At 72.5% G+C, this 115343-nt stretch carries 97 protein-coding genes, 1 tRNA gene and 4 pseudogenes (1 of these 102 running past the window's edge); 41 read left to right on the top strand and 61 right to left on the bottom strand.

Annotated features, from left to right (window positions below; all coding sequences use genetic code 11):
* Together ABZS51_RS06140 and ABZS51_RS06135 are read left to right on the top strand one after the other, a co-directional pair.
* Positions 1-257, top strand: the 3' portion of a protein-coding gene (locus ABZS51_RS06140; RefSeq protein WP_355436982.1) for a hypothetical protein. 583 nt of this gene lie to the left of the window's left edge; only the last 257 of its 840 coding nucleotides appear in the window; the start codon falls outside the window, past its left edge; the stop codon is at positions 255-257.
* A gap of 147 nt (positions 258-404) precedes the next feature.
* Complete coding sequence (locus tag ABZS51_RS06135; RefSeq protein ID WP_355436980.1) at positions 405-1109, top strand: hypothetical protein; 705 nt, start codon at positions 405-407, stop codon at positions 1107-1109.
* 66 nt (positions 1110-1175) lie between these two features.
* Here ABZS51_RS06135 and uvrB read toward each other — a convergent pair whose 3' ends face one another.
* Positions 1176-3284, bottom strand: coding sequence for an excinuclease ABC subunit UvrB (uvrB, locus tag ABZS51_RS06130; RefSeq protein ID WP_310716652.1), 2109 nt, complete (start codon positions 3282-3284; stop codon positions 1176-1178).
* Between the two features lie 180 nt (positions 3285-3464).
* Here uvrB and ABZS51_RS06125 point away from each other — a divergent pair, with 180 nt between their 5' ends.
* The 6 genes from ABZS51_RS06125 to ABZS51_RS06100 all read left to right on the top strand — a co-directional run bounded on the left by ABZS51_RS06125 (position 3465) and on the right by ABZS51_RS06100 (position 9738).
* Positions 3465-5042 carry an SPFH domain-containing protein gene (locus tag ABZS51_RS06125; RefSeq protein ID WP_355436977.1) on the top strand — a complete coding sequence of 526 codons (1578 nt, stop codon included), beginning with the start codon at positions 3465-3467 and terminating at the stop codon, positions 5040-5042.
* Positions 5039-6289: an SPFH domain-containing protein gene (locus tag ABZS51_RS06120; RefSeq protein ID WP_355436975.1), complete on the top strand. Its 1251-nt coding sequence runs from the start codon at positions 5039-5041 to the stop codon at positions 6287-6289. Before ABZS51_RS06125 ends, ABZS51_RS06120 begins: the two co-directional genes overlap by 4 nt.
* A gap of 40 nt (positions 6290-6329) precedes the next feature.
* Positions 6330-7103, top strand: coding sequence for a sporulation protein (locus ABZS51_RS06115; protein ID WP_310716646.1), 774 nt, complete (start codon positions 6330-6332; stop codon positions 7101-7103).
* 138 nt (positions 7104-7241) lie between these two features.
* Positions 7242-8282, top strand: coding sequence for a hypothetical protein (locus tag ABZS51_RS06110; protein ID WP_310716644.1), 1041 nt, complete (start codon positions 7242-7244; stop codon positions 8280-8282).
* 7 nt (positions 8283-8289) lie between these two features.
* A complete protein-coding gene (locus tag ABZS51_RS06105) occupies positions 8290-8904 on the top strand; it encodes a hypothetical protein (RefSeq protein WP_355436972.1) in 615 nt (204 codons plus the stop codon).
* A 9-nt stretch (positions 8905-8913) separates the two neighbouring features.
* A complete protein-coding gene (locus tag ABZS51_RS06100) occupies positions 8914-9738 on the top strand; it encodes an inositol monophosphatase (RefSeq protein WP_355436970.1) in 825 nt (274 codons plus the stop codon).
* Here ABZS51_RS06100 and ABZS51_RS06095 read toward each other — a convergent pair.
* Positions 9707-10879 carry an SLC13 family permease gene (locus tag ABZS51_RS06095; RefSeq protein WP_355436968.1) on the bottom strand — a complete coding sequence of 391 codons (1173 nt, stop codon included), beginning with the start codon at positions 10877-10879 and terminating at the stop codon, positions 9707-9709. The two genes, ABZS51_RS06100 and ABZS51_RS06095, sit on opposite strands and share 32 nt — an antisense overlap.
* A gap of 57 nt (positions 10880-10936) precedes the next feature.
* On the opposite strand from ABZS51_RS06095, the gene ABZS51_RS06090 reads away from it, so the two are divergent.
* Complete coding sequence (locus ABZS51_RS06090; protein ID WP_355436966.1) at positions 10937-16531, top strand: TIR domain-containing protein; 5595 nt, start codon at positions 10937-10939, stop codon at positions 16529-16531.
* A 277-nt stretch (positions 16532-16808) separates the two neighbouring features.
* Here ABZS51_RS06090 and ABZS51_RS06085 read toward each other — a convergent pair.
* From ABZS51_RS06085 to polA, 9 genes and pseudogenes are all read right to left on the bottom strand, one after another.
* Positions 16809-17693, bottom strand: a pseudogene (locus ABZS51_RS06085) (pentapeptide repeat-containing protein); the annotation flags it as partial.
* A gap of 145 nt (positions 17694-17838) precedes the next feature.
* Positions 17839-18441, bottom strand: a complete 603-nt coding sequence (coaE, locus tag ABZS51_RS06080) for a dephospho-CoA kinase (protein ID WP_355436964.1) — start codon at positions 18439-18441, stop codon at positions 17839-17841.
* A gap of 32 nt (positions 18442-18473) precedes the next feature.
* The gene (locus tag ABZS51_RS06075; protein ID WP_355436962.1) at positions 18474-18920 is read right to left on the bottom strand and encodes a GNAT family N-acetyltransferase; all 447 of its coding nucleotides are present in this window, start codon (positions 18918-18920) and stop codon (positions 18474-18476) included.
* A 99-nt stretch (positions 18921-19019) separates the two neighbouring features.
* Positions 19020-20150 (bottom strand): epoxide hydrolase family protein, encoded by a 1131-nt coding sequence (locus ABZS51_RS06070; RefSeq protein ID WP_355436960.1) that lies wholly within the window; start codon positions 20148-20150, stop codon positions 19020-19022.
* A gap of 72 nt (positions 20151-20222) precedes the next feature.
* The gene (locus ABZS51_RS06065; protein ID WP_355436958.1) at positions 20223-22046 is read right to left on the bottom strand and encodes an ABC transporter ATP-binding protein; all 1824 of its coding nucleotides are present in this window, start codon (positions 22044-22046) and stop codon (positions 20223-20225) included.
* Positions 22043-23563 (bottom strand): ABC transporter ATP-binding protein, encoded by a 1521-nt coding sequence (locus ABZS51_RS06060; protein ID WP_355436956.1) that lies wholly within the window; start codon positions 23561-23563, stop codon positions 22043-22045. Before ABZS51_RS06060 ends, ABZS51_RS06065 begins: the two co-directional genes overlap by 4 nt.
* A 405-nt stretch (positions 23564-23968) precedes the next feature.
* On the bottom strand, positions 23969-25459 hold the full coding sequence (rpsA, locus tag ABZS51_RS06055; protein WP_310709233.1) for a 30S ribosomal protein S1: 1491 nt from the start codon (positions 25457-25459) through the stop codon (positions 23969-23971).
* A 203-nt stretch (positions 25460-25662) separates the two neighbouring features.
* A complete protein-coding gene (locus ABZS51_RS06050) occupies positions 25663-26814 on the bottom strand; it encodes a polysaccharide deacetylase family protein (RefSeq protein ID WP_355436954.1) in 1152 nt (383 codons plus the stop codon).
* Positions 26815-27468: 654 nt separating this feature from the next.
* The gene (gene polA, locus ABZS51_RS06045; protein WP_355436952.1) at positions 27469-30159 is read right to left on the bottom strand and encodes a DNA polymerase I; all 2691 of its coding nucleotides are present in this window, start codon (positions 30157-30159) and stop codon (positions 27469-27471) included.
* A 176-nt stretch (positions 30160-30335) separates the two neighbouring features.
* On the opposite strand from polA, the gene ABZS51_RS06040 reads away from it, so the two are divergent.
* The 6 genes from ABZS51_RS06040 to ABZS51_RS06015 all read left to right on the top strand — a co-directional run bounded on the left by ABZS51_RS06040 (position 30336) and on the right by ABZS51_RS06015 (position 35831).
* Complete coding sequence (locus ABZS51_RS06040; RefSeq protein WP_310709484.1) at positions 30336-30719, top strand: hotdog fold thioesterase; 384 nt, start codon at positions 30336-30338, stop codon at positions 30717-30719.
* A 565-nt stretch (positions 30720-31284) separates the two neighbouring features.
* On the top strand, positions 31285-32436 hold the full coding sequence (locus tag ABZS51_RS06035) for a branched-chain amino acid ABC transporter permease (RefSeq protein ID WP_310709236.1): 1152 nt from the start codon (positions 31285-31287) through the stop codon (positions 32434-32436).
* Between the two features lie 11 nt (positions 32437-32447).
* Positions 32448-33434 (top strand): branched-chain amino acid ABC transporter permease, encoded by a 987-nt coding sequence (locus ABZS51_RS06030; protein ID WP_355436950.1) that lies wholly within the window; start codon positions 32448-32450, stop codon positions 33432-33434.
* The gene (locus ABZS51_RS06025) at positions 33424-34392 is read left to right on the top strand and encodes an ABC transporter ATP-binding protein (protein ID WP_355436948.1); all 969 of its coding nucleotides are present in this window, start codon (positions 33424-33426) and stop codon (positions 34390-34392) included. The genes ABZS51_RS06030 and ABZS51_RS06025 overlap by 11 nt, the downstream gene beginning before the upstream one ends.
* A gap of 128 nt (positions 34393-34520) precedes the next feature.
* A complete protein-coding gene (locus tag ABZS51_RS06020) occupies positions 34521-35255 on the top strand; it encodes an ABC transporter ATP-binding protein (protein WP_310709485.1) in 735 nt (244 codons plus the stop codon).
* Positions 35256-35360: 105 nt separating this feature from the next.
* Positions 35361-35831 carry a hypothetical protein gene (locus ABZS51_RS06015; RefSeq protein ID WP_355436946.1) on the top strand — a complete coding sequence of 157 codons (471 nt, stop codon included), beginning with the start codon at positions 35361-35363 and terminating at the stop codon, positions 35829-35831.
* A gap of 76 nt (positions 35832-35907) precedes the next feature.
* On the opposite strand, the gene ABZS51_RS06010 is transcribed toward ABZS51_RS06015, so the two are convergent.
* A complete protein-coding gene (locus tag ABZS51_RS06010) occupies positions 35908-37203 on the bottom strand; it encodes an ABC transporter substrate-binding protein (protein ID WP_355436944.1) in 1296 nt (431 codons plus the stop codon).
* A gap of 371 nt (positions 37204-37574) precedes the next feature.
* On the opposite strand from ABZS51_RS06010, the gene ABZS51_RS06005 reads away from it, so the two are divergent.
* Positions 37575-38240 carry a hypothetical protein gene (locus ABZS51_RS06005; RefSeq protein WP_355436942.1) on the top strand — a complete coding sequence of 222 codons (666 nt, stop codon included), beginning with the start codon at positions 37575-37577 and terminating at the stop codon, positions 38238-38240.
* A 12-nt stretch (positions 38241-38252) separates the two neighbouring features.
* On the opposite strand, the gene ABZS51_RS06000 is transcribed toward ABZS51_RS06005, so the two are convergent.
* Entirely contained in the window at positions 38253-38837 is a 585-nt protein-coding gene (locus tag ABZS51_RS06000) for a response regulator (protein ID WP_355436940.1), read from the bottom strand.
* A 115-nt stretch (positions 38838-38952) separates the two neighbouring features.
* Between ABZS51_RS06000 and ABZS51_RS05995 the strand changes: the two genes are divergently transcribed.
* From ABZS51_RS05995 to dapD, 3 genes are all read left to right on the top strand, one after another.
* Positions 38953-39026: transfer RNA gene (locus tag ABZS51_RS05995), tRNA-Leu, on the top strand.
* A 244-nt stretch (positions 39027-39270) separates the two neighbouring features.
* Positions 39271-39690: a pyridoxamine 5'-phosphate oxidase family protein gene (locus tag ABZS51_RS05990; RefSeq protein ID WP_310709244.1), complete on the top strand. Its 420-nt coding sequence runs from the start codon at positions 39271-39273 to the stop codon at positions 39688-39690.
* 78 nt (positions 39691-39768) lie between these two features.
* Positions 39769-40731: a 2,3,4,5-tetrahydropyridine-2,6-dicarboxylate N-succinyltransferase gene (gene dapD / locus ABZS51_RS05985; RefSeq protein WP_355436937.1), complete on the top strand. Its 963-nt coding sequence runs from the start codon at positions 39769-39771 to the stop codon at positions 40729-40731.
* 74 nt (positions 40732-40805) lie between these two features.
* Here the strand turns inward: dapD and ABZS51_RS05980 are convergent.
* The 5 genes and pseudogenes from ABZS51_RS05980 to ABZS51_RS05960 form a co-directional block, all read right to left on the bottom strand.
* Positions 40806-41060 (bottom strand): annotated as a pseudogene (locus ABZS51_RS05980) (Rrf2 family transcriptional regulator); the annotation flags it as partial.
* 74 nt (positions 41061-41134) lie between these two features.
* On the bottom strand, positions 41135-42565 hold the full coding sequence (gene pyk, locus ABZS51_RS05975) for a pyruvate kinase (protein ID WP_310709249.1): 1431 nt from the start codon (positions 42563-42565) through the stop codon (positions 41135-41137).
* A 35-nt stretch (positions 42566-42600) separates the two neighbouring features.
* A complete protein-coding gene (locus tag ABZS51_RS05970) occupies positions 42601-42951 on the bottom strand; it encodes a DUF2784 domain-containing protein (RefSeq protein ID WP_355436935.1) in 351 nt (116 codons plus the stop codon).
* Between the two features lie 30 nt (positions 42952-42981).
* Complete coding sequence (locus tag ABZS51_RS05965) at positions 42982-44787, bottom strand: S8 family serine peptidase (protein WP_355436933.1); 1806 nt, start codon at positions 44785-44787, stop codon at positions 42982-42984.
* 65 nt (positions 44788-44852) lie between these two features.
* Positions 44853-46052 carry a cytochrome P450 gene (locus ABZS51_RS05960; protein WP_355436931.1) on the bottom strand — a complete coding sequence of 400 codons (1200 nt, stop codon included), beginning with the start codon at positions 46050-46052 and terminating at the stop codon, positions 44853-44855.
* Between the two features lie 297 nt (positions 46053-46349).
* Between ABZS51_RS05960 and ABZS51_RS05955 the strand changes: the two genes are divergently transcribed.
* Positions 46350-47387, top strand: a complete 1038-nt coding sequence (locus ABZS51_RS05955) for a pectate lyase (protein WP_355436929.1) — start codon at positions 46350-46352, stop codon at positions 47385-47387.
* Positions 47388-47493: 106 nt separating this feature from the next.
* Positions 47494-48690: a glycoside hydrolase family 16 protein gene (locus ABZS51_RS05950; protein WP_355436927.1), complete on the top strand. Its 1197-nt coding sequence runs from the start codon at positions 47494-47496 to the stop codon at positions 48688-48690.
* 72 nt (positions 48691-48762) lie between these two features.
* Here the strand turns inward: ABZS51_RS05950 and ABZS51_RS05945 are convergent, their stop codons facing one another.
* Positions 48763-50241: a glutamate synthase subunit beta gene (locus ABZS51_RS05945; RefSeq protein WP_355436925.1), complete on the bottom strand. Its 1479-nt coding sequence runs from the start codon at positions 50239-50241 to the stop codon at positions 48763-48765.
* Between the two features lie 14 nt (positions 50242-50255).
* Complete coding sequence (gltB, locus tag ABZS51_RS05940; protein WP_355436923.1) at positions 50256-54764, bottom strand: glutamate synthase large subunit; 4509 nt, start codon at positions 54762-54764, stop codon at positions 50256-50258.
* Positions 54765-54986: 222 nt separating this feature from the next.
* Here gltB and ABZS51_RS05935 point away from each other — a divergent pair, with 222 nt between their 5' ends.
* Positions 54987-56537 (top strand): bis-aminopropyl spermidine synthase family protein, encoded by a 1551-nt coding sequence (locus ABZS51_RS05935; protein WP_355436921.1) that lies wholly within the window; start codon positions 54987-54989, stop codon positions 56535-56537.
* A 30-nt stretch (positions 56538-56567) separates the two neighbouring features.
* Here the strand turns inward: ABZS51_RS05935 and ABZS51_RS05930 are convergent, their stop codons facing one another.
* The gene (locus ABZS51_RS05930) at positions 56568-57236 is read right to left on the bottom strand and encodes a hypothetical protein (protein ID WP_355436919.1); all 669 of its coding nucleotides are present in this window, start codon (positions 57234-57236) and stop codon (positions 56568-56570) included.
* An 87-nt stretch (positions 57237-57323) separates the two neighbouring features.
* Here ABZS51_RS05930 and ABZS51_RS05925 point away from each other — a divergent pair, with 87 nt between their 5' ends.
* A complete protein-coding gene (locus tag ABZS51_RS05925; protein WP_355436917.1) occupies positions 57324-57809 on the top strand; it encodes an inorganic diphosphatase in 486 nt (161 codons plus the stop codon).
* A 21-nt stretch (positions 57810-57830) separates the two neighbouring features.
* On the opposite strand, the gene ABZS51_RS05920 is transcribed toward ABZS51_RS05925, so the two are convergent.
* Entirely contained in the window at positions 57831-58769 is a 939-nt protein-coding gene (locus tag ABZS51_RS05920; RefSeq protein ID WP_355436915.1) for an SDR family oxidoreductase, read from the bottom strand.
* An 87-nt stretch (positions 58770-58856) separates the two neighbouring features.
* On the opposite strand from ABZS51_RS05920, the gene ABZS51_RS05915 reads away from it, so the two are divergent.
* Entirely contained in the window at positions 58857-59474 is a 618-nt protein-coding gene (locus ABZS51_RS05915; protein WP_355436913.1) for a TetR family transcriptional regulator, read from the top strand.
* 50 nt (positions 59475-59524) lie between these two features.
* Here ABZS51_RS05915 and ABZS51_RS05910 read toward each other — a convergent pair whose 3' ends face one another.
* Positions 59525-60472, bottom strand: a complete 948-nt coding sequence (locus ABZS51_RS05910) for a LysR family transcriptional regulator (RefSeq protein WP_355436911.1) — start codon at positions 60470-60472, stop codon at positions 59525-59527.
* 113 nt (positions 60473-60585) lie between these two features.
* On the opposite strand from ABZS51_RS05910, the gene ABZS51_RS05905 reads away from it, so the two are divergent.
* Positions 60586-61278, top strand: coding sequence for an MBL fold metallo-hydrolase (locus tag ABZS51_RS05905; protein WP_355436909.1), 693 nt, complete (start codon positions 60586-60588; stop codon positions 61276-61278).
* Between the two features lie 123 nt (positions 61279-61401).
* Positions 61402-61869 carry a PaaI family thioesterase gene (locus tag ABZS51_RS05900; protein ID WP_355436907.1) on the top strand — a complete coding sequence of 156 codons (468 nt, stop codon included), beginning with the start codon at positions 61402-61404 and terminating at the stop codon, positions 61867-61869.
* Between the two features lie 159 nt (positions 61870-62028).
* On the opposite strand, the gene ABZS51_RS05895 is transcribed toward ABZS51_RS05900, so the two are convergent.
* Entirely contained in the window at positions 62029-62787 is a 759-nt protein-coding gene (locus ABZS51_RS05895; RefSeq protein WP_355436905.1) for an SDR family oxidoreductase, read from the bottom strand.
* A 61-nt stretch (positions 62788-62848) separates the two neighbouring features.
* Here ABZS51_RS05895 and ABZS51_RS05890 point away from each other — a divergent pair, with 61 nt between their 5' ends.
* Positions 62849-63310: a MarR family transcriptional regulator gene (locus tag ABZS51_RS05890; protein ID WP_355436903.1), complete on the top strand. Its 462-nt coding sequence runs from the start codon at positions 62849-62851 to the stop codon at positions 63308-63310.
* Positions 63311-63475: 165 nt separating this feature from the next.
* Positions 63476-64435, top strand: coding sequence for a hypothetical protein (locus tag ABZS51_RS05885; protein WP_355436901.1), 960 nt, complete (start codon positions 63476-63478; stop codon positions 64433-64435).
* Between the two features lie 27 nt (positions 64436-64462).
* On the opposite strand, the gene ABZS51_RS05880 is transcribed toward ABZS51_RS05885, so the two are convergent.
* The 4 genes from ABZS51_RS05880 to thrC all read right to left on the bottom strand — a co-directional run bounded on the left by ABZS51_RS05880 (position 64463) and on the right by thrC (position 69218).
* The gene (locus tag ABZS51_RS05880) at positions 64463-65689 is read right to left on the bottom strand and encodes an MFS transporter (RefSeq protein ID WP_355436899.1); all 1227 of its coding nucleotides are present in this window, start codon (positions 65687-65689) and stop codon (positions 64463-64465) included.
* A gap of 216 nt (positions 65690-65905) precedes the next feature.
* Positions 65906-67432 (bottom strand): helicase HerA-like domain-containing protein, encoded by a 1527-nt coding sequence (locus tag ABZS51_RS05875; RefSeq protein WP_355436897.1) that lies wholly within the window; start codon positions 67430-67432, stop codon positions 65906-65908.
* A gap of 31 nt (positions 67433-67463) precedes the next feature.
* Positions 67464-68018 carry a hypothetical protein gene (locus ABZS51_RS05870; RefSeq protein WP_355436895.1) on the bottom strand — a complete coding sequence of 185 codons (555 nt, stop codon included), beginning with the start codon at positions 68016-68018 and terminating at the stop codon, positions 67464-67466.
* A 135-nt stretch (positions 68019-68153) separates the two neighbouring features.
* Positions 68154-69218: a threonine synthase gene (gene thrC / locus ABZS51_RS05865; RefSeq protein ID WP_310709271.1), complete on the bottom strand. Its 1065-nt coding sequence runs from the start codon at positions 69216-69218 to the stop codon at positions 68154-68156.
* Positions 69219-69283: 65 nt separating this feature from the next.
* Between thrC and ABZS51_RS05860 the strand changes: the two genes are divergently transcribed.
* Positions 69284-70117 (top strand): MurR/RpiR family transcriptional regulator, encoded by an 834-nt coding sequence (locus ABZS51_RS05860; RefSeq protein ID WP_355436893.1) that lies wholly within the window; start codon positions 69284-69286, stop codon positions 70115-70117.
* A gap of 32 nt (positions 70118-70149) precedes the next feature.
* Here the strand turns inward: ABZS51_RS05860 and ABZS51_RS05855 are convergent, their stop codons facing one another.
* From ABZS51_RS05855 to ABZS51_RS05775, 17 genes are all read right to left on the bottom strand, one after another.
* Positions 70150-70749, bottom strand: coding sequence for a hypothetical protein (locus ABZS51_RS05855; RefSeq protein ID WP_355436891.1), 600 nt, complete (start codon positions 70747-70749; stop codon positions 70150-70152).
* Complete coding sequence (locus tag ABZS51_RS05850) at positions 70749-71567, bottom strand: hypothetical protein (protein WP_355436889.1); 819 nt, start codon at positions 71565-71567, stop codon at positions 70749-70751. Before ABZS51_RS05850 ends, ABZS51_RS05855 begins: the two co-directional genes overlap by 1 nt.
* Positions 71564-72268: a VIT1/CCC1 transporter family protein gene (locus ABZS51_RS05845; protein ID WP_355436887.1), complete on the bottom strand. Its 705-nt coding sequence runs from the start codon at positions 72266-72268 to the stop codon at positions 71564-71566. The genes ABZS51_RS05850 and ABZS51_RS05845 overlap by 4 nt, the downstream gene beginning before the upstream one ends.
* Positions 72265-73383 (bottom strand): prolipoprotein diacylglyceryl transferase, encoded by a 1119-nt coding sequence (lgt, locus tag ABZS51_RS05840; protein ID WP_355436885.1) that lies wholly within the window; start codon positions 73381-73383, stop codon positions 72265-72267. Before lgt ends, ABZS51_RS05845 begins: the two co-directional genes overlap by 4 nt.
* 25 nt (positions 73384-73408) lie before the next feature.
* Positions 73409-74170, bottom strand: coding sequence for a thioredoxin domain-containing protein (locus ABZS51_RS05835; RefSeq protein WP_355436883.1), 762 nt, complete (start codon positions 74168-74170; stop codon positions 73409-73411).
* On the bottom strand, positions 74167-74670 hold the full coding sequence (locus ABZS51_RS05830; protein WP_310709278.1) for a MauE/DoxX family redox-associated membrane protein: 504 nt from the start codon (positions 74668-74670) through the stop codon (positions 74167-74169). Before ABZS51_RS05830 ends, ABZS51_RS05835 begins: the two co-directional genes overlap by 4 nt.
* 374 nt (positions 74671-75044) lie before the next feature.
* Positions 75045-78305 carry an endo-alpha-N-acetylgalactosaminidase family protein gene (locus tag ABZS51_RS05825; protein ID WP_355436881.1) on the bottom strand — a complete coding sequence of 1087 codons (3261 nt, stop codon included), beginning with the start codon at positions 78303-78305 and terminating at the stop codon, positions 75045-75047.
* Between the two features lie 174 nt (positions 78306-78479).
* Positions 78480-79280 (bottom strand): tryptophan synthase subunit alpha, encoded by an 801-nt coding sequence (gene trpA / locus ABZS51_RS05820; RefSeq protein ID WP_355436879.1) that lies wholly within the window; start codon positions 79278-79280, stop codon positions 78480-78482.
* 167 nt (positions 79281-79447) lie between these two features.
* The gene (gene trpB / locus ABZS51_RS05815) at positions 79448-80653 is read right to left on the bottom strand and encodes a tryptophan synthase subunit beta (protein WP_355437029.1); all 1206 of its coding nucleotides are present in this window, start codon (positions 80651-80653) and stop codon (positions 79448-79450) included.
* A gap of 32 nt (positions 80654-80685) precedes the next feature.
* Positions 80686-81531, bottom strand: coding sequence for an indole-3-glycerol phosphate synthase TrpC (trpC, locus tag ABZS51_RS05810; RefSeq protein WP_310709281.1), 846 nt, complete (start codon positions 81529-81531; stop codon positions 80686-80688).
* 119 nt (positions 81532-81650) lie between these two features.
* On the bottom strand, positions 81651-82076 hold the full coding sequence (locus ABZS51_RS05805; protein ID WP_355436877.1) for a DUF2752 domain-containing protein: 426 nt from the start codon (positions 82074-82076) through the stop codon (positions 81651-81653).
* Positions 82077-82081: 5 nt separating this feature from the next.
* Complete coding sequence (locus ABZS51_RS05800) at positions 82082-82633, bottom strand: CD225/dispanin family protein (protein WP_355436875.1); 552 nt, start codon at positions 82631-82633, stop codon at positions 82082-82084.
* Between the two features lie 158 nt (positions 82634-82791).
* A complete protein-coding gene (locus tag ABZS51_RS05795) occupies positions 82792-83478 on the bottom strand; it encodes a DUF4190 domain-containing protein (protein ID WP_355436873.1) in 687 nt (228 codons plus the stop codon).
* A gap of 181 nt (positions 83479-83659) precedes the next feature.
* A complete protein-coding gene (locus ABZS51_RS05790) occupies positions 83660-84442 on the bottom strand; it encodes a Trp biosynthesis-associated membrane protein (protein WP_355436871.1) in 783 nt (260 codons plus the stop codon).
* Complete coding sequence (hisI, locus tag ABZS51_RS05785) at positions 84439-84789, bottom strand: phosphoribosyl-AMP cyclohydrolase (protein ID WP_310709286.1); 351 nt, start codon at positions 84787-84789, stop codon at positions 84439-84441. The genes ABZS51_RS05790 and hisI overlap by 4 nt, the downstream gene beginning before the upstream one ends.
* 82 nt (positions 84790-84871) lie before the next feature.
* Positions 84872-86659, bottom strand: coding sequence for an ABC transporter ATP-binding protein (locus ABZS51_RS05780; protein WP_355436868.1), 1788 nt, complete (start codon positions 86657-86659; stop codon positions 84872-84874).
* The gene (locus ABZS51_RS05775; protein WP_355437027.1) at positions 86656-88512 is read right to left on the bottom strand and encodes an ABC transporter ATP-binding protein; all 1857 of its coding nucleotides are present in this window, start codon (positions 88510-88512) and stop codon (positions 86656-86658) included. Before ABZS51_RS05775 ends, ABZS51_RS05780 begins: the two co-directional genes overlap by 4 nt.
* Positions 88513-88629: 117 nt before the next feature.
* On the opposite strand from ABZS51_RS05775, the gene ABZS51_RS05770 reads away from it, so the two are divergent.
* The gene (locus ABZS51_RS05770; protein WP_355436867.1) at positions 88630-89259 is read left to right on the top strand and encodes a TIGR03085 family metal-binding protein; all 630 of its coding nucleotides are present in this window, start codon (positions 88630-88632) and stop codon (positions 89257-89259) included.
* Positions 89260-89287: 28 nt separating this feature from the next.
* Here the strand turns inward: ABZS51_RS05770 and ABZS51_RS05765 are convergent, their stop codons facing one another.
* Entirely contained in the window at positions 89288-89911 is a 624-nt protein-coding gene (locus ABZS51_RS05765) for a MerR family transcriptional regulator (RefSeq protein ID WP_355437025.1), read from the bottom strand.
* A gap of 93 nt (positions 89912-90004) precedes the next feature.
* On the opposite strand from ABZS51_RS05765, the gene ABZS51_RS05760 reads away from it, so the two are divergent.
* The 4 genes from ABZS51_RS05760 (at position 90005) to ABZS51_RS05745 (ending at position 93119) form a co-directional block, all read left to right on the top strand.
* Positions 90005-90967 (top strand): hypothetical protein, encoded by a 963-nt coding sequence (locus ABZS51_RS05760; protein WP_355436865.1) that lies wholly within the window; start codon positions 90005-90007, stop codon positions 90965-90967.
* Positions 90964-91431: an ABA4-like family protein gene (locus ABZS51_RS05755; protein ID WP_355436863.1), complete on the top strand. Its 468-nt coding sequence runs from the start codon at positions 90964-90966 to the stop codon at positions 91429-91431. Before ABZS51_RS05760 ends, ABZS51_RS05755 begins: the two co-directional genes overlap by 4 nt.
* Positions 91432-91534: 103 nt before the next feature.
* Positions 91535-91696: a hypothetical protein gene (locus tag ABZS51_RS05750; RefSeq protein ID WP_175588658.1), complete on the top strand. Its 162-nt coding sequence runs from the start codon at positions 91535-91537 to the stop codon at positions 91694-91696.
* Between the two features lie 61 nt (positions 91697-91757).
* Positions 91758-93119, top strand: coding sequence for a glutamine synthetase family protein (locus ABZS51_RS05745; protein ID WP_355436860.1), 1362 nt, complete (start codon positions 91758-91760; stop codon positions 93117-93119).
* A gap of 158 nt (positions 93120-93277) precedes the next feature.
* Here ABZS51_RS05745 and hisF read toward each other — a convergent pair whose 3' ends face one another.
* The 9 genes from hisF to hisD form a co-directional block, all read right to left on the bottom strand.
* Entirely contained in the window at positions 93278-94039 is a 762-nt protein-coding gene (gene hisF, locus ABZS51_RS05740; protein ID WP_310709292.1) for an imidazole glycerol phosphate synthase subunit HisF, read from the bottom strand.
* Positions 94036-94443: a Rid family hydrolase gene (locus ABZS51_RS05735; protein WP_355436858.1), complete on the bottom strand. Its 408-nt coding sequence runs from the start codon at positions 94441-94443 to the stop codon at positions 94036-94038. The genes hisF and ABZS51_RS05735 overlap by 4 nt, the downstream gene beginning before the upstream one ends.
* An 8-nt stretch (positions 94444-94451) precedes the next feature.
* Positions 94452-95180 (bottom strand): bifunctional 1-(5-phosphoribosyl)-5-((5-phosphoribosylamino)methylideneamino)imidazole-4-carboxamide isomerase/phosphoribosylanthranilate isomerase PriA, encoded by a 729-nt coding sequence (gene priA, locus ABZS51_RS05730; protein ID WP_310709293.1) that lies wholly within the window; start codon positions 95178-95180, stop codon positions 94452-94454.
* Positions 95180-95509: a hypothetical protein gene (locus ABZS51_RS05725; RefSeq protein WP_355436856.1), complete on the bottom strand. Its 330-nt coding sequence runs from the start codon at positions 95507-95509 to the stop codon at positions 95180-95182. The genes priA and ABZS51_RS05725 overlap by 1 nt, the downstream gene beginning before the upstream one ends.
* 137 nt (positions 95510-95646) lie before the next feature.
* On the bottom strand, positions 95647-96279 hold the full coding sequence (gene hisH, locus ABZS51_RS05720) for an imidazole glycerol phosphate synthase subunit HisH (RefSeq protein ID WP_310709295.1): 633 nt from the start codon (positions 96277-96279) through the stop codon (positions 95647-95649).
* Positions 96273-96428: a hypothetical protein gene (locus tag ABZS51_RS05715; RefSeq protein WP_355436853.1), complete on the bottom strand. Its 156-nt coding sequence runs from the start codon at positions 96426-96428 to the stop codon at positions 96273-96275. The genes hisH and ABZS51_RS05715 overlap by 7 nt, the downstream gene beginning before the upstream one ends.
* On the bottom strand, positions 96425-97018 hold the full coding sequence (gene hisB / locus ABZS51_RS05710; RefSeq protein ID WP_355436850.1) for an imidazoleglycerol-phosphate dehydratase HisB: 594 nt from the start codon (positions 97016-97018) through the stop codon (positions 96425-96427). The genes ABZS51_RS05715 and hisB overlap by 4 nt, the downstream gene beginning before the upstream one ends.
* Positions 97015-98085 (bottom strand): histidinol-phosphate transaminase, encoded by a 1071-nt coding sequence (locus ABZS51_RS05705; RefSeq protein WP_355437023.1) that lies wholly within the window; start codon positions 98083-98085, stop codon positions 97015-97017. Before ABZS51_RS05705 ends, hisB begins: the two co-directional genes overlap by 4 nt.
* A gap of 11 nt (positions 98086-98096) precedes the next feature.
* Positions 98097-99404: a histidinol dehydrogenase gene (gene hisD, locus ABZS51_RS05700; protein WP_355436846.1), complete on the bottom strand. Its 1308-nt coding sequence runs from the start codon at positions 99402-99404 to the stop codon at positions 98097-98099.
* 151 nt (positions 99405-99555) lie between these two features.
* On the opposite strand from hisD, the gene ABZS51_RS05695 reads away from it, so the two are divergent.
* A complete protein-coding gene (locus ABZS51_RS05695) occupies positions 99556-100035 on the top strand; it encodes a nucleoside deaminase (protein ID WP_310709299.1) in 480 nt (159 codons plus the stop codon).
* Positions 100036-100071: 36 nt separating this feature from the next.
* Positions 100072-100563, top strand: a complete 492-nt coding sequence (gene ybaK, locus ABZS51_RS05690; protein WP_355436843.1) for a Cys-tRNA(Pro) deacylase — start codon at positions 100072-100074, stop codon at positions 100561-100563.
* A gap of 5 nt (positions 100564-100568) precedes the next feature.
* On the opposite strand, the gene ABZS51_RS05685 is transcribed toward ybaK, so the two are convergent.
* Positions 100569-103025, bottom strand: a complete 2457-nt coding sequence (locus tag ABZS51_RS05685) for a transglycosylase domain-containing protein (RefSeq protein WP_355436841.1) — start codon at positions 103023-103025, stop codon at positions 100569-100571.
* Between the two features lie 70 nt (positions 103026-103095).
* Complete coding sequence (murA, locus tag ABZS51_RS05680; protein WP_310709302.1) at positions 103096-104406, bottom strand: UDP-N-acetylglucosamine 1-carboxyvinyltransferase; 1311 nt, start codon at positions 104404-104406, stop codon at positions 103096-103098.
* 61 nt (positions 104407-104467) lie between these two features.
* On the opposite strand from murA, the pseudogene ABZS51_RS05675 reads away from it, so the two are divergent.
* Both ABZS51_RS05675 and ABZS51_RS05670 read left to right on the top strand, forming a co-directional pair.
* Positions 104468-104539: pseudogene (locus ABZS51_RS05675) on the top strand (pentapeptide repeat-containing protein); the annotation flags it as partial.
* An 18-nt stretch (positions 104540-104557) separates the two neighbouring features.
* The gene (locus ABZS51_RS05670) at positions 104558-105070 is read left to right on the top strand and encodes a hypothetical protein (RefSeq protein WP_355436837.1); all 513 of its coding nucleotides are present in this window, start codon (positions 104558-104560) and stop codon (positions 105068-105070) included.
* Between the two features lie 18 nt (positions 105071-105088).
* Here the strand turns inward: ABZS51_RS05670 and ABZS51_RS05665 are convergent, their stop codons facing one another.
* Together ABZS51_RS05665 and dnaE are read right to left on the bottom strand one after the other, a co-directional pair.
* A complete protein-coding gene (locus ABZS51_RS05665) occupies positions 105089-106459 on the bottom strand; it encodes an amidase (RefSeq protein ID WP_355436834.1) in 1371 nt (456 codons plus the stop codon).
* Positions 106460-106565: 106 nt separating this feature from the next.
* On the bottom strand, positions 106566-110084 hold the full coding sequence (dnaE, locus tag ABZS51_RS05660) for a DNA polymerase III subunit alpha (protein WP_355436831.1): 3519 nt from the start codon (positions 110082-110084) through the stop codon (positions 106566-106568).
* A 159-nt stretch (positions 110085-110243) separates the two neighbouring features.
* Here dnaE and ABZS51_RS05655 point away from each other — a divergent pair, with 159 nt between their 5' ends.
* Positions 110244-111389 carry an SGNH/GDSL hydrolase family protein gene (locus tag ABZS51_RS05655; protein WP_355436828.1) on the top strand — a complete coding sequence of 382 codons (1146 nt, stop codon included), beginning with the start codon at positions 110244-110246 and terminating at the stop codon, positions 111387-111389.
* A gap of 39 nt (positions 111390-111428) precedes the next feature.
* On the opposite strand, the gene ABZS51_RS05650 is transcribed toward ABZS51_RS05655, so the two are convergent.
* Entirely contained in the window at positions 111429-111725 is a 297-nt protein-coding gene (locus ABZS51_RS05650) for a chorismate mutase (protein ID WP_310709493.1), read from the bottom strand.
* A gap of 225 nt (positions 111726-111950) precedes the next feature.
* Positions 111951-112418 (bottom strand): annotated as a pseudogene (locus ABZS51_RS05645) (3-deoxy-D-arabinoheptulosonate-7-phosphate synthase); the annotation flags it as partial.
* A 284-nt stretch (positions 112419-112702) separates the two neighbouring features.
* Between ABZS51_RS05645 and ABZS51_RS05640 the strand changes: the two are divergent.
* Both ABZS51_RS05640 and ABZS51_RS05635 read left to right on the top strand, forming a co-directional pair.
* The gene (locus ABZS51_RS05640) at positions 112703-114694 is read left to right on the top strand and encodes a protein kinase (protein ID WP_355436825.1); all 1992 of its coding nucleotides are present in this window, start codon (positions 112703-112705) and stop codon (positions 114692-114694) included.
* A gap of 10 nt (positions 114695-114704) precedes the next feature.
* Positions 114705-115343: serine/threonine-protein kinase (locus ABZS51_RS05635; protein WP_355436823.1), on the top strand; the 639-nt coding region annotated here is incomplete at its 3' end.

Genomic DNA, 115343 nt, shown 5'->3' with positions numbered 1-115343 from the left:
CGGGGGACGCGGCGGTCGTGCACGACCCGCGCCTCGGCTACCTCGCCTCGGTCGTTCCCGGTTGCGGCAGGACACATCTGCTGTGGCGGCACTTCCACGCCCGCCCCGCCGGGGGGACGCTGACGTTCACCGCGCTGCGCCGCCGAAGACCCATGCTGGTCAACGTGGTCCCGGACGACCCCGGGACGCCGGCCATCGCCGTCTGCCCGGAACACGGCACCCCCACTGTCTCCACGCCGGCCCGGACACCCGCTTAGACACCCGCCTGGAGACACGACGTATCGGCCACCCACGTCCCGGCACCGTCCCTGCCGGGAGCGACCTCCTGGCACTCACCGTCCCGGCCCCCTCCTGCCGGCATCCATCCTCGGCACTCACCGTCTCGACGCACTGACAGGGAACCCATGCTGTCCTCTCCGATCACGCGCCCGTCCACCCCGTTCTGGCGAGACAACGGGGCGGCGCTGCTCATGGGAGCTCTGGCGGCGGCACTGGCCGTCATGGTCAGGTTCGTCATCCCCTACGAGCGGGAGATCACCTCGGCCTGGATGCTCCTGGTCAAGCTGACCCCCCAGATCGCCGCCTGCGTCGCCGTCGCGTGGCTGGACGTGGCGTGGGCGCGGTGGCTGCGGCTGCACCTGGTGACGCTGCCCGCGATCTTCCTGGGCTTCCTCTGCTACTTCGTGCCCAAGACGTTCATGACCGCGCTGGACATGGTGGACGGGTCAGCGGTGTTCGAGGACCTTTACCTGCATGTGGTGGTGTTCGTACCGTTCCTCATCGTCGGACTGGTGTTGTCCTACCGGGTCGGCGGCGGCTCGCGGGAGGGAGTGCTGCGGATCGGGGCAGCCATGACGATCCTCCAGATGTCGGGCCTGGAGGACCTGGTGGCGGTCGTCATGAACCGGCGGCTGAACGGGATCCCCGAGGTCTGGGACTGGGCGCACCACATGACGGTCCGGCTGGGGCATCCCGCGACGCGGAACGAGGCATACGCCTTCATCGCGGCGCACGTCGTGCTCGCCGTCCTGACGCTGGCGCTCCCCCGGCGGTGGCTCGCCGGGCTCGGCCGCCGGCTGCGCCCCACCCGAGCCCGCTCGGGCGTCTAGCCTCCCCACCTTCGAGCTGGAGCCGGCCGCCGGGGCGCGGCTCCGGACGCCTCCGCCGGGATCCCGCTACCTGACGCCGGCCTCCTTCATGTCGCGCAGTTCGCGCTTGAGCTCCTTGATCTCGTCGCGGAGCCGGGCCGCGACCTCGAACTGCAGGTCCGCCGCCGCCTGGTGCATCTGCTCCGTCAGCGACTCGATGAGCGTCTCCATCTGCGCCCGCGGCATCTCGCCCGCGATGGCCTTGGCGTGCTGGCCGGCCTGCCTGGCGGCGAAGCCGGGCACCGGCGCCTTGCCGCGCGACTGCTGACGGCCGCCGCCGAGCAGGCGGTCGGTGTCGGCGTCCTCGCGCTGCAGCGAGTCGAGGATGTCGGCGATCTTCTTGCGCAGCGGCTGCGGGTCGATGCCGTTGGCCTCGTTGTAGGCGATCTGCTTGGCCCGGCGCCGGTTGGTCTCGTCGATGGCCCGCTCCATCGACGGCGTGATCTTGTCCGCGTACATGTGGACCTGGCCCGAGACGTTACGGGCGGCGCGGCCGATGGTCTGGATGAGGGAGGTCTCCGAGCGCAGGAAGCCCTCCTTGTCGGCGTCGAGGATGGCCACCAGCGACACCTCGGGCAGGTCGAGGCCCTCGCGCAGCAGGTTGATGCCGACCAGCACGTCGTACTCGCCGACGCGCAGCTCGCGCAGCAGCTCGATGCGGCGCAGCGTGTCGACCTCGCTGTGCAGGTAGCGCACCCGGATGCCGAGCTCCAGGAGGTAGTCGGTGAGGTCCTCGGACATCTTCTTGGTCAGGGTGGTGACCAGGACGCGCTCGTCGCGCTCGGCCCGCTCGCGGATCTCGTGGACCAGGTCGTCGATCTGCCCCTTGGTGGGCTTGACGACCACCTCGGGGTCGACCAGGCCGGTCGGCCGGATGACCTGCTCGACGACGTCGCCCTTGACGCGGCCCAGCTCGTAGGAGCCGGGCGTGGCCGACAGGTAGACGCTCTGCCCGATGCGCTCCAGGAACTCCTCCCACTTCAGCGGCCGGTTGTCCATCGCCGACGGCAGGCGGAAGCCGTGGTCGACCAGGGTGCGCTTGCGGGAGGCGTCGCCCTCGTACATGGCGCCGATCTGCGGCACCGTCTGGTGCGACTCGTCGAGGACGAGCAGGAAGTCCTCGGGGAAGTAGTCGAGCAGGGTGTTGGGGGCGCTGCCCGGCTCGCGGCCGTCCATGTGGCGCGAGTAGTTCTCGATGCCGGAGCAGGTGCCGATCTGGCGCATCATCTCGATGTCGTACGTGGTGCGCATGCGCAGCCGCTGCGCCTCCAGCAGCTTGCCCTGGCGCTCCAGCTCGGCGAGCCGGTCGGCCAGCTCCGCCTCGATGCCGCGCACGGCCGCCGACATCCGCTCCTCGCCGGCCACGTAGTGGGAGGCGGGGAAGATGTAGAGCTCCTCGTCCTCCGTGATGACCTCGCCGGTCAGCGGGTGCATGGTGGACAGCTTCTCGATCTCGTCGCCGAACATCTCGATGCGGACGGCGAGCTCCTCGTACTTCGGGATGATCTCGATCGTGTCGCCGCGCACCCGGAACGTGCCCCGGGTGAAGGCCAGGTCGTTGCGGGTGTACTGCATGTCGACGAGGCGGCGCAGCAGCCGGTCGCGGTCGATGTCCATGCCGACGCGCAGCCGGGTCATGCGGTCGACGTACTCCTGCGGCGTGCCCAGGCCGTAGATGCACGACACGGAGGCGACCACGATCGTGTCACGGCGCGTGAGCAGTGAGTTGGTCGCCGAGTGGCGCAGCCGCTCGACCTCGTCGTTGATCGAGGAGTCCTTCTCGATGTAGGTGTCGCTCTGCGGGACGTACGCCTCGGGCTGGTAGTAGTCGTAGTACGAGACGAAGTACTCGACGGCGTTGTTGGGCAGCATCTCGCGCAGCTCGTTGGCGAACTGGGCGGCGAGCGTCTTGTTGGGCTGCATGATGAGCGCGGGGCGCTGCAGCCGCTCGATCAGCCACGCGATGGTGGCGGTCTTGCCCGTGCCCGTGGCGCCCAGCAGGACGTTGTCCTTGGCCCCGGCCTTGACGCGGCGCTCCAGCTCGGCGATGGCCGCCGGCTGGTCGCCGGAAGGAGTCATCTCGGTGACGACCTCGAAGGGCGCCACCTTCCGCTGCAAATCAGTGACCGGTCGCATGCTGCCACTGTAGGTCGCGCCACCGACAGAACCGCCCGCCGGTGGGGCTCGCGGCGGGCGACGCCGCGCTCGGACTCCGGCGGCGCGATATCGCAACAGACCTGTGAGATCGCACTGCAAGCGAACAGCAAGTCCCACCCGATACGGTCGAAACCGCCTGTAGCGGAAAAGGAAGGTGCTATGTCACGACCCAGAGAGGCTCTCGTCCAAGCGGGCCAGGGCGTCGCCCAGGCCGTCATGCAGGGAGGTGACTTCAGGCAGGCGGCCGGTCAGGTGGCGGGCCAGCTGATGAGCCAGGCGGGTCAAGCCGGCGGCCAGGCACCCGGATTCGCCCTCAACCCGCACGACTTCGCCGCCGCCCGTGACGGCGGCGCGTCGGTGGGCACGCTCATCGAGGCGCGCACCGCGTCGTTGAACGAGGCCGGCGAGATCATCAACCGCAGCTTCGCCGAGAACGGCATGCACGTCATCTCGCCGGTGGTGATCCCCAAGGGCAGCACCGCCAAGGTCGTGGTGCCGCTGGGCATCCTCGTGGTGCTCGGCCTGATCGGCGCCCTGGGCAACGTCATCCCCCGGACCGAGCTGCTCTTCGGCCCCCACTACTGGGTGGTGCTCGTGCTGGCGGCGGCGTTCCTGTGGTGGCGCCGCAGCGTCGTCATGGTGCCCGAGGGCTGCAAGGCGCTGATCACCAAGTTCGGCAAGCTCGTGCACATCGCCGACCCGGGCCGCGTGACCCTGATCAACCCGTGGAAGCGGGTCAGCTACATCGTCAACACCACCCGCGAGTACCCCTTCAACGCCCCCATCCGCGAGGCGCCGACCCAGCAGGGCGTCAAGGCCAGCGTCGACCTGTTCCTCCAGTTCAGGATCGAGAACCCGGCCGAGTTCATCTTCGTGCTCGGCTCGGTCAGCGGCTTCCAGTCCAAGCTGCAGAACGCCATCAGCGAGGTCACCCGCTCCCTCATCTACGCCCAGCGCGCCGAGGACATCTACGACCTGGTGGGCGAGAGCACGCTCGGCATGCTGGAGAGCCTCAACCAGCAGTTCCTGCCGGCCGTGCGGCTCACCGACGTCAACATCACGCACGCCGAGCCGTCCAGCCAGGAGTACCGCATGGACCTCGCGGCGCCCGAGATGGTGCGGGTCGCCAAGGAGGCCTACACCTACGAGTACGAGCTCCAGCTGCGCAAGGAGCAGAACGAGGGCGACCTGGTCAAGGAGCTGGCCGGGCTGCACGAGACGCTCAGCGCCATCCAGGCGGAGATCGCCGGCTACCAGGCCCGCATGGACACCGCCCTCGAACGCGCCTCCCACCAGGCCAAGGCCCAGGCCAGGCAGCGGCTGGTCGAGGCGGAGTCCACGGCCAACGCCAACTCGGCGCTGCTGGAGGCGCAGGCCCTCGACATCCGGGCGCTGAGCGCCGCCGAGGCGCCGGAGATCCTCGACTACCGCTTCCAGCAGGACCTGCTGGACAAGCTGGAGTCGGTCTCGTCGCGGCTGCCCCAGGTGGTGCAGGTGGGCGAGCGGACCGACATCGACTTCCTGGAGCTCGCCCAGCAGCTCGTCGGGGGTCGGGGCGCGACGCTGTTCTCGGCCGAGGACATGGCGGCGATCCGGGGCAGGCTGTCGGCGATCGGCGAGCGCGTGCGCGTCCGTGAGGCGGAGATCGCCGCGCTGCTCGGCAGGGCGGCCGACGTGGACGCCTCAGCGGTGGCGCCGGTGACGGTGGACGTGATGACGGAGGGTGAGGTCCGATGAGCGGCCGCGAGTTCTCGAAGATCAAGGAGTCGCTGGCGTCCTGGTCCGACATCCGCCAGCTCCTGCGCGGCGGCGAGCAGGGCCAGCTCGTGCCCGTGGTGATCCCCAAGGACCGGCGCGGGTTCGCCTGGATGACGCTGGTGTTCCTGGCGGTGTACTTCGCCGGGATGGCGGTGGTGACCGACGTCCGGACCCTGCCCGCGCTGGCCGCGCTGCTCCTGCTGGCGCTGGCGGCCGTGCTGATGTGGCGCAAGGCGATCATCGAGATCGAGGAGGGCACGACGGGCGTCCGCAGCCGCTGGGGCGCGATCACCGGCACGCTTCCGCCCGGCCGGCACTACCTGTGGCTGCCGTGGGACCGGGTGGACGCGGTGGTCGACACCTCCACCGAGATCCCGTACTCGGCGCCCATCGTGGCCTGTCCGACGGCCGAGAACGTGCCGCTGAAGTCGATCGAGTTCTTCCTCAAGTTCCGCATCGTGGACCCGGTCGCGTTCGTGCGGACCATCGGCGCTGGCAACTTCGACCTGGTGCTGGCCAGTGCCGTGCAGGACGCCATCCGGCAGCGCAGCCGCCGCGTCCAGACCGAGCGCGCGTACGACCTGCGCGGCTCGGACGTGGGCGACATGCAGGAGGCGCTCAACCGCCAGCTCGGCCGGTACGGCGTGCGCGTGACCGGCGCGAACATCCCCGACGTGCAGCTTCCCGACCAGTACCAGCAGCACCTGGCCACCCGGGAGAAGGTGGCCAAGGAGCTGTCGGCGTACGAGCGGGAGTGGGAGCTGACCCGCAAGCGCCGCATCGACACCCTGCTCATGGAGATCGAGCGCTCCAAGAAGACCCGTGACGCCCGCGTCGTCGAGGTCAAGGCCGCCCACAACACGGCGCGCAAGGACGTGGCCCGCATGCTGGAGGAGCAGGAGACCGAGGCGCAGCGCGTGCGCTGGGAGATCGAGGCGCGCGGCCGGGCCGAGCTGACCTCCGCCGAGAACGAGGCCAAGGCGCTGCGCCGGCTGGCCGAGTCCTACCGTGACAACCGGGCCGTGCTCCAGTACGAGCTGGCCCGCCGCCGCCTCGACGTGGGCGCCAAGCTGGCCGAGAGCGCTCCGCAGCCGCTGGTGGTGCGCACCCAGCAGGGCTCGGGCGACGCCTCGGCCCTGTCCACGATGCTGCTGGCCCAGTTCCTCCCCCGCATCTCGGGCCAGGTGGCCGCCCCCAACGGCGCCACTCCCCCCGCCCAGCGCTGATCCGCCGGCGCTGCAACCGAACGCATAGGAGAAGGACCCCATGGTGTTCCGCAAGCTGATGGCCGCGTTCGGCGCGGGCGTCGAGGTCGACACGGTGCTGTCCGGCACCACCGTCCGCCCGGGTGACCCGCTGCGCGGCGTCGTGAACTTCCGCGGCGGCGGCTCCGACTACAAGGTCGAGGGCATCCACCTCGACCTGACCGCCGTGGTCGAGGTCGAGAGCGGCGACAACGAGTACAAGACCACGTACAGCTTCCTGCGCCAGCAGGTCGCGGGGGCGTTCCAGCTCGCCGCGGGGGCGCAGCACAGCCAGCCGTTCGAGCTCCAGATCCCGTGGGAGACGCCGATCAGCACCGTCGGCGGGCACCCGCTGCACGGCATGCGGCTCGGCGTGCAGACCGAGCTGGCGCTGGCGGGCGCGCTGGACAAGGGCGACCTCGACCCGCTGTACGTGGACCCCCTGCCGGCGCAGCAGCACCTGCTGGGCGCGCTGGACCGCATGGGCTTCCACTTCAAGAAGGCCGACCTGGAGCGGGGCACGCTGTACGGCTCCACCATGCCGTTCTTCCAGGAGATCGAGTACCACGCCGGCGGCCAGTGGCGGCGGTACTTCAACGAGCTGGAGCTGACGTTCATCGCGGGGCCGCGGCAGATGGACGTCATCCTGGAGGCCGACAAGCGGGGCGGGTTCCTGACCTCCGGCCACGACGCCTACAACCGCTTCACGGTCCGCTACGACGCCGGCCCCGGCACGGCCGACCAGGCGCTGCAGCACGGCCTGGAGCAGATGGCCCGCCACCGCGGCTGGTTCTGACGCGTCCCGGAGGGGGCCGCGCCACGGCCCCCTCCCCCCGGCGCGCGGCGACCGTATCTTCCGCGAGCTGGCACGGGCCTGGGGCGATCGTTACCATGGCGCTCGGGGACTGAACGATCGTCGGATGCGGGGCCAGCGATGTCACGGTTCAGGTCGGCGTGGAGCCGGGTCGCGCCATGGGCGGCCCAGAACGCCGACGGGGCGATCGCCCTCGTCCTGGCCATCGTCGTCGGCGTGCTCGGCATCATGCCCGACGAGGTGTTCGGTCCCAAGGGCGCCGAGGTGCAGCAGCAGCTCGTCAGCGCCGCCACGCTGGTGATCCTCGCGCTCGTGGCCACCGCGCTGCTGCGCGACCGCGTCCGGCAGGCGCCCGTCGAGGAGACGATCACCTCCGGCGCGCTCGCCGAGCTCCCCGCCCGGCTGGCCCGGCTGGACGAGATCGACGGCCTGGTCGCCGGCACCCGCAAGGCGCTGGACGTGCTCCAGCTCGTCCGGGTCCTCGGCAGCCGCCAGGAGATCGCCCAGGCCCACGCCGAGGCGCGCGAGGACACCACCCGATGGAGCTTCAAGGGCGGCACCGGCACCTACCTGCGGGCCGTCACCCTGCCCCGGTGCGTCGCCGCGGCCCGCCGGGTGAAGCGGCACCTCACCGTGCGCGTCGAGATCGTCGACCCGACCAACGCCGAGGTGTGCGAGACCTACGCCCACTACCGGCGGTCGCTGTCCGACACGCCCGACGGCACGGGCGAGACGTGGACGACCGACCGGGTCAGGAAGGAGTCGTACGCGACGATCCTGGCCGCGTTCTGGCACCGGCAGCGCTACGGCCTGCTGGACATCGGGGTGGGCCTGTCGGCGACGATGACGACGTTCCGCTGGGACCTGTCGGCGACCCGGCTCATCATGACCGTCGAGGACCCCAACCGGGCGATGACCGCGCTGGCCGGCACGTTCTTCTACGAGAACTGCGACACCGAGCTGCGGCTGAGCTTCGAGCAGGCGCGCCGGGTGCCGCTGGAGAAGTACAAGAAGGTGCCGCTCAGCGACGAGCCGACGGTCGAGGAGGTCCAGGAGCTGTTCGAGCGCATCGGCGTGCCGCTGCCGCGCTCGTACAACGAGCACGACGTGGTGGACATCGCCCGCAAGGCGCTGCGCGCCGTGAATCCGTACGGGGGGTGAGCGGGGAGTGGGCCACGACGACGTCTACCGGGAGCTGGCGGGGGGCCGGGCCGGCGAGTGGGCGCTGAAGGCGCTGTCCGGCGAGGTGCGGGCCGTGCGCCACCCGCTCGGGTTCGTCTGCCTGCCGGTGGAGCGCTCGGGCGGCGACGGCGTGTGCGTCCACCTGTGGTCCGGGGCGCTGGCGCACGCCGAGAGCACCACCTCGCAGATCCACTGCCACAGCTGGGACCTGTTCAGCCACGTCCTGTACGGCCAGATCCGCAACGTCCACGTGGACGTGGCCGACGCCGGGCCCGACGCCACCCACCGGGTGTTCGAGGTGGTCAGCGACCCGGGCGGCGACCACATCAGCCCCACCGGCCGCACCGTGCGCCACGCGACGGGCCTGGTCGAGGTGTTCGGCCCCGGTGACAGCTACACGCTGCGCGCCGGCCGCTTCCACAGCAGCGTGGTGCCGGAGGGCGGCGAGGCGGCCACGATAGCCCTGGGCCGGGGCAGGCGGGGCAGCCGCGACCTGTCCCTCGGCCCGCTGGCCGGCCTCGGCCACCACGTCTCCAGGCAGCCGCTCGACCCGGAGGAGACGGCCCACGCCGTCCGCCTGATAGCCGCCCACCTGACCTGAGGGGTGCCGATGGACCTACAGCACGCTCGCGCGGTCGCCGTCGAGGCCGCCGAGGCCGCCGGGCGGCTCATCCGGAGCGGCGCCGGCGGCGCGCTCGGGGTCCGCGCCAAGGGCCGCTCCGGCGACGTGGTGACCGATCTCGACCTCGCCTCCGAGAAGCTGCTGCTGGAGCGGGTCCTGACCGCGTTCCCGTCGCACACGGTGATCGCCGAGGAGTCGGGGCTGCTGGGGGCGCGCGACGGCGAGTGGACGTGGCTCGTCGACCCGCTCGACGGCACCAACAACGTGGCGATCGGCCTGCAGGCGTACGTGGTCGGGGTGGCCCTGTGCCGGGGCGGGCGGCCGGTGCTGGGCGTGGTCCACGACCCGGTCGCCGGGCAGACCTGGTCGGCGGTGCGGGGCGAGGGCGCGCTCACCTCGTCGGGGGCGCGGCTCGCGCCGCCGTACCACGCGACGCCGCACGGGCCGCTGCTGGCCTGGACGCAGGGCTACGCCGTCTCCCGCGGCGACGCGGCCGTGCTCGGGCTGAAGGCCGGGCTGGAGGGGCACGCCCGCAGGATGCTGCAGCTCTGGGCGCCGCTGCTGCAGTGGGCGATGCTGGCCAGGGGCGACATCGACGGCTTCGTCGGCTACCGGGCGGAGGCGGTGGACCTGCCGGCCGGGGCGCTCATCGCGCGGGAGGCGGGCATCGAGATCCGGGCGCTGGACGGCGGGCCGTTCGAGGAGCGTTTCGACGGCCCGGCGGAGGACCGCAGCTTCGTCGCCGCCCACCCGCGCGCCCTGCCCGCCCTCCTCGACGTGGTCAGGAGGTCAGGACGAGCGCCCACACCGTGACGAGGAGGCCGGCGACGGCGAGGCCCGCGCCGGTCAGCAGGAAACGGCGCATCGGCACGCGCACGTCGTGGCGGCGGCACGACTCGAACCACAGCAGCGTGGCCAGCGAGGCCCACGGCGTGATGACGGGGGCCACGTTCGTGCCGATGAGCAGGGCGAGGAGCTGGTCGCGCTCGCCCGAGGGGATGACCTGCTCGACGGCCTTGTAGGCGGGCAGGTTGTTGATGGTGTTGGCGAGCCCGCCGCCGACGGCGGCCGTGCGGTAGGGGTCGTGGCCCGTGCCGAGCATCCAGCTCATCAGGTCGGCCAGTCCGTACCTGCTGAGGGTGGGGACCACGAGGAACAGGCCGGTCACGAAGATGAGGAGCTGCCACGGGATCAGGCCCCAGGTGAGCCGCTTGCGGGCGCGCAGCGCGTAGGCGGCCACGACGATGAGCGCGGCGGCGGGCGCGGCGACGCCGACCTGGACCTTGAGCAGGAGCGCGACGATGAACAGCACGCAGGCCGCCGAGGCGACGGCGAACAGCACCCGGTCGCCGACCGGCTCCAGCAGCGGCGGCGTGTAGCGCAGGTCGCGGCGCTCGCCGCGCCGCCAGTAGAACACCCACAGGAACGCCATGGTCACGACGATGGAGGCGATCTGCGGGGCCCACATGCGGGCGGCGAACTCCTGCGCGTCCAGGCCGATCTTCTGCATGCCGAGCAGGTTGGTGAGGTTGGAGACCGGCAGCAGCAGGCTCGCGGTGTTGGCCAGCCAGATCGTGGTCATGGCCAGGGGCAGGGGGGCGATGCGCGCCTTGGGGGCCAGGGCCAGCATGACCGGGGTGAGCAACACCGCAGTCGTATCAAGATTCAGAAATATCGTGACGAAGGATGCGAAAGCCGTACAGAGGAGGAAAAGGGCGGCGTAGTTGCCGCGTCCCAGCACCGCCATCCGCGCCGCGATGACGTCGAAGACCTGGGCCTCCTTGGTCAGCTCCGCCAGCACGATGATCCCCACCAGGAACACCAGCAGCGGCCCGATGTCGTCCAGGCTCTCGGCGGCCTCGCTCAGCGGGAGCAGCCCGCTCGCCACGAACAGCACACCGAGCGCCAGGAGGCCGATCCTGATCCAGTCGAGCACGCCGAGACGCCGCCACACCCGACGATGATCGCACATCGCCTCCCCAACGCCGATGCCGCGAGGGATACTGAGCAGATGTCACGCGACGGCAGGCCGACCGAGATCTTCGTCAGCTACTCCCCCGCCGACACGGCGTGGGCGACGTGGATCGCGTGGGAGCTGGAGGCCGCCGGGTACAAGACCATGATCCAGGCGTGGGACTTCGTCCCCGGGACGAACTTCATCGACTTCATGGATCGTGGCGTCAGCGAGGCGCAGCTCGTCGTGGCCGTGCTCTCGCGCCACTACCTCACCTCCCGCTACGGGCGCCTGGAGTGGCAGGCCGCGCTGCGCGCCGACCCCGACGACCCCTCACGCAAGCTGGTCACGATCCGGCTGGAGGACGTCCAACTGGAGGGACTGCTGTCCACGATCACCTGGGTCGACCTGCTCGGCGTGAACGACGCCGGCCAGGCCAGGGCGCGGCTGCTCGGCCGCGTCGGCGAGGCGCTGGCCGGCCGGGCCAAGCCCGACGTGCCGCCCGCCTTCCCCACCGGCGCCCACGCCGGCGCGCAGGCGCCCGCCCCGACGCTGCCCGCCCCGGCCGAACGCTCCCGGGCCCGCCGCACGCCGGTGACCGCCCCCAAGTTCCCGCCGGCGACCGGCCCCGACCACCGGCGGGAGTCGCTGAGCGTGCTGCACGTCGGCGGTCCCCGCTTCGGCCGGGCGCTGCCCGACCCGGGCGAGCCGTTCACTCCGGAGGACATGCAGGCGCGCATCTGGGCGGACCTCACCTCCATGTACGACCGCGGCATGCCACGGCCCGACCTCATCGTGGTCAGCGGCGACCTGACCGAGTCGGGCAGCCTCGGGCAGTTCGGCCAGGCCACCCGGTTCGTCACGGACCTGCGGCTGCTGCTCGGGCTGGAGCCGCACCGCCTCATCCTCGTGCCGGGCCCGCGCGATGTCACCAAGGCCGCCGCCAGCGCCTACTTCATGACCTGCGAGGCCGACGACGTCAGCCCGCAGCCGCCGTACTGGCCGAAGTGGCGCCACTTCGCCGGGCTGTTCGACGAGGTCTACCAGGGGCTGGACGACCGGGTCTTCGACGGCGGACAGCCGTGGACGCTGTTCCAGGTGCCCGACCTCAAGGTGGTCGTGGCCGGGCTCAACTCCACCATGGCCATGAGCCACCTGGAGCGCGACGCGTACGCGCAGCTCGGCGAGGCGCAGGCGGCCTGGTTCGCCGAGCGGCTGCGGCCGTACGAGGAGAGCCAGTGGCTGCGGCTCGGCGCGATGGGCCACCCGCCGTCGGCGCTGCGCGACGCGCCCATGTTCGACCGCCTGCTGTCGCACCGGCTCAACCTGCTCTTCCACGGCGCCGGCCGCGCCCACGGCCCGGAGGAGAACGGCGAAGGGGGTGTGGTGGCGCCCCGGCCGGGCCGCCACCACGTCGTCGAGATCATGCCCGGCGGCGTCCGCACGTGGGTGCCCGACCAGGAGCCCCGGCGGGACTCGCGGAGCTGGCGGGCCGCCCGCGCCCCGTTCACCGGCGAGACCCCCCAGGTGCCGCGGCCCCGCCAGGAGCCGCCGGAGCGCGAGCCCAGCCCGGTCGAGCTGCTGCTCGACCGGATCGCCGAGGTGTGCGAGGCCCGGCACGAGCGCGCGCGGATCCGCCGCTTCCCCACCCACGTCGTCGTCACCCACCCCGACGACGGGTTCGTCCGGCTGACCATGATCGGCGCGCACGTGGGCCGGATCGACGAGGCCGCCGCCGAGGCGTTCGCCCGGCAGGCGCACGCGGCCGGGCTGCAGGGCGAGCTGGTCTACCAGGGGCCGCCGCCCGAGCGCGCGCTGCGCGACGCGTTCCTGCGCAGAGGGGTGCTGCTGCGCAGCTTCACCGAGTTCCAGGGGCTGCTGGACCTGTCCGGGTACGTGGCCGAGCAGACCGCCCGGCTGGCCGGCGACCGCCGCTACCCGCCGGGGCTGTACGTCCCCCAGCGCTACCGCGAGCTGGACCGGCCCGGCCACCCGGTCAAGGACGGGCTCACCGACGAGCTGATGCGGCTGCTCACCAGCGACCACGGCCGGTTCATGCTGCTGCTCGGCGACTTCGGCCACGGCAAGACGTTCGCGCTGCGCGAGCTGGCCCGGCGCATCCCGGCCGAGCTTCCCCACCTGACACCGATCTTCATCGAGCTGCGGGCGCTGGACAAGGCGCACTCGGTGGACGCGCTCGTGGCCGCCCACCTGGCCACCCACGGCGAGGAGCTCATCGACCTCAAGGCGTTCCGCTACCTGCTCCGGCAGGGGCGCATCGTGCTGCTGTTCGACGGCTTCGACGAGCTGGTCGCCCGGCTCACCTACGACCGGGCCGCCGACCACCTGGCGACCCTGCTCGCCGCGGCCGAGGACAAGGCGAAGATCGTGGTCGCCAGCCGCACCCAGCACTTCAGGTCGCACGGGCAGGTGCTGCGCTCGCTCGGCGAGATGGTCGGGGTGCTGCCCCAGCGGCGGCTGCTCGCCGTCGAGAACTTCTCCCGCGACCAGATCAACTCCTACCTGGTCAACCGCTACGACGACGGCGACGAGGCGGCGGCGCGCATGTCGCTGCTGGAGAGCATCGAGGACCTCCTCGACCTGGCGCAGAACCCGCGCATGCTGAGCTTCATCGCCGACCTCGACGCCGAGCGGCTGCGCACCGTGGTCCGGGCCCGCCACACCACCAGCCCCGCCCTGCTCTACCAGGAGATCCTGACGTCGTGGCTGATGTTCGAGGAGCGACGGACGGCGCTGCCCGGCTCGGCCTCCGGTCTGACCCTGGCCGAGCTGTGGCAGGCGGTGACGGCGCTGGCGCTGCGCCTGTGGGAGGCGGGCGAGGCGCTGCTCGGCGTGGAGGAGCTGACGGAGTTCGCCGAGACGCTGACGGACCTGGCGGGCGGCCAGCTGTCGGCCGCGCACGCCGCGTACGCGATGGGCTCGGGCAGCCTGCTGGTCCGCACCGAGGAGGGCATGTTCGGGTTCATCCATTCCTCGGTCATGGAGTGGCTGGTGGCCCGCCACGTCGCCGACACCCTCGACGACCCGGTGACGCTGGCGCGGGGGCCGCTGACGCCGCTGAGCGTCGAGTTCCTGTGCGACCTGGCCGACGTACGGGCCCTGCGGGCGTGGCTGAACGACCCGCCCCCCGGGCATCACGCCGGCGCCAACGCCGTCAAGATCGCGGGACGGCTGCGCACCCCCGCGCAGGCCGACCTGCGCGGCGCCAACTTCAAGGGCGAGGACCTGTCGGAGCGCGACCTGCAGGAGGTCGACCTGACCGGCGCCGACCTGTCGGAGGCGACGCTCGCCCGCACCAACCTGTCCAAGGCCGTGCTGCGCGACGCCCGGCTCACCGGGGCCCGGCTCGACGGAGCCCTGCTGACCGGGGCCGACCTGCGGGGCGCCGACCTGTCCGGCGCCCGGCTCATCCACACCGACCTGAGCGACGTGACCGCCGAGGGCGCCCGCTGGCACCGGGCGGCGCTCATCCATGTCACCGGCACGCTGCCGGACCTGCCGGGCGCCGCCGTGGTGCCCGGCACGCCGGTCGAGACCCAGCTCGCGCCCGCCGCCATCGGCGTCCCCTACGGCTACCACTTCCAGACCAGCCGGCTGCCCGAGCCCATCGCCTACAGCCCCGACGGCACGACGATCGCCATCGGCAACGAGGACGGCGGCGTGCTGCTCTGCGTGGGCGGCTCCCCCGCGCGCACCCTGCAGGGCCACCACGGCCGCGTCTACGCCGTCTCCTTCGCCGGCGACCTGCTCGCCTCCGGCGCGAGCGACGGCGTCGTGCTGCTGTGGGACGCCGTGACCGGCACACTGCTGCGCCGGCTGGAGGGCCACCCCGACGGGGTGTGGCCGGTACGGCTCAGCCGCGGCGGCGAGCTGGTGGCCGCGGGCGGCGGCGACGGGATCGTCCGCGTCTGGGAGACCGCCACGGGCCGCGAGGCGCACCGCCTGGCCGGGCACCAGGCGCCCATCTACACGGCCTCGTTCGGGTACGCGGAGCTGGTGACGGGCGACTCGGCGGGCGTGGTGCGCGTCTGGGACCTCGGCACCGGCGACGTGGTGGCCACCCTCGACGGCCATGGCGGCTCCGTCTACCGGGCGGTCCACAGCCCGGACGGCCGCCTGCTGGCCACCGGCGACGAGGCGGGGGCCGTACGCCTGTGGGACACCGCGACGTGGACGCTGCGCGGCACGCTCACCGGCCACGCCGGGTCCGTCTACTGCGTCGCCTTCTCCCCCGACGGCACGCTGCTCGCGACCGGCGACACGGCCGGCGCCGTCCGCCTGTGGGATCCGGTCGCGGCCGAGCCGCGGGGCATGCACACGGTCCACTCCGCGAGCGTCTACCAGGTGGCGTTCAGCCCCGACGGTCGCACCCTCGCCAGCGGCGACTCCGGCGGCGTCGTCCGCCTCCAGGAGACGGGCGGCACGGCGCGCGTCGAGCTGACCGGTCACCGCAGCTCCGTCTGGCCGTTCGCCTACCGCCCCGACGGCCAGCAGCTCGCCACCAGCAGCAACGACGGCACCGTGCGCCTGTGGGACCCGCCGACCGGAAAGTGCCAGCGGGTCCTGCGCGGCCACGGCAGGCGCATCTCCTCGGTCCGCTTCAGCGCCGACGGCACCATGCTCGCCACCAGCGGCAACGACGGTGTCGTACGCGTGTGGGAGGCGGCCACGGGGCGGCGGCTGCGCGAGTTCACGGGCACCGCGGACCGGCTCGTCTCCGCGCTGTTCTCACCGGCCGGCCCCGTGCTCGCCACCTCCAGCAACGACGGCGGCGTGCACTTCTGGAACGCCATCACCGGCGAGTACGAGCGCGAGCTCAACGTCGAGACCGACCACGTGTGGGCCGAGGCGTTCAGCCCGGACGGCACGCTCCTGGCCACGGCCAACGACGACGACAGCGTGCGCGTGTGGTACCGCGCGACCGGCCGCCTGGTCAGCGACCTGGCCGACCACCGGGGCCGGGTCCGCTCGATCGCGTTCAGTCCGGACGGCCGGTACGTGGCGACGGGCTGCGACGACCGGCTGGTCCGCGTCTGGGACGTCGAGTCCGGCGGCCGGGTGGCCACCCTCGAAGGGCACACCGACCGGGTGTACGCGGTCGTCTTCTCGCCGTCGGGACGCTACCTGGCCAGCGCCAGCAACGACGGCACGGCCCGGGTGTGGGAGCTGCTGCCCGGCCGGCCCTGGCAGCCGGTGCTCAGGCACACCCTGGAGGAGCACACGGGGCGGCTGTGGTCCGTCGCCTTCGACCTCACCGGCGAGCGCCTCGCGACCGGCGGCGACGACCTGACCGTACGCGTGTGGGACACGATCACCGGGCGGCTGCTCCACTCGCTGAAGGGGCACACGCGGCGGGTGTGGTCGGTCGCCTACAGCCCGTCCGACCCGGACCTGCTGGCCACGGCCGGGGACGACGGCGTGGTGATCCTGTGGAGAGGCGAGAGCCGCCACGCCACGCTGCTCGGTTTACCCGAGGGATGGGCGGCGCTGTCGCCGGGTGGCCGGTACAAGGTGGAGGGGGAGGTGGCGGGGCAGTTCTGGCACGTGATCGGGATGTCGCGGTTCGAGCCGGGCGAGCTGGACCCGTACCTGCCGGATGTCCGCCCCGTGCCGCTCGACAGCCCGTTCTGACCGGGCGGGTCTCTGACGGGGCCTGCTTGGTAAGGGATCGCGGTGCGCGGCGGGGCCTGAGGAGCCTTGGTGGGGGCTCGCGGGATCGGGGCCCCTTCCGGGGCCTGAGGGGCCTCGTCAGGGTCTGGCGGGGTCAGCCCTTCCCGTTGCCGCCCCGGCCCGTCGGCCGCCCGCCACGGCGCCGTACGGGCCCGCCCTTGGACGGCCTGCCCTGCCCGGTGGACGGCCCGTCCTGCCGCTTGGCGCGGCCGCCCGTGCGTCCGGCCTCCTCCGCGCCCCAGTGGGCGGGACGGGTGAGCGTCGGCGGGATCTTCGTGGCGGCGTCGCCGCGGGCCGAGTTGAGCTGCGGCTGGGTCAGGAAGACGCTGCCCCTGAGGTCGGCCCCGGCGAGGTCGGCCCCTCTGAGGTCGGCTCCGATCAGGTCGGCCAGCCTCAGGTCCGCTCCCCTGAGGTCGGCCCCGATGAGGTAGGCGCCCCGCAGGTCGGCGCCGTGCAGGTCGGCTCCCCGCAGGCGGGCCCCGATGAGGTCCGCGCCCCGCCGGTCCTTACCGCGGTCACGCCCCTGTCCGGCCGGCTGCCCGGCCGCCCGCGCGGGAGCTCGTACGAGCTCGCTCACGCGCAGCAGCAGCGGGTTGACCTCGGCGCGCCGGGCGGCCACGTCGAGCCCGGTCAGCTCCTCCGGGCCGAGCCGGGTGAGCGCGTCGATCTCGTCCCGCGCCCGCCGTGCCTCGTCGTGCACCGGCGCGGCATCGGGCAGCGCCAGCGCCTCCGTGAGGTACCACAGCAGCTCGTGGAGCTGCCGCACGACGGGGAACACCGCGAACATCCGCCCGGCCGTGCCCGGCGCGCTCCGCCAGTCCTGCCCGCCGAAGGTGGTCTGGGAGACCTTCTGGCCCGCGCCGAAGCAGTCGTACACCGTGCAGCCCGGGAACCCCTCCTGGCGGAGGTGCTGGTGGATGCCGCACCGGAAGTCGTCCTGGAGGTTGTGGCAGGGCCGGCCGGCGCCCTTGTCGACGGCGAAGTCCGCGGACCTGGCGAACGGCAGGGCCACGCAGCACAGGGCGAAACAGCTCCCGCAGTCGGCCCGCAGCTCCGGCCGGTCCGGCGCCGGGCGAACGCCCCGAGCTCCGGCATCCTCCTGGCCCGTGTGCCCGACCGTCATGTACCCGCCCCGCTCCCCGAACCGAACTCCCGCACATCCTACCGACGCGGTGAACGGCGTCGTTCGCGCCGGCTCCGGGCCCCCGGCTCACGATCGTCGGCCCCGGGCAGCGGACATCCCCGTCCCGGCAGGAACGCCCGTCCCGTCAGCCGCGGGCCGCCCGGCGCAGGAGGTCGTCCCACACCTCGGCCACCCTGGTCTCCAGCTCGTCGAGCGTCCCCTCGTTCGGGATGACGACGTGCGCGATCGCGAGCCGCTCGTCGCGTCCGGCCTGCGCGGCGATGCGGGCCCGGGCGTCGCTCTCGGGCATGCCCCGGTGCTCGGCCAGGCGGGCGACGCGGACCTCGTCGGCGGCGTCCACGACGATCACCACGTCGTACATCGGAGCCAGCTTGTTCTCCGCCAGCAGCGGCACGTCGTAGACCACGATCGCGTCCTCGGCCGCCTGCCCCTGCAGCTCCGCGACCCGCTCCCCCACGAGGGGATGCACGATCGCGTTGAGCGCGGCGAGCCGGTCGGGGTCGTGGAAGACGATCGAGCCCAGCTTGTCCCGGTCGAGCGAGCCGTCGGGCCGCAGCACCTCCTCGCCGAACGCCGCCACAACCCGCGCCAGCCCCGGCGTGCCCGGCTCGACGACCTCACGGGCGATCTTGTCGGCGTCGATCACCACGGCGCCCCTGGCGGCCAGCCGCCGCGACACCTCGCTCTTGCCCGACCCGATGCCGCCGGTCAGTCCGATCTTCAGCACCCGCAAAGCCTATCCGCCCTCCTCCTCCGCGCTCACCGCCGCAGATGGACCAGCGTCAGGTGGTCGTCCATGCGCTCGCGGCGGGTCTCCCGGTAGCCGAGGCGGCGGTAGAGCCGCAGGTTGCCGTCGGACAGGTGGCCGGTGAACAGGTCGAACGCCGACGCCTCCGGCACCTGCTCGTGCAGCGCACGTAACAGGGCGGTGCCCAGCCCGTCGCCCTGCCGGTCGGGGGCCACGACGAGCCGCCCGACCCGGCAGGTGGCGCCGGACAGGCGGCCGCGCACGGACCCGACGACCCGCCCCGCGTCGACGGCCTTGAGCACGACGCCGTCGCGGATGGCCTCACGGACCTGCTGGAGGGACTCGACGAGGGGCGGGATGAACGGATCGCCGTAGAGCTGGGCCTCGGTGACGTACGCCGCCCGCTGCAGCGTGAGAATCTCACCCGCGTCGGCCTCCTCGGCCCGCTGGATCTCCACGCCCAGCACCCTAGCCGAGGCCCCTGGCTCCGTGCACGGTCCCGCGAACGCTCCCGGGCCCACCCGCCCCGACGGCTCGGCTGTCCGCGGTCCCGCCCGTCAGGCGAGCATGCCGAAGAACGTCCGCAGGCTCTCCACCAGCGACTCCGGCGCCGCCATGGCCACCATGTGGCTGGGGCTCCGGTGACCGCCCCAGTGGATGATCTTGTTCTTGCGTTCGGCGACGCGCCGCAGCAGCGGGAGGGCCGTGTGGGACACGCCGGTCGGCACGGCCGTCTGGTCGATCGGCATCCCGGCGGCCCCGTCGTAGTAGGTCCACGACGACGACCCGCCGGTGCCGGTCAGCCAGTAGAGGGCGGCGTTGACGAGCAGCAGGTCGCGTCCGATCGGCTCGGCCACCTCACCGCTGGGCCAGCCGTCGAACTCCTTGAACCTCTCCACCAGGTACGCGAGCTGCGCCACCGGCGAGTCGGCGAACCCGTGCGCGAGGGTCTGCGGCCGGGCCGACAGGTACGGGCCGTAGCCGCTCTGGCCCGCGATCGCCCGTCCGAGCTCCGCCAGCTCCGCCAGTTCCTCGGCGCCGGCCCCCTCCAGCTCGGCCGGGTCGCCGGTGGGGATGCCGAGACCGGCCGTGATGTGCGAGCCGATCACGTGCTCGGCGTCCAGGAGGGCCAGCCGGGGCGTCACCAGGGCCCCGGCGTCGTTGCCGTGCGCGCCGTAGCGCCGGTAACCCAGCCGGCTCATCAGCTCGGCCCAGGTACGGGCCACGCGCTCGATGCTCCACATCCGCTCGTCGGCGGGCTCGGGGAACGGCGAGAAGCCGAAGCCGGGCAGGGACGGCGCCACCACGTGGAAGGCGACGGCGGGGTCGAGCCCATGGGCGCGGGGGTCTGTGAGCGGGCCCATGACGTCCAGGAACTCGGCGACGGAGCTGGGCCAGCTGTGGGTGAGGAGCAGCGGCAGCGCGCCGGGCTCGGGCGAGCGTACGTGCGCGAAGTGGATCGTCTGCCCGTCTATGTCGGTGGTGAACTGCGGCCACTCGTTGAGCCGCGCCTCCTGCGCCCGCCAGTCGAAGCCGTCGGCCCAGTACGCGGCCAGGTCGCGCAGGTAGTCCACCGGGACTCCCCTGCTCCAGCCGCCGGGCAACTGCGCGGCCCAGCGGGTGCGGCGCAGACGGTCGCGCAGGTCGTCGAGGTCGGCTTCGGGAACGTCGATCAGGAATGGCTTCATGGCTTCCACACTAGAAACCAATGCGGAACATTCCGTTCCGCGATCACATCGCCCGGGTCGTGAATCTCTCCTTCACTCCACGCTCGCGCCCGCGTCCCGATCCGCCGGCACCGGGGTCTGACCGTCTCCTGGCTCCACCGGTCGGCCCTGCGGACCATCGTGTTCGGCGCCGACGCTCCGCGAGCCGTGCCAGGACCTCCACAGCTCCTCGTACACACCGCCCGCCGCGACCAGCTCATCGTGGGGTCCGACCTCCACCACCCGGCCGTTGTCCATGACCACCGCCCGGTCGGCGTCGCGGGCCGTGTGCAGGCGGTGGGCGATCGCGATGACGGTCCGCCCCTCCAGGACGGCGGCGAGCGAGCGTTCGGCGCGCCTGGCCGTCCGGGGGTCGAGCATGGCGGTGGCCTCGTCGAGGATGACGGTGTGCGGGTCGGCCAGGATGACCCTGGCCAGGGCGAGCTGCTGGACCCGGTCCGGGCCGAGGGTGGCGCCGGACGACGGGGACCCCAGCTCGTCGTCGAGCGAGGCGACCCAGTCTGCGCCGACCGCCGCCAGCGCCTCGCGCAGGCGGTCGTCGCCGGCCGTCGGATCCGCCAGCAGCAGGTTGTCGCGGACCGTGCCGAGGAACAGGTGCTGCTCCTGGGTGACCAGGACGACGTGCTCGCGGAGTCGGTCGGGCGAGAGGTCGGCGACGGGCACCGAGCCGACGGTGACCGTGCCCAGGCGAGGGCGGTCGATGCCGGCCAGCAGCTTGCCCAGGGTGGACTTGCCGGCTCCCGAGGGGCCGACGACGGCCAGGCGCTCGCCGGGCCGCACGGTCAGATCCACGCCGGACACCACGTCGTCGCCGCCTTCGTAGGCGAAGTGCACGCCGCGCGCCTCGATGCGGTCGCCCTGCGGCGCCCCGGCGCCGGCCTCCTCTCGCGCCGGTGTCGCGAGGCCCTCGATCCTGGCGAAGGAGGCGCCGCTGCTCTGCAGCTGCTCCAGCCAGATCAGGATCGTCTCGATCGGCTGGCCGAGCTGGCGCAGGTACAGCACGCAGGTGACGACCGCGCCCAGTGTGACCTGGCCGCGGTCCAGGAGCACCCCGCCGAGCAGCAGCACCAGCACGGGCGGCAGGAGCGAGGAGACCTCCACCGAGGGCCAGAGCACGCCGCGCAGGAAGAGGGTCCGCAGCTGGGCGGCCCGGCTGCGCTCGATCACCCGTTCCGCCGCCCGCGTGCGCTTGGCCTGCAGGCCCAGGGCCTCGATGGTGCGGGCGCCCGCGGCGTCGGCGGCCAGGTGCTCGGCCAGCTCCGAGCGGGCGGCGCCCTCCTCCAGGTAGGCGGCGCGGGCGCGGCGAAGGTACCAGCGGGAGGCGGCCACGATGCCGGCCGGCGCGAGCAGGCCGCAGGCGCCCAGGACCGGGTCGACCAGGAAGACGGCGACGATCAGGAAGAGCGCCTGCAGGCTCGAGACGAGGATCGCGGGGGCGGCGTCGCGCAGGGTGCGGCCGACGACGGCCACGTCGGTGGTCCCGCGGGCGGTCAGGTCGCCGGTGCGGATGTGCTGGACCGTGGCGGCGGGCAGGGCCAGCACGCGGTCCAGGAGTTCGGCGCGGATGTGTTCCTGGACCCGCTCGCTGAAGCGGGTGCCGATCTTCTCGGCGTACCTGGACAGGACCAGCTGGGCCAGCGCCGCGCCCACGGCGATCGCGGCGAGCAGGTCGACCGTGCCTCCGGCGCTGATGGAGTCGATGATGCGGCCCAGCAACCACGGGCTGACCAGCGCGGCGGCCGCCGCGAGGCTGTTGAGCAGCAGCGTCGCGGTGAAGCCCGGCACGTCTCGCCTGACCAGGCGCAGGGCGGCCCGCCGTACCTGCCGGCGGTCGGCGACGGGCAGGTCGCGGTTCATGCGAGCACCGACCGGTAGCCGGGGGTGGACTCCATCAGCTCGCGGTGGGTGCCCGAGGCGGCCACCCGCCCGTCCTCGATGAACAGCACCTGGTCGGCCTGGGCGAGCAGCAACGGCGAGGTGGTGGCCACGACCGTCGTACGGCCGGCGCGTGCCGTACGGAGCCGCCCCGCGAGGAGGGACTCGGTGTGCGCGTCCAGCGCGGAGGTGGGCTCCACCGCCAGCAGCACCTCGGGCTCGGCCAGCAGTGCCCGGGCCAGGCGCACGCGCTGGCGCTGGCCGCCCGACAGGTTGCGGCCGCCGGGTTCGATCATCGAGTCGAGCCCGTGGCGCAGCCCCGCGACCACGTCCTGCGCCGCGGCGACGTGCAGGGCCCGGTGGATGGCCTCGTCGCCGGCCTCGCCCCTGCCCTGAAGGACCTCGCGCAGCGTGCCCGCGAACAGGGCGGCGTCGTGGTCGGCGATCAGCGAGGTGCCGTCGAACCCGCCCAGCCCTTCGAGCAGCGCCACGCTCTCCTCGGGCCGGGCGCTGACCAGCCCCACCAGGCTCCCCGGCGCGAAGTCCGGCCCGGCGGGCGGGGGACGCTTCTCGGCGCGCAGCGCGAGGAAGCGGGTGACCTGGCGGGCGGCGACCAGGCCGTGGCTGATCTGGAAGCTGCCCTCGATGAAGAAGGAGACCGGCACCACCAGCACGGCGATGTACCCGTACACCCCGACCAGCTCGCCCACCGTGATCGCCCCCTCGGCGGCCAGCCGGGCGCCCAGCCAGGTGACGGCGGCCAGGAACAGGGCGGGCAATCCGGCGCCCAGCGCGCCGATCCAGCTCGTCAGCGACGCCACCCGGTAGCCCTGCTCACGCAGGCTCGCCGAGTCGGCGCGGTACCGCTCGGCGTAGGTGCCCTTGCCGCCGAAGGCGTTGAGCACCTGGAGCCCCTCGATCAGGTCGACCAGGCGGGTGGCCAGCCTGCCCTGGTTCTCGCGGTAGCCGTTCTGCACCTTCATCAGCCGCCCGAGCAGCGGGCCGAGCAGGATCGCCAGCAGCGGCACGCCCAGCAGCACTACCACGGCCAGCACCACGGAGACCTGCAGCAGCAGCGCCGCCACCACGCCGTAGCTGATCACCGAGCCCACACCGGGGCCGGTCACCGTCAGCGAGGCGGCGATGGTGATGACGTCGCCGATGCCGATCGTCACCACGTCGCCCGTCGAAGCGCGCTTGGGCAGGTCGGCGCCCAGCTTGTTGATCTGCTCGACCAGGACGCGCACGGTGCGGAAGTGGGCGTCCATCCGGATCTTGGTCATCGTGCGGTGCCGCAGCATCGCCAGCCAGGCGTTGACCAGGCCCGAGCCGAGCAGCACCAGCACCCAGCCGGGCGCCAGATCGTCGTCGATCGCCCTGGACAGCAGGTACGGCGGGAGCGTCAGGCTCACCATCCAGAGGGTTCCCAGCGTCGCGCCCAGCGTGACCCGGCCCTTCTGCGCCCAGGCCAGCCAGCACAGATACCGAGCCGCCTTCATGGCGATCACGTTAGAGCACGGCTTTGACGACTCTTTGCCCGCCCTGGGCCCGCCGTTTGCGGCGGCCGACCCGGGTGACCGGTCACGCACTGCCCGGATGCGCACCGTGACGGCGACGTCGCCACGGTGCGCGAAGCCCCGCTCGCGGTAGTCGGCGCGCAGCCGGTCCCGAGAGTGCACGCGGCTCGCGTCGATCACTCCTGCTCTCACCGCGTACGCGGCCTGGCGGACGAGGCCGAGCCGGTGGTGGTGCTGCGGATCGATGAGAGGGCGAGGGCAGGCTCTCAGGACCAGGGAGGCGAGCGGAAGCGGGCCGGAACGCGGGAAGCCCCGCACGGATGATCCGTGCGGGGCTTCCCCCAGAACGTGCCTGCGTCAGGACCTGCCTGCGCGCGGGCTGCTACCTCAGCTCTGACCGCCGGCGAGCTTCTCGCGCAGAGCCGCGAGCGCCTCGTCGGAGGCGAGGGCGCCACCGGCCGGAGCGGAAGAGGAGGAGGAGCTGCTCGACGGAGCCGCGGACTCGCCGGTGTAGGTCGAGGGAGCGGCCTCGCCGGCCTCCGCCTCGGCCTTGCGGGCCTCCTCGATCTGCTTCTTGTGGGCCTCGAAGCGAGTCTGGGCCTCGGCGTACTGCCGCTCCCACTCCTCGCGCTGCTTGTCGAAGCCCTCGAGCCACTCACCGGTCTCCGAGTCGAAGCCCTCGGGGTAGATGTAGTTGCCCTGGTCGTCGTAGGTCGCCGCCATGCCGTAGAGCGTCGGGTCGAACTCGACCTCGGCGCCGCTGACACCCTCGTTGGCCTGCTTCAGCGAGAGGCTGATGCGACGGCGGTCGAGGTCGATGTCGATGATCTTCACGAAGATCTCGTCGCCGACCTGGACGACCTGCTCCGGGATCTCCACGTGGCGCTCGGCCAGCTCGGAGATGTGGACCAGGCCCTCGATGCCCTCCTCGACCCGGACGAACGCGCCGAACGGCACCAGCTTGGTGACGCGGCCCGGCACGACCTGGCCGATCTGGTGGGTGCGGGCGAACTGCTGCCACGGGTCTTCCTGAGTGGCCTTGAGCGACAGGGAGACGCGCTCGCGCTCCATGTCGACGTCGAGGACCTCGACCGTGACCTCCTGGCCGACCTCGACGACCTCGGAGGGGTGGTCGATGTGCTTCCAGGACAGCTCGGACACGTGGACCAGGCCGTCGACGCCGCCGAGGTCCACGAACGCGCCGAAGTTGACGATCGAGGAGACGACGCCCTTGCGGACCTGACCCTTCTGGAGGGTGTTGAGGAACGTCTGGCGAACCTCGGACTGCGTCTGCTCAAGCCAGGCACGGCGCGACAGAACCACGTTGTTGCGGTTCTTGTCGAGCTCGATGATCTTCGCCTCGAGCTCGCGGCCGACGTACGGCTGCAGATCGCGGACACGGCGCATCTCGACCAGGGACGCCGGGAGGAAGCCACGGAGGCCGATGTCGAGGATGAGACCACCCTTGACGACCTCGATGACGGTGCCGGTGACGATGCCGTCCTCGTCCTTGATCTTCTCGATCGTGCCCCAGGCCCGCTCGTACTGAGCGCGCTTCTTGGACAGGATCAGGCGGCCCTCCTTGTCCTCCTTCTGGAGAACCAGGGCTTCGACGTGCTCGCCGACCTCCACGACGTCAGCAGGATCGACATCGTGCTTGATCGAAAGCTCGCGCGAGGGAATGACACCCTCGGTCTTGTAGCCGATATCGAGAAGGACCTCGTCTCGATCGACCTTGACGACGGTGCCCTCGACGATGTCGCCGTCGTTGAAGTACTTGATGGTCTCATCGATCGCGGCGAGGAAGGCTTCCTCGGACCCGATGTCGTTGACCGCTACCTGCGGGGTGCTCGAGGTGGCCTCAGTGCTGGACGTCATGTGTGGAATTGCTCCGAACGCGGACAGGATGTCGATGTGGCGGACGCGCGGCAGGCCCTCTTCCGCATCAAGCCGAGGAGTTACGACATCGACGTGACCGAGCGCGAGCCCGCTCCGTCTGAGGCGCGCGCGAGCCCACAGCGCAGCGATCAGCATATGAGACCAGGAGCATCGGGTCAATCCAAGGGACGCGCGCGGCCTGATCAATAGGCGTTGACACGGTCGTTCCACTTGGCGCCGATATTACCTCGAAGTCGCGACGGGATGGAGATCCGACCCGGGTCGCCGTCGGAGACGTAACGCTCACCGGGGTGCTTGTCCAGCCATTCCAGCCAGTACTGCGAGCACCACTTCCGGCACTCGCCCTTCTTGCCGTTGCTCTGGATGCGCTGGATCGCGCCACGCGGGAAATTTTTCGCGTAGGGCGAACGCGACGGCTCCGCCCCGGCCAGGAAGACCCCCGTGAAGTCGTAACGCGTGCCGTCCCACTTCCCGGTGCGGGCCAGCTCGCGCGGGTGGGGCGCCACCCCGAAGGGCAGGGCGAGCGTCCGCGGCGTGCCCGCGCCGAGCTTCTCCAGCATCCGCTGGACCTTGCCGATCTGCTTCTGGACCTTCTTCTTCGACAGCACGCCGAGGTTGGGGTGGGACCAGGTGTGGTTGGCCACCTCGAACCCGTGGCCGACCAGCCAGCGCACGGCCGCCGCCTGCGCCGCCTCGTCACGCAGCCCGAACGGCTCCCGGTTGACCCAGAACGTGGCCGTGGGCCGGAACGACGGGTACCGCCGGGCCACGTCGAGGATGACCCCCGCGGCGGTGTCGGGCACGGGATTGCCGGAGGCGTCCAGCCGGAAGTGGCTCTCGTGGCCGTCGTCGAAGGTCAGCACGACGGGGAAGCGCCCGGCGGGCACCCGGATGTCGCCGGTGGCGAACTCGGCGGCCGTGATCGGCACGTAGCCCCGCTTGGCCAGCGTCTCCAGCTCCTGCCGGAGCTGCTTGGGGGTGCGGTCGATGGAGGCGTGGCGCTTGGCGATGATGCGGTGGTACATCAGCACCGGGACCAGGCCGGCCTCGTTGGCCTTCACCTGGCGGGCGAACTCGGGTGTGGCCGCCACCCCGGGCGGCTGCCCGGCCGTCGAGGACGGCGAGGGGGCCTGTGAGGGCGTTCCGGCGGGGGCGGAGGGGTCCTGGGGCGGCTTCTCGGTCGGCGGCGCCGCCAGAGCCGCCTGAGGGCTCGGGACGGGCTCACCGGAGGAGGGGACGACCGTCAGCCCGACGACGGCCACGGCCATCACCACGACGTTCGCGACGCCGAGGAGGGGGCCGACGATCGGGGGGAAGGACGAGACTGACCGCACAGAACTCCCGTGCACTCGGGGGACCTGAATTTCAGGGTAGTGCAGAGCCGCCCGGAGAACGGCCCTCCGTACAGAGACCCCACTTCCCGGCCATATACCGGCGAAACAGCCGTGAAGGGAAGCGGCGTCCGTCATCTCAGACAACCGGACAGCCGCTTTGGTTCGGACCTCTTCCGGACGCCGACCGCGGACTCCCCCGACGCCGACTACCCCGGACACCGACCACCCCGAACGCCGGCTCCCCCGAACGCCGACCGCCCCGGACACCGACCACCCCGGACGCCGACCACCCCGGATGCCGGCTCCCCCGAACGCCGACCGCCCCGGATGCCGACCGCCCGGACACCCACTGCCCGCCGGACCCGGGGACACGGGCACCGGGCGCCGCCGCCCGCAGGCCGCCGAGCACCCGGGGCCAGAGACCTTCCCGGCCGCGCGCATGGCGCGGACATGCACGCTCACCGCCGCTCGGACAGCGGGCCCGGCGCTTCGAGATCTCCAGGCATGGCCGCCCAGAGATCACCGACGTCCCGGCCGAGCGCACAGAGCGCAGGAAGCGCAGGAGCGCACGGAGCGCAACGAGCACACACGGAGCGCATAAAGCGCACAGGGCGTGCACGGAGCGGACGGCGCCCGGGGAGCCCGGGGGGTGGGTCAGTGGCCCGCGTCCTCCCAGGTGCGGCCCACGCCGACCGAGACCTCCAGCGGCAGCCGCAGGTGGTAGGCGGCGTTCATCTGGTCGCAGACGAGCTGCCTGAGCGCCTCCAGCTCGCCGGGCGCCACCTCGAACACCAGCTCGTCGTGGACCTGGAGCAGCATCCGCGAGGCCAGGCCCTCCTCGGCGATGGCCTGGCGGACGTGCAGCATGGCGACCTTGATGATGTCGGCCGCCGAGCCCTGGATGGGGGCGTTGAGCGCCATCCGCTCGGCCATCTCGCGGCGCTGGCGGTTGTCGCTGGTCAGGTCGGGGAGATAGCGGCGGCGGCCCATGATGGTCTCGGTGTAGCCGTCGGTGCGCGCCTGGCGGACGATGTCCTGCAGGAAGTCGCGCACGCCGCCGAACTCCTGGAAGTACTCCTCCTTGAGCGCCCGCGCCTCGGCCACCGGGATGTTGAGCTGGGTGGACAGCCCGAAGTCGGACAGCCCGTAGGCCAGGCCGTAGTTCATCGCCTTGATGCGCGCCCGCAGCTCGCCGTCGACCTGCTCCGGCGGCAGCCCGAAGACGCGCGCCGCGGTGGCCTGGTGGAAGTCGTGGCCCGACTCGAAGGCCGCGATCAGCGACTCGTCGCCGGACAGGTGCGCCATGATGCGCAGCTCGATCTGGCTGTAGTCGGCGGTGAGCAGCGTCTCGTAGCCCTCCCCCACCACGAAGCCCTGCCGGATGCGGCGGCCCTCGGCGGTGCGGATGGGGATGTTCTGGAGGTTGGGCTTCTCCGACGACAGCCGGCCGGTGGCGGCGATGATCTGGTTGAAGGTGGTGTGGATGCGCCCGTCGTCGGCGATCTCCTTGATGAGCCCCTCGACGGTGGTGCGCAGCTTCTGCTGGTCGCGGTGGCGCAGCATGATCGTGGGCAGCTCGTGCTCGGTCTGCGTGACGAGCCAGGCGAGCTGGTCGGCGTCCGTGCTGTAGCCGGTCTTGATCTTCTTGGTCTTGGGCAGGTTGAGCCGGACGAAGAGGATCTCCTGGAGCTGCTTGGGCGAGCCGAGGTTGAACTGCTCGCCGACGACCCGGTGGGCCTCCTCGGTGGCGTGCTTGACCGCGGCGCCGAACTCGGCCTCCAGGCCGGTGAAGTACGCGCTGTCGACGGCGATGCCGGCCCGCTCCATCTCGGCCAGCACGGTCACCAGCGGCAGCTCCACGTCGGCCAGCAGCTGGGTGCCGCCGCGGCCGGCCAGGAAGCCCTCCAGGGCCTCGGCCAGCTCGCGCACGGCGTGGGCGCGCAGCGCGAGGTCCTTGGCCGGGGCGTCCTCGTCGTCGCCGAACAGCGCGGCCTGCCCGCCGGGCTCCTCCTCGGCCCGCAGGTCGCGGTTGAGGTAGCGGCGGGCGAGGTCCTCCAGCGTGAACGTGCGCTGCCCCGGCATGGCGAGGTAGGCGGCCAGGGCGGTGTCGCAGGAGAGCCCGCGCAGGGCCATGCCCTGCGCCCACAGGGCGAGGATCGGCCCCTTGGCGTCGTGGACGGCCTTGGGCCGGCTCTCGTCCTCCAGCCAGGCGCGCAGCGCGCTCTCGTCGGCCTCGGTGAGCTTGACCGGGTCGATGTGGGCGGCCGTGCCGTCGGGCGAGGCCACCGCGATGGCGTCGATGCGGCCGGTGCCGCGGCCGTAGGCGCCGCGGAAGGCGAGCCCGGCGCGGCCCGCGGGCATCGCGGCCAGCCAGCCGGCCACCCGGTCGGGGCCGAGGATGACGGTCTCGACCTCGAAGCCCTGGTCGGGCTCACGCTCGCCGGTGCCGAGCGTCTTGAAGACGCGCTCGCGCAGCTCGCCGCGGATCTGCAGGGTGTCGAAGAGCTTGTTGACCTCCTCGCGCTCCCAGACGCCCTGCTTGAGGTCGGTCAGCTCGACCTCCAGGGGCACGTCGCGCAGCAGCTCGGTGAGCCGGCGGTTCATGAGGACCTGGGCGACGTGCTCGCGCAGCTTGTCGCCCACCTTGCCCTTGACCTCGTCGACCCGGTCGATCAGCGCCGTCAGGGAGCCGAACTCGCGCACCCACTTGGCCGCGGTCTTCTCCCCCACGCTCGGGATGCTGAGCAGGTTGTCGCTGGGGTCGCCGCGCAGCGCCGCGAAGTCGGGGTACTGGACAGGCGTCAGGCCGTACTTCTCCTCGACCGCCTCCGGCGTGAAGCGGGTCATGTCGCTGATGCCGCGCCGGGTCATGAGGACGGTGACGCGCTCGTCGACGAGCTGGAGGGCGTCGCGGTCGCCGGTGACGACGAGGACGTTCATGCCCTCGGCGGAGGCGCGCGTGGCCAGCGTGGCGATCAGGTCGTCGGCCTCGAAGCCGGCCTTGGACAGGTGCGGGATGCGCAGCGTGTCGAGCAGCTCGTAGATGAGCTGCATCTGACCGCGGAAGTCCTCCGGGGTCTCGCTCCGGTTGGCCTTGTACGCGGAGTACTCCTCGTGCCGGAACGTGGGCTCGGACCGGTCGAAGGCCACGGCCACGTGCGAGGGCTGCTCGTCGCGCAAAATGTTGGTCAGCATCGACGTGAACCCGTAGACCGCCTCGGTGTGCTGACCATCGGTGGTCATCAGGTTGGCGTCCTTCAGCGCGTAGAAGGCGCGGTAGGCCAAGGAGTGCCCGTCGAGCAGCAGCAGGCACGGTCGGCTGGGGGTCACTTCAACTTTCGCCACACCCGCAGCCTAGTCTGCGACTGCGACAGAAAACCCGAGCTCTGAAGACAGCCGGAAAGACTGGAGGCCTCCTCTTGACGCAGACGGACCCCGCCGAGTCGGCGCAGGCGGACCCCGCCGGGCCCGCGCGGACGGACCCCGCCGGGCCCGCGCGGACGGACCCCGCCGGGATCGGCATGTTCACCGCGGTCCACGAAGGGACGCTCCCCCACCGCATGGGCATCGAGTTCGTCGAGGCCGCCCCGGAGCGGGTCGTGGGCCGCATGCCGGTGGAGGGCAACACGCAGCCGTACGGGCTGCTGCACGGCGGCGCGTCCGCGGTGCTGGCCGAGACGCTCGGCTCGGTGGGCGCGGCGCTCCACGCGGGCCCGGAGCGCATCGCGGTCGGCATCGAGATCAACGCCACCCACCACCGCTCCGCCACCTCCGGCCACGTGACGGGCGTGGCGACGCGGCTGCACGGCGGCCGGACGCTGGCGACGTACCACATCGAGATCACCGACGACCAGGGACGACTCGTCTGCACGTCCCGTTTGACCTGCATGTTGCGCGATCGTTGAACGCCACGCGCTCACGCCTCCCTTTGCGCAGGGGGCCCGTGGGTCGCTACCGTTGTGCCAGAGCAGAGCCCGCAGGGGTGACCGAGTAGATAACGTGTGAGGCCGGGGAAGCCCCGCACGGTCCCAAAGGTCACCCCTCGGGCTCGTTCTCGTCACGGGCCCGGAGGCCCGGTCCGCGGCCCCGCCCCACGCGGCGATGTGTCACTGTCCCGTCGCACGGCGCGCGTCACGTTAACGGCTATTCACCACTTGACCTGCTACGTTGTTTGCTCACGCCTGCGACACGCACATGTCACTAATTGGTGACGGACGATAGTAAGGCACTCCTTCCCGCAATAAGCTCCCGCAACAGCATCCAGTTGTGCCTGCGATGCGCGCGTGTCGAGATGGAGGGGCACCCACCCCACCTTGACCTATAGAGGGAGCACCATTGCGCAGAGCCGTGATCGCGTTCACGGCCTTTCTGAGTGGACTCGTCCTCCTGCTCACCGCCCCGGCCCACGCGGCCACGGCGGACCAGGGCCTGAGAGGGACACTCACATTCCAAGGCCAGCCAGTGAACGGCGTGAAGATCGTCGTGACCACCGAGAGCGGACAACCCGTGGCGGCGGTCACCAGTAACGCGCAAGGTACGTGGCAGGTGCCGGTGGACAAGCCCGGCAGATACAAGGTCACGCTGGATGTCGCCACGCTGCCCAAGAACGCGGCGGTCCGGGGCGGGAGCAACGTCCGCACCCTGAGCGTGTACGAGGGCAACATGTCCACCGCCCTGTTCGCGCTGCAGGCCAAGGGAGCTCCCGGGCAGCCCGCGGAGGACGAGGCCGGCCAGAGCGGCTTCTGGACGCAGGCGGCGCAGCTCGCCTTCGAGGGCCTCAACCTGGGCCTCATCATCGCGCTCGCGGCGCTCGGCCTCTCGCTCATCTACGGCACCACCGGCCTGACCAACTTCGCGCACGGCGAGCTGGTCACGCTCGGCGCCATCCTGGCCTACGCCGTCAACGTCGGCATGGGCCTGCACCTCATCCCCGCCGCGGTGATCGCGGTGATCCTCGCGGGCGGTCTCGGCTACGCGCAGGACAGGTTCTTCTGGGGACAGCTGCGCAAGCGGGGCACCGGCACCATCGCCATGATGATCATCTCGATCGGTGTGGCGCTCTTCCTGCGGTACGTCTTCCTCATCTTCTTCGGCGGCCAGAGCGAGGCGTACGCCCAGTACACCGCCCAGCCCGGCATCGAGATCGGGCCGATCTCGGCGGCGCCCAAGAACTTCGTCGCCATGGGCATCGAGCTGCTGGTCCTCGTCGTGGTCGGCTTCGCGCTGCTGCGCACCCGCACCGGCAAGGCCGCCCGCGCCGTAGCCGACAACCCGGCGCTGGCCTCCTCCTCGGGCATCAACGTCGACCGGGTCATCCGCATCATCTGGACCATGGGCGGCGCCATCGCCGCGCTGGCCGGCGTCATGCTCGGCCTGTCGCAGAACCTGAAGTACACGATGGGCCAGGACATCCTGCTGCTCATCTTCGCCGGCGTCACGCTCGGCGGCCTCGGCACCGCGTTCGGCGCGCTCGTCGGCTCGCTCATCGTCGGCCTGTTCATCCAGCTGTCCACCCTGTGGGTGCCGCCGGAACTCAAGAGCGTCGGCGCGCTGGCCGTGCTCATCATCGTGCTCCTCTTCCGGCCGCAGGGCATCCTGGGCCGCCGAGAGCGGATCGGCTGACGGGGGGAACCATGGACTGGGTAACGATCATCTCCACCACCGTCAAGGCCGCCGTAGGCGTCGAGACGGTGCTCTACGCGCTCGCCGCCATCGGCATCAACGTCCACTTCGGGTACACGGGCCTGCTGAACTTCGGGCAGTCGGCGTTCATGGCCGTGGCCGGCTACGGCCTGGCGGTCACCGTCACCGTGCTCGGCCTGCCCTTCTGGATCGGCATCGGCGTCGGCCTGCTGGCCGCGGTCCTGCTGGCCGTCGTCCTCGGCATCCCGACGCTGCGGCTGCGCGCCGACTACCTGGCCATCGTCACCATCGCCGCGGCCGAGATCATCCGGCTCGTCTTCCGGTCGGTGGCGTTCAAGGACGTCTTCGGCGGCTCCGACGGCCAGCGCGGCTTCTCCGAGGGCTTCTACGCGCTCAACCCGCTCCCCGAGGGGGACTACGGCTTCGGCTGGTTCACCTTCAACCACCGGGTGACCTGGGTGCTGCTGGTCGGCTGGGTGCTCATCGGCCTGTCCTGCCTCATCGTGTACCTGCTGATGAAGAGCCCGTGGGGCCGCGTGCTCAAGGCCATCCGCGAGGACGAGGACGCGGTGCGCAGCCTCGGCAAGAACATCTTCTCGTACAAGATGCAGTCGCTGATCCTGGGCGGCGTCATCGGCTCGCTGGGCGGCTTCATCTACGGTCTGGCGTTCGCCTCGGTGCAGCCCGACATCTTCGGCACCGAGACCACCTTCTTCGCCTACACGATCGTCATCCTCGGCGGTGCGGCGCGCGTCCTCGGCCCCGTCGTCGGCTCGATGATCTTCTGGGTGCTGCTGGTCCTGGTCAACGGCTTGCTCAGCGGCGCGGTCGAGGCGGGTTACCTGCCCTTCATGGAGCCCACCCAGGTGGGCCCCGTCCGCTTCCTCCTGGTCGGCGTGGGACTCGTCCTCTTGCTCGTCTACCGGCCACAGGGCATCTTCGGGGACAAGAGGGAGATTGCAATCGATGCACGCTGAAACCCATGCCGACGGCGGCGCCGGCACCGTGACGGCGGCGACCGCCCGCAAGTCCGAGGCCCAGGCCGCGTTCAAGGACCTCGCCCGCGACCCGGGCGTCCCCAAGCCCGACCCGATCCTCGTGATCGACAAGGTGGTGCGCCGCTTCGGCGGCCTGACCGCCGTCGAGGTGGAGCACGTCGAGATCCAGCGCGGCTCCATCACCGCGCTGATCGGCCCCAACGGCGCGGGCAAGACGACCTTCTTCAACCAGCTCACCGGCTTCGACACCGCGGACTCCGGCCAGTGGACGTTCAACGGCCGCGCGATGAACGGCGTGCCCGCCCACAAGGTGGCGCGCGCCGGCATGGTCCGCACCTTCCAGCTCACCAAGGCCCTGTCGCGGCTCACGGTGATGGAGAACATGCGTCTGGGCGCCCAGCAGCAGAAGGGCGAGGGCTTCTTCCGCGCGCTCGTGCCGAGCCTCTGGCGCGCGCAGGAGGACGAGATCACCGAGCGGGCCGAGGAGCTGCTCGCCAGGTTCAAGCTCGACGCCAAGCGCGACGACTTCGCCGGCTCGCTGTCGGGCGGCCAGCGCAAGCTGCTGGAGATGGCCCGCGCGCTCATGGTCCAGCCGGAGCTGGTCATGCTCGACGAGCCGATGGCCGGCGTCAACCCGGCGCTCACCCAGTCGCTGCTCGGCCACGTCAAGAACCTGCGCGAGCAGGGCATGACCGTGCTGTTCGTCGAGCACGACATGGACATGGTGCGCGACATCAGCGACTGGGTCATCGTCATGGCCCAGGGCTCGGTGATCGCCGAGGGGCCGCCGGACACCATCATGTCCGACCCGCGCGTCATCGACGCCTACCTGGGCGCGCACCACGACGCGCCGCTCTCGGAGACGGAGCTGGAGGAGCAGCTCCAGCAGGCTGAGGCGGCGCTCGAGGCCGAGATCGAGGAGGAGACTCAGAAGTGAACACCGTCCCCGAGTCCCCCGAGCCCGAGCAGACCGCTCAGGAGGCCCCCCACAGCGCCGCCACGTCCACCGTGGCGGCATCTGCCCCCGAGGCGTCCCAGCAGGCGGTCACCGACCGCAGCGCCCATCTGAGGGGCGCGGAGAGCGCCGTGCTGCGCTGCGACGAGCTGATCGCCGGCTACCTGCCGGGCGTCAACATCCTCAACGGCTCCGACCTGTACGTCGGCGACGGCGAGCTGATCGGCATCATCGGCCCCAACGGCGCCGGCAAGTCGACGCTGCTCAAGGCCATGTTCGGGCTCGTCAACATTCGCAGCGGCACGGTGCGGCTGAAGGGTGAGGACATCACCAACATGAAGGCGCACCAGCTGGTCTCGCGCGGCGTGGGCTACGTCCCGCAGACCAACAACGTCTTCCCCAGCCTCACCATCGAGGAGAACCTGGAGATGGGCGCCTTCCAGGTGCCCGGCAAGTTCAAGGAGCGCTTCGAGTTCGTCGCCGAGCTGTTCCCCGCCCTCAAGGAGCGGCGCAAGCAGCGCGCCGGCTCCCTGTCGGGCGGCGAGCGGCAGATGGTGGCCATGGCGCGGGCGCTCATGACCGAGCCGTCGGTGCTGCTGCTCGACGAGCCGTCGGCCGGCCTGTCGCCCAAGCTGCAGGACCTGGTGTTCATCCAGGCCCAGCAGATCAACAAGGCGGGCGTCACGGTCGTCATGGTCGAGCAGAACGCCCGGCGCTGCCTGCAGATCTGCCACCGCGGCTACGTCCTCGACCAGGGCCGCAACGCCTACACCGGCACCGGCCGGCAGCTCGCCAACGACCCCAAGGTGATCGAGCTCTACCTCGGCACCCTGGCGAAGGCGTAACGGCACGCAACGGTTTCTCACGTACGACGGCGGAGGGGCTCCCCTGGGGGGCCCCTCCGCCGTTTTAATGACTTTGTGCCGAATGACCCTGTGCCGAATGACGTCGTGGGCAAGGACGCAGTGTTCAAGGACGCCGTGTTCAAGGACGCCGTGTTCAAGGACGCCGTGCGACGAGTCGCCGCGACCGCGCTGCTCGTGCCGTTCCTGTCGATCGTCGCCGCCTGCCAGCACACGCCCGCCGCCTCCGCCGGCAGGTACAGCACGGGCGGCGACCCCACCGACGACCCGTGCGCGCGGGTCGTGTCCGCCATCGGCTACGCCGACCTCCTGCTGAAGCCCCGGGGCCAGGAGGACGACCAGTACTTCGAGGACGCCGTGCTGGGCCGCCTGGCCGAGGCCCGGGGCATCACCCTGCAGTACGGGCCCGCCCTGCCCGACTCGCTGGCGCCCGCCGTACGGGACGTCGAGACGGCGACGGCGGGCCTGTCCAGGGCGGACGTGCCCCGCCCGCGGAAGGTGGCGCTGCTGAAGCAGTACCGGGCCGCCGCCGACCGGATCAAGACCGGCTGCGCGTAGTCCCTCGCCGGGGGCCGGGCGCCGAAGAGGGCCCGGTCCGAGCGGACCGGGCCCTCTTCGTGGCTCACGCGTATCGTCAGCCGGCGATGTTGCCGGTGCGGTACTCGAGCGCCTTGGTGGCGTACTTGTTGTTCTTGCCGTACTGGTAGATGCCGATCGTGGCGACCGCGGGGTCACCGGCGTCGTTGAACTCGACCGGGCCGCTGACGCCCTCGTAGTCGATGTCCTTGCCGGCCTTCAGCAGCTCGACGCACGACTTGAAGTCGTTGCACTTCTCGCCGCCCTTGCTGACCTCGGCCAGCTTCTTGGCGATGTCGCCGCCCGCGTCGCTCTTGGCGGCCTCGGCGGCCAGCGCGAGCAGGTTGGTCGCGTCGTACGACTCGGGGCCGTAGCTGAAGTCCTGGAGCTTGGGGTTGATGGTCGTGAGCTTCTTCTGGAACTCCTCCGGAGCCGCGGCTCCCGGGATCGTCCCCTTCACACCGGTCAGCGTGTCCGCGGGCATCTTCGCGTAGTTGGTGTTGGAGGTGTTGCCGTCGACCATGTACCACTTGTGCTTGCTGGCCGGCATGCCCTGCTTGATCAGCTCCTGCACGACCTTGGCGGTCTCCTCGAAGCCGATGAGCACGATGGCCTTCGGGTTCTTGGCCTTGATCTTCGCCACGTCGGCGGAGAAGTCGGCGGCCTTGGGGTCGTAGTCGACGCGCTCGACGACCTGGCCACCCGAGTCGGTGACGGTCTTGGAGACCTGGTCGGCCAGGCCCGTGCCGTACGAGTCCTGCATCGCGAGGATGCCGACCGTGTCGTTGCCGTCCGCCACCACGAGGTCGCCCAGCACGCGGCCCTGCAGCTTGTCCGGCGGGGACGTCCGGAAGTAGAGGCCCTTGTCCTCGATGGTGGTGAACTTGTCAGAGGTGTTGGCGGGCGAGAACTGGATCACGCCGGCACCCGTGATCTTGTCGATCACCGACTCCGACACCGACGAGGACGCCGCGCCGATGATGGCGTCGGCCTTCTGCGCCAGCAGCTTGTCCACGGACTGCGAGGCGATGTTGGTGGTCGTGTCGCCCGAGTCGGTGTCGTACTTGACCACCGGCTTGCCCAGCACGCCGCCGGCCTCGTTGATCTCCTTGATCGCCGCGTCCACGCCCGCGATCTCAGGCGGGCCGAGGAAGGCCAGCGAGCCCGTCTGCGGCAGTAGCGTGCCAAGCGTGAGCGTGCCGTCACCCTTAGCCGCGGGGGCCGCGGAGGACGGCGCCGCCGCGGACTCGGACGGCTGAGTGGCGGTGTCGCTGCCACCACCGCAAGCCGTAAGAGCGAGGCTGGCGGCAGCAGCAACAGCCAGCGCCCGCCCCACGGGAGCAATGCGGACCATGAAGTGTCTCCTTCATCTGCAGGCCGGGATCGGTCAGCACCGCCGACGTTCCCGATCGAATGACGGAAACGTACAAAACCACCATGGCCTGGAACCAGATGCCGCCCGCAACTGTCGGCACTTGGATGCGGAGTCGTAATCAGTCCTCAACTTACGAGAGCCGCTCAAGGTTGCCTAATGTGCGAGAAGTGAAGCACATCAGGGTCCCCCTGGTCATGGTGGTCATGCTGTCGGGTTGCGGTGGCCCCGGCGAGCCGGCCGAACCCTCGTCGCGACCACCCTATGGGGTCTCCGTCTCCCTGGCCCAATGGCGCTCCGACGAGCCAGCCCACGCCCTGGAGGTCGCAGTCCGCAATACCACGGACACACCGGTGTATTTCGCAGATGTCCAGCTGATCTCGCCGTCATTCAAAATCCTTCCCCCGGAAAGCAAGGACGCCACCATCGGTCACACGGAGCGCACAGACCTCCGCATTCCCTACGGTGAGGCGAACTGCTCCCCCAAGGGGGTGCCCGAGGTGCGGCCCGCCACGGTCCTGGCGCGCGTCCGCACCGGCGCGGAGCCGCTGCGCAGGGTGGTCTTCCCGGTGCCGCACCCGGACCCTCTGCTGGCCATGCTGCTGCACGACGAGTGCTCGGCGTTCCTGGTCAGGCAGGCGGCCGACATCGCGTTCGGGCCGGTGTGGAAGCGGGACGGCGACCGCATGCGCGGCACGCTCGTGCTGACCAGGCGGGGCGCCGGCAAGGTGGCGGTCGGCTCGGTCGACGGCACGACGCACTACATGGTCACGCCGGCGCGGGGGTCCAAGCCGCTGGTGGTGCTGGAGGCGGGCGCCACGAGGGCCGAGGCGCCCGTCGCGCTGTCGCCCGGCCGGTGCGACCCGCACGCGTTCGCCGAGGCCAAGAAGGCGTTCCTGTTCCCCGTACGGGCCTCGGTGGACGGCGGCGAGGAGCGCGTGGTCATCGTGCAGCCGCCGGCGGACCGCCAGAAGCAGCTGATCGACTACGCGCTCCAGGTGTGCGGCCTGAAGAAGTGAGCCGGGGCCGGCTCAGGACCGGGTGGCGGCGTCGTCGATGACGATCTGCGCGACCTCGCGCATGCTCAGCCTGCGGTCCATGGACGCCTTCTGGATCCAGCGGAACGCCTGCGGCTCGCTCCACCCGTGGGCCGCCATGAGCAGCCCCTTGGCCCGCTCGACCAGCTTGCGGGTCTCCAGCCGCTCGGAGAGGCCGGAGACCTCCGCGCTCAGCGCCACCATCTCCTCGTGCCGGCTGACGGCCATCTCGATGGCGGGCACGAGGTCGGCCTTGGTGAACGGCTTGACGAGGTAGGCCATGGCCCCGGCGTCCCTGGCCCGCTCGACCAGGTCTCGCTGGGAGAAGGCGGTCAGGATGAGGCACGGCGCGATCCGGTCGGCCGCGATCCGCTCGGCGGCGGAGATGCCGTCCAGGACGGGCATCTTGACGTCGAGGATGACCAGGTCGGGCTTGAGCTCGGCGGCCAGCCTGATGGCCTGCTCACCGTCGCCGGCCTCCCCGACGACGACGTAGCCGTCCTCCTCGAGCATCTCCTTGAGATCGAGGCGGATCAGTGCCTCGTCTTCCGCGATCACCACTCGCCGCTGCGTACTCACGAGCAGAAGAGTACAGATGTCCGCTAGATTAGAGCCACGTCGGTGCTGGCCGGCCGCCGAGTTGGGCTACGCTTTGGCCGTGCGAGACGAATGATCTGGACTTGTCCGGATTCTTGCCTCGGTATCCCAATTGGCAGAGGAAGCGGATTCAAAACCCGCGCAGTGTGGGTTCGAGTCCCACCCGAGGCACCCTGACGAACCGCTCGGTCGATCATGCCGGGCGGTTCCGTCGTTCCGGGCGGAGCTCCCCTGAGCTGTGACCGCCCGCGTTGTCGACTTCCACAGTGGCGGGCTCCGTGCCGGGCTGGTGCCCACGGCTGCCCATGTCCCGGTAAAACCTTGCGGAGACGTACCCATATGGGCCTTTTGTGGCTTGCGGGGCATGCGTAGGGATTGGGGCGAGCGGTGATGTAGCAGGCAGGAGGTGGGGCCCATGGCGCTCAGTGAGGCGGAGCGGCAGGCTTTCCTGGCCGGAGCGCACATCGCCGCGCTGTCGGTGGAGGCCGGGACCGAGCGGGCGCCGCTGACCGTGCCCGTCTGGTACGCCTACAGCCCCGGCGGCGAGGTGTGGTTCCTCACCGGCGGCGACTCGGCCAAGGCCAGGCTGATCGGCAAGGCCGGCCGCTTCTCGCTGCTGGTCCAGCGCGCCAGCCCGACCTACCGGTACGTCTCGGTGGAGGGGCCCGTCGTCGGCTCCGGCCCCACGACCCTGGACGATCTCACCCTGATCGCCGCCCGGTACCTGCCGGCCGACGCACTGCCCGGCTACGTGGGCGGCTCGGACACGCGGGCGCTGGTGACGTTCCGGATGCGGCCCGAACGATGGCTGTCCGCCGATCTCGGCGCCGTGTGAGCCCCCTCGGCCGTCACCGGGCCCGCCGGTGTCCCCCGCGTCCGCCGCACCCCTCCGGGTGACGGTATTTTGAGGCGCGTGACTGCTATCGACCCCACCGTGACCGGCGCGTACGGCATCGGCCTGGCCACCCTCGCCGCCGACGGCACCGTTCTCGACACCTGGTTCCCGGCTCCGGAGCTGGGCGAGCCGCCCGCCGCCGGCACCGAGCGGCTCGACGCCGCCGAGGCGGGCGAACTCGCCTCCCTCGTCGGGCCCGACCCGCTGCGGGGCGTGAAAATAGTGGCGGTGCGGACCGGCATCGCCAAGCTCTCCGAGCCGCCCGCGGACGCGCACGACGCCTACCTCAGGCTGCACCTGCTGTCGGCCCGCCTGGTCAGGCCGCACGGGCTCAACCTCGACGGGCTGTTCGGCGTGCTGGCGAACGTCGCCTGGACCAACCACGGGCCGTGCGCCGTGGAGGGCTTCGAGCAGACGCGGCTGCGGCTGCGGGCCAGGGGGCCGGTCACGGTGTACGGGGTGGACAAGTTCCCGCGGATGGTCGACTACGTGCTGCCGGCGGGGGTCCGCATCGCCGACGCCGACCGGGTACGGCTCGGCGCGCACCTGGCCGCCGGCACGACGGTGATGCACGAGGGCTTCGTGAACTTCAACGCCGGCACGCTGGGCGCCTCCATGGTGGAGGGCCGCATCTCGGCCGGCGTGGTCGTCGGCGACGGCTCGGACGTGGGCGGCGGCGCGTCGATCATGGGCACCCTGTCGGGCGGCGGCAAGGAGGTCATCTCCATCGGCGAGCGCTGCCTGCTGGGCGCCAACGCCGGGGTCGGGATCTCGCTGGGCGACGACTGCGTGGTGGAGGCGGGCCTGTACGTAACCGCCGGCACCAAGGTGGGCCTGCCGGACGGTCGCGTGGTCAAGGCCAGGGAGCTGTCGGGCGGCGCCGGGCTGCTGCTGCGCAGGAACTCGCAGACGGGCGCGGTCGAGGCCGTGCCGCGCACGGGCAGGGGCATCGAGCTGAACGCCGCCCTGCACGCGAACTGACGCTCGCCGGCGGCCGGGCCCGCGTAACCCGGCCGCCGGCTTCGCGGCCCTGCTCCCGGTCAGTCCCGTTCCTGGCCGCCCAGCGCCCGGACGATCCCGCCCACCGAGGCGCGCCGCCCCTTGTCGGTGAGCTGGAGGCCGCCGCCCCTCCCCCGCCGGGCCTCGACCAGCCCGAGCTCGCTCAGCCGGGCCACCGCCTTGGCGGCGTGCGCGTACGGGACGGCCAGCAGGCCGGCCACGGCGCGGGTGGTCATCAGCTCCTCGCGACGGGCCACGGCCAGCCGCATGACGACGCGCAGGGAGATGTCGGTGAAGGCCGTCAGCCGCATACCCCTACCGTAGGCGCATCGGGCCACCACCCCGGCGCGCCGGGCATGCCGGGGTGGAGCGGGCCGCGATCGGGCTAGTTGGCGTGGGAGACGGCGGAGCCGATGGTGTGGACGCGCAGGGCGTTGGTGGAGCCAGGCGTGCCGGGAGGCGAGCCGGCCACGATGACGACCTTGTCGCCCTTCTCCAGCCGCCCGAGCGACAGCAGCGACGCCTCCACCTGACGCACCATGTCGTCGGTGTGGTGGACGAACGGCACATGGAACGTCTCCACGCCCCACGTCAGCGAGAGCTGGCCGCGCACGTGCGGGGCGGAGGTGAAGGCGATCAGCGGGATCGGCGAGCGGTAGCGGGCCAGGCGGCGGGCCGTCTCGCCCGACATGGTGAACGCGATCAGCGCCTTGGCGCCGACTATCGCGCCCACCTCGGCGGCGGCGCGGGCGATGGCGCCGCCCGTCGTCTCCGGCAGACGCTCCAGGGAGTGGGTGGCGCGCAGCGAGTGCTCCTCGGCCGCGCGGGCGATGCGGTCCATGGTGGACACGGACTCGATGGGATAGCTGCCGACCGAGGTCTCGCCGGAGAGCATGACCGCGTCGGCGCCGTCCATGACCGCGTAGGCGACGTCGGACGCCTCGGCGCGCGTGGGGCGGGGCGCGTTCATCATCGAGTCGAGCATCTGGGTGGCGACGATGACCGGGCGGGCCTTCTCGCGGCACAGCTCGATGATGCGCCGCTGCACGATCGGCACCTGCTCCAGCGGCAGCTCCACGCCGAGGTCGCCGCGGGCGACCATGATGCCGTCGAACGCCTCGACGATCTCGGGCAGGCGGTCGACGGCCTGCGGCTTCTCGATCTTGGCGAGCAGCGGCAGGCGGACGGCCTCCTGCTCCATGATGTTGCGCACCACGTCGGCGTCGGAGGGGCGGCGGACGAACGACAGGGCGATCATGTCGCACCCGGTGCGCAGCGCCCAGCGCAGGTCGGCCTCGTCCTTGTCGGTGAGCGCGGGCGCGCTGACGTTGACGCCCGGCAGGTTGAGGCCCTTGTTGTCGGAGATCATGCCGCCGATGACGACGCGGGTGACGACCCGGTCGCCGTCGACGCGGGTCGCCTCCAGCACGAGGCGGCCGTCGTCGACCAGGATCGTGTCGCCGGGGCGCACGTCGCCGGGCAGGCCCTTGTAGGTGGTGGAGACCTGCTCGCGGTCGCCGGGCACGTCCTCGGTGGTGATGGTGAAGACGTCGCCGAAGCCCAGCCGGACGGGCCCCTCCTCGAACTTGCCGACGCGGATCTTGGGTCCCTGCAGGTCGGCGAGCACGCCTACACCTCGGCCGAGGTCGGCCGCCACCTCCCTGACCCGGTCGTAGATCTCCCGGTGCAGCTCATGGGTGCCATGGCTCAGGTTGAAGCGTGCCACGTCCATGCCGGCGGAGATCAACTCGCGCAGGCGCTCAGGGGACGAGGTGGCGGGGCCTAGGGTGCAAACGATTTTCGCGCGACGAGTCACGAGTCCTACCTTAATTGGTACAGACCACTTGGCAGTCATGGACGACGGAGAACGTAGCCCGCGTAGCTCACCGTCACGACGGCCGCGAGGGCCAGGCGGACCACGCCGGAGTACTGCTCCGGGTAGATGACTCCCTCGATGTAGTGGTCGATGAAGCCGCTGCGAGGCAGAGCCGGCAGGCCGGCCCCACGGCGGCCCCAGTCTTCCAGGACCGTCAGCGGGCAGTCGACGCCCGCGGTGACGGACAGCAGTGCCCAGCATACGACTGCCAGGTGGGCCCCGATCGTGCGCCTCCACCGCCAGGCGACGAACCCGCCCACGACGACGTAGGCGAGAAACGTGAAGTGCACCACCATCGCAAGGTCCGCGACCAGGCGATACGTCATTACTCCACGCTATTACTTCTTGACGGTGGCCTACTTCTCGACGGTGGCGGCCTTCAGCGCGTCCACGATCCCGTGGCCGTAGAAGCCGTTCTTGGCGGCGCCGCCCTCGCAGGTCTGCGACTCGGTCTCGCCGTACACCTTGTAGACGTACGCGCGGGGACTGGGGCAGGCCTTCTGCCGGGCGGTGCGGTAGAGCAGCCGCTCGGTGGTGGCGGGGTCGAGCCCCACGCCGCCCTTGCCGGGCTTGCCGAAGCGGCTGACCAGCAGGGCCGCGACGCCGGTGGCGTGGGGCGCGGCCATGGAGGTGCCCTCCAGGTACTGGTAGTACGAGCAGGTGCCCTTGGCGCAGCTGCGGACGATCTCGGCGGACTTGGGCTTGCCGGAGCCGTCGAGCTTGCCGGCGGCGCGCAGCGCCGACTCCGGCGCGGCGGCCAGGATCCCCCGGACGGCGGAGGTGCCCTTGCCGTCGAGGGTGTCGCCGCCGGGCGCGGACAGGTCGGCCTGCTCGGTCCCGTAGTCGCTGTAGATGGCCTTGCGCCCGGACGGGCCGACGGCGGAGACGGAGATGACGCCCTTGGACTCGGCCGGCACGTTGAGGCAGGAGTTGTCGACCTTGCGGACCTTCTCGTCGCCGCGCGGGTAGCCGGGGCTGTCCCGGTCGACCTTGGGCCTGCCGAGGTCGGTGGCGCCGTTGCCGAGGGCGGAGACGAGCGTGACGCCCTTCTTGCGGGCATAGTCCAGGGCCCGCTGCATGCCGGTGACGATGGCGCGCTGCTCCAGCTGCTCCTTCTTGCTGTCGGCCTTGTTGTGGGCGCAGTTGAACAGCCACGGGTCCACGTAGTAGCTCATGTTGACGACGTCCACGCCGATGTCGCCGGCGTAGGTGAGCGCGTCGAGGCTGGCCTTGAGGAAGAAGTAGCCGGAGTCCTGGCCGGCCCTGATGTTGACCAGCCGGACGCCGGGCGCGACGCCGGCGATGCCGATGCCGTTGATGGGCGAGCCGATGGTGCTGGCCACGTGGGTGCCGTGTCCGTCGTCGTCGCGGTCGACCGGGTCCTTGCAGCCGCTGACCTCGCACGGGCCGTCGAGGGTGTCGCCGTTGCCGTCCTTGGGCCGGTCGGTGACGAAGTTGCGGCTGAGCGCGCGGTCGAAGTTGGGCGCGATGTCGGGGTGGGTGCCGTCGACGCCGGTGTCGATGATGCCGACGAGCACCTTCCTGCTGCCGTTGGTCTTGGCGTGCGCCTTGTCGGCGCCGATCATCCGCATGTCCCACTGACGGGAGGCGAGCGGCTCGCCGGAGGCTTCGCCGGTCGCGATGGACGGCCCGTCGGGGAAGGCTCCCCGGGAGTCGCCGGCCGAAGAGGAGACGGCATTCACGGAGCCGGCATTCACAGCGGCGGCGTTCACGGAGTCGGCGTTCAGGGAGTCGGCGTTCACAGCGGCGGCGTTCACAGCGGCGGCGTTCACGGAGTCGGCTGAGGCCGGGGGCGCCACCGTGGTACGGCCGGCGGGGAAGCCGCGCCAGGAGGCGCCGGTGGAGGAGGCGTAGCCGATCGCCCGGTCGGTGGACACGCCCACGACGGCCGGGTCGTCGCCCAGCGCGTCGACGAAGGCGTCTCCCCCGCCCTCGGCGAGCAGGTAGCCGAGCCTGGCGTCGCCGCCGACGGCGTCGCCCCCGGCGCGGCTCACGGCGGCCCTGGCGTCGTCCTGCCGTCCGCCGGCGTAGAAGACGAGGTAGGAGGCCATCGGCGCGGCGGCGGGCGTGCTCGCGGGCCCGCACGCTGTGAGCGCGGCGGCCGCGGTGACGGCCGCAAGGCCCGAGACAAGTCGCCGCATTCTTCCCCCATTCGCCGCGCTTGCGCAGATTTCGCATCCTTCCGGCACATGGCCGAGGATGCAACTCAGGCGCCGACCGGCGGCCCGGGGGTGAAGCGCACGGGCATCGTCTCGTACCCGGAGACGAAGTTGGCGGGACGGAGGGCGGGCTCGCCCCCGGAGGCGGGCTCCATGTCGGGCAGCCGCCGCAGCAGCCGCTCGACCATCGTGCGGACCTCCAGCCGGGCCAGGCTGTTGCCCAGGCAGAAGTGGCTGCCGAAGCCGAAGGCGATGTGGTCGTTCGGGGTGCGTGCGACGTCGAAGCGGTACGGGTCGGCGAAGACGGTCTCGTCGCGGTTGGCCGACGGGTAGAGCAGCAGCACCTGCTCGCCCTCGCGCAGCCGCCGGCCGCCCAGCTCCGTGTCCGCGGTGACGGTGCGGTTCATGTTCTTGATCGGCGAGACCCAGCGGAGCATCTCCTCGACCGCCGCCGGGATGCGGGAGGGGTCCTCGGCGAGCGCGTGGTGCTGCCCGGGGTGGGTGAGGAGCTGGTAGACGCCGCCGGACAGGACGTGGCGGGTGGTCTCGTCGCCGCCGATGAGGATGAGCAGGCTCTCGTAGACGAGCGAGTCGTGGTCGAGCCGGTCGCCGTCGACCTGGGCGTGGACCAGCGTGCTGATGAGGTCGTCGCGGGGGCAGGCGCGCCGGTCGGCGATCACCCGCCCCGCGTACGCCTCGTACTGCTCGAACGCCTCGCCGGCCCGCACGAGCAGCTCGCTGTCGGACTGCCCGACGAGGCCGCGCAGCATGTCGTCGGACCAGCGCATCAGCGCGTCCCTGTCCTGGGGCGCCACGCCCAGGGCGTCGCCGATGACGATCAGCGGGAGCGGGGCGGCGATGTCCCAGACGAAGTCGCACTCCCCCCGCTCGCACACCCGGTCGAGGATCTGGTCGCACAGCCGCCGGATCCGCTCGGCCTGGCCCGTCACACGGCGCGGCGTGAAGCCTCTGCTGACGAGCCGGCGGCGCAGGTGGTGCGCGGGGTCGTCCATGTCGATCATCATGGGGAGGGGGCCGGAGTCCGGCCGGATCCCCTGCGCGCTGGAGAACGTCCGGGGGTTCAGCGAGACGTGGCGGACGTCGCGGTAGGAGGCGACGCCCCACACCTGCCCGTCCCAGTAGACGGGGGCGTTCTCCCGCATCCAGCGCAGCTCCGCGTGCGGGTCGCGGCCCCAGAAGGCGCCGCTGGTGAGGTCGATGGCGTCGTTGACCGGATGACCTGGCACTGCTGCTCCCGCCCCTTCGCCGGCTGCCGCCTGTGCCACCCCACTCAACCAACCAAGCGATAGGTTGACAAGCCCGGGGCTGAAACTTTCAGGCCCCGCCCCGTGGGCGCACGGGAGCGCTCGGACAGGTGGGGGCCCGGCCGCGCCGCCGTCCCGTCCGGGCGCGCACCGGCTTTCGCGCGAGAAGCCTTCGCAAAAGCGCCCCGGCTCTTTACGATGCGTTTCAGGAAACCGCTTTCCCGACTTGAGCGATAATTCGCCCCGTTTGACGACGGCCCGAAAGGACGGAAAGGCACCATGGCATTCAACACGCGGAAACTCCCGGCTTTCCGGCGAGCGGCTATCGCCGGAGCGGCCGCCCTTCTCGCCCTGACCGTCTCCCACCCCGTGCAGGGCACGGCCCGGAACAGCGCGCGGACGGCCGCCGCCGACGTGCCGCTCGGCTTCGCCTCCGTCAACGCCCTCGGGCAGAACGGCACCACCGGCGGCGCGGGCGGCCGGACCGTCACCGCGACGAACGCCGCCCAGTTCCTGGAGTACATCGACAGCCTCGAACCCCTGGTCATCCAGGTGTCGGGCACCATCTCCATCACCAGCAAGCAGGGGGTCCGCCCGAACAAGACCATCGTGGGCGTCGGCGCCTCCGGCCACATCACCGGCGGCGGCCTCGACTTCTACCGGTCGTACAACGTGATCGTGCGCAACCTCCGCTTCACCGACGCCGAGGACGACGCCGTCAACATCGGGCAGCAGTCGCACCACATCTGGATCGACCACAACACCTTCTCCGGCGCGGTGGACGGCTCGGTCGACATCGTGCGGGGCGCCGACTACGTCACCGTCTCGTGGAACCATTTCGACCATTCCGACAAGAGTATGCTGATCAGTCACTCCGACGGGGCGGCCGGCACCGACGTCGGCCACCTGAAGGTGACCATCGACCACAATTTCTTCGACCACAGCCGCCAGCGGCATCCGCGCGTCCGGTTCGGCGAGCCGGTGCACGTGCTCAACAACTACTTTCTCAGCAACGAGCTGTACGGCGTGGCCTCGACGGAGAACGCCGGGGTGCTGGTCGAGGGCAACTACTTCGAGAACGTGGCGCATCCGCTCCACTCGGCCGGCGGGTACGCCGACAGCGGCCCCGGGCGGGCCGTCCAGCGCGGCAACGTCTTCGTCGGCTCGGGCACGCCGGAGACGGCGGGCACGGTCGTGGAGCCGCGCACGTACTACCCGTACACGGTGGACCCCGCGCAGAGCGTCCCGGCGGCGGTGCGGGCCGGCGCGGGCGCGGGCAAGCTCGCCGTCGCGGCCGGGCAGGGGGCGCCGCTCTGACGGCGGACCGCGAGCTCGCCGACGGAGGCAAGCAGCGATCTTGTTGACGCGGATCGTTCCAGGATGGAAGAAAGATCGCGAACAGCTCCCTTCTGGAAGGCAGCACATGCGCGCTTTCTTTCGTGCGCTGGTCGCGGCGGCCGTCTTCGGCACGGCCGCCGTCTCCAGCGCATCCGCGTCCGCCGCGGGGGCGGCCGCCGTGACGGTGACCGTGGACGCCCTGAGCACCAGCCTCCCCTCCCCCGTGGCGAGCCGGCCCTTCACCGCCACAGCCAGGGTGCGGGCCTCGCAGTCGCTGGCCGTGGACGCGCTCACCGTCGCCGTACGCGACGCGGCCGGCGCGATCGTCGACTTCCCCGGCGCGATCGCCACCACGCTCACCACCACCGCGAAGACGTTCGGCACCGAGTCCAGGGCCTATCCCGCGGGCACCTACACCTACTGGGTCGCATACCTGGCCGGTGGCGTGTGGACGAACCTGACGCCGGTCAAGTCGTTCACCGTCGCGGCCAACCCCGTGACGTTCGAGCAGACCTTCGACGGCGCGCAGGGCGGCGGCCCGAACACCGGGCTGAGCAAGCCGGTGTGGTTTAACGACCCCTGCTGGCGGCAGGCGTGCACCGGCAGCATCGCCGAGTACAGGATGGACCACGCCAGGCTCGACGGGCAGGGCCACCTCGTGCTGACCGCCGACAAGGCTGTCACGCCCGGCGCCATGTGCGGCGACGTGGCGTGCCGGTACGCCGCGGCCCGGCTGACCATGCTCGACTGGGAGGGCGACGACGGCCTCCCCTCCTGGTCACAGGCGGGCGGCCACCTCGAGGTGCGGATGCAGGCACCGGTCGGCAAGGGCCTGTGGCCGGCGTTCTGGACGGTCGGCGGCAACGCCGCCACGGTCGAGTGGCCGCTCAGCGGCGAGATCGACGTCGTGGAGACCCGCGGCCAGGAGCCGGCGCTGGTCGAGCAGCACGTCCACGGCGGCGACCCGTACCGGCAGTGGGGCGACAGCACTCCGCTGCCCGCCGGGCAGAGCATCGCCGGCTGGCACACCTACGCCGTCGACTGGGACGCGAGCGCGACCGGCTACATCAAGTGGTCGGTGGACGGCGTGGTCACCCGCACGCTGACGGCCGCCGCGGCCGGCACCATGTGGGGGCAGTCGTTCCGCCACGCGCACACGCTGATCCTCAACCTGGCCGTGGGCGGCGCGGGCGACTGGGTCGGCGACCCGGACGCCGGCACGGTGTTCCCGGCCAAGCTCGTGGTGGACCATGTGCGCGTCCACCAGAAGCCGCTGGCCTGACAGGTCCCGCACACGCCGAGAACGCCCGCCCGGACCAGGTCCGGGCGGGCGTCACCGTGCGGCGGGGGCGCGTCAGACGAGCGGGCGCGCCGTGGGCAGGATCGGATACGGCAGGGCCGTCTCGCCGGTGAGGTACCGGTCCACGCCGGAGGCGGCGGCGCGGCCCTCGGCGATGGCCCAGACGATCAGCGACTGGCCGCGGCCCATGTCGCCCGCCACGAAGACGCCGTCCACCTTGGACATGTATGTCTTGTCGCGCGCCACGTTGCCCCGGGGGTCGTAGAAGCCGTCGCCGGCGACCTGGGCGAGGTCCTCCAGCAGGGCGCCCTTCTCCGGGCCGAGGAAGCCCATGGAGAGGGTGACCAGCTCGGCCGGGATCTCCCGCTCGCTGCCCGGGACGGGCCGGAAGCCGTTCTGCGGCCCCTCGACCTCGACCAGGCGCAGCGCGCGGACGTTGCCGGCCTCGTCGCCGACGAACGCGGTGGTGGAGACCGCGTAGACACGGTCTCCGGCGCCGCTCTCCAGCTCCTCGTGCGCGCTCTCCATCTTGAACAGGATGGGGAACGTCGGCCACGGCTGGCTGCCGGGCCGCGACGCCGGCGGCCTCGGCATGATCTCCAGCTGGGTGACCGAGCGGGCGCCCTGGCGGATGGCCGTGCCGATGCAGTCGGCGCCGGTGTCGCCGCCGCCGATCACCACGACGTGCTTGTCCTTGGCCGTGATGGGCGCCTCGGCGAGGTCGCCCTCCTGGACCTTGTTGGACAGCGGCAGGTACTCCATCGCCTGGTGCACGCCGTTCAGCTCGCGGCCCGGGACGGGCAGGTCGCGCCACTGGGTGGCGCCGCCCGACAGCACGACCGCGTCGAACTGCTCGCGCAGCTCGGCGGCCGTGACGTCCACGCCGACGTTGACGCCGGTGCGGAACTCGGTGCCCTCGGCGCGCATCTGGGCGAGCCTGCGGTCGATGTGCCGCTTCTCCATCTTGAACTCGGGGATGCCGTAGCGCAGCAGGCCGCCGACGCGGTCGGCCCGCTCGAACACCACCACGTCGTGCCCGGCGCGGGTGAGCTGCTGGGCGGCGGCCAGCCCGGCGGGGCCGGAGCCGACCACGGCGACGCGCTTGCCGGTCCTGCGGACCGGCGGCTGCGGCGCCACCCAGCCCTCCGCGAACGCCCGGTCGATGATCTCGACCTCGACCCGCTTGATCGCCACCGGGTCGGAGTTGATGCCGAGCACGCACGCCGCCTCACACGGAGCCGGGCAGAGCCTGCCGGTGAACTCCGGGAAGTTGTTGGTGGCGTGCAGCCGCTCGATCGCCTCCCGCCAGTCGGTGCGGAAGACCAGGTCGTTCCACTCGGGGATGAGGTTGCCGAGCGGGCAGCCGTTGTGGCAGAACGGGATGCCGCAGTCCATGCAGCGGGCCGCCTGCTTGGTCAGCTTCTCCTGCGGGAAGTCCTGGTAGACCTCCTGCCAGTCGCTGATGCGGACGTCCACGGGGCGGCGCGCCGGCAGCTCGCGGTCGTACGTGAGAAACCCCTTGGGGTCGGCCATCGGTTACGCCTCCCTTAACCCTGAACCGCAGCGGACATGACCGCTTCGTCGACGTCGCGGCCCTCGACGCGGGCGGCCTCGGCCGCCAGCAGGACCCTCTTGTAGTCGGTCGGCATGATCTTGCCGAACCGGCCGAGCGCGTTCTGCCAGTCGGCGAGCAGCTCCTTGGCCGCCGGCGAGCCGGTCTCGGCGAAGTGCTTCTCGACCGTCTCGCGCAGGAACTCGGCGTCCTCCTCGGTGAGCTCCTCCACGGCGACCATCTCGCGGTTGACCCGCTCGGGCCGCAGGTCGAGCAGGTAGGCGACGCCGCCCGACATGCCGGCCGCGAAGTTGCGGCCGGTCGGGCCGAGGACGACGACCCTGCCGCCGGTCATGTACTCGCAGCCGTGGTCGCCGACGCCCTCGACGACGGCGGTGGCGCCCGAGTTGCGCACGCAGAACCGCTCGCCGACGACGCCGCGGACGAACACCTCGCCGGAGGTCGCGCCGTACAGGGCGACGTTGCCGGCGATGATGTGGCCGTCGAGCGGCGCCTCGTCGTGCGGGCGGACCGTGATGCGGCCGCCGGACAGGCCCTTGCCGAGGTAGTCGTTGGCGTCGCCGGTCAGCCGCAGCGTGACGCCGCGCGGCAGGAACGCGCCGAGCGAGTTGCCCGCCGAGCCGGTGAAGGAGATGTCGATCGTGTTGTCGGGCAGGCCGGCTCCGCCGTACCGCTTGGTCACCTGGTGGCCGAGCATGGTGCCGACCGTGCGGTTGACGTTGCGGATGGGCAGCTCCAGCGTGACGGGGGTGCCGTCGTTGAGCGCTCCCTCGGCGAGCTGGATGAGCGTGTTGTCGAGGGCGTGCTGGAGGCCGTGGTCCTGCTCGATCGTGCGCCGCAGCGGGGTGCCCTCGGGCAGCTCCGGCCGGTGCAGGATCGGCGACAGGTCCAGGCCGGCTGCCTTCCAGTGGTTCTCGGCCGCGGAGATGTCGAGCAGCTCGGCGTGGCCGATGGCCTCGTCCAGCGAGCGGAAGCCGAGCTCGGCGAGGTACTCGCGGATCTCCTCGGCGATGAACTCGAAGAAGTTCACCACGAACTCGGGCTTGCCGCTGAAGCGCTTGCGCAGCTCGGGGTTCTGCGTGGCGACGCCCACGGGGCAGGTGTCGAGGTGGCAGACCCGCATCATGACGCAGCCGGAGACGACGAGCGGAGCGGTGGCGAAGCCGTACTCCTCGGCGCCGAGCAGGGCGGCGATGACGACGTCGCGGCCGGTCTTGAGCTGGCCGTCGACCTGCACGACGATGCGGTCGCGCAGCCCGTTGAGCAGCAGCGTCTGCTGGGTCTCGGCCAGGCCGAGCTCCCAGGGCGCGCCCGCGTGCTTGAGCGAGGTGAGCGGGGAGGCGCCGGTGCCGCCGTCGTGCCCGGAGATGAGCACCACGTCGGCGTGCGCCTTGGACACGCCCGCCGCGACCGTGCCGACCCCGACCTCGGCGACGAGCTTGACGTGCACGCGCGCCGCGGGGTTGGAGTTCTTCAGGTCGTGGATGAGCTGGGCGAGGTCCTCGATGGAGTAGATGTCGTGGTGCGGCGGCGGCGAGATGAGGCCGACGCCGGGCGTGGAGTGCCGCGTCTTGGCGACCCACGGGTAGACCTTGTGGCCGGGCAGCTGGCCGCCCTCACCGGGCTTGGCGCCCTGGGCCATCTTGATCTGCAGGTCGGCGGCGTTGACGAGGTACTCGCTGGTGACGCCGAACCGGCCGGAGGCCACCTGCTTGATGGCCGACCTGCGCTCGGGGTCGTAGAGGCGCTCGGGGTCCTCGCCGCCCTCGCCGGTGTTGGACTTGCCGCCGAGCCGGTTCATCGCGATGGCGAGCGTCTCGTGCGCCTCCATCGAGATCGAGCCGTACGACATCGCGCCGGTGGAGAACCGCTTGACGATCTCGGAGACCGGCTCGACCTCCTCGATGGGGATCGGCGTCCGGCCGGTCTTGAACGTGAACAGGCCCCGCAGGGTCATGAGCCGCTCGGCCTGGGAGTCCACCATCTCGGTGTACTCCTTGAAGATCTCGTAGCGGCGCGTCCTGGTGGCGTGCTGCAGCTTGAAGACCGTCTCGGGGTTGAACAGGTGCGGCTCGCCCTCGCGCCGCCACTGGTACTCGCCGCCGACCTGGAGCCTGCGGTGCGCGTTGGGCACGCGCGGGTAGGCGTGGCGGTGCCGCTCGGCGACCTCGCGGGCCAGCACGTCGAAGCCGACGCCGCCGAGCCGGGAGGTGGTGCCGGTGAAGCAGGAGTCGATGACCTCCTGGCTCAGGCCGAGCGCCTCGAAGATCTGCGCGCCGGTGTAGGAGGCCACGGTCGAGACGCCCATCTTGGACATGACCTTGATGACGCCCTTGCCGTACGCCTTGATGAGGTTGCGCGCGGCCTTGCGCTTGTCGCCCGGGATGACGCCGGTCTCGACGAGGTCCTCGACGGTCTCGATCGCGAGGTACGGGTTGACCGCGCCGGCGCCGTAGCCGATGAGCAGCGCCATGTGGTGGCACTCGCGGGCCTCGCCGGTCTCGATGACCAGGCCGATCTTGGTGCGGGTCTTCTCCTGGATCAGGTGGTGGTGCACCGCGCCGGTCAGCAGGAGCGCCGGGATGGGCGCCAGCTCGGCCGAGGAGCCGCGGTCGGACAGCACGATGATGCGCGCGCCCTCCGCGATCGCCTCGGACACCTCGGCGCGGATCTCCTCCAGGCGGTGCAGCAGCGCCTCGCCGCCGCCCGACACCTGGTAGAGGCCGGAGACGACGTGCGGGTGGAAGCCGGGCAGGTCGCCCTCGTCGTTGATGTGGATGATCTTCGCGAGCTCGTCGTTGTCGATCACCGGGTACGGCAGGACGAGCTGGCGGCAGGAGGTGGGGCCGGGGTCGAGCAGGTTGCCCTCGGGGCCGAGCACGCTGGCCAGGGAGGTGACCAGCTCCTCGCGGATGGCGTCCAGCGGCGGGTTGGTGACCTGCGCGAACAGCTGCGTGAAGTAGTCGAACAGCAGCCGCGGCTTCTCGCTGAGCACCGCGACGGGCGTGTCGGTGCCCATCGAGCCGATCGGCTCGGCGCCCGTCCTCGCCATCGGCGACAGGATGATCCGCAGCTCTTCCTCGGTGTAGCCGAAGGTCTGCTGCCGCTTGACCAGCGCCTCGTGGGTCGGGACCTCCCGCTGGCGGGCGGGCAGCTCCTCGAAGCGCACCAGGCCGGCGTGCAGCCAGTCCTCGTACGGCAGCTCGGCGGCGAGCTCGGCCTTGATCTCGTCGTCCTCGATGATCTTGCCGCGGGCGGTGTCGATGAGGAACATCCGGCCGGGCTGCAGGCGGCCCTTGCGGACCACGTCGCCGGGGGCGAAGTCGAGCACGCCGGCCTCGGAGGCCAGCACGACCAGGCCGTCGGCGGTCACCCAGAAGCGGCCGGGGCGCAGGCCGTTGCGGTCGAGGACGGCGCCGGCGAGCGTGCCGTCGGTGAAGGTGATCGAGGCGGGGCCGTCCCACGCCTCCATCATCGAGGAGTGGAACTCGTAGAAGGCCCGGCGGGCCGGGTCCATCTCGGTGTGGTTCTCCCACGCCTCCGGGATCATCATGAGCACGGCGTGCGGGAGGCTCCGGCCGCCGATGTGCAGCAGCTCCAGCGCCTCGTCGAAGCTGGCGGTGTCGCTGCCGTCGGGGTCGCAGATCGGGAAGAGCCGCGAGATGTCGCCCGGGATGTGGGCGGAGGACAGCATCGCCTCGCGGGCGCGCATCCAGTTGCGGTTGCCCTTGACCGTGTTGATCTCGCCGTTGTGCGCGATGTAGCGGTACGGGTGGGCCAGCGGCCAGCTCGGGAACGTGTTGGTGGAGAAGCGCGAGTGGACCAGCGCGATCGCCGTCTCGTAGCGCTCGTCGGCCAGGTCGGGGAAGAACGGCTCGACCTGCTCGGGGGTGAGCATGCCCTTGTAGACGATCGTGCGGGAGCTCAGCGAGGGGAAGTACACGCCGGCCTCGTGCTCGGCGCGCTTGCGCAGGCAGAAGGCCAGGCGGTCGAGCTCGATGCCCGACTCGCCGGCCGGGCCGGCGACGAACAGCTGCGCGAAGTGCGGCATGACCGCCCGCGCGCTCGGCCCGGGAAGGGCCCGGTCGACCGGCACCTCGCGCCAGCCGAGCACGGTCAGGCTCTCCTCGGCGGCGAGCTGCTCGATCAGCCGCACGGCGGCGGCGCGCTCGGCCTCGCCGGCCGGCAGGAACGCCATGCCGGCGGCGTAGCGACCGGCCTCGGGCAGCGCGAAGTCCACGCTCCCGCGCAGGAAGGCATCGGGGATCTGCGTGAGGATGCCGGCTCCGTCGCCGGTGTCCGGCTCGCTACCCTTCGCCCCCCGGTGGTCGAGATTGAGGAGCGCCGTCAGCGCCTTGACCACGATCCCGTGCCCGCGGCGGCCGGCGACGTCGGCCACCATGGCCACGCCGCAGGCGTCATGCTCGTTGGCGGGGTGGTAAAGGCCCTGGGGCTCAGGAAACCCGAGGTGGGCAGCAGGCATTGAATCCCTCCCGTCGTCATCGTCTGTCCAGAACTGCTCAACAGGCGGGGACGACGTTGGCCCTGCTGCGTTGTGCGTAGAGGTTACCGCACCCATCTCACATGGTGCCCGCTCTGTCCGCATTGCGAACATTGCACCTATCTGGAGCTGGGCATATCCACTCGGGCAACACCGTAAACCATGCCCCGAATTCCCTTGCGCGGGGCCGATAGGGTTTCAGGCATGGACCGTGACGGGGTGGAGCGGCTGCTCACCGAGGCCGGGGTGGACAGCAGGCGGCTCAGGCACGCCCTCACCCTCCTGTGCGACGGCCAGTGGTGGACCCTGGCGGACCTGGTCCGGGAGACGGCCACCTCGCGGCGGACGATCGAGGCGCTGCTGCGCGAGGTGCGGCTGGAGCGCTCCGGCGACGAGCGTTTCCGGGTGCCGCCCGCCGACTCCCCCGGCTACCAGGACCTGCTGGCCATGGCCCCGCCGCCCGAGGACCCGGTCGCCCACCTGCTGCCCCACTACCGGCACGTGCTGGAGCGGCTGACGGAGCTCGTCGCGTCCGGCCCGCGCTCACGGCACGCGCTCGACCACGTGGCCGCCACCCCCGAGACCGTGCTGCGCCGGGCGCTGCTGCTCGGCGCCCGGTTCTGGCTGCCCGGCGCGCGGCTGCTGTGCGTGGGCGACCACGACCTGACCTCGCTGGCCGTCAAGCTCGTCCACCCCGAGACCGACGTCACCGTCGTCGACATCGACGAGCGCATCCTGCGCCACATCGACGCCCAGGACCTCGGGGTCCGCACCCGCTGGGCCGACCTGCGGCTCGGCCTGCCGCCGTCCGCGACGGACCACGACCTGGCCGTCACCGACCCGCCGTACACGCCGGAGGGGGTGGGGCTGTTCGTGGCGCGCGCCCTGGAGGGCGTCAAGCCGGACGGGCGGGTGCTGCTGGCGTACGGGGCGAGCGAGCGCACGCCGGCGCTGGCCCTGAAGGTGCAGGGGGCGCTGTCGGCGCTCAACCTCGCCTACGAGGCGATCTATCCGGACTTCAACCGCTACGACGGCGCGGAGGCCATCGGCTCGGCCGCCGACCTGTACGTGCTGCGGCCCACCTCCCGCACCCGCCCCGCGGTGGCCGCCCGTGTCGAGCGGCTCTCGACCGCCATCTACACGCAGGGCCCGCAGTCGGTCGAGTCCACCGCGCCGGTCTCCCCGGTCCCGGCCGAGGCCGCCGAGGGGGCCGACCTGCTGGTCGGCGACTGGCCCAGGGAGCTGCCGCAGCCGCGGGTCAAGATCACCACGTGGCTCGCCAAGCCCTACGCCGCCGCCGTCCGCCGGGTGGCCGTCGCGGTGCCGCCCGGCCTGGAGGCGGCGCTGCCGCGCCTGCTCCTGGCCACCCGGGCCGAGCACGTGCGGGCCGTCCTCACCGGGCCGCCCGGCCCGCTGCCCAGCTTCCTGTCGGAGGTGTACGCGACGACCGGCGCCGGCGACGTGGTGGAGGCGGTACGGCAGCCGCAGCCCGCGGACGCGGCGGGGGCGGCGCTGCGGCGCATCCTCGACAACGCCCACGGGCGGCTGGCCAACACCTGGCGCGAGGCGCTCATCGCCCTGGCCCGCGAGCAGGGCGCCACGCTCACCAAGAACGAGGCCCGCGCCCTGATCCGGCAGACGGCCCCGTGGGCGGAGGGCCTGACGCCGCTGGAGGCGCCCCTGCACCGCCTGGAGAGCCTCCCCGCCCAGGTGGCCGCCACGGTCAGGGCCCTGTCCGGCACCCTTCCCGGCTGACGGGCGCGCGCGGCCCGGCCGCGTGACCTCCTACGACGCGACGGGGGACGGCTGGACCGGGTCGGCGGCCAGGGCGAACGTCTCGACCAGCTCCGTGCACGTCCCGTGCTCGCCCATGACGCACAGCGCCAGCGTGTCGTACGTCGCGGTGAACGACTCGGCCGGCGGCAGAGTCGCGTCCTCGGCCCGCCGTCCCCGCTCCCGGAACCGGGTGATCGTGACGTGCGGGCGGAACAGGTCGCCCACCTCGTCGTAGCCGTACCTGTCGAGGTTGTCGCGGGCGGGCGGCGGGGCGGTGAGCCGGTGGTCGGCGAGCACGCGGCCGACCGGGTCGAGGCGGCGCAGGCCGGTGCGCAACGGGGCGAGGGCGGCGATGACGTCCTCCTGCAGCCGTGTGACGGCGCCGGTCTTGACGTAGAACAGCTCGAACATGCCGTGCTCGTTGCCCGCGAACCGGTCGGCCGCCAGATGGAGCGCGGGCGTGCGCGCGCTGATGTCGCGCAGCCGCTCGACCGCGATTGCGCACCGGGCCGCCGTGAAATTGGCCATGTAGAGCGAGACGTGCGGGTACGGCCCGTCCTCGCGCAGGACGAACTCGGTGGGGGCCGGCTCGGCGCATCTCCGGCTCAGCTCGGCGGAGCGGGCGTTGACGTCCGGCGGCGGGAGGAGCACCACGTCGTAGACCGGGAGATCGTCCATACCGCACATGGTAGGGACCCCAGGCGCGATCCGCTCGCCCGCGAGGCGCCGTCCTATCATGGGAGGAGCGCCGTAAGGGGGTGCCGCATGCGGGTTGACGTGGTCGTGGAGACGCCGGGGGGATCGCGCAACAAGTACGAGATGGACCAGGCCATCCAGCGGATCCGGCTGGACCGGCTGCTGTTCACCTCGACGGCCTACCCCTACGACTACGGGTACGTCACGGAGACCCTGGCCGAGGACGGCGACCCGCTGGACGCCATGGTGCTCCTGGAGACGCCCACGTTCCCCGGGTGCGTGATCTGCGCGCGGCCGATCGCGGCGTTCTGGATGACCGACGAGGGCGGGCCGGACGCGAAGATCCTCTGCGTCCCGGCCGGCGACCCGCGCGCGGACCACGTGCGCGACCTGGAGGACGTGCAGTGGTACGTGCTCAACGAGATCGGCCACTTCTTCGACGTGTACAAGGACCTGGAGCCCGGCAAGAGCAGCAGCACCCGGGGCTGGGAGCCCCGGCAGTGCGCCGAGGAGATCATCGGCGAGGCGGTGCGCCGGGCCGGCGAGGGCCGCTGACCTCTCGCCCCGTGCCCCCCGTCACACGAGGCTCTGGCCGCCGTCCACGGTGATCACCTGTCCGGTGACGTACGGGTTGGCCATGAGGAACAGGGCCGACGCGGCCGCCTCCTCCGCGGTGCCGTACCTGCCGAGCAGGGTGGCCGAGCCGGCGGCGGCCATGGCGGCGTCGGTGGCCAGCCCCGAGGCGCCGCGCATCAGCGGCGTGTCGATCACGCCGTAGCGGACGGCGTTCACCCGCACCCGGCGGGCCGCGAGCTCGACGGCGAGCCCGCGGGTGAAGGTCTCGACGGCCCCGATGGCCGCCAGAGGGCCGGTCATGCCTGGGGTCGGGCGCAGCGCGTACGTACCCGAGCTGAACGTGATCGAGCCGCCCGCGGGGAGCCGCCCGGCCGCCAGGCGGGCGGCGGTGAAGGCGCCCCAGACCCGCTCCTCGAAGACCGCGCGGACGTCGCCGGCCGAGACCTCGGTGACGGGCCCGAAGCCCACCAGGCCGCCACTCGTGACGAGCACGTGGTCGACGGAGCCGGCCCCGTCGAAGGCACGGGCCAGCGCCTCCTCGTCGGCCCCGTCGGCCGCCACGCCGAGCACCCCGTCGTCCGCCGGCGCGTCACCGTCTCCCTGCGCCTTGCCGTCTCCCTGCGCCTTGCCGTCCCCCTGCGCCTTGTCGTCTCCCCGGGCCCGGCCCTGGCCGTCTTCCCGGGCCTGGTCGTCCTTCCGGACCTGACCGGCGGCGGACGAGCCCGCCGCCTCGCGGACGCGGGCGACCGCGGCGGCCAGCCGTGCGGGGTCACGGCCGACCAGCACCACCCGGCCGCCGAGGCCGCGCAGCAGGGTGGCCGCGGCCAGACCGATCCCCGAGCTGCCGCCCACGACGACGGTCGTCGAGCCGCCGAGGCCCGTGGGCACCGGTGAGCGTACGGGAATGGAAGAGGGAGCGGGTGCGGTGGCGGTCGTCATGACGTCCTCCGGGAGTAAACCATCTGGTTGGTTTAGATCCTGCCCGCATTCCGCCAGCAGTGTCAACTGGATGGTTTAATTCAGGGCATGAGCTACGACGCGGAGGCCACCCGGCGGCGCATCTTCGAGGCCGCCACCGCCGAGTTCGCCGCCTGCGGCCTGGCCGGGGCGCGGGTCGAGCGGATCGCCGCCGCCGCCAGGGCCAACAAGCAGGCCATCTACCTGTACTTCGGCGGCAAGGAGAAGCTGTTCGGCGCGGTCGTGCGCGCCAAGGTGGACGAGGTGTGCCACACCGGCTCGATCGACCCCAACGCGCTGGGCGAGTCCGTCGGGCAGCTCTTCGACTGGTACCAGGAGCATCCGGAGCTGATCCGGATGCTGCTGTGGGAGGCGCTGGAGAACGGCGCCGGCCCGCTCCAGGGCGAGGACGAGCGACGCGCCGCGTACCGGGACAACGTGCGCGACCTGGTCGGCTCGGGCGTCGCCGCGGACCTGGACGAGCCGGCGCGCACCCGCGCCGCGCAGGACTGGATGTTCACGCTGCTCGGCCTGGTGGCGTGGAACTTCGCGGTGCCGCAGCTCTGCCGCCTGGTGCTGGACGAGGACGACGAGCGGGCCGCCCTCGCACGCCGCCGCACGGCCGTGGTCGCCGCCGCCCGCGCCCTCGCCGCCCAGCGCCCGATGGAGGCCAGCCGTCCGAGCTGAGGTTTCAGGGTTCGCCCGGCGGCCGTCACGGTCGAACCCGCACGGGCCGGTCAGGCGTCCACGGGCCGGCGGTCGGTGTCCGGCACCCACCGCCGCGGGTCGCCCGGCGCGGGGAGCGCGGGGCCGCGGCCCAGGCGCCGGAGCAGCGTCCGCAGCGGCGGGCGCGGGTCGTGCCGGCGCCAGACGATCGACCACGGCAGCAGGATCTCCGGATCGGCGATCGGGACCCGGCGCAGCCCGCTGCCGGACGCGTCGATGCTGCTCTCCCCCAGCCCGACGGCGGCCTTCTCCCGCAGGAACCCCTCCACCAGGTGCCGCTGCCCGATGGCCGGCTCGGTGAAACGGAGCGGGACGCCGAACCGCTCGCACAGCCGCCTCAGGTAGCCGCGCCACTCCGCGGCGCCCGCCGGGTCGGGCATGGCGATGCCGTGCTCCCGCAGGTCCGCGGGGCTCAGCACCGCCCTGCCGGCCAGGAGGTGGTCCTCGGGCAGGAAGGCGTGCAGCGGCTCCAGCCGTACGAGGCGGCACGCCAGCTCGGCGGGCCACGGACCCGGCGTGTCGTGCACCCGGCCGAACGCCGCGTCGAGCTCCCCGCGCCGCAGGGCGGGCAGCGCCACGGACAGCCCTTGTCTCATGCTCAGCTCGACCCGCAGGGGCGGGTCCGGCTCAGCCGCCTCGCGCAGCATCCGCAACGGGGTGAACCGCTCGTCGTAGACGTCGACGCGCAGCGGCTCGCCGTCCGCGCGGGCGCCCCGGACGGCGCGGTCGAACGCGGTCAGGGCCTCCACCGCCGCGGGAAGCAACCGCCGTCCGGCCGCGGTCAGCTCCACGCTTCGCGTGGTCCGCTCGAACAGCCGCTCCCCCAGGGCGTCCTCCAGCCGGCGGACGCGTTTGGACAGCGCCTGCTGGCTGAGGTGCAGCCGCGCCGCCGCCCGCCCGAAGTGCAGCTCCTCGGCGGCGACGGCGAACGCCCGCAGGCCGTGGATGTCCGCCTCCATGCCGGACGAGCCTGGACCGACAACCACCGGTTGTCAATCCGGCCTGAACCGCTGTTGGACACCGGGACCGGCCGCCGCTTCGCTGGGACTCCGACAACGAGGGGGACATCGCTGTGGACATCGTGGAGATCCGCCCCGAGCTGCACCTGGTGGTGCTGGAGTTCGGGCAGATGTACGTGTGGGACGACGAAGGCGCGCTGACCCTCGTCGACACCGGCATCGCCACCTCGGGCCCGGACATCGCCGAGGCGCTCGGCCGGCTCGGCCGCCGTACGACGGACGTGCGGCAGGTCGTGCTCACCCACTTCCACGAGGACCACTGCGGCGCGGCGGCCGAGATCTCCGGCTGGGGCGAGGTGAGCGTGATGGCGCACCGGCGGGAGGCGCCGGTGATCCGCGGGGACGTGCCCGGCCCGCCGCCGGCCTTCACCGACGAGGAACGCGCCCTGCACCGCCACCTGGGCGCCCACCTGCTGCCGCCCGCGCCGCCCTGCCGCGTGGACCGTGAGCTGGAGGACGGCGACGTGATCGCCTTCGGCGGCGGGGCCCGGGTGATCGCCACGCCGGGGCACACCGACGGAAGCATCGCCGTCCACCTGCCCGGGCCGGGAGTGCTGTTCACCGGGGACACCGTGGCGCACGTCGGCGGGCGGGTGACGCCCGGGGTGTTCAACCTGGACCGCGCCGAGGTGCTCCGCTCGTTCGCCCGGCTGGCGCGGCTGGACGTGAAGGTCGCCTGCGTCGGGCACGGCGAGCCGATCCCGGACGCGGGCGCCGCCCTGACCGCCGCCGCGACCGCCCTCTGAGCCTCCTCACCCCGGACTCACCCGAGCCCCGCGCCGTCCTGACGGTCGAGAGGGAGCCGCCCACGTGAGCCTTCTCGGGTGCCGGCCGGAGAAATGTCGGTGGCGCGCTGTTGAATGCGTCCCATGGACACGGAGACCGGCCGACATGCCACCGATGCGGAGACCGACCGGCGCGGGCCGATCTGGGACGTGATCACGGGGCGCGTCCCGCCGTCGCCCGCGGCGGCCACCCTGGGATGGGAGCTCATCGCGATGGACCCGGAGCAGGGCACGATCGAGGTGGCGTTCGAGGCCGGTGAGCGGTTCACCAACCCCGTGGGCGTGATCCAGGGCGGTTTCCTGGCCGCGATGCTCGACGACACCATGGGTCCGGCGCTGGCCCTCACGCTTCCGGCCGACCGGTTCGCGCCGACGCTCGACCTCCACGTCCAGTTCCTCCGCCCGGCCCGTCCCGGACGGCTCGTGGGGCGGGGCCGGGTCGTGCGGCGCGGCAGAGAGGTGTGCTTCCTCGCGGGCGAGCTGACCGGCCCCGACGGCAGGCCGGTGGCCACGGGCACGGCGACCGCCTACATCCAGACGATCCGCCGCTGACCGCGGCCCACCCCCCCGCTGCCCAGCCCCCTCCCCTTCCGCCGGCCCGGAGCAGGCCCCCTTTCCACCGACCGGGACCTGGGGCAGACCCCTTTCCACCGACCGGGAGCCCGGGGCAGACCCCTTTCCACCGACGGCGACCCCGCGCCCCCGGGCGTCCTAGCGAGTGAGGTGCCGGCCGCCCGCCACCGACAGGATCTCGCCGTTGACGTGCCCGTTGGCCGCCGAGCCGAGGTAGGCCGCCGCCGACGCCACGTCCTCCGGCGTGCAGATACGTCCCGTCGGCGTCTCCGCGCTCTCGGCGTCCACGGCGCCCTGCCCGAGCCACGGCGTGGACAGCACCCGGTCGGTGAGGGTGAAGCCGGGCCGTACGACGTTCGTGAGCACGCCGTGCCCGGCCTCCCTGACGGCGAGCACCTTCGCGGCCGCCTCCAGCGCGCCCTTGGCCGCCGGGTACGTCACGCCCGCCGGCATGGGCTGGTCCACCACGTCGGACGAGATCAGCACCAGCCGTCCCCACCCGGCGCTCCGCATCCCGGGGAGCACCGCGTCGACCAGCATCAGCGTCCCGGTCACGTTCGCGGTGAAGCCGTCGTTCAGCGTCCGCCAGCTCTCCGGCCCCCTCTGCGGCCAGGCCACCGCGTTGGCGACGAGGACGGCCACGGCGCCCAGCCCGCGCTCGACCTCGCCCACCGCGGACGTGATCGACTCCGGGTCGCTCTGGTCGACGCGCACCGCGACGGCCTTCCCGCCGGAGCCTGCGATCTCCTCGACGAGGCCGCGCGCGCCTTCCTCGTCGCTGTGCCATCCGGCGGCGACCAGAGCGCCCTCGCGGGCGAACGTCGCGGCGATCGCCCGGCCGATGCCGCCGGAAGCCCCGGTGACCAGGACCACGCGCCCTCCGAGCCCCAGATCCATGATCCCTCCAGATAGTTAGCCGACTACTTATTAGCCGACTATACATCTGTAGGATGGTCCCGTGGACACGACCGAGGCGATCCGCGTCAACCGGGCGCTGAACAAGATGAGCAAGCTCTACCGCGCCGCCAAGGCCCGCAAGCTGGCGGCGCTCGGGCTGCACCCGGGGCAGGACGTCATGCTGTGGTTCCTCGCGCAGGAGCCGGAGGGGATCACGGTCTCGGAGCTCGCGGCCCGGCTCGGGATCGAACCGCCGACCGCCACCCGCAGCCTCGCCCGGCTGGAGGGCGGCGGCTGGTTCCGCCGCGAGCCGGTGCCCACGGACCGCCGCCAGGTGCGCATCGTCGTCACGGAGGCCGGCCACGCGCTGGTCCCCCGGATCGAGCGCGCCTGGGCCGAGCTCGCGGAGGAGGCGATGGGCGGGGTGAGCGAGGAGCAGCGCGAGAACACCCTCCTCGCCCTCGAACACGCCAATGCCCGCCTGCGCGGTCTCGTCGACGAGACCGCCCTGACGGAGGAGTGACCTCGCGGCGGGGGTGACCGTTGACTGACGGGTGACCACTGATGGGCCAGTGACGTCGTACTGGGACCGATGGCCCCGGGGCGGGCGGCCCTCCCTCAGCCGGGGGAGGCGCATGCCTCTTCCCGGGGAGGCGCGGATGTCCGGCGGGCCGCGAGGCTCATGACCATGCACGCCGAATTCGATAACCGCAGCGACAGGAGTCGCGGTATCACCAGCGAGAGCGCCGGGAGCCGCAGGCGCACGATGCTGCGCCGCGCCGCCGCGTTCGTCGCGGCGGGCTCGATGTCCCTCTACCTCGCGGTGAAGATCGTCTGGATCACCCTGGAGCTGCGTCACGGCACGGCCGACTGGGTGATGCTCAACCTCGTCACGGTCGTGATGGCGCTGACCGGGATCACCCTGGGCCTGGCGCTCGGGCAGTCGTGGGGGATGCGGCTGCCGGCCTGGCTGGTGCTGCCGTTCGCCTGGATCGGCAGCGGCTTCCTCGTGTCCCTGCTGCCGTACATGCTGGTCAGCGGCTTCCTGGAGCAGGACCCGCCCTCGCCGGGCGACGGCGCCGCCATGCCGGCGTGGGAGGCGGTGTTCATCTCGGTGGGGTTCGCCGGGATGGCGGTGGGGCTGGTCGTCGCCCTGCCGATCTACCTGGCGGAGCGGTGGCCGCACGCGTTCGCGGGGCGGGTGGGCCGGCCGGGCCCGGAGGCGGGCCGCGCGTGGACGCTGCTCCCGGTCGCGGCGCTCGCCGTGGTGTGGTCGTCCTGGGCGGCGGGCGGGCGGGCCGGCCTGGATCCGGCGGCCCTCGCCGGATGGGACGCGAACGCGCGGGTTCTGGTCGGCGACGGCGCGCTGTGCGCGGCCCTGGCGGGTTGGAGCGTGTGGGCGCTCAGCCGGTGGGGCGGCCCGCGGACGCCGCTGTGGCTGCCCATGGCCGCCGGCTTCGTCGCCTCGGGCTCGCTGTTCGCCTGGGGGTCGTGGAAGCTGCTGTGGGTGCTGCTGCCCGGCGCCTACCGGCCGTACGAGTATCGGGGCGTGGCCGTGGCCGAGCACGCGATCGCGATCGTCACGGGCGTCGCCGTCCTGCTGACCTTGCTGAGGGAGCACCGCCGCCGCGCCTCCGCCGAGCGATGACCGTCGTACGCCCGGGGGCGGCGGCCGTCACCTGCTCACGGGATCGACGTCCGGGATGTCGCCGGGCGTGCGGAAATGCGCCATGCCCCGTACCAGGAGCAGCGCCGGAGGCACGAGGAGGATGACGGCCGCCGCGCCCGCGAGCACCGCGTCCGGGCCCGCCAGCCGGGCCAGCGGCCCGGTCAGCGCCTGGCCGAACGGCATGAGCCCGAAACTGCACAGCCAGGCGAACGAGCTGATCCGTCCGATCAGCCGGTCCGGTATCTCGCGCTGCAGGGCGACCTCCCAGTGGATCGCGTAGATCTCCACCCCCGCCCCGGCGACCGCGTACGCCGCGAGGACCGGCAGCGGCGACGGCGCGAGCAGCAGGGACAGCGGCGCCGCCGCGTAGAGGACGATCGCGGTCAACGCCACGACGCCCACGGCGCGGGGCCGCCACGCCAGGGTCACCAGACCGCCGGCCAGGCCGCCTATCCCGTAGCACGTGAGCGCCGCCCCGTACACGGCGGGCGACCCGAACGCGGCGGTGCTCACGACGGGCAGCAGCACCTGTGTCGGCGCCAGGACGAACACCAGGTTGACCGCGGAGAAGACGAGGATGGCACGCACCCACGGGCGGCGCCGCGCCTCGGCGACGCCGGCGCGGATGTCCTCGGCGAACGACGCGCGGGGCGCCGGGATCCGCCGCGGCTCCGTGACCCACCGGAGCGCCACGACCGTGGCCGCGAAGATCACCATGGTGATCGCGTACGCCACCCGGGTCCCTGCCACGGCGATCAGCCCCACGCACGCGGCCGGTCCGGCCATGATGCCGCTGCGGATCGACACGCCGACCAGCGACCTGCCCGAGACGCGCTCCTCGTCGGTGAGAACGCCGCGCAGGAGCCCGTTGAACGCGGGCCGGATGAACGCCTCCGCTGCGCCGGCCAGCAGGACCACGGCCGCCGCGCCCCAGATCGAGGGCGTGGCGGGCAGGGCCAGCGCTCCGGCCAGGAGCGCCTGGGCGCCGTAGGCCGCCATCACCAGGCGCCGCCGCGGCACCCGGTCGGCCCACACGCCGCCGACGGGGAGGAAGGCGACGAGCGTGATCCCGCGCGCGGCGAGGACCAGCCCGAGCGAGACCGCGTCGCCACCGGCGTGGAGGACCGACACGGTGATCGCCACGGCGAACATCTGCTCGCCCATGACCGCGGCCGTCTGCCCGAGCAGCAGCAGCCGGAAGCGGGGGTTGGCGAGGGCCGCGACGCCTTTCATACCGGTGATGCTGTCAGGATCGGGGGACGCCGTCCCGCCTGTCCGCTACGGGCCGACGGCGTCCATCGGGGCGGCCGTGTCCGGCTCCTGCCGGAGAGCCGGGGAGAGCCCGACTACGTCATCCGCATGGCGGTCGGCCGGGACGAAGACGTCCTCGCTCCCACGCTCGACGGTGCGTCCTCGGGATCTGCACCGGAGCGAACGTGAGACCACGGCTCAGCGTCGTCCGCGGCGGGCGGTACCGAAGATGGATCGGGTGATCTCCCGGCCGAAGGTGGACGCCGCCGACCGTGCCAGGGAGCGGAGCTCCTTCGACTCCAGCACGCTGTCCAGCACGGACCGCTTCGGCTCCTCCCGCTCCCGCTGCCCTTCCGGCTCGCGTTCGGTCTGGCCGGAGGGGGCCGCAGGAGTCTCGGCGGGCCGCTCCGGGGTCAGCTTCGCGGCGAGGATCTCGTAGGCGGACTGGCGGTCGATCGCCGTGCCGTACTTCTGCTGGAGCGGCGAGGCGGCGATGACGTTCGCGATCATGTCCGGGCTCGACGGCGCCATGAGCGTCCGAGGGGCGCGCAGGCGCGTCCAGGCCACCGGGGTCGGCGCGCCGGTCTCCGACAGGACCGTGACGACGGCCTCGCCGATGCCGAGCTCGGTGAGCAGCCGCTCCAGGTCGTAGGAGGAGGCGGGGAAGGTCGAGACGGTGGACTTGAGCGCTTTGGCGTCCTGCGGGGTGAAGGCGCGCAGCGCGTGCTGCACCCGCGCGCCGAGCTGGGCCAGCACGTCGCCCGGCACGTCGTTCGGCGTCTGGGTCACGAAGAACACGCCCACGCCCTTCGACCGGATCAGCCGCACCGTCTGGGCGATCGACTGCAGGAACGCCTTGGACGCGTCGTCGAACAGCAGGTGCGCCTCGTCGAAGAAGAACACGAGCTTCGGCTTGTCGGCGTCGCCCACCTCGGGAAGCTCGTGGAAGAGGTCGGCGAGCAGCCACATCAGGAAGGTGGAGAAGAGCTGCGGCCGGTCCTGCACGGCGGGCAGTTCCAGGACGGAGACCGTCCCCTGGCCGTCCGGCGTCACCCGGAGCAGGTCGCGCACGTCGAACTCCGGCTCGCCGAAGAACGCCTCGGCGCCTTGGGCCTCGAAGTTGGTCAAGGCGCGGAGGATGACCCCGGCCGTCGCCGCCGACAGCCCGCCGATCCCGCTCAGCGCCTCCGGCGTGGCGGTCAGATACCGGATGACCGCGATCAGGTCCTTGAGGTCGAGCAGCGGCATGCCGTGCTTGTCGGCGAAGTAGAAGATCAGTCCGAGTGACGACTCCTGCGTCTCGTTGAGTCCGAGGACCTTGGCCAGCAGGGTCGGCCCGAAGGCGGTCATGGTGGCGCGGATCGGGATGCCGGACCCGAGCCCGCCCAACGAGAAGAACTCCACCGGGCAGGCCACGGGCTGCCAGGTTTGCCCGACCTCGGCGGCACGCCGGGTGACGCGGTCGGAGGCCGTGCCCGGCGAGGCGAGCCCGGACAGGTCGCCCTTGATGTCGGCGAGGAAGACGGGGACTCCCTGGGCCGCGAGCTGCTCGGCCATGAGCTGGAGGGTCTTGGTCTTCCCGGTTCCGGTGGCGCCGGCCACCAGTCCGTGCCGGTTGAGCATGCTCAGGGGGATCCGGATCCGCTCCGCCGGATCGGCGGCGCCGTCCGCACGCACCAGCGCGCCGAGTTCCAGCGCCGGCCCCTCGAAGTCGTACCCCTTCATCGCTCCCCCCGCCTGGATCGACCGCGCATTCTCACATGGAGGCGGAGCCGCAATCGTTGCCGAGGTAAGTGAGGGCGGCGTCCCCTATTCTGCTCCATTCCTGGAAGTTGTTCTGGTCGATGATGAATCTGACGCCTTCCAGCAGCATCCCCGTGGCGAGCGCCCGGCAGGAGAAACTCAGCATGTTCTCGTTCTGGAGCGCGTATCCAACGGTGATGAACGAGTCGCCCACGAAAGCCCAGTTCTGGAGGAGTTCCGTGAAGGCCGGATTGCCGCCGGCCTCGGTGTTGTGGAGGGAGAAGCTCCCCCACTGCCCGACCTCCTGGCCGTCGACCTCGTAGGTGTACCCCTGCGGCGCCGAGATGCTGCCCGTGAGCGTGGTCTGCTCGGAGCCTTCGGCGATGACCAGCTCGATGCCGTCCGAGAACCCCGCCGTGAGGGTCCCCACCTCTTTTCCGTCCTGGCTGAAGCCGGAGATGACCAGACCGGAGTCGCCGTCGGACGCCGTGCACCACGCGATGCCGGTGGCGTCCTGGAATTGCTGAGGCGCGGGCACGATGATCAGCACATCGGCATCCTGGCCCATGGCGGCATTCCTTTCACGCGGGCGACGCTGCGTGGGAATTCCTCCCCTTGCCCCATCCGGCGACACGTGGGGGTGGCTAAAATGCGCGTTTCCTCATGCTCTCCCGACGACAAGCGGTTTTATCCGGGCACCGGGTCAGGCGGCCAGGTTCAGGGCGCGGGCCACTTCGCCCGTCGCCGCCCCCGTCCGCGTGGAGGTGTAGCCGTCCCGCAGGGAGGCGTCCGGGTCCTTGAGGCCGTCGCCGCTGAGGGTGATGACGACGCGCCGCCCCGCGGGCAGGTTGCCGCGCTCGTGCTGGTCGAGGAGGCCGGCGACGCCCGCGGCCGAGGCGGGCTCGGCGAAGACGCCGTCGTGGCGGGCGATCATGCGGTACGCGTCGAAGATCTGCTCGTCGGTCACCGCGGCGATCAGGCCGCCGGACTCGTCGCGGGCCGTGACGGCGCCGTCCCAGGTGGCCGGGTTGCCGACGCGGATGGCGCTGGCCGCCGTGGCGGGCTCGGCGACGGGCGCGCCCAGGACGAGGGGGGCGGCGCCCGCCGCCTGGAATCCCCACATCTGAGGGGTGCGCGTGGCCGGGCCCTCGGCGGCGTAGGTCCGGTAGCCGCGCCAGGTCGCGGTGATGTTGCCGCCGTTGCCCACCGGCAGGCAGTGGAGGTCGGGCGCGTCGCCGAGGGCGTCGACGATCTCGTACGCCACGGTCCGCTGCCCGGCCAGCCGCAGCTCGTTGCGCACGGAGTTGACCAGCGCGACGGGGTGGTGGGCGGCCAGCTCGCGGGCGACGCGCAGGCAGTCGTCGAAGGTGCCGTCGATCTCCACGATGCGCGCCCCGTACCGGACGGCCTGGCCGAGCTTGCCGAGCGCGACGGCGCCGCGCGGGATGAGGACGGCGGCGGCGAGCCCGGCGCGGGCGGCGTAGGCCGCGGCCGAGGCGCTGGTGTTGCCGGTGGAGGCGCAGATGACCAGCTCGGCGCCCGCCTGGGCGGCCCGGCTGACCGCGATGGTCATGCCGCGGTCCTTGAACGACCCGGTCGGGTTGGCGCCCTCGACCTTCAGCCACACGTCGCAGCCGGTCAGCGCCGACAGGTGGGCGGAGCGGAGCAGCGGGGTGTTGCCCTCGTGGAGGGAGACGGAGGGGGTGTCGTCGGTGACGGGGAGCCAGCGCCGGTAGGCGCTGTCGATCAGTCCATGCCAGGTGCTCATACCCGGGACCATAACATTCGTTTCATCTGCATGGCCAAATCGAGCCTGGTGTAACATGTGTCAACATGGAGTCCGACGCGCTGGCGGCCCGCCTCGGCGAGGTCTATTCCGAGCTTCCTCCGGGCGAGCGGGCGATCGCCCGGGTGATCCTCGACGACTATCCGTTCGCGGCGCTCGGCTCGCTGCGCGCCCTCGCCGAGCGGGCCGGCGTCAGCCCGCCGACCGCCTCCCGTCTGGTGGGCCGGCTGGGCTTCGCCGGCTTCGCCGAGTTCCAGACCGCGGTACGGGCCGGCGCCCGGGAGGCGGACCGGTCACGGCTGCGGGAGTTCGTCACCCGGCCGCCCGACCCCGTCCGCGCCGCCGACGAGCTGCGGGCCGGCCTGGAGGGCGCCCTGGCGGCGGTGACCGGGCCGCTGCTGGACGCGGTCGCGACCCGGCTGGCCGCGGCGGGCGGCGTGTGGGCGCTGGGCGGGCCGCTGAGCGAGCTGGCCGCCGACTACCTGGTCCGCCAGCTCGCCGGCCTCCGCCCGGGAGCGCGCCGCGTCCCCGAGACACCCCCGGCCCGCGCACGGGCCCTGCTCGACCTGGGACCCTCCGACGTGGTGGTCGCCTACGACTTCCGCCGCTACTCCCCCGACACGGCCCGGTTCGTCCGGGCGGCGCGGGGGCGCGGAGCCCGGCTGATCCTGGTCACGGACGCCTGGGAGTCGCCGCTGGCCGACGAGGCCGAGGTGCTGGTACGGCTGCCCCGCGAGGCGGCCGGGCCGATCGCGCCCCTCACCCACGAGATCGCGGTCACGGAGCTCATCCTCGTCGCCACGGCCACCCGTCTCGACGCCTCCCCCCGGCTCGCCGACCTCGACACGCTCACGCGGGAGCTGTCCTCGGAGGCCACCTGACCGGGTAAGAGCCCCGGAGGGCCCGGGGTGCGTCAGGCGGCGGCGACGACGCGGGACTGGACCACGTGGCCGAGCCGGTCGAGGGAGATGAGCGCGCTCACCAGGTCCGCGCCCTTCCCGCCCTCCGACGTGCCCACCCAGCTCACCGTGACGTAGTGGCCCATCGCCCGCGCCGCGGCCCGGCTGCGGGCGGCGTCGAAGGACGCCGCCGGGCGGACGAAACCTTTCTTGCCGAGCGCCGCCACCAGGGCGTCGGCTGCCCGCCCGTCGGCCAGGTTGAAGATGACGAACTGGCCCGCCACCCCCTGCGGTCCCTCGTACGTGGCCCGCAGCGCCTGGGTGCACCCGGCGGCGGAGACCCCCCACACCGCGTCCTCGCAGTCGTCGAGCTGCTCGGCCGACACGCGCCGCAGCGTGCCGAGGGTGGCGGTGCCGGCGGTGAAGACCTCGTCCACCGTCAACGGCCGCGCGTCGGCCTGGCGGGAGTCGATGACGGAGTACAGGGCGGAGGTTCGCTCACTGCGGAGCGCGGCCGGCCGGGGCTGGTCACGGCCGAGCCAGAGCCAGGCCCCGGCGGCGACCACCGCGAGCCCGGCGACGGCCGCCGGCGCCACGATGAGACGGCGCCGCATCAGGACCTCGGTCCCGTGATCGTGACGACCCGCCGGTAGACGGCCTTCTCGGCGCCGCGCAGCGCCAGCGCGAGGGAGACGAAGTCGTCCCTGGCGGTCGGCTCGGACCCGTCCGTCCTGGCCAGCCACACCAGGCCGACGTAGTGGCCGAGCGCGTAGCCGGCGCCCTCGGAGTGGCCGCCCCGGGGGAACGCGGTCGCGCCGGCGGCCAGCGGCTGGACCCAGCCGCCCCGGTAGCCCAGGTTGAGCGCGTCGACGAGCTGCCCGGCGGCCTGCCCGTCGCGCAGGTTGAGCAAGGTGTACTGGCCGATGTAGCGGCCGTCGGAGCTGGTGTAGAGGCCGCGCGCGGCCTGGCTGCACTCGGCGTCGGCCACCTGCTCGCGCAGCTCCTCGCCCCACACCGCGGCCGCGCAGTCGGCGTCGAGCCGGTGCGCGGCCAGCTTGAGGGTGAGCTTCTTCTCGCCAGTGAGGGTCTTCTGGGCGAAGACCTCCTTGTCGGTGAGCGGCTTGGCGTCCTTGGCCCGGTCGAGGACCGGCTCGAACAGCTTGGGCGAGGCCCAGGCGTGGTAGGTGGCCGGCAGCAGCGCGTCGCCGCCGACCGTGCCGCCGGGCTCCCGCTTGGAGATGTAGCCGCTGCCGAGCGAGGTCACGGCGACGACGAGCGCGTACGAGGCGGCGACGACGCCGATGACCGTGGCGACGATCACAATGATCTTCTGCTGTTGGGGGGCGAGGCCCAGGTCGGTGAGCAGCGGAAGCTGCCAGTCCGAGCGCGGCGGGCGGCGCCGCTTGCGCGGCGCCTGCTTGGTGGTGGTCACAGCCCGGACGCCCCGATCAGGCTGCCCAGGGCGAAGGTGAGCCCGGCGGCCAGCGCGCCGACGAAGAGCTGGCGCAGGCCGGTGTACCACCAGCTGCGCGCCGTCACCGTGGACACCACGGCGCCCGCGGCGAACAGCGACACGCAGGACACCACGGCCGACGGCAGCAGACCTGTGACGCCGAACAGGTAGGGCACGAGCGGCAGGATCGCGCCGACCGCGAAGGACAGGAACGACGAGACGGCCGCCACCCTGGGCGAGGGCAGGGTGTGGGGATCGACGCCGAGCTCGTTCTGCGAGTGGACCTCCAGGGCGACCTCGGGGTCGCGGGAGATCTGGGCGGCCACCTCGGCGGCGGTGTCCGGCCGGACACCCTTGTCGACGAGGGCCTGGGCGAGCTCCGCCTGCTCGGCCTCGGGGTTGTGCTGGAGCTCGCGGCGCTCGACGGCGATCTCGGCCAGGGCCAGCTCACGCTGGCTGGCCACCGACACGTACTCGCCGCCGGCCATGGAGAACGCACCCGCCGCGAGGCCCGCGCCCCCGGCCAGCAGCACGACCTTGGCGTCGGAGGTGCCGCCGGCGACACCGGCGATGAGCGCGAAGTTGGACACCAGGCCGTCCATGGCGCCGAACACCGACGGCCGCAGCCAGCCGCCGGTGACGTCGCGATGCTGGTGGTGGATCTCCGCGCGTCCGGTCATCGCGCGTGCTTCTCCTCTGCCCTGGCGTGCTCACCGGGCGCCCGGTCCGGCCCCTCCGCCTCCGGCTCGCCCTCGGGATCAACGCTACCCTCCGGGCGCTCCCCCGGCTCCACCGCACCCGTACGGGCGGAGCCGCCCGCCTCCCCGCCGGCCTCTTCGTCGTCTCCCGGGGAGGAGGCCGCCGGAGCCTCGGTCTCGTCCGCCTGATCGGCGGGGTGGGCGGGGTCCGCCGCCTGCCCGTCCTCGCCTTCGAGCCCTGCGGATCCTTCGAGGGAGTGGGCCTGCGGCGGGACCACGTGCTCCACGGCGTCCTTGTTGCGCGTCGCCCAGAAGTAGAGCAGCGCCCCGACGAAGACCACGAGCGCGGTCCACTGGTTGATGCGCAGCCCCAGGAACATCACGGCGTGGTCCACCCCGCCCACGGGGTCGATCCGCAGCCCCTCGATCCAGAACCGCCCCAGGGTGTAGCCCGCCACGTACAGCGCGAACAGCCGGCCGTGGCGCAGCGTGAGCCGGCTGCCGATCAGCAGCAGCCCGAAGCCCAGCGCCAGGTCCCACAGCGACTCGTACAGGAACGTCGGGTGGTAGAGCACCCCCGGCTCCCCGCCGTGCATCTGGTCGATCTCCAGCCCCCACGGCAGCGTGGTCGGGCTGCCGTACAGCTCCTGGTTGAACCAGTTGCCCCAGCGGCCGATGGCCTGCGCGAACGCGATGCCCGGCGCCACCGTGTCGGCAACGGCACTCAGCGACAGGCCGCGGCGGCGGCAGGCGATCCACACGCCGACGCCGCCGAGGGCGATCGCGCCCCAGATGCCGAGGCCGCCCTCCCAGATGAACAGCGCCTTGTAGGCGGGCTTGATCGCGCGCTCGCCGAAGTAGGTCTGCCAGTCGGTGATGACGTGGTAGAGGCGGCCGCCGATGAGGCCGAAGATCACCGCGGGCACGGCGATGTCGATGATCGTGCCCTTCTGGCCGCCGCGGGCGCGCCAGCGGCGCTCGCTCAGCCAGACGGCGAAGATCACACCCGCGACGATGCACAGGGCGTAGGCCCGGATCGGGATGATTCCGAGATACCAGACCCCCTGGGCAGGGCTGGGAATCGAGGCAAGGGGCATGTCGGTGAGGGTAGCGGACACCGGACTACTTGGCCGCCTTCGTGACCTGATCGCGTAGCTGCTGAGGCGCGAAGGCGACATTGTTGGGCAGGTCCGTGCCGTTGAGCTTCACGGTGGGCGTGCCCTGGATCTTCTGCTCCTTGATGATCTTGGCGCTGTACGAGCTCTGGGCCTGGGCGTGCCGCTGCGAGGTGACGCACTGCTCGAAGCCGGAGGCGGTGACGCCGGCCTCCTTGCCCCAGCTCACGAGGTCGCTGGTGGTGAAGCCCTTGACGGTCTCCGACGGCTGGTTCTTGTAGAGCAGGTCGTGGAAGGCCAGCCACTGCCGGCCGTCGGCGACGCAGCGGGCGGCGGCGCCGGCCCGCTGGGAGTTGCCCTTGGTGGGCTCCTGCTGGAAGATCGAGATCGGGTGGTACACGACCTTGGCCTTGCCCTCGGCGGCGAGGTTCTTGAAGGTCTGGCCGCTGACCGTCTCCAGCTGCTTGCAGGCGGGGCACTGGAAGTCCTCGTAGACGTCCAGGACGGGCTTGTCGACGCCCGCCATGGCCATCACCACCGAGCCGTCGGGCTGCACGGTGACCGGCGCCTGCGTGCCGCTCGCGGCCTCCTCCGACTGCGACCTGCTCGCCGCGTACAGCCAGCCGGCCCCGACGGCGGCCACCGCGACGACGCCCACGGTGACGTAGGTCATGGTGCGCCGGCGTCGCTCACGCACGCGCTCCACGGCCTGCTGTTCCTTGATCTTCTCGCGTGCCGACTTCATCCGCTCCCCCTTGCTCATGGTCATGCCTCCCCCTCCGTGTCGGCGCGGTCGCCGTCGCCCGGCCCGCGCTGCCCCGTGTCGCCGGCCAGGCCGAGCGGCGAGTCGAGCGCGAAGGCGCCCGGCGAGAACCGGACGATCCAGGCGCCCAGCAACACGAGGCCGAAGTCGCGCAGGATGTCGAGCAGGTAGGACGGCTCCTGCCCGACGCCGAGCTGACCGCCGCCGCCGAAGCAGCCGCAGTCGATGCGCAGACCGTGGGCCCACGCCCAGCCGATGCCGAAGACGAAGGCCAGCATCAGCAGCGCGGCGATCACCCCGGCCACCCTGGTCATCAGACCGACCACCAGCAGCACGCCGACCACGATCTCGAGGATCGGCAGGCCGTAGCCCACCGTCGTGGCGACCGAGTCGGGCAGCAGCTGGTACGCCTTGACCGCCACGACGCTGTCGGACGGATTGCCGATCTTCAGCCAGCCGGCCGCGATCAGCACCCCGCCCAGGACGAGCCGGGCGGCGGTCGTCACCAAGGGTATCGCTGATCTCGCTGGCAGTGACACAGACGACGCGATCACGGGCCCTCTCCTCGTCTCCACGCTGCGGCCGCGCCGGGATGCGCGCGGTTGCCCGGAGACCATCCGATCACGGAGTCGATAAGCGTCGGTTAAGGCGGAAAGGTGGCTCCGCCTGGAGTTTCGCGACGTCCGGGCCTGATCCAGGCTAGCAGCGGAAACGCGTGCCTTCCCGGTCGGCGTGGTCGTTTCCCACGCCGTCTCCGCCGTCGTCCACGACAAGCTCGACATAACGGCCACCACTGAGGCCGGCCGTCAGCTCGTACGGCGCGCCGGCCCCTCGCGGTACCTGGCCCGCCGCACGTCCTCGCGGCCGGTGAACCGGCCGGTCACCTCGCCCGCCGCACGACCTCGCGGCCGGTGAACCGGACGGTCACCTCACCCGCCCCCTGCTGGAACCCCGGCGTGTCGGTCGGCGGCCCGCACGACCCGGTCTCGGGGGCCTCCCCCAGGTCCCTGACGGCGAAGTCGTCCAGGACGAGGTCGGCCCCCTCCTGCTCCGCCTGGAGCGAGCGCAGCCCCACCCACACGTCACCGCAGCCGGCCACCACCCGCTCGGCGAACCGGGTCGTGACGCGCCGCTCCGGCAACGGCGTGCCGCGCGTCTCGACGGACTCGCCGCCCTTGTCGTACCCGGTCACCCAGGCGTAGGCGCCGGCCAGCGCGCTCTGGTAGCGGAACGACACCTCGTAGGCATGGCCCGGCTCGAACCGCGCAGTCCACGGGACCGTGCGGTAGACCAGGCCACGCCGTTCCTCGTGCGCCTTGAGCGAGAACCGGCCGGCGATGACGTCGTCGACCGCCTTGCCGTTCCAGCCCGCCCGCGTGTACGGCTCGTGCCGTTCGGACAGGTGGGTGCGGGCGTCGAAGGCGCCTCCGGCGTCGCCCTTGACGAACGGCCCCCATCCCGGCTCCGGCGACTCGAACGTCTCCACCGGCCCCGGCGCGGCGGTCCGCATGAGCCGCACGTCGTCCACGCGCACCCGGCCGGAGCCGGCACCGGCGGCGATGCGGAGCGTCACGGAGGACCCCCGGGGCGTGAACCGCAGCGGCACCCGCTGGAAGAACGTGTCGTGCTTCTCGTCGGAGGCGATGTAGTTCCTGGCCGTCGAGCGGGTGAGCGTCACGCTCCGGCGCAGGCCGGGGCCGGTGACCTCCAGCGTGGTCGGGCGGGTGCGGCCGGGCTCGATCTCCACGGCGGCCGACACGGTGTGGGGGACGCCGGGACGCAGTCCCGTCAGCCGCTGTTCGAGGCTCGCCGGGGCGTCGCCGCCGAGCAGGGCGACGCGGTGGCCGAGCGCGTTCGTCTCGACGCCGACGGCTCCACCGGTCGTCCACGCGCGGAGCCGGTCGTCGCCGAAGCCGGGGTCGCGAACGCCGCTCCCCTCGCCCCACGCGGGGTCCGGGAGAGCGGGCGCGCGGCCGGGGTGGAGCACATAGGGCACGCCGGGCTCGGCGCGCAGCGTGATCCGGCCGTCCACCGGGGTCACGGTCCCGGCCCGGACCCGGCCCTGGTCGGTGAGCCGGTAGACGGTCAGCGGCCGGTCGGCGTCCCAGGTGGTCTCGCCTCCGGCGGCGTTGTAGTGGTAGAGGCGCCCGTCCCACGGCAGCAGGTACGCGCCGCCGTCGAGGACCACGTGCCCGCCCGCGTACAGGTGCCGCCGGCCGGCGGCCGTGGTGCCGCGCACACCGCCGGAGAAGACGATCTCGTCGGCGTTCCAGTCGAGGATCTGGTGGCGCTGCAGGAACTTGGCGGGCAGGTTGTTCTCCCAGATGTTGCGGGAGAAGGCGGTGTAGTCGTTCTCCGCGGTCCATCCCTCGAACTCGACGATCCGGGCGTTGCCCAGGATGGGATGGGCGTTCCAGACGTCCTTCTCGCCGTTGCGGATGAACCTGATGATCTGCGAGTTCAGTCCCTTGTTGGTGGCGCCGCCGTAGTTGAGGTCATTCGCCCAGTGAGCCCACAGGGAGGAGCGTTCGAGCTTGTCCGACCACTCGGTGGCCACCTGGAAGCCCTGCTCGCGCAGTTCGCGCCCGGTGCGGTCGGCGACCCAGCCGAACGGCCGGAACACGTCCACGTACAGCAGCGCTAGGTTCGGGTCGGTCTCCTGGCGCAGCCGTCTGAGCCGCGCGGCGAGTGTGCCGCGGGTCAGGTCGCCGCGCTGGTCGATCAGGTACGCCTGGTCGAGCCAGTCCCAGCCCTTGGCCTTCGGGTCGGCGAGCGGCTCGCCGAAGGCGCGGGCCTCCGGGTATGCCTCGGTGGCGTTGATGTGGGCGCCGAACGTGGCGTTCCACCGCCGGCCGGCTCTCAGCAGCGTGTTGAGGTCGTCCAGGCCGCCGGCGCGCTCGTTGTAGTGGCCGCCGTAGTCCGGGTGGGCCGAGTCGTGGCCCTCCGACTGGTAGCCCTTGAGGATGGCGAGCTGGCCGAGGCCGTCAGTGGCCAGGGACACGCGCTTGACGTCGTCCAGGGTGCGCAGGAACGGGTGGGTGGCCTGGCTGGAGAAGTTGAACGGGATGTGCGTGACGACCCGGTCCTTGGTGCTGTCCGCGCCCGGGGCCTTGACGCCGATCTCGCGGAACGCGACGGCGCCGTCCTGCCAGTCGAGGTCGCCGTCGCCGTTGGCGTCGCCGGTGACCACGACCCTGGCCCAGGGACGCTCCTCGGTGAACGGGGAGCCGGTGGCCCGGTGGGTCCACTGGCCGCTCCACACGCCGACCCTGACCGCGCCGTCGGCGTCCTTCCTCGCCTGGTGCCAGAGGCGGGCGGCGTCCTTGCCGGTGGGGCCGGCCGGCCGGTCGTAGCTGGAGTCGGACTCGACGGCGGCGGCCAGCCGGCCGGTGTTCACGATGGCGTACGTGGCGCCGACCGGCGCGGCGTCGGCCGGGGTCGCCCCGGTCACGGCGGCGAACACGTCAGCGGTGCGGGTGGAGTCGGGGTCGAGGCGGGTGAACGCGGTGGCCGCGCCCGGCTGGTCGCTCGCCACCGAGACCAGGTCGTGGCCGGGCAGGTCGATCGTGTTGACGCGGAACGCGGCGGTGTCGGCGACCTCGTCGACGGCGAACGTCGTCACCCGGCCGCGGACGCTGACGCTCGCGGTCAGGCGCACGCCGGGCAGCTCGGGGAAGGCGAGGCGGTAGCGGGCGCTCGCGGCGTCGTGACCGGCCTGCCGGACGGTGACGTCGTAGGGCTGCCCGTTCACCACCACGGCGGGCACGCCGGTGCTGCCGCCGAGCGTGGCCCCGGTGGCGCGGTCGGTGTAGCCGAGGACGCGCGGGAAGGCCGGGTCGAGATCGACGGTGAGCCGGTCGGAGGAGATCGTGAGGGGCGTGGCCACGGTGGTGGGCCGGGGTGCGATGCCCTGGATCGTGGTGCCACCCGACGACTCGGGGTCCGGCTCCGGCTCTGCCTCCGGTTCCGGCTCCGGTTCCGGCTCCGGTTCCGGCTCCGGTTCCGGGGAGGCCAGTTCGTACGTCGGCGGCGTCGGGGCGGGCGTGGGTGCCGGCGGGGACGCGAGCGCGGGGAAGGAAGCGAGGGGGGAGAAGACGGTGGATAACGCGAGGGCGGCTGCGAGCGCGGCGGGACGGCGCATACGTGTCCTTCGTCGGAGACTCTCCCCGAGATACTGACATCTCCCGACTCGCACGTGTCAAGACGCGCCACCATCGGCATGGGACGGACACGACCGGGCCGCACCTCATCGGCGCGAGCCCGGGCGTGTCGTCAGCGACGACAGGTCGGCCAGAAGGGCGGGCCGAGCCGGGGGTCAGGCGCGGGTGCGGACGCTCTGGGACATCTCGCGGGCCAGCTCGCCGATCGAGGCGCGGCCGGCGGCCTCGTCCGGCGCGTCGAGCATGCGGCGGATGAACGCCGACCCCACGATGACGCCGTCGGCGTAGCCGGCGACCTCGGCCGCCTGCTTGCCCGTGCCGACGCCGAGCCCGACGCACACCGGCAGGTCGGTGTGGGCGCGGGTGCGCTTGACCAGGCCCTCGGCCGCGACGTTGACGGATTCCCTGGCGCCGGTGACGCCCATGAGCGACGCGGCGTACACGAACCCGGTGCAGCAGTCGACGACCGCCTGGATGCGCTCCTCGGTGGAGCTGGGCGCCACCAGGAACACCGTGTCGATGCCCGCGGCGGCCGAGGCCTCGCGCCACGGGCCCGCCTCCTCGGGCGTCAGGTCGGGCGTGATGGTGCCGACGCCGCCGGCGCCGGCCAGGTCGCGGGCGAACCGCTCGGCGCCGTAGCGGTCGATCGGGTTCCAGTACGTCATGACGAGCGTCGCCGCGCCGGTGGCGGCCACGCCCTCGACGGTGCGCATGACGTCGGCGATGCGGGTGCCGTTGATCAGCGACCGGTGGACGGCGTCCTGGATGGTCGGCCCGTCCATGAGCGGGTCGGAGTAGGGCAGGCCGATCTCGATGACGTCGCAACCCGCCTCGACGAGGGCGGCCGCGGCGGCGATGGCGCCGTCCTTGGACGGGAAGCCCGCGGGAAGGTAGCCGACCAGCGCGGCCCGGTTGTCCGTCTTCGCCTTGGCGAACACCGTCTGAAGAGTAGTCATGATCGTCCGTTCTCGGTGGTCGGAGGCCGCTTCGCCGCCGCCCTTCCCATCATGCCGTCACCAGGGCCCGGCCCGCGCCGGGCGAAGGAGACCCCGCCCGGGCCGCGCCTGGGGCGGAGGAGACCTCGCGGAGCCGGCTCACGGCCCCGCGAGGGGGTGGGCCGGTGTCAGAGGTTGAAGTACTTCATCGCCGTGCCCATGTCCTTGTCGCCGCGCCCGGACAGGTTGACCAGGATCGTGGCCTCGGGTCCGAGCTCCCGGCCGAGGTCCAGCGCCCCGGCGAGGGCGTGGGACGACTCGATGGCCGGGATGATGCCCTCGGTCCTGGCCAGCAGCGAGAAGGCGGCCATCGCCTGGTCGTCGGTGACGCCGTGGTAGGTGGCGCGGCCGGTGTCCTTCAGCCAGGCGTGCTCGGGGCCGACGCCCGGGTAGTCGAGGCCGGCCGAGATCGAGTGGGACTCGATCGTCTGGCCCTCCTCGTCCTGCAGGACGTAGGTGCGCGAGCCGTGCAGCACGCCGACGGAGCCGGCGGTGAGGGTGAGCGCGTGCTCGCCGCTGTCCAGGCCGTGGCCGGCGGCCTCGTAGCCGTGGAGCTGGACGTCGCGGTCGCCGATGAAGGCGTGGAAGATGCCGATCGCGTTGCTGCCGCCGCCGACGGCGGCGCAGATCGCGTCGGGCAGCGCGCCGGTCAGCTGCAGCATCTGGCGGCGCGCCTCGACGCCGATGATCCGCGCGAAGTCGCGCACGATCTCGGGGAACGGGTGCGGTCCGGCCACGGTGCCGAACAGGTAGTGGGTGGTGTCGACGTTGGTCACCCAGTCGCGGAACGCCTCGTTGATCGCGTCCTTCAGCGTGCAGGAGCCGTTGTGGACGGGGACCACGGTGGCGCCGAGGAGCTTCATGCGGGCCACGTTGAGGGCCTGGCGCTCGCAGTCGACCGCGCCCATGTAGATGACGCACTCCAGGCCGAGCAGGGCCGCCGCGGTGGCCGTGGCCACGCCGTGCTGGCCGGCGCCGGTCTCGGCGATGACGCGCTTCTTGCCGAGCCGCTTGGTCAGCAGCGCCTGGCCGAGCACGTTGTTGATCTTGTGGGCGCCGGTGTGGGTGAGGTCCTCGCGCTTGAGGATGATGCGCGCGCCGCCGGCGTGCTCGCCGAAGCGCGGCACCTCGGTCAGCGTGGTGGGCCGGCCCGCGTACGTGCGCAGCAGGTGGTCGAACTCCTGCAGGAACTGCGCGTCGTTCTTGGCCTTCTCGTAGACGGAGGCCACCTCGTCGAGCGCCGGGATCAGCGCCTCCGGCACGTAGCGCCCGCCGAAGACGCCGAACTTGCCGTTCCTGTCGGGATCGTCGCCGTGGACGCCGTTGCCGGCCAGGTCGGCGGCGGTCAGGATGGAGCCCTCGTGTGTCACTGCTGTCCCTCTGCTCCGTGGTCGGGGCGCGTCGCCGGATGGGCGCCGGCGGTCACCAGCGCCTCCACCGCCTTGCGCGGATCCTTGCCGGTGACCAGGCTCTCGCCCACCAGCACGGCGTCGGCGCCGGCGCGGGCGTAGGCGAGCAGGTCATGCGGTCCGCGGACGCCCGACTCCGCGATCTTGATCACATTATCCGGGATCTTGGGCGCGATCTTGGCGAAGACGTCGCGGTCGACCTCGAGTGTCTTGAGGTTGCGCGCGTTGACACCGATGACCCGGGCGCCCGCCGCGACGGCGCGGTCGAGCTCCTCCTCGGTGTGGACCTCGACCAGCGGCGTCAGCCCGATGGAGGTGGCCCGCTCGATCAGCGAGACCAGCGCCTCCTGCTCCAGGCACACGACCATGAGCAGCACCAGGTCGGCGCCGTGGGCCCGGGCCTCCCAGAGCTGATAGGAGGTGAGGACGAAGTCCTTGCGCAGGATGGGGATGTCGACCCGGGCGCGGACCGAGGCGAGGTCGTCGAGGCTGCCCCCGAACTTGCGGCGCTCGGTGAGCACGCTGATGACGTGCGCGCCGCCCTCCTCGTAGTCGGCGGCCAGCGCCGCGGGGTCGGCGATCGCGGCGAGCGCGCCCTTGGACGGGCTGGAACGCTTGACCTCGGCGATCACCGAGACCCTGGAGCCGCCCAGCGCCGCGAGCGCGTCCCGGGGGGCGGGAGCCCGCTCGGCCTGCCGCTTGAGCTCGTCGAGCGACACGGCCTGCTGGCGTGCGGCGAGGTCGGCACGCACCCCGTCGAGGATGTCGTCGAGGACGCTCGGTCCTTCCGTCCGCTCACTCACGCGCTTGGGATCCCTCCGGTCGGCAGTAGGGGATGGCAGGAAGTTCGCGTCGCGTCCGCTCCCGGCCTGTCTTTGCGATGGTATCGGCCCCGGCGGCGTCGCTCGGCCACCGGCCCCGGCTAGGGCGCGAGGAATGCCCCGAAGGGAAGGTTTCGCACCAGCCAGTAGAGCAGGACCACGGCGAGGAACGCCCAGAGCCATGCCGGATGGGCCAGCGTCGTCCTGCGCGGCCGGCCCTGCCAGGCGCGCACCAGCCAGCGTCCCCACCAGAACACCAGGAACGGGATCATCGCGACGGCGAGCGGGTTGAGCCCCACGGCGGCGACGGGGTCGAGGTGGGCCAGCGCGTGGATGGTGCGCAGCGTGCCGCAGCCGGGGCAGTACAGGCCGGTGGCCCACAGGAACGGGCAGGTCGGGTAGTGACCCGGCTCGTTGGGGTCGATCATGCCCACCACGGCGAAGACCACGCCCGTGGCGGCGGCGACGCCGAGTGGCGCGAGCACCGACCGCAGCCGGTCGTGGCCGCGCCACTCGATGTTCGCCATACCCATCAGTACGTGGAGCTCGGGGCGTTCGCCGCGACGAGCACGAAGAGGACGACGTACCCGATGATCACGAGGACCCACCAGATGATGCCCACGATCAGCGAGCGCTTCCACCAGGTCTTGGCCTCCTCCGACGCCTGCACCGCGCCCTGGTAGTCGCCGACCTGCCACTTGGAGTTGACCTGCGACGACTTCACGATCGACACGATGCCGAGGGGGAGGCAGCAGAACAGCGTGGTCAGGATGGCGGCGACCAGGTGGTTGTCCGGCGGGGTCTGCGGGGCGCCGTAGCCGCCGGGCTGGCCGTAGCCGCCGCCGGGGGGCTGCTGGCCGTAGCCACCGCCGTAACCGCCGCCGCTCGGGGGCTGCTGGCCGTAACCGCCGCCACTCGGGGGCTGCTGACCGTAACCGCCGCCACTCGGAGGCTGCTGACCGTAGCCGCCGCCGCTCGGAGGCTGCTGGCCGTAGCCGCCGCCACCGCTCGGGGGCTGCTGGCCGTAACCGCCGCCCGGGGGCTGGGCGCCGTAGCCGCCGTCGCCCTGGTTCCCGTAGCTCATGCTGTGACTCCTCATGTGTCCATCTCAGGCGAGTTGCGCGCGGCAGCCTAGCGACAAACCATCTCGGACGTGGGTATACGTCCACTTTGCGGACAATTTGTGATCAGACCGGAAGTATCCGTGATCGGGTCACTCCGCTCACCGGAGGCGAGGAGAGGTCAGGGCGACCCTGCCGCGCCGGCCGTGGCCAGGCCCATGAGCGCCAGCCACATGCTGCCGAACAACAACCACAGGACCACCCAGAGAACGATCGTGATGTACGACGTGACCAGGCCGCCCATGGCCATGCCGTGCCCCTCCTCGCCCGTCCGCTTGATCCGGCTGAGCGCCATGTGGCCGACGATCGCGCCGGGGATGCTGGTCAGCCCGCAGAACACCAGACCCACGATGCCGAGGACGAGCGAGGTGACCGCCAGGCCGTTGGTGGTGCGGGGCTGGGGCGCGCCGTACGCCCCGTAGGGGGCCTGCCCGTACGGCTGCTGGCCGTAGCCCTGCTGGCCGTACGCCTGCTGGTCGTAACCCGGCTGGCTGTAACCCTGCTGGCTGTAACCCTGCTGCCCGTACCCCGGCTGGCTGTGACCCTGCTGCCCGTAGCCCTGCTGGCCGTGGCCGCCGGACGGCTGCCCGCCGTAGCCCCCGCTCGCGGGCTGCCCGCCGTACCCCCCGCCGTATCCGCCGCTGCCGGACTGCTGGCCGTAGCCCTGGCCGCCGCTCGGCGGCTGGCCGTAGCCGCCGTCGGGCGGCGGCTGGCCGGGGCCGCCCGTGCTCGGGGGCTGCTGACCGTACCCTCCACCGGGCGGCTGAGAACCGTATCCTCCGCTGCCGCTCTGGTCCCCGTAGCCCATGTCGATCCTCCGTCGTCGTGGCCCGTTTCAGGGGCAGCTTATTGACAAGGGGAACGGCGGTCCGCCGGGCGGGGACACCGACGGCGAGTTGTAACCTCGGCGCGACAGCCGCGACTGCGGCAGACGCCTCAGAGAGGTCGTTCCAGGACGAAACCGGCGCCGCCGGGCAGGTGCTGGAGCCTCAGGTGGGGTCGTCGCCCCGGTCGAGGGCGTCCCACAGGGCGCGGTCGTCGGACACCCGTGGGCGCCCGGCCGCCGGGGTCCGCTCGTAGCGGTCGGACATGCCCGCCCAACGGGGGCCGCGCACGGCGGCGAGCACCCCGCCCGCGACCATCAGCGCCGCCCCGATCGCGGACAGCGCCGGCCAGGCGGCCACGACGTCCCACGCGAAGGAGCCGAGGCCGCGCAGCGCGTCGTGCTCGCGCAGCCACACCGTCGGGGCGTCGCCGGCCACCGCCAGCCACGTGGCGAGCCCGGCGCCCAGCCCGCACAGCGTCAGCAACGCCCCCACCAGGCGGCGCGTGAGCCCCTTCGAGGCCAGCGCCGCCACCACGCCCGCGAGCCCGGCCAGCGCCAGCGGCGTCAGCACAGGGGCCAGGTCGCCGCCGGAGGGCGTCACGGGATCGGCTCCTGCGCCGCCCGGGACGCCGGTGGTGTGCCCGGCCCGCACCGTGATCCAGGCGCGGGTGGCCGCGAACAGCACCAGCGCGCAACCGGCGGCCGTCAGGGCCACCCACCGCCACAGCTCACGGCCACGCCCCCGCGCCCTCGGGGAGGCCGGCGGGGGCCCCGCGGCGTCCTGGGAGCCGGAGGCGCGGGTGGTCTCCAGAGGCTCGCGGTCCCGTGCGTCTGCCGGGGTCGCCGGGTCCCCTGCGGTCTCGGGGGTCGCGGAGGCCTGCGCGGCTTGCGAGGGCTCGGCGGCTCGGGCGGCGTCCCCGTGGCCGGGGTCGTGCGGACCGGTCATGGCGTGGCCGACACCTCCAGCGGGTCGGCGTCGAAGCAGGTGCGGTCGCCCGTGTGGCAGGCGGCGCCCACCTGGTCGACCTGGACGAGCAGCGTGTCGCCGTCGCAGTCGAGCGACACCGCCTTGACGTGCTGCGCGTGACCGGAGGTGGCGCCCTTCACCCAGTACTCGGCGCGGCTGCGCGACCAGTAGGTGGCCCTGCCGGTAGTGAGGGTGCGGTGCAGCGCCTCGTCGTCCATCCAGGCGAGCATGAGGACCTCGCCCGTGTCGTACTGCTGGACGATCGCGGGCACCAGCCCGTCGCCGTTGCGCTTGAGCCGCTCGGCGACCTTCGGGTCGAGGGACATGCCGCCATTCAACCAGCCGTCATGACCGCCCGCCGCACCGGCGGCAGGCCGGGCGAGACCTCCCTCCGGTGCGGCCCGGCGGTCAGGAGCGGGCGGCGGAGACCCAGGAGGCGTGCAGGGCCGCGTAGACGCCGTCCTCCTGCCGGACGAGCTCGTCGTGCGGCCCGCGCTGCACCAGCCGGCCGCCGTCGAACACCAGCACCTCGTCGGCGTTCTCCGCCGTGGACAGCCGGTGGGCGATGGAGACGGCCGTACGGCCACGGGTGACCCCTTCCAGCGCCCGGGCCAGGCGCACCTCGGTGGCCGGGTCGACGGCGGAGGTGGCCTCGTCGAGCAGCAGCAGGTCGGGGTCGGCGAGGTAGGCGCGGGCCAGGGCGACGAGCTGCCGCTCACCGGCCGACAGCGACTCGCCGCGCTGCCCCACGGGCGTGCCGAGCCCGGCCGGCAGGCCCTCCACCCAGTCGGCCAGGCCCAGCTCGGTCATGGCCAGCTCGATCTCCTCGCGGGTGGCGCCCGGCCGACCGTACCGGACGTTGTCCTCCAGCGTGCCGTCGAACAGGAACCCGTCCTGCGGCACCATCACGATGCGCTCGCGCAGCGAGGAGAAGCGCACCTCCCGCAGGTCGTGGCCGTCGACGGTGACGCGCCCGGAGACGGGGTCCATGAGCCGGGTGAGCAGCTTGGCGAACGTCGTCTTGCCCGACCCGGTCTCCCCCACGACGGCGATGCGGGAGCGCGGCGGGATCTCCGCCGTGACGTCGCGCAGCACGGGCGGCCCGCCGGGGTAGGCGAAGCCGACGCCCTCGAAGGCGACGGAGATGGGGCCGCGCGGCAGCTCCACGCCGCCGGGGCCGGGGTCGGCGACGTCGGGCGGCGTGTCCAGCACCCCGAGGACGCGCCGCCAGCCGGCGACCGCGTTCTGGGCCTCGTTGAGCACCTCGGTGGCGGTCTGCATCGGGGAGACGAACAGCGTCACGAGGAACAGGAACGCCACCAGCCGCCCGGCCGTGATGTCGCCGGACAGCCCGAGCCGGACGCCGAGCAGCACGATCCCGGAGATGGCCAGGGCGGCCACGATCTCGGTCAGCGGGAAGACGAAGCCGACGATGGTCTGCGCCCTGGTCTGGGCCGCCTTGTTGGCGTCCACCGCCGTGTCGACGCGCTCGGCGGTGCGCCCCTCGGCCGCGTGCGCGCGGATGACGGCGGCGCCGACGACGGACTCGCTGACGGCGGCGAGCATGTCGCCGGTGCGCTCGCGGACCGTCGTGTACGCGCCCGACAGCCACCGCTGGAAGCGCGGCAGGGCGACCATCAGCGGCAGGAAGCACGCCCACACGACGAGCGTGAGCTGCCAGGAGTAGACCAGCATGAGGATGCTGGCCACGAGGACCTGGCCGAGCGACACGATGATCATCAGCCCGCCCCACTGCATGAACGTGCTGATCTGGTCCACGTCGTTGGTGACGCGGGAGACCAGCGCGCCGCGCCGCTCGGTGTTCTGGGTGAGCACCGACAGGTCGTGGACGTGGCGGAAGCCGCGCACCCGCAGGGTCGCCAGGGACGACTCGGTCGCCTTGTAGAGGCGGACGTTCATGACGTAGCCGGCCAGCGCGGTCAGCACGACGGCCGCCGCGCACAGCAGCACGGCGCGCGTCACGTACGAGACGTCGGGCGAGGAGTTCTTCAGGCCGGTGTCGATCGTCTGCTGCACCGCGACCGGCACGATGACCTTGCCGGCTGTGGCCACCACCGCCAGGGCGAGGGTCCCGGCGAGCCCCTTGCGGAACTCGGGCGTGAGGGACAGCCCATGACGGATGGTGGCCAGCGCCGATCGCTCGGCGCCGGCGCCGATGCCCCGGGCGTCGCTCACGCGATGATCCCCTCTTCCTCGGCGGCCGCGACGGCGGCCTGCTCGGCTTCCTCCCGCACGGCCGCGCTGCGGGCGGCGGCGGCTTCCTCCTCCTCGGCCGAGAGGGCGGCGCGCTCGGCGTCCTCGCGCTCGTAGGCGGTGACCAGGTTGCGGTAGCCCTCGCAGCGCCCGATCAGCTCCTCGTGCGTCCCATGGTCCACGACGCGGCCCCGGTCGAGGTAGACGACCTCGTCGGCCAGCGCGATCGTGGCCATCCGGTAGGCGACGACCACGACGCTGGAGGAGGAGGCCGCGTCACGCAGGCCGTGCAGGATGCGGGCCTCGACCTGCGGATCGACGCTGGAGGTGGCGTCGTCGAGGATGAGCAGCCGCGGCCGGCGGGCGACCGCGCGGGCCAGCGCGAGCCGTTGCCGCTGCCCGCCCGACAGGGTGGCGCCCCGCTCCCCCACGCGGGTGTCCAGGCCGGACTCCAGCCGCGCCACGAACCCGTCGGCCTGCGCCAGGCGCAGCGCGGCCCACACGTCCTCGTCGGCGATGGGCAGGCCGAGCGTGATGTTGCCGCGCACGGTGTCGTCGAACAGGAACGTCTGCTGCGGCACCAGCGCCACCGACTCGGCGACCGCGCCGTACGGCAGCTCGCGCAGGTCCACGCCGTCGAGCAGCACCCGCCCGCGCGCCGGATCGACGAGCCGGACGAGGAGCTGCACCAGCGTCGACTTGCCGGAGCCGGTCGGGCCGACCAGCGCGACGGTGCGTCCCGGCGCCACCTCGAAGGCCACGTCCCGCAGCACCTCGCCGGCGCCGTAGGAGTAGGACAGGCCGGCGGCCTCCAGCCGGGCGGGGCCGGAGCTCGCGGGCGGCGCGGTGGCGCCGTACTCCATGGAGCCGCGCGCCTCCAGCACGGCCCGCACCCGCTCCCAGCCGACCACGCTGCGCGGCAGCTCGGCGAGCACCCAGCCGAGCGCCCTGATGGGGAAGGCGAGCAGCGTGAACAGGTAGGCGACCTGCACGAGGTCGCCCGCGTCGATGGAGCCGGAGGCCAGCCGCGCGGCGCCGACGGCGAGCACCGCGAGCACGCCCAGCGTGGGCAGCGCCTCCAGCATCGGGTCGAACAGGCCACGGACCCGCCCGACGGCGATGTTGGCGTCGCGCAGCTCCTCGGCGCGGCGGCGGAAGCGCTCGGTCTCCAGCGCCTCCCTGCCGAGGGTCTTGACGACGAGGGCGCCGTCGAAGCTCTCGTGCGCGATCTCGCTGACCTCGGCGCGCAACTGCTGGGCGCGGGTCGCGAGCGGGCTGAGCCGGCGCTGGTAGACGAGGTTGAGCACGGCGATGGCCGGAAAGATCAGGAAGCCCACCGCGGCGAGCGCCGGGTCGGTGAGGACCATCGCGACGGCCGCGGTGACCAGCATGACGACGACGCCCACGGCCATGGGCAGCGGCGCGAGCGGCGCCCAGGCGGCCTCGGCGTCGGAGCTGGCGTTGGACAGCAGCTGGCCGGTCGGGTGGCGGTGGTGCCAGGCGAGCGGCAGCCGCAGGTACTGCTTGGTCACCTCGCGGCGGGAGCGGGCCTGCATGCGGTACTGCATGAGCCCGGCCAGGATGCGCCGGCCGGCGACGCCGATCGCCTTGAGTAGCGCCGCGCCCATGATGAGCAGCACACCCGTCCACAGGACGCCCGTGGTGACGGAGCCGGTGGAGAAGGCGGGCAGCACGACGTTCTCCGTGGCCCAGCCGAACGCCCAGGCGGAGCCGACCGTCATGCCCCCGTACACGGCGCTGGACAGGACGGCGGCGGTGAAGACCGCTTTCTCCGCGCTGATGGCCACGCCGAGGACACGTAGTCCCTGGCGCATGACGGCCGAGGTCACCTTGCTCGCCACTCGCTGGGTTTCCTTCCGTCACGGCTGCTTTGTCCCTAAGACCCAATCACGCCCGATCATGCCGTTATTCCCGCGGGTAAGCTGGAGAACGTGACTCACGCTCGCGGCGAACGCGCGGCCCTGTGCGACCTGCTGGACCGGCTCGGCCCGGACGCCCCGACCCTGTGCGACGGGTGGACGACCTACGACCTGGCCGCCCACCTGGTGCTGCGGGAGCGCCGGCTCGACGCGGCGGCGGGCATCGCGCTCAAACCGCTGGCGGGCCACACCGCCGCGGTCCAGTCCGCCCTGAAGGCGCGCCACCCGTACCCGGAGCTGGTCGGCCTGGTGCGCAGGCCGGGCGGCGTCTACGGGCTCGTGCCGTTCCTGGACGACGCGGTCAACACGCTGGAGATGTTCGTCCACCACGAGGACGTGCGCCGCGCCCAGCCCGCCTGGGAGCCGCGCCAGATGCCCGAGGACCTCGAACGGCTCATGTGGAAGCGCGTCTCGGCCGGCGGGAAGCTGATGCTGCGCCGCTCGCCGGTGGGCGTGGTGCTGCACCGGGCCGGCGGCGGCGTGGCGCTCGGCGGCCCGAGGATCGGCCCCAAGGTGGAGGTCACCGGGCCGGCGGCGGAGCTGCTGCTGTTCTGCTTCGGCCGGCAGGAGCACACGCGGGTGGAGCTGACGGGCGACCCCGAGGCGATCTCCCGCCTCAAGAGCGCCCGCCTCGGCATCTGACCGCCCCCCGGCCCCCGCGGACCCTGTCTCAGTCCGCCCCGTAGGCGCGCAGCGCGACGTGCGCCTGGGCGAGCCGGCGCAGCCCCGTGAGCAGGGTGTCGCCCACGAGCGTGCCGAGCACCACCACCTCCAGCGCCCGCTCCCGGTCGCCCAGGTCGCCGACGACGGTCATGTCGGCCTCGGCGATCCGCTCGGCGGCGGCGGCGTACTCGGGCAGCACGCCGAGCATGTCCTCGCGGCCGAGATCCTGCAGACTGGCGATCACTCCCACCACCGTGGCGTACGCGGGGTGGTCGCGCATGTCCTTCCACCCGTGGCGGGCGCAGATGTCGTCGAGGATCCGGCGGGCCTCCTCCAGGTGCGGCCCCGGCTGGGGCTCCTGCCGGGCGGTGACCGTGAGCTGGCCCAGCCCCAGCAGGTCGTTGCCGCTGGTGTCCGGGTCGTCCAGGTGCTGGACCAGCTCGCGGATCGCGGCGATGCTCAGGCCGCCGTACTCGGCCAGCGCGCGGACGAGCTTGAGCCGCCGGACGTGCGCGGTGCCGTACTCGGCCTGGTTGCGGCCCACCGGCCGCCCAGGGGGCAGCAGGCCCTCCCGCAGGTAGTACTTGATCGTCGGTACGGGCACTCCGGTGTCCGCGCTCAGCTCCGCCATGCGCACGTATGACTCCCCTCTTGTGGACAGTGGAGAGTTTAGCTATAGATAGTAGAGAGTGACACTATCCGCTATCTCTATCGAGGAGACCCCGTGTCGCACTGGCACCGACCGCTGATGGTCTCGGCGGGGCTCATGTCCGTCCTTGCCGTGGCCACCGCGGTCGCGCTCGTCCTGGACGACCGCACGCTCGACGGCATGCCCGTCTGGGCCAAGCCGCTGAAGTTCGCCATGTCCGTCGCCGTCTACTCCTTCACCTGGGCCTGGCTGCTCTCCCTGCAGCGCCGCGACCGCCGCTGGGGCCGCCGGGCCGGCACCGTCCTCGCGGTGGCCGGCGTCGCCGAGGTCGCGGTCATCACCTTCCAGGCGGCCCGCGCGCACCGCAGCCACTTCAACGCCGCCACTCCCTTCGACTCCGCGCTCTTCGGCGTCATGGGCGTCATGATCATCGGCCTGATGGTGGCCAACATCGTCGCCGCCGTCGCCGTGCTCCTCGACCGCCAGGCCGACGGGCCCTCCACCTGGGCCGTGCGCTTCGGGCTGGTGATCTCCACGCTGGGCCTCGCGAGCGGCGGCCTCATGCTCGGCCCCCGTCCCGGCCAGAGCCTCGCCGGCGGCGTCATCGGCGCCCACACCGTCAGCGCGCCCGACGGCGGGCCCGGCCTGCCCCTCCTCGGCTGGAGCACCGTCGCCGGCGACCTGCGTGTGCCGCACTTCGTCGGCATGCACGCCCTCCAGCTCCTCCCGCTGCTGCCGCTCGCGCTCGCCGCCCTGTCCCGCCGCTTCCCCGTCCTCGCCCCCGAGCGCGTACGGCAGGGCCTGACGCTCACGGCGGGCGGCCTGTACGCCGGCGTGTTCGCGCTCGTCCTGTGGCAGGCGCTGCGCGGCCAGTCTCTGGTGCGCCCCGACGGGCCGACCCTGGCCGCGGCGGGCGTCCTGGTCGCGCTGGGGCTCGCCGGGGCGGCAGCCTCGACCCGTGCCCCGGGCCGGTCCACGACGGGAACCACCGCCCCCACCACCGCTACCGCCACCGCCGCCGTGGAGGCCGCCCGATGAGCACCGCGACCCTGTTCGACCTCAGCTTCTACGCCGCCGCGCCGTTCTGGGCGCTGATGATCCTCGCCCCCGCCTGGTCGCTCACCCGGAGGGTGGCCGCCTCCCCGCTCATCGTGCTGCCCGCCCTGGCGGTGAACCTGGTCCTGCTGGTGCCCGTGCTCGGCGCCGTCTGGCCGGTCGTGACCAGGCCGTCCCTGGCGGGTCTCACGGCCCTCGTCGCCACCCCCGAGGCCCTGGCCGCGCTGTGGGCCCAGATCATCGCCTGGGACCTGTTCCTCGGCCGCTGGATCTACCTGGACAGCAGGGAGCGGGGCGTGCACCCGCTGCTCATGGCCCCCGTCATGATCCTGACCATCCTGCTGTCGCCGATCGGACTGCCGGTCTACCTCCTGCTGCGCCTGCCGTTCGGGGGCAACAACTCTGAGACCTCCGCGACAGGGCCCGAGATCACTAGCATGGCGTGAGAAGGAAGCCCCCCGGTTAGGATCAAGAACATCTTCATAGAAGATGCCAGTGATCGCCCAGATCCGGGTATATACGGCTGGGAATGGACTGCAGGAGGCCCCCATGCAGGTCAAGAAGGTAGCCACTTACGTGCTCGTGGCGTTCGTGATCTTCTACCTGTTCACCCGGCCGGCCCAGGCCGCGTCCGCGGTCAACGGCGTGTTCGACGGAATTGTCCATGGTGCCAACCAGTTGGCCGTCTTCTTTACCAATGTTCTAGCGTGAGCGGGACACCTGTCTGCGTTGGACGCTTCCCCGTACCGGCGGAACGTGTTACGCAGGCAGGATGAGAGATCGCCCGACCGCCACCAAGATCATCCAGCCTGATCCCCACGTGCGGCGCGTCCTGGAGCGGGCCGAGCTCGAAGGTGTCGAGCTCGTCCGCTTCCTGTACGCCGACCACGGCGGGGTGATCCGCGGCAAGGCGGCGTCCCGGTCACGGCTGGCCGAGCGCCTCACCACGGGCATCGGGCACACGGTGGCCATGATGGCGATGAACATGCTCGACCAGTTGCAGGACGTCGAGCACATGGGTCCGGTGGGCGAGGTGCGCATCGTCCCCGACCCCACGACATACGTCCCGCTCCCCTACGCACCGGGCGCCGCCGCGATGCTCTCCGATCTGCGGCGGCAGGACGGCTCCCCGTGGGAGGCCTGCCCGCGCACGTTCCTCAAGGACGCGATCGACGCCCTGGCCGCCGAGGGCTACACCCTGCTGGCCGCGTTCGAGCCGGAGTTCACACTCGGGCGGCGCCTGCCCGACCCCGCCGGCGGCCCCGACCGGATCGTGCCGATCGACGACACCCTCTGCTACGCCGGCACCGGGTTCGACACGGCCCACGACTACACGATCAAGCTCATCCGGGCCCTCGAGACGCAGGGCCTCCGGGTCGAGCACTACCACCCCGAGCTCGCCCCGGGCCAGCAGGAGCTGTCGATCAGGCACGCCCCCGCGCTGCGCGCCGCCGACAACCACGTCCTCTACCGCGAGACCGTGCGCGGCGTGGCGCTGCGCATGTCCATGTGGGCCACGCTGGCCCCCAAGCCCCTCGCCGAGCAGGCGGGCAACGGCGCCCACCTGCACCTGTCCCTGTGGCGGGGGACCACCAACGTGTTCGCCGGCGACGGCGGGGAGCTGGAGTCCTTCGTCGGCGGGCTGCTCGCCCACCTGCCCGCCCTGACCGCCCTCACCTGCGGCACCGTCAACGGCTTCCGCCGCCTGGCGCCGCGCTCCTGGGCCGGCGCGTACGCCGTCCACGGGCCCGACAACCGGGAGGCGGCCGTACGGATCTGCTCACCCCTGGGCGAGACCGGCGAGCCCAACCTGGAGCTCAAGCCGTCCGACTCCTCGGCCAACCCCTACCTGTCGCTCGGGGCCGTCATCCACGCCGGCCTCGACGGGCTGCGCCGCGAGCTCGACCCGGGCGAGTCGGTCGACGTGGACCCCGACACCCGGCCGGGACGCTACCCGCGGCTGCCGGCGTCGCTGGACGAGGCGCTGGACGCGCTGGAGGCCGACGAGGTCCTCATGGAGGCGCTCGGCCCGCTGCGGGGCAGCGCCTACCTGGCGGTCAAACGCTCCGAGGCGGCCGCGTTCGCGGCCATGGACGAGGCGTACGAGCTGTTCCAGCACATGAAGGTCTTCTGAGGCGCCCCGCCCCCGGTCCCTGTGAGACGCCGCGCCCGGTCCCTGTGAGGCGTCGCGGCCTCTCCCCCGCGCACCGCGATGGCGTCGTGCTCGCACGCCGACGCCCGCGCCGGGGCCCCGGGGGCTCTCCCCGGAACGCCCGGCCGGACGGCCCGCGTCTAGCGCACCGGGTGGCCCGCCGTGCGGAGCGTCTCCTTCACATCCGCGATCTTCAGGGTGCCGAAGTGGAAGACCGACGCCGCCAGCACCGCGTCCGCGCCCGCCTCCACCGCCGGCGGGAAGTCCTCCAGCCGGCCCGCGCCGCCGCTGGCGATCACCGGCACGCGCACCACGGCCCGCACCGCCCGCAGCATCTCCAGGTCGTAGCCCTCGCGGGTGCCGTCACCGTCCATCGAGTTGAGCAGGATCTCGCCCACGCCCAGCTCCTCGCCGCGCGCCGCCCACTCCACCGCGTCGATGCCCGTGCCGCGCCGCCCGCCGTGCGTGGTCACCTCGAACCCGCTCGGCGTGCCCGGCGCGCGGCGCGCGTCGACCGACAGCACCACGCACTGCGCGCCGAACCGCCGCGACGCCTCGGTCAGCAGCTCCGGCCGGGCGATGGCCGCGGTGTTGAGCGAGACCTTGTCGGCCCCCGCCCGCAGCAGCCGGTCGACGTCCTCGACCGCGCGGATGCCGCCGCCCACGGTCAGCGGGATGAACACCTGCTCCGCCGTCCGGCGGACGACGTCCAGCATCGTGTCCCGCTCGCCGGAGGAGGCGGTGATGTCGAGGAAGGTCAGCTCGTCGGCGCCCTCGGCGTCGTAGCGCCTGGCCAGCTCGACCGGGTCGCCCGCGTCGCGCAGGTTAGCGAAGTTGACGCCCTTGACCACCCGGCCCGCGTCGACGTCCAGGCAGGGGATCACCCTGACGGCCACGGTCATGCGCGCACCGCCTCGATCTCGACCTCGACGAGCATCCGCGGGTCCACCAGCCCGGCGACCCGCACGCCCGTGCAGGCGGGGCGGACCTCGCCGAACACCTCCCCGATCGCCTGGCCGACCAGGTCGAAGTGGCGCTGGTCCACCACGTAGTAGCGCACCATCACCACGTCCTCCTTGGTCAGTCCGGCCAGCTCCACCGCGTCCACCGCGATGCCGATGGCCGTCAGGCTCTGCCGGTAGGCGTCGCCCACGTACCGCACCTCGCCGTCGATCGTGGCGGTGCAGCCCGACACGATGACCCGGTCCCCGACGACGACCGCCCGGGAATAGCCGTAACGCTCCTCCCACACGCCGCCCGAAAACACCCGCGAACCGGTGCTCTCCATGCTCATGCTGCTCACCACGGCCCCTCCTACCCTCTACCGCGCACCGCGGCCAAGGCGCTCTCCAGTGTGAACGCCTGGGCGTACAGCGCCCTGCCTACGATCGCACCCTCCACGCCGTCAGGCACGAGGCCCGACAGCGCGACCAGGTCCTCCAGGGAGGAGACGCCTCCACTGGCGACGACCGGCCTGTCGGTGCGGGCGCACACCTGGCGCAGCAGGTCGAGGTTGGGTCCGCGCAACGTGCCGTCCTTGGTGACGTCGGTGACGACGTAGCGGGGGCAGCCGTCGGCCTCCAGCCGGTCCAGCACCTCCCACAGGTCGCCGCCCTCCTCGGTCCAGCCGCGCGCCGCCAGCGTGGTGCCGCGCACGTCCAGGCCGACCGCGATCCGGTCGCCGTGCTCGGCGATGATCTTGCGGCACCATTCGGGGTTCTCCAGGGCGGCCGTGCCGATGTTCACCCGGCGGCACCCGGTGGCCAGGGCGGCGGCCAGCGACTCGTCGTCGCGGATGCCGCCGGACAGCTCCACGTTCACGTCCAGCCGGCCGATCAGATCGGTGATCAGCTCCCGGTTGGAGCCCCGGCCGAACGCGGCGTCGAGGTCGACCAGATGGATCCACTCCGCCCCGGCCTCCTGCCAGGCCAGCGCGGCGGCCAGCGGCTCGCCGTAGCCGGTCTCGGTCCCGGCCTCACCCTGGACCAGGCGTACGGCCTGGCCGTCCGCGACGTCCACGGCGGGAAGGAGTACGAGCGACATCAGATCCTCCGGTCGAAGGCAAGGGTCACGACAACAGGGACGAGCAACAGGGACAGGACGAGGGCGCCGAAGCTGACGGCCGGGGACCCCCACACGACCCATACCACCACTTGGACGAGCGCGAACGCGATCGCCACGACAGTGTTCTGGACGCGGCGGCGGCGGGCGAGCAGGCCGCCCTGACGGGCGATCCGCACCGGGCGGGGCGTGAGGCGGGCCACGAGGGCGCGGCGGCGGGAGGCGCGCGACTGGCGCTCCTCGTTGCGCCGCGCGGCGCGCTCCCGCTCGGCCTCGCGCTCGGCGCGGCGGCGCGCCCGCTCCTTACTCACGACTCACGGCACCACGACTCACGGCACCACGACTCACGGCACCACGACTCACGGGACCAGGACTCACGGCACAGCACGGACGAATCACGGCACTCATGGACCGGGGCCTCTCACCCGGGAAGGTGCGCGGCCGTCGCTCACAGGACGCCGAGCCAGTTGGTCAGCAACGCGGCGCCCGCGTCACCGGACTTCTCCGGGTGGAACTGGGTGGCCATGAGCGGACCGTTCTCGGCTGCGGCCACGAACGGCACGCCGTGCTCGGCCCACGTCACCAGCGGCTCGGCGAACCCGTCGCCGGGCCGCAGCTCCCACTCGCGCACGCCGTAGGAGTGGACGAAGTAGAACCGCGTGTCGGCGTCCAGCCCGCGGAACAGCACGCTGCCCTCGGGCGCCTTGACCGTGTTCCACCCCATGTGCGGCAGCACCGGGGCCTCCAGCGGCTCGACCGTGCCCGGCCACTCGCCGCAGCCCTCGGTCTCGACGCCGTGCTCGACCCCCTTGGCGAACAGGATCTGCATGCCCACGCAGATGCCCAGCACCGGCCGCCCGCCGGCCAGGCGACGGCCGACGGCGCGCTCGCCGCGCACCCCCCGCAGCCCCGCCATGCACGCCGCGAACGCCCCGACCCCGGGCACGACCAGGCCGTCGGCCTCCATCGCCGCGTCCAGGTCGGACGTCACGGTCACGTCCGCGCCGACCCGGGCCAGCGCCCGCTCGGCCGAGCGCAGATTGCCCGACCCGTAGTCGAGCACCACCACGCGCTTCACCACCACATCACCCCCGCCGTGATCGCCAGCACCGCACCGACCGCGCAGACGGCCGCGCCCACCTTGAGCCCCTGCCTGAACAGCGAGAACACACCGCCGACCAGGAACAGCCCGATGAACACCATCACGATGGCCAGCGTGTTCTCACTCACAGGACGCCCTTGGTGCTCGGCACCCCCGTCGCGCGCGGGTCCAGCTCGGACGCCTCGCGCAGCGCCCTGGCCAGGGCCTTGAACTGGGCCTCGACGATGTGATGGGCGTTGCGCCCGTACGGGACGTGGACGTGCAGGCAGATCGCCGCCTGCGCGACCAGGGACTCCAGGATGTGGCGGGTCATCGTCGTGTCGTACTCGGGGCCGATCATCGGCGCCATGCCCTCGGGCTCGGAGTGCACGAGGTACGGCCGGCCGGACAGGTCGACCGTCACCTGGGCGAGCGACTCGTCCAGCGGGCACGACGCGCTACCGAACCGCCTGATGCCCGACTTGTCGCCCAGCGCCTCGCGGAACGCCGCGCCCAGCGCCAGCGCCGTGTCCTCGATGGTGTGGTGCGCGTCGATGTGCAGGTCACCCTCGGTCTTGACCGTCAGGTCGAACAGCCCGTGCTTGCCGAGCTGCGCCAGCATGTGGTCGAAGAACCCCACGCCGGTCGCCACGTCCACCCGCCCGGTGCCGTCGAGACTCACCTCGACCAGGACCGACGTCTCCTTCGTCACACGCTCCACGCGGCCGACCCGACTCACAGAACCCCCTCCAGAGCGGCACGGAACGCCGCCATCTCCTCGCCGGTGCCGATCGACACGCGAAGCCACTCGGGCGGCCCCACCTCACGGATGAGCACGCCCCTCGCCAGCAGGCCCTCCCAGACCGCGCGGCGCTTGGGAAATCTCCCGAACAACACGAAGTTGGCGTCGGAGTCGGCCACCGTCAAGCCCTTGCCGCGCAGCCACTCCACCGTGGCGTCACGCTCGCGGCGCAGCGCGTCCACCGTGCCCAGCAGCTCCGCGCGATGCCGCAGCGCCACCCGCGCCGCCGCCTGCGTCAGCGTCGACAGGTGGTACGGCAGGCGCACCAGCAGCAGCGCCTCCACCACCGCCGGGTGGGCCGCCAGGTAACCGAGCCGGGTGCCCGCCATCGCGAACGCCTTCGACATGGTCCTGGTCACGATCAGCCGCGGGTGCGACGGCAGCAGGCTCAGCGCCGACGGCGTGCCCTCCCGCGCGAACTCCGCGTACGCCTCGTCCACCACCACCATGCCCGGGGCCGCCTCCAGCACCCTGGCGATCGTCTCCAGCGGCAGGGCGGTGCCGGTCGGGTTGTTCGGCGAGGTCAGGAACACGATGTCCGGCCGGTGCTCCTCCACCGCGGCCGCCGCCTTGGCCGGGTCGAGCGAGAAGTCGTCCTCCCGCACGCCCCCGATCCACTCCGTGCTCGTGCCCGTCGTGATGATCGGGTGCATCGAGTACGACGGCTCGAACCCCAGCGCCGTCCGGCCGTAACCGCCGAACGCCTGCAGGATCTGCTGGAGCACCTCGTTGGAGCCGTTGGCCGCCCACACCCGGCTCGCGTCGAGCCCGTGCCCCAGATAACCCGCCAGGTCGGCGCGCAGCTCCAGCGCGTCACGGTCGGGGTAGCGGTTGAGCGCCCCCGCCCCTCCGCGCACCTCCCCGGCCAGGTCCTCGACCAGCTCCGGAGAGGGCGGATACGGATTCTCGTTGGTGTTGAGCCGCACCGGCACGTCGATCTGGGGCGCGCCGTACGGCGTCCTGCCCCGGAGATCGTCCCTGATCGGCAGGTCCTTCAACGTCATGTCGTCCGGCGTCATGAGGGGATCCCCCCATCGAAGCGCGCCCGCACGGCCGCGCCGTGCGCCGGCAGGTCCTCGGCGTCGGCCAGCACCGACACGTGCGCGGCCGCGCCGGCCAGCGCCTCGCGGGTGTAGTCGACCACGTGGATGCCGCGCAGGAACGTCTGCACCGACAGCCCGCTGGAGTGACAGGCGCAGCCGCCGGTCGGCAGCACGTGGTTGGACCCCGCCAGGTAGTCGCCCAGCGACACCGGCGCGTACGTGCCCACGAAGATCGCGCCGGCGTTGCGGATCCGCGCCGCCACCGCCGCCGCGTCGGCCGTGTGGATCTCCAGGTGCTCGGCCGCGTAGGCGTTGACCACCTCCACGCCCTCGTCGAGGCCGTCCACCAGCACGATCCCGGACTGCCGGCCGCGCAGCGCCTCGGCGATCCGCTCGGAGTGCTTGGTCGCCTCCACCTGGCCCGGCAGCTCCCTCTCCACCGCCTCGGCCAGCTCCACGCTGTCGGTCACCAGCACCGCGGCCGCGATCACGTCGTGCTCGGCCTGGCTGATCAGGTCGGCCGCCACGTGCACCGGATCGGCCGTCTCGTCGGCCAGGATCGCGATCTCCGTCGGCCCGGCCTCGGAGTCGATGCCGATACGGCCCTTGAGCAGCCGCTTGGCAGCCGCCACCCAGATGTTGCCCGGCCCGGTCACCAGGGTGGCCGACGGGCACTCCTCCGTGCCGTACGCGAACATGGCCACCGCCTGGGCGCCGCCCACCGCGTACACCTCGTCCACGCCCAGCAGCTCGCACGCCGCCAGGATCGTCGGGTGCGGCAGCCCGCCGAAGTCCTTCTGCGCCGGGCTCGTCACCGCCAGCGACGGCACCCCGGCCTCCTGCGCGGGCACGACGTTCATCACCACGCTGGACGGGTAGACCGCCCGGCCGCCCGGCACGTACAGGCCCACGCGCTCGACCGGCACCCACCGCTCGGTGACCGTGCCGCCCGGCACCACCTGCGTCGTCACGTCGGCGCGCCGCTGGTCGCGGTGGACCAGCCGGGTCCGGCGGATCGACTCCTCCAGCGCCGCCCGTACCTCGGGCCGCAGCCCGGCGAGCGCCTCACGCAGCGCCTCACGCGGAACCCGCGCGTGCTCGATCTCCACGCCGTCGAACCTGGCGGTCAGCTCCCGCACGGCCGCGGCCCCGCGATGGCGGACCTCGTCGCAGATGAGCCGCACCTTGTCCAGGGCGGCCTCGACGTCGAGCTCGGCGCGGGGCAGCACGTCGCGCAGGTCTCCCGGCAGGGAACCGCGCAAGTCGATACGGGAAATCACGCACCCCAGTCTACGGAGTCCCACCCGTGGATCCTCTTCCGTCCACCATCCGGACATCCAGATCACGTCAAGCCTCGGACCGGCCGATACCATGACCCCCGAATTCGAGAGGCCGGGAATTCAAGAGGCCGGTCATGGTGATGGAGCTCTCATGGTGATGGAGAACGAGCTGCGGCACCTGCGCCGCTGTGTGGAGCTGGCCGCCGAGGCCCTGGCCGTGGGCGACGAGCCGTTCGGCTCCGTGCTCGTGTCCGGCGACGGCGAGGTGCTCGCCGAGGACCACAACCGGGTGGCCGGGGGCGACCACACGAGGCATCCGGAGTTCGAGCTGGCGCGCTGGTCGGCCGCCCACCTGACGCCGGAGGAGCGGGCCGCCGCGACCGTCTACACCTCCGGCGAGCACTGCCCCATGTGCGCCGCCGCGCACGGCTGGGTCGGGCTCGGCCGCATCGTGTACGTCGCCTCGTCGGCGCAGCTCGTGGGCTGGCTGAGCGAGCTGGGCGTCCCGGAGCCGCCGGTGCGTCCCCTGCCGGTGTCCGAGGTCGCGCCGCGGGTCGTGGTCGAGGGGCCGGTCCCGGGGCTCGACGAGGAGGTTCGCGAGCTGCACCGCAGGTTCCACCGCGCCGGCTGAGCGCCTTTACAAAGTAGATCACGGGAAGGGGCAGACGTGGGCAAGGCGAAGGCGCCGGGGGGAACCCCGGCCACGGTGGCGCTGACCAAGGCCAAGGCCGAGTTCAACCTCCATCCGTACGACCACGACCCCGCCGCCCAGGCGTACGGCGAGGAGGCCGCCGACGCGCTCGGCGTGCCGTACGAGCGGATCTTCAAGACGCTGGTGGCCGAGGTGGAGAGCGGCCTCGCGGTGGCGGTGGTGCCGGTCGCGGGCAGGCTCGACCTCAAGGCCCTGGCCTCCGCCCTCGGCGGCAAGCGCGCCGCCATGGCCGACGCGGCGAAGGTGGAGCGGGTGACCGGCTACGTCGTGGGCGGCATCAGCCCGCTCGGGCAGCGCAGGCAGCTGCCGACGGTGGTGGACTCCTCCGCGCTGGACTTCGGGACGATCTACTTCTCGGCGGGCCGGCGGGGGCTGCAGATCGAGACCGCCCCGGCCAACCTCATCGCGCTCACCCGCGCCGTGACCTCCCCGATCGCCAAGCGCTGACTTTCCTACCTCGGTACGGTCCCCGCCCCGGAGCCGGGAGCGGGCGGGGGCACCGGCGCCCCGGGAACGGCGGCCCCCGGCCTGACGGGCACGGTCCCCGTCCGCCCCGGCCGCACGGGGACGTTTCGGGTCCCGCCCGGCCGCACGGGGACGTTTCCCGTCCCGCCCGGCCGCACGGGGACGGTTCCCGACCGGCCCGGCCGCACGGGGACGTTTCCCGACCGGCCCGGCCGCACGGGGACGTTTCCCGACCGGCCCGGCCGGTGCGGGCGGCCGTCCGGCCTCTGCTCGCCGAGCACGTTCGTGCCGGGCGGCCACAGCAGGTGGCCGTTGCGGCGCGCCCACCGCAGCCATTGACGCTGCCTGCGGACCATGGCCCGCATCTTCTCCGCCTCCTCGGCCTCCTTCAGCCCCGGCGTGAAACCACCGCCGAAGCGTGACATGTCAGGACCGTGGAAGTCGCCGGGTGGGGTGTCGCGCAGGGCCGACTCCATCGAGTCCACCCAGATCGGCCCCGGCAGCGACGCCCCCTGGACCGACCCGTAGTACTGGCCGCCGATCTCCACATTCTGCAGCGGGAACCGGTAGGAACCCCGGATGTCCCCTACGCTGACCGCCGCCGCCAGGTCCGGGGTGTAGCCGGCGAACCAGGCCGAGGTGTAGCCGTTGTTCGTGCCCGTCTTGCCGGCGGCCGGGCGGCCGATGCCCTGCCCGGTCATCGTGCCCTTGTCGAACACGCCCTGAAGCACGTGGTTGACGGCGTCGGCCACCTTGCGGTCGAGCGCCTGCTCGCAGGTGGGCCGCACGCGGGTGCTCCGCCCGTCACGGCCCGCGATCTCCACGATGGCCTGCGGGCGGCAGTACCTGCCGCGCGCCGCGAACGCCGCGAACGCCGCCGCCACCGTCACCGGGTCCATCTCGTTGACGCCCAGCGTGAACGTCGGCACCTCGCGCAGCGGCCGGCCGTCGGCCCGGGTGATGCCGAGGGCCTTGGCGGTCCGCACCACGTTGCACAGACCGACCTTGCGCTCCAGCATCATGTAGAAGATGTTGACCGACTTCCACGTGCCGGTGGACAGGCTGTACGGGCCGCCCTCGCCCTCCCCGCTGGCGTTGTGCACCCGCACGCCGGGCGCGTTCACGGGCCGGCCGCGGCAGTCGCGGTAGCCCTGCGACGGCACGAGCACGCCCGGCGTCTCGTAGCCCTGGTCGAAGCGCCATCCCTGCTGGAGCGCGGTCGCCAGCGTGAACGCCTTGAACGTGGAGCCGGCCTGCAGCCCCATTCCCCCGCCGTGCGCCATGTCGGCCACCAGGTTGAACGTCGTCCGCAACCCGTTCTTGTGGTCACCGGGGTTGCGGCCGAAGTCCTTGCTGGCCGCCATCGCCCGGATCCGCCCCGTGCCCGGCTCCACCATGGCCTCGGCGGCCACCTCGGTGTCCCTCGGGCTCACCCGCGCGCGGATCGCCCGCTCGGCCGCCCGCTGCGCCACCGGGTCCAGCGCCGTCCTGATCACCAGCCCGCCGGTGGCGAGCCGGGAGCGCCGCTCCGCCGCGGTGGCGCCGAACGCCACGTTGGTGAGCATCTCCTGCTGAACGTACAGGCAGTAGAACGGGTACGCGCTCTGCGCGCAGCCGCCGGGCTCGGGCCGCAGCTGGATGTCGAGCGGGGTCGCCTTGGCGGCGGCGGCCGCCCGCGCGTCCACCATGCGCAGCTCCGCCATCCGGTCGAGCACGAGGTCGCGCCGCTCCTTCAGCCGCGCCCGCTGCGCCGCGCCGATCGACGGGTCGGTGGAGTACGGCATGCGGACCGCGCCGGCCAGCGTGGCCGCCTGCGCCAGGGTGAGGTCCGCGGCCGTGGTGGAGAAGAACCGCCTGGCCGCCGCCTCCACGCCGTGCGCGCCGGCGCCGAAGTAGGCGATGTTCAGGTACCTCTCCAGGATCTGGTCCTTGCTGTACTTCTGCTCCATCGCCAGCGCCAGGCGCAGCTCGGTGATCTTGCGGCTGAGGTTGGGCGCCCGCGCCCGGTCGCGCTCGTCGTCCGTCCTGGCGCTCTCGACCAGGATGTTCTTCACGAGCTGCTGGGTGAGCGAGGAGCCGCCCTGCCGGATGCCGCCCGCCTGGGTGTTGGTGAGCAGCGCCCGGAGCGTGCCGCGCACGTCCAGGCCGCCGTGCTCGTAGAAGCGGGCGTCCTCGATCGCGACGATGGCCTGGCGCATCACGGGGGCCACCCGGGAGAGCGGCACCGCCCGCCGGTTGGCCTGGTAGAACTGCGCGAACGGCTTGCCGTTGCGGTCCAGCAGCCGGGTCACCTGGGACAGCGGCTCCTCGCGCGGCGCCGGCGGCAGGTCCACGAACGTGTGCGCGACGCTCTTGGCGGCGAGCCCCGCACCGCTGACGGCGGGGGCGACCAGGGAGGCGGCCAGCACCCCGCAGAGCGCTCCCACGAGCCCCAGCGCGCTCACGCATCGCAACACTCTCACGCACACGATCTGCGGCGACCGGCTCCTCGGCAAACCCGGGGAGCCGACACCTTTACTGTTCGCGGCGGATGTTCAGACCCAGCGACACGAACTGCTCGAACGGCTTGTGGTAACCGCGCACGATGTGATGCACGCCGCGCAACGTGGACGTCCCGTCGGCCACGGCCGCGGCCAGCACCGCGGAGAAGCCCGCCCGGATGTCGGGCAGCGTCACGTCGGCGCCCGTGAGCTTGGACACGCCGCGCACGACCGCCGAGTGCCGGGCGTTGGTGTCGTGGTAGCGGCAGGCGGGGCCGCCGAGGCACTGGTCGAACACCTCGATCTCGCAGCCCATCCGCTGCAGGGCCGGCACGTACACCAGGCGGTTCTCGAAGACCGTCTCGTGCAGCACCGACATGCCCTGACTCTGCGTGAACAGCACCATGAGCGGCGTCTGCCAGTCGGTCATGAAGCCCGGATGGGTGTCGGTCTGCACGGCCGCCGAGCGCAGCCCCTCGGGCGGCGCGGTGGCGCACAGGTACTCGTCGTTGATGTCGAAGCGGGCGCCCATCCGGGCGAGCGTGGTGATCGCCGTGACCAGCCGGTCCTGCGGGCAGCCGTGCACCCGCACCTCTCCCCCGGTGATCAGCCCCGCCGCCAGGTACGAGAACGCCTCGATGCGGTCGCCGGCCAGCCAGATCGACGCGCCGCGCAGCCGCTCGACGCCCTCGATGACGATCCGGCGGTCCGGCGAGAGCTCGATCCGGGCGCCCATCCGCTGCAGGAACAGGGCCAGCTCCACGACCTCCGGCTCCATGGCGGCGTTCTTCACCACGGTCTTGCCCTCGGCCAGCACGGCCGACATGAGGATCGTCTCGGTGGCGCCCACGCTCGGGTACGGCAGCTCCAGGCGGGTGCCGCGCAGCCGCTTGGCCTTGGCGAAGATGCCGCCGTCGCCCACCTCGACCTCGGCGCCCATCGCGCGCAGCGCCTCGACGTGGAAGTTGACCGGCCGCCGCCCGATGGGGTCGCCGCCGACCAGCGGCACGAACGCCTCACCGGCCAGGTGCAGCAACGGGCCGAGCATGAGGATCGGGATGCGGTTCAGCCCGGTGAACGCGTCCGGCACGCGCGGCCGGATCTCGGCGCCCGGCGCGACGCGGATCTCCTTCTCGGTGATCTCCACATGGATGCCGAGGGACTCCAGCATGGCCGCGGTGATGCCGACCTCGCCCACCTCCGGGGCGTTCTGGATCGTGCTCTCGCCGTCGCCCAGCATGGCGGCGACCATGTGCTTGGAGACCGCGTTCTTGGAGCCGCGCACCTCCACGTCCCCGCGCAGCGGGCCGGAAGGATCGATCAGCCAGACCTCGTCATGATTCACGAAGTGAGCCTAACCGGGAGATACCATCAACCTGTTCCGGTGATCCGGTTCAGGAGCCCGAGTTTCGGGAGCCCGACTTTCGGGAGCCCGAATCTCGGGAGCCCGAATCTCGGGAGCACGGCTTTCGCGAGCACGGCTGAGGGGGAATCGCGTGGCGAGGCAAGTGCGGGCGTTCGCGGTCACCGTCCTCGCCCTCGCCGGGCTCGCCGTACTCGCCGGGCTGCTGTGGTCGGCGCTCTCCCCGCGCGCCCCGTACGAGGTGACGAGGCAGGGGCCGATCCTGGCCGACCCGACCACGCAGGCGCTGATCGCCGCCGACGGCTGGTTCGCGGTCGTCACGGGCGGGCTGGGAGTGCTCTGCGGCGCGGCCGGTTGGTTCCTCAGCCGCCGCGTCCAGCTTCCCGTGCTGCTCGCGCTGTGCGCCGGCGGGGTGCTGGCGGCGTTCGTGACGTTGTGGGTGGGCTCGACCTTCACGCTCGGAGCGGTGACCGTGGAGGCCGCCGCCGTGCCGGGGGCGCAGGTGGTCGCGGGGTCGCTCCGGCTGACCGCCAGGGGCGTGCTGGTGGCCTGGCCGCTGTGCGCGGTGGCGATCTTCGGCCTGATGGAGGGCATGCACGGCTACCGCGAGTCGCCCCTGCGCACCCCGTACGGGCTCGGCGGCTGAGGCGGCCGCCGGTGGCGTTCACAGGGGCGGGCGGCGCAGGCCGTACCCGGTCGCCCGCTCGAACGCGGCGGCCACGCGCAGCACCTGGGCGTCGGCGAACGGCCGCCCGACGATCTGCACGCCCACCGGCAGCCCGTCCTCGGTGAAGCCGGCCGGGACGGACGCGGCCGGCGCGTGCAGCACGCTGATCCAGTACGCCGAGCGCATCCAGGCCAGGTAGTCGGGCATCTCCACACCGTCGATCCGCCTGACGTACGGCTCCTCGACCGGGAACGGCGGCACCTGGCTGACCGGCGCGATGAGCACGTCGTAGGTGTCGAAGAAGCCGGCCATGCGCTGGTAGAGACCGCTGCGCAGCCGCTCGGCGCGGGCCAGGTCGGCGCCGGTGACCTGCCGTCCCCGCTCGACGTTCCAGCTCGTGTTCGGGCCGAGTCCGGTCAGCTCGCCGAACGCCAGGGCGTAGTACCAGGCCCGGTACACGCGGAAGGCGTCCTCGGCGTCGGACAGGTCCAGCTCCACCCGCTCCACCCGCGCCCCCAGCCGCTCGAACACGGCGGGCGCGGTCGCCGTGACCGCCGCCGTCGCCGGGTCCACCGGCAGGCCGCCCAGGTCGGGGCTCCAGGCCACCCGCAGCCCGGCGACGCCCTCCTCCGGGTCCGGGGCGAACCTCTCCATGATCGCGAACGGCGAGCGCGGGTCGAACCCGGCGATGGCCGACATCATCAGCGTCACGTCGCCGACCGTGCGCGCCATCGGCCCCTGGACCGCCAGCGTGTACCAGGCCGCCACGTCGGAGGGTTCGGGCACCCGGCCGGGGGTGGGCCGCAGCCCCACGACGTTGCAGAACGAGGCCGGGTTGCGCAGGGAGCCGCCCATGTCGGAGCCGTCGGCGAGCGGCACCATCCCGGCGGCCAGCGCCGCCGCCGCGCCACCGCTGCTGCCGCCCGCCGAGCGGGACAGGTCGTACGGGTTGCGGGTGGCGCCGAACACCTCGTTGACCGTGTGGGAGCCGGTGCCGAACTCGGGGGTGTTGGTCTTGCCCACGGTGATCGCGCCGGCGTGCCGGAGCCGGCGCACGATCAGGTCGTCGGCGCCGGGCACGTGGCCGGCGTAGTGGGGCGAGCCGTACGTGGTGCGGATGCCGGCCGTGTCGACCAGGTCCTTGTGCGCCACCGGGACGCCGTGCAGCGGACCCCGCGGCTCGGTCGCGTCGGCCGCCTTGGCGGCGTCCATGGCCTGCTCTGCGGCCAGGGTGACGACGGCGTTCACCCGGGGGTTGACCTGCTCGATCCGGTCGAGGCACGCCTGGAGCAGCTCGACGGCGCTCACCTGCCGGGCGCGGACCAGCCTGGCCATCTCGGCGGCGGTGAGGTAGTGCAGTTCGGTCACCCTCCGATCCTGCCCCACCCCGCCACCGGCGGACCACGGCGAGCCTCACCGACTCGCCGCCGCGGTTCCGTCAGCTCCTGCCCTCCCGCCGCCTCTGGCGCGGGGGTCAGCCGCCGAGGCAGGCCGGCCCCAGCAGCTCCTTGAGCTCGCCCGTCAGGGCCGGTGACCGCGTCACCCGCAGCCGGTCCGCCACCCGCATGACCGTCGTCCTCGGACCGTCGCGCACCTGGAGGCGCACCTCGGAGGTGCCGGGGTGGGTGGCGAGGATCTCCTTCAACCGGGCCACGACCGGCGGCGTGCACCGGTCGAGCGGCAGACTGACCAGCAGCGGGCCCTCCCGGGTGAGGTCGGGCGCCGTCACCTCCATGGCGACGAGCTTGGCGACGTCCTCACGCCGGTCGATGCGGCCCTTGACGAGGACGATCGCGTCCTCGGCCAGGATCGTCGAGCAGAGCCGGTAGGCCGACGGGAAGATCATGACCTCGATCGAGCCTCCGAGGTCCTCCAGCCGGGTCAGCACCCAGGTGTCGCCCCTCTTGGTGAGCTTCCGCTGGAGGCCGCTGAGGATGCCGCCCACGGTGACGATCTGCCCGTCGGACCGGCTCTCGTCCTGCAGGGCGGCGATCGTGCAGTCGGCGCCGGAGGCCAGGACGTGCTCCACGCCGGACAGCGGGTGGTCCGACACGTACAGGCCGAGCATCTCCCGCTCGAACCGCAGGAGCGTGTTCTTGTCCCACTCGCCCACCGGGATCCGCACGTCGAGCGTCCGATCCTCGCCGCCGGCCGCGCCGAACAGGGGATCCTGCCCGGCGGCCTCGTTCCGCTTGATGCCGACGATCGCGTCGACGGCCTGCTCGTGCACCATGACCAGGCCCTTGCGCGCGTGCCCGAACGAGTCGAACGCGCCCGCCTTGATCAGCGACTCGATCACCCGCTTGTTGCGGACGATCGCGGGCACCGCGCGCAGGAAGTCCTTGAAGTCGGCGAAGCGGCCCTTCTCCTCGCGCACGGCGATGATGCCGTCCACGACGTCGCCGCCGACGTTGCGCACCGCCGACAGGCCGAAGCGGATGCCGGCGCCGCGCGGGGTGAAGTCGAAGTCGGAGTCGTTGACGTCCGGCGGGAACACCTTGATGCCCATGCGGCGGCACTCGTGAAGGTAGAGGGCCGACTTGTCCTTGTCGTCCTTGACGCTGGTCAGCAGCGCCGCCATGTACGCGGCCGGGTGGTTGGCCTTCAGGTAGGCGGTCCAGTAGGCGACGAGGCCGTAGCCGGCGGTGTGCGCCTTGTTGAAGGCGTAGTCGGAGAACGGCAGCAGGACGGCCCACAGGGCCTTGACGGCGGCGGCCGAGAAGCCGTCGTCCCGCATGCCCTTCTCGAAGGACTCGTACTGCCGGTCCAGCTCCGACTTCTTCTTCTTGCCCATGGCGCGGCGCAGCAGGTCGGCGCCGCCCGGCGAGTAGCCGGCGACCTTCTGCGCGATGGCCATGACCTGCTCCTGATAGACGATCAGGCCGTAGGTCGTGTCGAGGATGTCCCTGAGCGGCTCCTCCAGCTCGGGGTGGATCGGGACGATCTCCTGCACGCCGTTCTTGCGCAGCGCGTAGTTGGTGTGCGAGCCGGCGCCCATCGGGCCGGGGCGGTGGAGCGCGAGGGCGGCGGAGATGTCCTCGAAGCCGTCGGGGCGCATCAGCCGCATGAGCGTGCGCATGCCGCCGCCGTCGAGCTGGAAGACGCCGAGCGTGTCGCCGCGCGCCAGCAGCTCGTACGTCCTGACGTCGTCGAGCGGCAGGTCGAGCAGCTCGATCCGCTCCCCGGTGGTGGCCTGGACGGCCTTGAGGCAGTCGTCGATCACCGTGAGGTTGCGCAGGCCCAGGAAGTCCATCTTCAGCAGGCCGAGCGTCTCGCAGGTCGGATGGTCGAACTGCGTGACGATCGCGCCGTCGGAGTCGCGGCGCATGATCGGAATGTGGTCGGTCAGCGCCTCGGCCGACATGATGACGCCGGCGGCGTGCACGCCGGTCTGCCGGATCAGGCCCTCCAGGCCCCTGCCGAGGTCGATCGTCGCCTTGACCTCGGCCTCCTCCTCGTAGAGCCTGCGCAGCTCGCCGGCCTCGGCGTACCGCGGGTGGTCCTTGTCGAAGATGCCCGACAGCGGGATGTCCCTGCCCATCACCGCCGGAGGGAACGCCTTGGACACGCGGTCGCCGAGCGCGTAGGGGTGGCCGAGGACGCGACCGGCGTCCTTGACGGCGGCCTTCGCCTTGATGGTGCCGAACGTGACGATCATGGCGACCTTGCCGGCGCCCCACTTCTCGGTCACGTACCGGATCACGTCGGCCCGCCGGCGCTCGTCGAAGTCGACGTCGACGTCGGGCATGGAGACGCGCTCGGGGTTGAGGAAGCGCTCGAAGATCAGGCCGTGCGGGATGGGGTCGAGGTCGGTGATGCCCAGCGCGTAGGCCACCAGGGAGCCGGCCGCCGAGCCCCGGCCGGGGCCGACGCGGATGCCGTTGTCCTTGGCCCACATGGTGACGTCGGCGACCACGAGGAAGTAGCTCGGGAAGCCCATCCGGAGGATGACGCCGAGTTCCTTCTCCGCCCGGGCGCGGTGCTCCCCGTCCACGCCGCCGGGGAAGCGGCGCTCCAGGCCCTTGCGGACCTCCTGCCGGAAATACGCCTCCTCCGTCATCCCGTCGGGGACGGGGAAGGCCGGCATCAAATTCTTGACCGCGAAGAACCCGGCCGGATCGACCTTCTCGGCCACCAGCAGCGTGTTGCGGCAGCCCTCGGCCCACAGCTCGGAGGAGTCGACGGCGCGCATCTCGGCGGCGGACCTGATGGAGTAGCCGCTGCCGTCGAACCGGAACCGGTCGGGGTCGGACAGGCGCTTGCCCGTCCGGACGCACAGGAGGGCGTCGTGGGACGCGGCCTCGGACGCGTAGGTGTAGTGGGAGTCGTTGGTGACCAGCGGCGGGATGTCCAGGTCGCGGCTGATGCGGGTCAGCCCGTCACGGACCCGGCGCTCGATGTCGAGGCCGTGGTCCATGATCTCCAGGAAGAAGCCGTCCTTGCCGAAGATCTCCTGGTACTTCGCGGCGGCCTTCAGCGCCTCGTCGTACTGGCCCAGCCTGAGCCTGGTCTGCACCTCGCCGGCGGGGCAGCCGGTGGTGGCCATCAGACCGCCGGCGTGCTCGGCGAGGAGCTCCGCGTCCATCCGCGGCCACTTGCGGACGAAGCCCTCGGTGTAGGCGCGCGAGCTGAGCTTCATGAGGTTGTGCAGGCCGGTCCTGTCGCGCGCCCAGATGGTCATGTGGGTGTAGTGGCCGCCCGCGGAGACGTCGTCCTTCCTCTGGTACGGCTCGCCCCACAGGACCGGCTCCTTGCCGTGGCGCAGCTCCGGCGCCACATATGCCTCGATGCCGAGGACCGGTTTGACGCCCGCCGCGGTCGCCTGCGTGTAGAAGTCGTGGGCGCCGTGCATGTTGCCGTGGTCGGTGATCGCGATCGCGGGCATGCCCAGCTCGCCGACCCGCTCGAAGATCTGCTTCAGCCGCGCGGCCCCGTCGAGCATGGAGTACTCGGTGTGCACGTGCAGATGGACGAACGAGTCGCTGGACGGCATGGAGCGGCGCCTCCCGTCAGATGTTCCGCGCTCCGACTTCAGTACTCCCCGCCGACAGCCCGCCTACCCCTGCGCCAGGCTTCCGTTCGCGGGCGTGCCGCGGCGCGCGGCGCGGGTTACGCTGCTCGTGCGGGCCGGCGGAACGGGGTGTTACGACCGATGCGTCCGGACCGGCGTGGGGTCGTCGCGTTCGGGGAGGCCGGGCTGGAGAGGCGCAGCAACGTCCGCATCGCCCGCACCGTCCCCGCCGTTCCCCTCGCCTCCATGGTCGCGGCCGCGGTCCTCGGCGCGCTGCTGGCCGTCGCGGGGCTGTCGCTCGGGGTGTACGAGCGGCTCGCCTGCGCGGCGCTCCAGGCGGGCTGTCCCGCCACGGCGCCACCGGCGGGCAGCCTGCCGCGGGCGACCCGGCTGACGGCCGTGCAGGTCGCGCTGAGCGGCTCCTACGCGGGCCTGGGCGACTCGTACTCCTCCGGCGAGGGCGTGTACGCCCCGGCCGAGCCCGGCGGGAACGCCGGGGGCCCGGGCGGCGAGCCGGCCGGGGAGGGCGCGGCCCGCTGCCACCGCGCGCAGGGCTCGTACGTGCCGCTGGTCGCGGGCGCCCACCGCTTCGGCGGCGGCGCGGGGTTCTGGGCGTGCAGCGGCGCCACCACCGGCCAGCTCCTCCGCGGCCAGTACGGGCAGCGCCCCCAGGTCGCCCGGGTGGACCCCTCGACCAGCCTGGTGACGGTCACCATCGGCGGCAACGACGCCGGGTTCGCCCGCGTGCTGACCGCGTGCATCGTCAAGCTGCCCTGGTCGTCGGCGTGCGTGGACCAGGACGGCGAGGTGGCCCGGCGGGTCGCCGGGCTGCGGGAGAGCCTGCTCGGGGTGCTGCGGGAGCTGCGCGTCAGAGCGCCGCGGGCCCGGATCGTCGTGCTCGGCTACCCGAGGCCGTTCCCGGCCCGCCCGGCCGACCGGGTGGACAACCTCGGTCCCGAGGACCAGCTCTGGCTCAACGGCGTCACCCGCCGGCTGAACGACGTCATGCGGGAGGCGGCGCTGGGTCTCGACCGGGCCGTCGCCGCGTTCGGCGGGCCGGGGAGCGTGGAGTTCGTGGACGCCTACGACGCGTTCGACGGCCACGAGGCGGGCACCGCCCGGCCGTACCTCAACCGGCTCATCGTGCACGTGAAGGAGCTGCGGGTGGACAGCCGCAGCTTCCACCCGACGGGCGAGGGCTACCGGCGCCTCGCCGAGCTGGTCGACCGCCAGATCGTCACGGGCCCGGGCCGCCCGATGAACAACCTCGTCCTCACCCGCCCCTGACCCGGCCGCACCGGCCCGGCCTCGTCGCGGGCCGGGTCGTCACGGGCGGCGGCGCTCCTCGGCCAGGTGGAGGCCCGCCTCGATGACCGCGTTCATGACGGCCGCCAGCCGCTCCTCGCCCAGTCCGGGGGCGCGGCGGGCCATCCGCGCGACCAGCGACCGCTCGCGCTCCGGGTCGCGACCCGCGAAGCCGCCGACCGGCTTGAGCGTCTGCACGACGCCGGCCAGCGCGGCACGCCGCTCCAGGAGCGTCGCCAGGGCCGCGTCCACCCGGTCGATCGCCTCCCGGCACTCCGGCAGCGTGGCGGGCGCCTCGGGCCGCAGGAGCGCCCCCACGAGCGTCACCGCCTCCCCCGCGGCCCGCAACTCCTCCGCGTCCACGACACCCGGCGCGGACGGGTCCGGCGCCGCGGGGAGACCGCCGAGGACGAGCCCGTCCGCCCCCGCCGCGACCGCCGCCGCCGACAGGCTGGGCGCGCCCGTCACGTCCGCCAGCACCGGGCGCCCCGACGCCTCCCGGGCCGCCCGCAGCAGCCCCAGGTCCAGCCGGCCCCCCTCGCACAGGATCACCTCGCCGCTGCCCTCCAGCGCGCAGTAGTCGGCCAGCGCGAGCCACTCCTCCAGCGACGCCGAGGGCCGCCGCTCCACCACGACGGGCATGCCGAGGGCCGCCGCCGCGCGCACGAGGGGGATGTCGCGGGTCCAGGAGGCGCCGACCACCACGCCGTCCGCGCGCTCCGCGATGGCGGGCAGGTCGCCGGCGTCCGCCGGCTCGACCAGGGGAACCCGGGCCTCCCGCCCCGGCGGCGCCTCTCCCCCACGGCTCCCCGGCCGTTCACCCCACTGGTCACCCTGCCGTTCTCCCCGCCATCGGGCCGCCGCGACCGCCTCCTGGAAGGACGGCGCCGGGCCGCCGGAAACGGCGGGACGGGCACGTAGGCTGATCCGGCCGGCGACCACCACGGCGGGCCCGGCGCCCACGCGGGTCCCGCCCAGCGCGACCACGCGGTGCTCCAAGGTCGATGACATCTCGGCTCCTCATGCAGGGCCGGCTCGCCGGAGCCGGCGAAACGAAAAAGGCAGAGACGAGGCGTCTCTGCCTGTGCCGACTCCAGGCGGTCGCTAGCTCACGACCGGCTCTCCCGGAGCCGGCTCGGTAAACGCGTGGCGACAAGTCATGTCCGGAACCCTACACCCGCTCTCCACCTGCTGGACTCCCGTTCTCACATGACGGACTGTCCTTCAGGCGAGTCGCCGTTGATCCCTGGCTATGGGAGTATTTCTTGGCCTAGAGGGAGGGTTTGAGGCCGTTGATGTCGGATCGTAAACGGGATGGACGCCGCATCGCCGGCCGGTACCAGTTGCAGGAACCCATCGGCAAGGGCGGCATGGGGATCGTGTGGCGGGCGTATGACGAGCTCCTGGACCGGGAGGTCGCCGTCAAGGAGGTCCGCTACGCCGCCGCACTGGGCGACGAGGTGCAGCTCCTCAACCGGCGCACAATGCGTGAGGCCAGGGCGGCTGCCAGGTTCGAGCACCCCAACGTGATCGTCGTTCACGACGTGATCGAGGAGGACGACCGTCCCTGGATCGTCATGCAGCTCGTCGAGTCGCGCTCGCTCGGCGCGGTGATCAAGCAGGACGGGCCGCTGAAGCCCCGGCGGGTCGCCGAGATCGGCCTGGCCGTGCTGGAGGCGCTGCACCGGGCCCACGAGGCGGGCGTGCTGCACCGCGACGTCAAGCCGGAGAACGTGCTGCTCGCCGACGACGGCAGGGTCGTGCTGACCGACTTCGGCATCGCCACGCTGGAGACCGAGACGCAGCTCACGATGACCGGCCTGGCCGGCACTCCGGCGTTCATCGCGCCCGAGCGGCTCAAGGGCCTGCCCGCGCGGCGCGAGTCCGACCTGTGGTCGCTCGGCGCGACGCTCTACACGGCCGTGGAGGGCCGCTCGCCGCACGAGCGCGGCATGGCGCTGGCCACCATGCACGCCGTCCTCACCGACCCGCCGGACCCCGCTCCGCACGCCGGTCCGCTGGCCGAGGTGATCGACCGCCTGCTCGCCAAGGAGCCGGTCCAGCGGCCCACGTACGAGGAGACGGCGCGGATGCTGCGCCAGGTCTCCACTCCCCCGGTCCCGCAGCAGCCTCCCGCCCCGGCGCAGACCGCGCGCATGCCCGCGGCGACCGCGCAGCTGCCGGTCCAGCCGCCGGCAGGGCCGGGCAGCCGCGACGCCGATCCGGACGCGCGGCCCCGGCGCCGCACCGCTGGCCGTTTCTCGCGCCAGGTCCCCCCGGTCCAGCCGCAGGCTCCGGTCGAGGACGACATGCCGACCGACCCGAACCTGGCCGTGCCGGAGGGTCCTGCCGCGGCGCCGCCCACGCCCACACCCCGTGATCGGGCGTCCGGCTCGGGTGGCGCGGGGTCCGGCGGCCCAGGCCGTGAGCCGGACCTGCCGGAGACGGGTGTGCGGATCACCGCGGCGAGCTCCGAGCCGGAGCAGGCGGAGGAGCCCACGATCTCGTCGTCGCGCGCGGAGGGCGGCCGCAGGCTCGGCCCCGTCATCGCGGCCGCGGCCGTCGTCGTCCTCGTCGCGGGCGTGGGCGGCTACCTCGGCCTGAGCTCGGTTCCCGACGACACCGAGGACGGCGGGTCCACCGCCTCGGTGAGCGAACCCGCCACCGGCCCCAAGAGCGGCGACCCCGGCACGGGCTCCGCGCCGGCGACGCCCCCGGCGAGCACCGCGCCCCCGGCCTCCGGGTCCCCGTCGGCGTCCCCGTCCGAGACACCCAGCGCCACGACCTCGCCGACACCCACCTCGTCGCCCTCTCCCAAGGCGTCCGACCCGGCCGACGCGCTGCCCGAGGGCTGGAAGATGTACAAGGACAAGAAGCTGGGCTTCTCCGTCGGGCTGCCCAAGGGCTGGGACGTGTGGGACCGCGGCGGCCGGCAGGTCAAGTTCAAGGGCCCGGGCGGCGCCTCCAACGCGTACCTCATGATCGAGGAGGCGGAGAAGCCCGGCACGGACCCGTACAAGGACTGGAAGAAGCAGGAGCCCGTCCTCAAGAACAACTTCGGCGGCTACAAGAAGCTCGACATCAAGAAGGTGGACTTCCAGAAGGCCGCGGCCGACTGGGACTTCACCTGGAACACCAACACGGGCAAGACCCGGGTCCGCAACCGCGGCTTCGTCACCGACAACGGGCGCGCCTACGCCATCTACTGGCACACCCTGAAGAGTCACTGGAAGGCCGATTACCACTTCTTCGAGGGGTTCTGCGCCACCTTCAAGCCAGCCAAGTAGGGTGCGTCGCGTGGACAGGGAGGTCGGCGGGCGGTACCGCCTCATCGAGCCGCTCGGCGAGGGCGGCATGGGCGTGGTCTGGCGCGCCCACGACCGGCTCCTCGACCGCACGGTGGCGGTCAAGGAGGTGCGTTACACCGGTGTCGGCGACGCCCAGCGGGCCGACCTCAACCGCCGCACCATCCGGGAGGCGCGGGCGGCGGGGCGCCTCGACCACCCGTCGGTGGTGGTGATCCACGACGTCGTCGAGGAGGACGGGCGGCCGTGGATCGTGATGCAGCTCGTCCCGTCCCGGTCGCTGGCGCAGGCGATCGGCGAGCGGGGGCCGCTGCCGGTCGAGCAGGTGGCGCTCATCGGCGAGCGGGTGCTCGGCGCGCTGCGCGCCGCCCACGCGACCGGCGTCCTGCACCGCGACGTCAAGCCGGAGAACGTGCTGCTCGCCGACGACGGCCGGGTGGTGCTGACCGACTTCGGCATCGCCACGCTGGAGGCGGAGCCGGGGCTGACCGCCACCGGCGGGCTCGTGGGCACGCCCGCGTACATGCCGCCCGAGCGGCTCAACGGCGAGCCCGCGCGGCCCGAGTCCGACCTGTGGTCGCTGGGCGCGACGCTGTACGCCGCCGCCGAGGGCGCCCCGGCGTACCGGCGC

Source organism: Nonomuraea sp. NPDC005501 (genome assembly GCF_040605905.1).
Taxonomy (GTDB): Bacteria; Actinomycetota; Actinomycetes; order Streptosporangiales; family Streptosporangiaceae; genus Nonomuraea.
The sequence above is the reverse complement of the archived record's forward strand: the minus strand, read 5'-3'. Positions and strand labels throughout refer to the sequence as shown.

Bases quoted from the DNA above. Each gene is read 5' to 3' on its own strand.
- ABZS51_RS05750 (WP_175588658.1), top strand. From the start codon at position 91,535: ATGCAGGTCAAGAAGGTAGCCACTTACGTGCTCGTGGCGTTCGTGATC.
- ABZS51_RS05950 (WP_355436927.1), top strand. From the start codon at position 47,494: ATGCGCGCTTTCTTTCGTGCGCTGGTCGCGGCGGCCGTCTTCGGCACG.
- thrC (WP_310709271.1), bottom strand. From the start codon at position 69,218: ATGAGCACCTGGCATGGACTGATCGACAGCGCCTACCGGCGCTGGCTC.
- ABZS51_RS06125 (WP_355436977.1), top strand. From the start codon at position 3,465: ATGTCACGACCCAGAGAGGCTCTCGTCCAAGCGGGCCAGGGCGTCGCC.
- ABZS51_RS05755 (WP_355436863.1), top strand. From the start codon at position 90,964: ATGAGCACCGCGACCCTGTTCGACCTCAGCTTCTACGCCGCCGCGCCG.
- ABZS51_RS06060 (WP_355436956.1), bottom strand. From the start codon at position 23,563: ATGAAGGCGGCTCGGTATCTGTGCTGGCTGGCCTGGGCGCAGAAGGGC.
- ABZS51_RS05915 (WP_355436913.1), top strand. From the start codon at position 58,857: ATGAGCTACGACGCGGAGGCCACCCGGCGGCGCATCTTCGAGGCCGCC.
- ABZS51_RS06040 (WP_310709484.1), top strand. From the start codon at position 30,336: ATGTTCACCGCGGTCCACGAAGGGACGCTCCCCCACCGCATGGGCATC.
- uvrB (WP_310716652.1), bottom strand. From the start codon at position 3,284: ATGCGACCGGTCACTGATTTGCAGCGGAAGGTGGCGCCCTTCGAGGTC.
- ABZS51_RS05910 (WP_355436911.1), bottom strand. From the start codon at position 60,472: ATGGAGGCGGACATCCACGGCCTGCGGGCGTTCGCCGTCGCCGCCGAG.
- ABZS51_RS05795 (WP_355436873.1), bottom strand. From the start codon at position 83,478: ATGGGCTACGGGGACCAGAGCGGCAGCGGAGGATACGGTTCTCAGCCG.
- ABZS51_RS06120 (WP_355436975.1), top strand. From the start codon at position 5,039: ATGAGCGGCCGCGAGTTCTCGAAGATCAAGGAGTCGCTGGCGTCCTGG.
- ABZS51_RS05930 (WP_355436919.1), bottom strand. From the start codon at position 57,236: ATGGACGATCTCCCGGTCTACGACGTGGTGCTCCTCCCGCCGCCGGAC.
- ABZS51_RS05965 (WP_355436933.1), bottom strand. From the start codon at position 44,787: ATGCGGCGACTTGTCTCGGGCCTTGCGGCCGTCACCGCGGCCGCCGCG.
- ABZS51_RS06115 (WP_310716646.1), top strand. From the start codon at position 6,330: ATGGTGTTCCGCAAGCTGATGGCCGCGTTCGGCGCGGGCGTCGAGGTC.
- trpA (WP_355436879.1), bottom strand. From the start codon at position 79,280: ATGACTACTCTTCAGACGGTGTTCGCCAAGGCGAAGACGGACAACCGG.
- ABZS51_RS06110 (WP_310716644.1), top strand. From the start codon at position 7,242: ATGTCACGGTTCAGGTCGGCGTGGAGCCGGGTCGCGCCATGGGCGGCC.
- ABZS51_RS06030 (WP_355436950.1), top strand. From the start codon at position 32,448: ATGGACTGGGTAACGATCATCTCCACCACCGTCAAGGCCGCCGTAGGC.
- ABZS51_RS05745 (WP_355436860.1), top strand. From the start codon at position 91,758: ATGAGAGATCGCCCGACCGCCACCAAGATCATCCAGCCTGATCCCCAC.
- priA (WP_310709293.1), bottom strand. From the start codon at position 95,180: ATGTCGCTCGTACTCCTTCCCGCCGTGGACGTCGCGGACGGCCAGGCC.
- ABZS51_RS06100 (WP_355436970.1), top strand. From the start codon at position 8,914: ATGGACCTACAGCACGCTCGCGCGGTCGCCGTCGAGGCCGCCGAGGCC.
- ABZS51_RS05935 (WP_355436921.1), top strand. From the start codon at position 54,987: ATGGACCGTGACGGGGTGGAGCGGCTGCTCACCGAGGCCGGGGTGGAC.
- ABZS51_RS05895 (WP_355436905.1), bottom strand. From the start codon at position 62,787: ATGGATCTGGGGCTCGGAGGGCGCGTGGTCCTGGTCACCGGGGCTTCC.
- lgt (WP_355436885.1), bottom strand. From the start codon at position 73,383: ATGCCCCTTGCCTCGATTCCCAGCCCTGCCCAGGGGGTCTGGTATCTC.
- ABZS51_RS05805 (WP_355436877.1), bottom strand. From the start codon at position 82,076: ATGGCGAACATCGAGTGGCGCGGCCACGACCGGCTGCGGTCGGTGCTC.
- ABZS51_RS05945 (WP_355436925.1), bottom strand. From the start codon at position 50,241: ATGGCCGACCCCAAGGGGTTTCTCACGTACGACCGCGAGCTGCCGGCG.
- ABZS51_RS06070 (WP_355436960.1), bottom strand. From the start codon at position 20,150: ATGAAGCCATTCCTGATCGACGTTCCCGAAGCCGACCTCGACGACCTG.
- ABZS51_RS05880 (WP_355436899.1), bottom strand. From the start codon at position 65,689: ATGAAAGGCGTCGCGGCCCTCGCCAACCCCCGCTTCCGGCTGCTGCTG.
- ABZS51_RS06135 (WP_355436980.1), top strand. From the start codon at position 405: ATGCTGTCCTCTCCGATCACGCGCCCGTCCACCCCGTTCTGGCGAGAC.
- ABZS51_RS05885 (WP_355436901.1), top strand. From the start codon at position 63,476: ATGCACGCCGAATTCGATAACCGCAGCGACAGGAGTCGCGGTATCACC.
- ABZS51_RS05825 (WP_355436881.1), bottom strand. From the start codon at position 78,305: ATGCGCCGTCCCGCCGCGCTCGCAGCCGCCCTCGCGTTATCCACCGTC.
- ABZS51_RS05640 (WP_355436825.1), top strand. From the start codon at position 112,703: ATGTCGGATCGTAAACGGGATGGACGCCGCATCGCCGGCCGGTACCAG.
- ABZS51_RS05845 (WP_355436887.1), bottom strand. From the start codon at position 72,268: ATGACCGGACGCGCGGAGATCCACCACCAGCATCGCGACGTCACCGGC.
- gltB (WP_355436923.1), bottom strand. From the start codon at position 54,764: ATGCCTGCTGCCCACCTCGGGTTTCCTGAGCCCCAGGGCCTTTACCAC.
- ABZS51_RS06090 (WP_355436966.1), top strand. From the start codon at position 10,937: ATGTCACGCGACGGCAGGCCGACCGAGATCTTCGTCAGCTACTCCCCC.
- ABZS51_RS05870 (WP_355436895.1), bottom strand. From the start codon at position 68,018: ATGGGCCAGGATGCCGATGTGCTGATCATCGTGCCCGCGCCTCAGCAA.
- ABZS51_RS06010 (WP_355436944.1), bottom strand. From the start codon at position 37,203: ATGGTCCGCATTGCTCCCGTGGGGCGGGCGCTGGCTGTTGCTGCTGCC.
- ABZS51_RS05925 (WP_355436917.1), top strand. From the start codon at position 57,324: ATGCGGGTTGACGTGGTCGTGGAGACGCCGGGGGGATCGCGCAACAAG.
- ABZS51_RS05655 (WP_355436828.1), top strand. From the start codon at position 110,244: ATGCGTCCGGACCGGCGTGGGGTCGTCGCGTTCGGGGAGGCCGGGCTG.
- ABZS51_RS06065 (WP_355436958.1), bottom strand. From the start codon at position 22,046: ATGAACCGCGACCTGCCCGTCGCCGACCGCCGGCAGGTACGGCGGGCC.
- ABZS51_RS05695 (WP_310709299.1), top strand. From the start codon at position 99,556: ATGGTGATGGAGAACGAGCTGCGGCACCTGCGCCGCTGTGTGGAGCTG.
- ABZS51_RS05920 (WP_355436915.1), bottom strand. From the start codon at position 58,769: ATGACGACCGCCACCGCACCCGCTCCCTCTTCCATTCCCGTACGCTCA.
- ABZS51_RS05875 (WP_355436897.1), bottom strand. From the start codon at position 67,432: ATGAAGGGGTACGACTTCGAGGGGCCGGCGCTGGAACTCGGCGCGCTG.
- hisI (WP_310709286.1), bottom strand. From the start codon at position 84,789: ATGTCCCTCGACCCGAAGGTCGCCGAGCGGCTCAAGCGCAACGGCGAC.
- ABZS51_RS05855 (WP_355436891.1), bottom strand. From the start codon at position 70,749: ATGCGGCGCCGTCTCATCGTGGCGCCGGCGGCCGTCGCCGGGCTCGCG.
- hisF (WP_310709292.1), bottom strand. From the start codon at position 94,039: ATGACCGTGGCCGTCAGGGTGATCCCCTGCCTGGACGTCGACGCGGGC.
- ABZS51_RS05990 (WP_310709244.1), top strand. From the start codon at position 39,271: ATGGCGCTCAGTGAGGCGGAGCGGCAGGCTTTCCTGGCCGGAGCGCAC.
- ABZS51_RS05970 (WP_355436935.1), bottom strand. From the start codon at position 42,951: ATGACGTATCGCCTGGTCGCGGACCTTGCGATGGTGGTGCACTTCACG.
- ABZS51_RS06025 (WP_355436948.1), top strand. From the start codon at position 33,424: ATGCACGCTGAAACCCATGCCGACGGCGGCGCCGGCACCGTGACGGCG.
- ABZS51_RS05790 (WP_355436871.1), bottom strand. From the start codon at position 84,442: ATGACCGGTCCGCACGACCCCGGCCACGGGGACGCCGCCCGAGCCGCC.
- ABZS51_RS05765 (WP_355437025.1), bottom strand. From the start codon at position 89,911: ATGGCGGAGCTGAGCGCGGACACCGGAGTGCCCGTACCGACGATCAAG.
- ABZS51_RS05860 (WP_355436893.1), top strand. From the start codon at position 69,284: ATGGAGTCCGACGCGCTGGCGGCCCGCCTCGGCGAGGTCTATTCCGAG.
- ABZS51_RS05800 (WP_355436875.1), bottom strand. From the start codon at position 82,633: ATGAGCTACGGGAACCAGGGCGACGGCGGCTACGGCGCCCAGCCCCCG.
- ABZS51_RS05900 (WP_355436907.1), top strand. From the start codon at position 61,402: ATGGACACGGAGACCGGCCGACATGCCACCGATGCGGAGACCGACCGG.
- ABZS51_RS05835 (WP_355436883.1), bottom strand. From the start codon at position 74,170: ATGACCATGAGCAAGGGGGAGCGGATGAAGTCGGCACGCGAGAAGATC.
- rpsA (WP_310709233.1), bottom strand. From the start codon at position 25,459: ATGACGTCCAGCACTGAGGCCACCTCGAGCACCCCGCAGGTAGCGGTC.
- ABZS51_RS05705 (WP_355437023.1), bottom strand. From the start codon at position 98,085: ATGACGTTGAAGGACCTGCCGATCAGGGACGATCTCCGGGGCAGGACG.
- dnaE (WP_355436831.1), bottom strand. From the start codon at position 110,084: ATGCCGTCCAGCGACTCGTTCGTCCATCTGCACGTGCACACCGAGTAC.
- ABZS51_RS05955 (WP_355436929.1), top strand. From the start codon at position 46,350: ATGGCATTCAACACGCGGAAACTCCCGGCTTTCCGGCGAGCGGCTATC.
- ABZS51_RS05775 (WP_355437027.1), bottom strand. From the start codon at position 88,512: ATGCGCCAGGGACTACGTGTCCTCGGCGTGGCCATCAGCGCGGAGAAA.